Annotated in this window: 102 protein-coding genes; 51 read left to right on the top strand and 51 right to left on the bottom strand. The window is 67.9% G+C overall.

Features of this window, described 5'->3' with window-relative positions:
* Nucleotides 1-13 precede the first annotated feature (13 nt).
* The 9 genes from ACFWUU_RS08190 to ACFWUU_RS08150 all read left to right on the top strand — a co-directional run bounded on the left by ACFWUU_RS08190 (nucleotide 14) and on the right by ACFWUU_RS08150 (nucleotide 12446).
* Entirely contained in the window at nucleotides 14-1195 is a 1182-nt protein-coding gene (locus tag ACFWUU_RS08190; RefSeq protein ID WP_380173756.1) for an NAD(P)-binding domain-containing protein, read from the top strand.
* The gene (locus ACFWUU_RS08185) at nucleotides 1192-2292 is read left to right on the top strand and encodes an NAD(P)/FAD-dependent oxidoreductase (RefSeq protein ID WP_380173754.1); all 1101 of its coding nucleotides are present in this window, start codon (nucleotides 1192-1194) and stop codon (nucleotides 2290-2292) included. The genes ACFWUU_RS08190 and ACFWUU_RS08185 overlap by 4 nt, the downstream gene beginning before the upstream one ends.
* Nucleotides 2293-2325: 33 nt before the next feature.
* Nucleotides 2326-5376, top strand: a complete 3051-nt coding sequence (locus ACFWUU_RS08180) for an ATP-binding protein (protein ID WP_380173752.1) — start codon at nucleotides 2326-2328, stop codon at nucleotides 5374-5376.
* A 69-nt stretch (nucleotides 5377-5445) separates the two neighbouring features.
* A complete protein-coding gene (locus ACFWUU_RS08175; protein ID WP_380173750.1) occupies nucleotides 5446-6465 on the top strand; it encodes a LacI family DNA-binding transcriptional regulator in 1020 nt (339 codons plus the stop codon).
* A gap of 15 nt (nucleotides 6466-6480) precedes the next feature.
* Entirely contained in the window at nucleotides 6481-7770 is a 1290-nt protein-coding gene (locus tag ACFWUU_RS08170; RefSeq protein WP_380173748.1) for an extracellular solute-binding protein, read from the top strand.
* Complete coding sequence (locus tag ACFWUU_RS08165; protein ID WP_380173746.1) at nucleotides 7767-8663, top strand: carbohydrate ABC transporter permease; 897 nt, start codon at nucleotides 7767-7769, stop codon at nucleotides 8661-8663. Before ACFWUU_RS08170 ends, ACFWUU_RS08165 begins: the two co-directional genes overlap by 4 nt.
* The gene (locus tag ACFWUU_RS08160) at nucleotides 8663-9481 is read left to right on the top strand and encodes a carbohydrate ABC transporter permease (RefSeq protein ID WP_380173744.1); all 819 of its coding nucleotides are present in this window, start codon (nucleotides 8663-8665) and stop codon (nucleotides 9479-9481) included. The genes ACFWUU_RS08165 and ACFWUU_RS08160 overlap by 1 nt, the downstream gene beginning before the upstream one ends.
* A gap of 11 nt (nucleotides 9482-9492) precedes the next feature.
* Nucleotides 9493-10551 carry a glycosidase gene (locus ACFWUU_RS08155; protein WP_380173742.1) on the top strand — a complete coding sequence of 353 codons (1059 nt, stop codon included), beginning with the start codon at nucleotides 9493-9495 and terminating at the stop codon, nucleotides 10549-10551.
* Nucleotides 10548-12446, top strand: coding sequence for a hypothetical protein (locus ACFWUU_RS08150; RefSeq protein WP_380173740.1), 1899 nt, complete (start codon nucleotides 10548-10550; stop codon nucleotides 12444-12446). The genes ACFWUU_RS08155 and ACFWUU_RS08150 overlap by 4 nt, the downstream gene beginning before the upstream one ends.
* On the opposite strand, the gene ACFWUU_RS08145 is transcribed toward ACFWUU_RS08150, so the two are convergent.
* The 5 genes from ACFWUU_RS08145 to ACFWUU_RS08125 all read right to left on the bottom strand — a co-directional run bounded on the left by ACFWUU_RS08145 (nucleotide 12427) and on the right by ACFWUU_RS08125 (nucleotide 18177).
* Nucleotides 12427-13461 carry an aminoglycoside phosphotransferase gene (locus tag ACFWUU_RS08145; protein ID WP_380173738.1) on the bottom strand — a complete coding sequence of 345 codons (1035 nt, stop codon included), beginning with the start codon at nucleotides 13459-13461 and terminating at the stop codon, nucleotides 12427-12429. The genes ACFWUU_RS08150 and ACFWUU_RS08145 overlap by 20 nt on opposite strands.
* A gap of 29 nt (nucleotides 13462-13490) precedes the next feature.
* Nucleotides 13491-14198 (bottom strand): helix-turn-helix domain-containing protein, encoded by a 708-nt coding sequence (locus ACFWUU_RS08140; RefSeq protein WP_233714549.1) that lies wholly within the window; start codon nucleotides 14196-14198, stop codon nucleotides 13491-13493.
* 37 nt (nucleotides 14199-14235) lie between these two features.
* Nucleotides 14236-15192: a VanW family protein gene (locus ACFWUU_RS08135; RefSeq protein ID WP_380173736.1), complete on the bottom strand. Its 957-nt coding sequence runs from the start codon at nucleotides 15190-15192 to the stop codon at nucleotides 14236-14238.
* A gap of 137 nt (nucleotides 15193-15329) precedes the next feature.
* Nucleotides 15330-16331: an Rv3235 family protein gene (locus ACFWUU_RS08130; protein WP_380173734.1), complete on the bottom strand. Its 1002-nt coding sequence runs from the start codon at nucleotides 16329-16331 to the stop codon at nucleotides 15330-15332.
* Between the two features lies 1 nt (nucleotide 16332).
* On the bottom strand, nucleotides 16333-18177 hold the full coding sequence (locus ACFWUU_RS08125) for a LysM peptidoglycan-binding domain-containing protein (RefSeq protein WP_380173732.1): 1845 nt from the start codon (nucleotides 18175-18177) through the stop codon (nucleotides 16333-16335).
* 169 nt (nucleotides 18178-18346) lie between these two features.
* Between ACFWUU_RS08125 and ACFWUU_RS08120 the strand changes: the two genes are divergently transcribed.
* Nucleotides 18347-18892, top strand: coding sequence for a hypothetical protein (locus tag ACFWUU_RS08120; RefSeq protein WP_380173730.1), 546 nt, complete (start codon nucleotides 18347-18349; stop codon nucleotides 18890-18892).
* A 140-nt stretch (nucleotides 18893-19032) separates the two neighbouring features.
* Here the strand turns inward: ACFWUU_RS08120 and ACFWUU_RS08115 are convergent, their stop codons facing one another.
* Nucleotides 19033-19281, bottom strand: a complete 249-nt coding sequence (locus ACFWUU_RS08115) for a helix-turn-helix domain-containing protein (RefSeq protein WP_137253023.1) — start codon at nucleotides 19279-19281, stop codon at nucleotides 19033-19035.
* A 168-nt stretch (nucleotides 19282-19449) separates the two neighbouring features.
* Here ACFWUU_RS08115 and ACFWUU_RS08110 point away from each other — a divergent pair, with 168 nt between their 5' ends.
* From ACFWUU_RS08110 to ACFWUU_RS08090, 5 genes are all read left to right on the top strand, one after another.
* Complete coding sequence (locus tag ACFWUU_RS08110; protein ID WP_380173728.1) at nucleotides 19450-20109, top strand: hypothetical protein; 660 nt, start codon at nucleotides 19450-19452, stop codon at nucleotides 20107-20109.
* Nucleotides 20109-21380, top strand: coding sequence for a CpaE family protein (locus ACFWUU_RS08105; protein WP_380173726.1), 1272 nt, complete (start codon nucleotides 20109-20111; stop codon nucleotides 21378-21380). Before ACFWUU_RS08110 ends, ACFWUU_RS08105 begins: the two co-directional genes overlap by 1 nt.
* A 112-nt stretch (nucleotides 21381-21492) precedes the next feature.
* A complete protein-coding gene (locus ACFWUU_RS08100; RefSeq protein ID WP_380173724.1) occupies nucleotides 21493-22287 on the top strand; it encodes a DUF4097 domain-containing protein in 795 nt (264 codons plus the stop codon).
* A gap of 65 nt (nucleotides 22288-22352) precedes the next feature.
* A complete protein-coding gene (locus ACFWUU_RS08095; protein WP_380173722.1) occupies nucleotides 22353-23024 on the top strand; it encodes an HAD family hydrolase in 672 nt (223 codons plus the stop codon).
* Nucleotides 23021-24256, top strand: coding sequence for a glycosyltransferase 87 family protein (locus tag ACFWUU_RS08090; protein WP_380173720.1), 1236 nt, complete (start codon nucleotides 23021-23023; stop codon nucleotides 24254-24256). Before ACFWUU_RS08095 ends, ACFWUU_RS08090 begins: the two co-directional genes overlap by 4 nt.
* Here ACFWUU_RS08090 and ACFWUU_RS08085 read toward each other — a convergent pair.
* The 3 genes from ACFWUU_RS08085 to ACFWUU_RS08075 are packed head-to-tail and all read right to left on the bottom strand — an operon-like array spanning nucleotide 24201 to nucleotide 26763.
* Nucleotides 24201-24959: a nucleotidyltransferase domain-containing protein gene (locus ACFWUU_RS08085; protein ID WP_380173718.1), complete on the bottom strand. Its 759-nt coding sequence runs from the start codon at nucleotides 24957-24959 to the stop codon at nucleotides 24201-24203. The two genes, ACFWUU_RS08090 and ACFWUU_RS08085, sit on opposite strands and share 56 nt — an antisense overlap.
* Complete coding sequence (locus ACFWUU_RS08080) at nucleotides 24959-26275, bottom strand: hypothetical protein (protein ID WP_137253029.1); 1317 nt, start codon at nucleotides 26273-26275, stop codon at nucleotides 24959-24961. Before ACFWUU_RS08080 ends, ACFWUU_RS08085 begins: the two co-directional genes overlap by 1 nt.
* Complete coding sequence (locus tag ACFWUU_RS08075; protein WP_137253030.1) at nucleotides 26275-26763, bottom strand: cupredoxin domain-containing protein; 489 nt, start codon at nucleotides 26761-26763, stop codon at nucleotides 26275-26277. The genes ACFWUU_RS08080 and ACFWUU_RS08075 overlap by 1 nt, the downstream gene beginning before the upstream one ends.
* Nucleotides 26764-26937: 174 nt before the next feature.
* On the opposite strand from ACFWUU_RS08075, the gene ACFWUU_RS08070 reads away from it, so the two are divergent.
* Genes ACFWUU_RS08070 through ACFWUU_RS08055 form a run of 4 tightly spaced genes read left to right on the top strand, consistent with a single transcriptional unit; the run spans nucleotide 26938 to nucleotide 30337 of the window.
* On the top strand, nucleotides 26938-28407 hold the full coding sequence (locus tag ACFWUU_RS08070; RefSeq protein ID WP_137253031.1) for a wax ester/triacylglycerol synthase family O-acyltransferase: 1470 nt from the start codon (nucleotides 26938-26940) through the stop codon (nucleotides 28405-28407).
* Nucleotides 28404-28940: a DUF6912 family protein gene (locus ACFWUU_RS08065; RefSeq protein ID WP_380173716.1), complete on the top strand. Its 537-nt coding sequence runs from the start codon at nucleotides 28404-28406 to the stop codon at nucleotides 28938-28940. The genes ACFWUU_RS08070 and ACFWUU_RS08065 overlap by 4 nt, the downstream gene beginning before the upstream one ends.
* 15 nt (nucleotides 28941-28955) lie before the next feature.
* Complete coding sequence (locus ACFWUU_RS08060; protein WP_137253033.1) at nucleotides 28956-29888, top strand: Ku protein; 933 nt, start codon at nucleotides 28956-28958, stop codon at nucleotides 29886-29888.
* Nucleotides 29885-30337 carry a VOC family protein gene (locus ACFWUU_RS08055; RefSeq protein ID WP_380173714.1) on the top strand — a complete coding sequence of 151 codons (453 nt, stop codon included), beginning with the start codon at nucleotides 29885-29887 and terminating at the stop codon, nucleotides 30335-30337. Before ACFWUU_RS08060 ends, ACFWUU_RS08055 begins: the two co-directional genes overlap by 4 nt.
* A 33-nt stretch (nucleotides 30338-30370) precedes the next feature.
* Here ACFWUU_RS08055 and ACFWUU_RS08050 read toward each other — a convergent pair whose 3' ends face one another.
* A complete protein-coding gene (locus tag ACFWUU_RS08050; RefSeq protein ID WP_202877565.1) occupies nucleotides 30371-30607 on the bottom strand; it encodes a nuclear transport factor 2 family protein in 237 nt (78 codons plus the stop codon).
* A 181-nt stretch (nucleotides 30608-30788) separates the two neighbouring features.
* Between ACFWUU_RS08050 and pruA the strand changes: the two genes are divergently transcribed.
* Entirely contained in the window at nucleotides 30789-32417 is a 1629-nt protein-coding gene (pruA, locus tag ACFWUU_RS08045) for an L-glutamate gamma-semialdehyde dehydrogenase (RefSeq protein ID WP_380173712.1), read from the top strand.
* On the opposite strand, the gene ACFWUU_RS08040 is transcribed toward pruA, so the two are convergent.
* Nucleotides 32414-33046 (bottom strand): TetR/AcrR family transcriptional regulator, encoded by a 633-nt coding sequence (locus tag ACFWUU_RS08040; protein WP_380173710.1) that lies wholly within the window; start codon nucleotides 33044-33046, stop codon nucleotides 32414-32416. The genes pruA and ACFWUU_RS08040 overlap by 4 nt on opposite strands.
* Nucleotides 33047-33187: 141 nt before the next feature.
* Between ACFWUU_RS08040 and ACFWUU_RS08035 the strand changes: the two genes are divergently transcribed.
* The gene (locus tag ACFWUU_RS08035; protein ID WP_380173708.1) at nucleotides 33188-34054 is read left to right on the top strand and encodes an esterase/lipase family protein; all 867 of its coding nucleotides are present in this window, start codon (nucleotides 33188-33190) and stop codon (nucleotides 34052-34054) included.
* Nucleotide 34055: 1 nt separating this feature from the next.
* On the opposite strand, the gene ACFWUU_RS08030 is transcribed toward ACFWUU_RS08035, so the two are convergent.
* From ACFWUU_RS08030 to ACFWUU_RS08015, 4 genes are all read right to left on the bottom strand, one after another.
* On the bottom strand, nucleotides 34056-34253 hold the full coding sequence (locus ACFWUU_RS08030) for a hypothetical protein (RefSeq protein ID WP_137253037.1): 198 nt from the start codon (nucleotides 34251-34253) through the stop codon (nucleotides 34056-34058).
* 75 nt (nucleotides 34254-34328) lie between these two features.
* Complete coding sequence (locus ACFWUU_RS08025; RefSeq protein WP_380173706.1) at nucleotides 34329-34820, bottom strand: DUF2505 domain-containing protein; 492 nt, start codon at nucleotides 34818-34820, stop codon at nucleotides 34329-34331.
* Nucleotides 34821-34861: 41 nt separating this feature from the next.
* Nucleotides 34862-36319 (bottom strand): glycoside hydrolase family 76 protein, encoded by a 1458-nt coding sequence (locus ACFWUU_RS08020; RefSeq protein WP_380173704.1) that lies wholly within the window; start codon nucleotides 36317-36319, stop codon nucleotides 34862-34864.
* A 67-nt stretch (nucleotides 36320-36386) separates the two neighbouring features.
* Entirely contained in the window at nucleotides 36387-36866 is a 480-nt protein-coding gene (locus ACFWUU_RS08015) for a hypothetical protein (RefSeq protein ID WP_380173702.1), read from the bottom strand.
* Between the two features lie 247 nt (nucleotides 36867-37113).
* On the opposite strand from ACFWUU_RS08015, the gene ACFWUU_RS08010 reads away from it, so the two are divergent.
* The 4 genes from ACFWUU_RS08010 to ACFWUU_RS07995 all read left to right on the top strand — a co-directional run bounded on the left by ACFWUU_RS08010 (nucleotide 37114) and on the right by ACFWUU_RS07995 (nucleotide 40670).
* Nucleotides 37114-37935 carry a tryptophan 2,3-dioxygenase gene (locus ACFWUU_RS08010; protein ID WP_380173700.1) on the top strand — a complete coding sequence of 274 codons (822 nt, stop codon included), beginning with the start codon at nucleotides 37114-37116 and terminating at the stop codon, nucleotides 37933-37935.
* A gap of 94 nt (nucleotides 37936-38029) precedes the next feature.
* Nucleotides 38030-38635: a hypothetical protein gene (locus ACFWUU_RS08005; RefSeq protein ID WP_380173698.1), complete on the top strand. Its 606-nt coding sequence runs from the start codon at nucleotides 38030-38032 to the stop codon at nucleotides 38633-38635.
* A 47-nt stretch (nucleotides 38636-38682) separates the two neighbouring features.
* The gene (locus ACFWUU_RS08000) at nucleotides 38683-39366 is read left to right on the top strand and encodes a response regulator transcription factor (RefSeq protein ID WP_130444600.1); all 684 of its coding nucleotides are present in this window, start codon (nucleotides 38683-38685) and stop codon (nucleotides 39364-39366) included.
* 35 nt (nucleotides 39367-39401) lie between these two features.
* Nucleotides 39402-40670, top strand: coding sequence for a sensor histidine kinase (locus ACFWUU_RS07995; protein ID WP_380173696.1), 1269 nt, complete (start codon nucleotides 39402-39404; stop codon nucleotides 40668-40670).
* On the opposite strand, the gene catC is transcribed toward ACFWUU_RS07995, so the two are convergent.
* Genes catC through ACFWUU_RS07970 form a run of 5 tightly spaced genes read right to left on the bottom strand, consistent with a single transcriptional unit; the run spans nucleotide 40667 to nucleotide 45033 of the window.
* Nucleotides 40667-40933 carry a muconolactone Delta-isomerase gene (gene catC / locus ACFWUU_RS07990; protein ID WP_380173694.1) on the bottom strand — a complete coding sequence of 89 codons (267 nt, stop codon included), beginning with the start codon at nucleotides 40931-40933 and terminating at the stop codon, nucleotides 40667-40669. The two genes, ACFWUU_RS07995 and catC, sit on opposite strands and share 4 nt — an antisense overlap.
* Nucleotides 40933-42066 (bottom strand): muconate/chloromuconate family cycloisomerase, encoded by a 1134-nt coding sequence (locus tag ACFWUU_RS07985; RefSeq protein ID WP_380173692.1) that lies wholly within the window; start codon nucleotides 42064-42066, stop codon nucleotides 40933-40935. The genes catC and ACFWUU_RS07985 overlap by 1 nt, the downstream gene beginning before the upstream one ends.
* Nucleotides 42066-42911, bottom strand: a complete 846-nt coding sequence (gene catA, locus ACFWUU_RS07980) for a catechol 1,2-dioxygenase (RefSeq protein ID WP_380173690.1) — start codon at nucleotides 42909-42911, stop codon at nucleotides 42066-42068. The genes ACFWUU_RS07985 and catA overlap by 1 nt, the downstream gene beginning before the upstream one ends.
* An 11-nt stretch (nucleotides 42912-42922) precedes the next feature.
* On the bottom strand, nucleotides 42923-44476 hold the full coding sequence (locus ACFWUU_RS07975) for a 4-hydroxyphenylacetate 3-hydroxylase family protein (protein ID WP_137253046.1): 1554 nt from the start codon (nucleotides 44474-44476) through the stop codon (nucleotides 42923-42925).
* An 11-nt stretch (nucleotides 44477-44487) separates the two neighbouring features.
* A complete protein-coding gene (locus tag ACFWUU_RS07970; protein ID WP_380173688.1) occupies nucleotides 44488-45033 on the bottom strand; it encodes a flavin reductase family protein in 546 nt (181 codons plus the stop codon).
* 124 nt (nucleotides 45034-45157) lie between these two features.
* Between ACFWUU_RS07970 and ACFWUU_RS07965 the strand changes: the two genes are divergently transcribed.
* Nucleotides 45158-45973, top strand: coding sequence for an IclR family transcriptional regulator C-terminal domain-containing protein (locus ACFWUU_RS07965; protein WP_380173686.1), 816 nt, complete (start codon nucleotides 45158-45160; stop codon nucleotides 45971-45973).
* Nucleotides 45974-46037: 64 nt separating this feature from the next.
* On the opposite strand, the gene ACFWUU_RS07960 is transcribed toward ACFWUU_RS07965, so the two are convergent.
* Entirely contained in the window at nucleotides 46038-46916 is an 879-nt protein-coding gene (locus ACFWUU_RS07960) for a LysR family transcriptional regulator (protein ID WP_380173684.1), read from the bottom strand.
* A gap of 79 nt (nucleotides 46917-46995) precedes the next feature.
* Between ACFWUU_RS07960 and ACFWUU_RS07955 the strand changes: the two genes are divergently transcribed.
* From ACFWUU_RS07955 to ACFWUU_RS07930, 6 genes are all read left to right on the top strand, one after another.
* Entirely contained in the window at nucleotides 46996-48261 is a 1266-nt protein-coding gene (locus ACFWUU_RS07955; RefSeq protein WP_380173682.1) for an acetyl-CoA C-acetyltransferase, read from the top strand.
* Entirely contained in the window at nucleotides 48258-49025 is a 768-nt protein-coding gene (gene pcaD, locus ACFWUU_RS07950) for a 3-oxoadipate enol-lactonase (protein ID WP_380173680.1), read from the top strand. The genes ACFWUU_RS07955 and pcaD overlap by 4 nt, the downstream gene beginning before the upstream one ends.
* Nucleotides 49022-49837 carry a CoA transferase subunit A gene (locus tag ACFWUU_RS07945; RefSeq protein WP_380173678.1) on the top strand — a complete coding sequence of 272 codons (816 nt, stop codon included), beginning with the start codon at nucleotides 49022-49024 and terminating at the stop codon, nucleotides 49835-49837. Before pcaD ends, ACFWUU_RS07945 begins: the two co-directional genes overlap by 4 nt.
* Nucleotide 49838: 1 nt before the next feature.
* The gene (locus tag ACFWUU_RS07940) at nucleotides 49839-50465 is read left to right on the top strand and encodes a CoA transferase subunit B (RefSeq protein ID WP_380173676.1); all 627 of its coding nucleotides are present in this window, start codon (nucleotides 49839-49841) and stop codon (nucleotides 50463-50465) included.
* Between the two features lie 930 nt (nucleotides 50466-51395).
* Nucleotides 51396-57215: a hypothetical protein gene (locus tag ACFWUU_RS07935; protein WP_380173674.1), complete on the top strand. Its 5820-nt coding sequence runs from the start codon at nucleotides 51396-51398 to the stop codon at nucleotides 57213-57215.
* Nucleotides 57216-57364: 149 nt separating this feature from the next.
* On the top strand, nucleotides 57365-58315 hold the full coding sequence (locus ACFWUU_RS07930) for a hypothetical protein (RefSeq protein ID WP_380173672.1): 951 nt from the start codon (nucleotides 57365-57367) through the stop codon (nucleotides 58313-58315).
* A gap of 8 nt (nucleotides 58316-58323) precedes the next feature.
* Here ACFWUU_RS07930 and ACFWUU_RS07925 read toward each other — a convergent pair whose 3' ends face one another.
* Genes ACFWUU_RS07925 through ACFWUU_RS07910 form a run of 4 tightly spaced genes read right to left on the bottom strand, consistent with a single transcriptional unit; the run spans nucleotide 58324 to nucleotide 62805 of the window.
* Nucleotides 58324-59631: a glycoside hydrolase family 32 protein gene (locus ACFWUU_RS07925; RefSeq protein WP_380173670.1), complete on the bottom strand. Its 1308-nt coding sequence runs from the start codon at nucleotides 59629-59631 to the stop codon at nucleotides 58324-58326.
* Complete coding sequence (locus tag ACFWUU_RS07920; RefSeq protein WP_380173668.1) at nucleotides 59628-60467, bottom strand: carbohydrate ABC transporter permease; 840 nt, start codon at nucleotides 60465-60467, stop codon at nucleotides 59628-59630. The genes ACFWUU_RS07925 and ACFWUU_RS07920 overlap by 4 nt, the downstream gene beginning before the upstream one ends.
* Nucleotides 60464-61396, bottom strand: coding sequence for a carbohydrate ABC transporter permease (locus tag ACFWUU_RS07915; RefSeq protein ID WP_233714552.1), 933 nt, complete (start codon nucleotides 61394-61396; stop codon nucleotides 60464-60466). The genes ACFWUU_RS07920 and ACFWUU_RS07915 overlap by 4 nt, the downstream gene beginning before the upstream one ends.
* Entirely contained in the window at nucleotides 61396-62805 is a 1410-nt protein-coding gene (locus ACFWUU_RS07910; RefSeq protein WP_380173666.1) for an ABC transporter substrate-binding protein, read from the bottom strand. Before ACFWUU_RS07910 ends, ACFWUU_RS07915 begins: the two co-directional genes overlap by 1 nt.
* Nucleotides 62806-62963: 158 nt before the next feature.
* On the opposite strand from ACFWUU_RS07910, the gene ACFWUU_RS07905 reads away from it, so the two are divergent.
* The 3 genes from ACFWUU_RS07905 to ACFWUU_RS07895 all read left to right on the top strand — a co-directional run bounded on the left by ACFWUU_RS07905 (nucleotide 62964) and on the right by ACFWUU_RS07895 (nucleotide 66045).
* Nucleotides 62964-64007 (top strand): LacI family DNA-binding transcriptional regulator, encoded by a 1044-nt coding sequence (locus tag ACFWUU_RS07905; RefSeq protein WP_380173664.1) that lies wholly within the window; start codon nucleotides 62964-62966, stop codon nucleotides 64005-64007.
* Nucleotides 64004-65383, top strand: coding sequence for a glycoside hydrolase (locus ACFWUU_RS07900; protein WP_380173662.1), 1380 nt, complete (start codon nucleotides 64004-64006; stop codon nucleotides 65381-65383). Before ACFWUU_RS07905 ends, ACFWUU_RS07900 begins: the two co-directional genes overlap by 4 nt.
* A 122-nt stretch (nucleotides 65384-65505) precedes the next feature.
* Nucleotides 65506-66045: a hypothetical protein gene (locus ACFWUU_RS07895; RefSeq protein ID WP_380173660.1), complete on the top strand. Its 540-nt coding sequence runs from the start codon at nucleotides 65506-65508 to the stop codon at nucleotides 66043-66045.
* A 188-nt stretch (nucleotides 66046-66233) separates the two neighbouring features.
* Here the strand turns inward: ACFWUU_RS07895 and ACFWUU_RS07890 are convergent, their stop codons facing one another.
* Complete coding sequence (locus tag ACFWUU_RS07890) at nucleotides 66234-67547, bottom strand: S8/S53 family peptidase (RefSeq protein WP_380173658.1); 1314 nt, start codon at nucleotides 67545-67547, stop codon at nucleotides 66234-66236.
* Between the two features lie 70 nt (nucleotides 67548-67617).
* On the opposite strand from ACFWUU_RS07890, the gene ACFWUU_RS07885 reads away from it, so the two are divergent.
* A complete protein-coding gene (locus ACFWUU_RS07885) occupies nucleotides 67618-70182 on the top strand; it encodes a CHAT domain-containing protein (protein ID WP_380173656.1) in 2565 nt (854 codons plus the stop codon).
* Nucleotides 70183-70189: 7 nt separating this feature from the next.
* Here the strand turns inward: ACFWUU_RS07885 and ACFWUU_RS07880 are convergent, their stop codons facing one another.
* From ACFWUU_RS07880 to ACFWUU_RS07865, 4 genes are all read right to left on the bottom strand, one after another.
* Nucleotides 70190-70660: a hypothetical protein gene (locus ACFWUU_RS07880; RefSeq protein WP_380173654.1), complete on the bottom strand. Its 471-nt coding sequence runs from the start codon at nucleotides 70658-70660 to the stop codon at nucleotides 70190-70192.
* Entirely contained in the window at nucleotides 70638-71252 is a 615-nt protein-coding gene (locus tag ACFWUU_RS07875) for an RNA polymerase sigma factor (RefSeq protein ID WP_380173652.1), read from the bottom strand. Before ACFWUU_RS07875 ends, ACFWUU_RS07880 begins: the two co-directional genes overlap by 23 nt.
* Before the next feature lie 100 nt (nucleotides 71253-71352).
* Nucleotides 71353-71787: a hypothetical protein gene (locus ACFWUU_RS07870; protein WP_380173650.1), complete on the bottom strand. Its 435-nt coding sequence runs from the start codon at nucleotides 71785-71787 to the stop codon at nucleotides 71353-71355.
* Between the two features lie 103 nt (nucleotides 71788-71890).
* Nucleotides 71891-72514 carry a TetR/AcrR family transcriptional regulator gene (locus ACFWUU_RS07865; RefSeq protein ID WP_380173648.1) on the bottom strand — a complete coding sequence of 208 codons (624 nt, stop codon included), beginning with the start codon at nucleotides 72512-72514 and terminating at the stop codon, nucleotides 71891-71893.
* A 101-nt stretch (nucleotides 72515-72615) separates the two neighbouring features.
* Here ACFWUU_RS07865 and ACFWUU_RS07860 point away from each other — a divergent pair, with 101 nt between their 5' ends.
* Nucleotides 72616-74094, top strand: coding sequence for an FAD-dependent monooxygenase (locus ACFWUU_RS07860; RefSeq protein ID WP_380173646.1), 1479 nt, complete (start codon nucleotides 72616-72618; stop codon nucleotides 74092-74094).
* Nucleotides 74095-74241: 147 nt separating this feature from the next.
* A complete protein-coding gene (locus tag ACFWUU_RS07855; protein ID WP_380173644.1) occupies nucleotides 74242-77796 on the top strand; it encodes a choice-of-anchor D domain-containing protein in 3555 nt (1184 codons plus the stop codon).
* Here ACFWUU_RS07855 and ACFWUU_RS07850 read toward each other — a convergent pair.
* Nucleotides 77791-78549: a hypothetical protein gene (locus ACFWUU_RS07850; protein WP_380173642.1), complete on the bottom strand. Its 759-nt coding sequence runs from the start codon at nucleotides 78547-78549 to the stop codon at nucleotides 77791-77793. The genes ACFWUU_RS07855 and ACFWUU_RS07850 overlap by 6 nt on opposite strands.
* A 123-nt stretch (nucleotides 78550-78672) precedes the next feature.
* Here ACFWUU_RS07850 and ppgK point away from each other — a divergent pair, with 123 nt between their 5' ends.
* Entirely contained in the window at nucleotides 78673-79434 is a 762-nt protein-coding gene (gene ppgK, locus ACFWUU_RS07845) for a polyphosphate--glucose phosphotransferase (RefSeq protein WP_233714554.1), read from the top strand.
* Nucleotides 79435-79449: 15 nt separating this feature from the next.
* Here the strand turns inward: ppgK and ACFWUU_RS07840 are convergent, their stop codons facing one another.
* From ACFWUU_RS07840 to nadC, 7 genes are all read right to left on the bottom strand, one after another.
* Nucleotides 79450-79986: a hypothetical protein gene (locus ACFWUU_RS07840; RefSeq protein ID WP_380173640.1), complete on the bottom strand. Its 537-nt coding sequence runs from the start codon at nucleotides 79984-79986 to the stop codon at nucleotides 79450-79452.
* Nucleotides 79987-80012: 26 nt separating this feature from the next.
* The gene (locus tag ACFWUU_RS07835; protein ID WP_137253072.1) at nucleotides 80013-80384 is read right to left on the bottom strand and encodes a hypothetical protein; all 372 of its coding nucleotides are present in this window, start codon (nucleotides 80382-80384) and stop codon (nucleotides 80013-80015) included.
* A 70-nt stretch (nucleotides 80385-80454) separates the two neighbouring features.
* Nucleotides 80455-80868, bottom strand: a complete 414-nt coding sequence (locus ACFWUU_RS07830; RefSeq protein WP_380173638.1) for a roadblock/LC7 domain-containing protein — start codon at nucleotides 80866-80868, stop codon at nucleotides 80455-80457.
* Nucleotides 80865-81416 (bottom strand): ATP/GTP-binding protein, encoded by a 552-nt coding sequence (locus tag ACFWUU_RS07825; protein ID WP_371407613.1) that lies wholly within the window; start codon nucleotides 81414-81416, stop codon nucleotides 80865-80867. Before ACFWUU_RS07825 ends, ACFWUU_RS07830 begins: the two co-directional genes overlap by 4 nt.
* A 289-nt stretch (nucleotides 81417-81705) precedes the next feature.
* Entirely contained in the window at nucleotides 81706-83226 is a 1521-nt protein-coding gene (gene nadB / locus ACFWUU_RS07820) for an L-aspartate oxidase (RefSeq protein WP_380173636.1), read from the bottom strand.
* Nucleotides 83223-84197 (bottom strand): quinolinate synthase NadA, encoded by a 975-nt coding sequence (gene nadA, locus ACFWUU_RS07815; RefSeq protein WP_380173634.1) that lies wholly within the window; start codon nucleotides 84195-84197, stop codon nucleotides 83223-83225. The genes nadB and nadA overlap by 4 nt, the downstream gene beginning before the upstream one ends.
* A gap of 52 nt (nucleotides 84198-84249) precedes the next feature.
* Nucleotides 84250-85104 (bottom strand): carboxylating nicotinate-nucleotide diphosphorylase, encoded by an 855-nt coding sequence (gene nadC, locus ACFWUU_RS07810; protein WP_380173632.1) that lies wholly within the window; start codon nucleotides 85102-85104, stop codon nucleotides 84250-84252.
* Nucleotides 85105-85178: 74 nt separating this feature from the next.
* On the opposite strand from nadC, the gene ACFWUU_RS07805 reads away from it, so the two are divergent.
* Together ACFWUU_RS07805 and ACFWUU_RS07800 are read left to right on the top strand one after the other, a co-directional pair.
* Complete coding sequence (locus tag ACFWUU_RS07805; RefSeq protein WP_137253078.1) at nucleotides 85179-85883, top strand: NUDIX domain-containing protein; 705 nt, start codon at nucleotides 85179-85181, stop codon at nucleotides 85881-85883.
* Nucleotides 85884-86398: 515 nt separating this feature from the next.
* On the top strand, nucleotides 86399-87766 hold the full coding sequence (locus ACFWUU_RS07800) for a mycothione reductase (RefSeq protein WP_380173630.1): 1368 nt from the start codon (nucleotides 86399-86401) through the stop codon (nucleotides 87764-87766).
* Nucleotides 87767-87967: 201 nt separating this feature from the next.
* Here ACFWUU_RS07800 and ACFWUU_RS07795 read toward each other — a convergent pair whose 3' ends face one another.
* A complete protein-coding gene (locus tag ACFWUU_RS07795) occupies nucleotides 87968-88879 on the bottom strand; it encodes an FAD-dependent oxidoreductase (RefSeq protein WP_380173628.1) in 912 nt (303 codons plus the stop codon).
* A 48-nt stretch (nucleotides 88880-88927) separates the two neighbouring features.
* Here ACFWUU_RS07795 and ACFWUU_RS07790 point away from each other — a divergent pair, with 48 nt between their 5' ends.
* From ACFWUU_RS07790 to ACFWUU_RS07780, 3 genes are all read left to right on the top strand, one after another.
* Nucleotides 88928-89125: a three-helix bundle dimerization domain-containing protein gene (locus ACFWUU_RS07790; RefSeq protein WP_380173626.1), complete on the top strand. Its 198-nt coding sequence runs from the start codon at nucleotides 88928-88930 to the stop codon at nucleotides 89123-89125.
* A 166-nt stretch (nucleotides 89126-89291) separates the two neighbouring features.
* Complete coding sequence (locus ACFWUU_RS07785; protein WP_380173624.1) at nucleotides 89292-92090, top strand: AAA family ATPase; 2799 nt, start codon at nucleotides 89292-89294, stop codon at nucleotides 92088-92090.
* A 98-nt stretch (nucleotides 92091-92188) separates the two neighbouring features.
* Nucleotides 92189-92869 (top strand): alpha/beta fold hydrolase, encoded by a 681-nt coding sequence (locus ACFWUU_RS07780; RefSeq protein ID WP_137253084.1) that lies wholly within the window; start codon nucleotides 92189-92191, stop codon nucleotides 92867-92869.
* A 46-nt stretch (nucleotides 92870-92915) separates the two neighbouring features.
* Here ACFWUU_RS07780 and ACFWUU_RS07775 read toward each other — a convergent pair whose 3' ends face one another.
* Complete coding sequence (locus ACFWUU_RS07775) at nucleotides 92916-94430, bottom strand: MFS transporter (protein WP_380173622.1); 1515 nt, start codon at nucleotides 94428-94430, stop codon at nucleotides 92916-92918.
* Between the two features lie 10 nt (nucleotides 94431-94440).
* Nucleotides 94441-95364 (bottom strand): NADP-dependent oxidoreductase, encoded by a 924-nt coding sequence (locus ACFWUU_RS07770; RefSeq protein ID WP_380173619.1) that lies wholly within the window; start codon nucleotides 95362-95364, stop codon nucleotides 94441-94443.
* A 218-nt stretch (nucleotides 95365-95582) separates the two neighbouring features.
* On the opposite strand from ACFWUU_RS07770, the gene ACFWUU_RS07765 reads away from it, so the two are divergent.
* Complete coding sequence (locus ACFWUU_RS07765) at nucleotides 95583-97460, top strand: ABC transporter permease (protein ID WP_380173617.1); 1878 nt, start codon at nucleotides 95583-95585, stop codon at nucleotides 97458-97460.
* A 21-nt stretch (nucleotides 97461-97481) separates the two neighbouring features.
* Here ACFWUU_RS07765 and ACFWUU_RS07760 read toward each other — a convergent pair whose 3' ends face one another.
* The 5 genes from ACFWUU_RS07760 to ACFWUU_RS07740 form a co-directional block, all read right to left on the bottom strand.
* Complete coding sequence (locus ACFWUU_RS07760; RefSeq protein WP_137253087.1) at nucleotides 97482-98177, bottom strand: aldo/keto reductase; 696 nt, start codon at nucleotides 98175-98177, stop codon at nucleotides 97482-97484.
* Complete coding sequence (locus ACFWUU_RS07755) at nucleotides 98174-98860, bottom strand: ester cyclase (protein WP_380173615.1); 687 nt, start codon at nucleotides 98858-98860, stop codon at nucleotides 98174-98176. The genes ACFWUU_RS07760 and ACFWUU_RS07755 overlap by 4 nt, the downstream gene beginning before the upstream one ends.
* Before the next feature lie 54 nt (nucleotides 98861-98914).
* On the bottom strand, nucleotides 98915-99205 hold the full coding sequence (locus ACFWUU_RS07750) for a hypothetical protein (protein WP_202877569.1): 291 nt from the start codon (nucleotides 99203-99205) through the stop codon (nucleotides 98915-98917).
* A 60-nt stretch (nucleotides 99206-99265) separates the two neighbouring features.
* A complete protein-coding gene (locus ACFWUU_RS07745; RefSeq protein ID WP_380173613.1) occupies nucleotides 99266-101854 on the bottom strand; it encodes a LuxR C-terminal-related transcriptional regulator in 2589 nt (862 codons plus the stop codon).
* A gap of 97 nt (nucleotides 101855-101951) precedes the next feature.
* Entirely contained in the window at nucleotides 101952-102371 is a 420-nt protein-coding gene (locus ACFWUU_RS07740; RefSeq protein WP_380173611.1) for a nitroreductase family deazaflavin-dependent oxidoreductase, read from the bottom strand.
* A gap of 1137 nt (nucleotides 102372-103508) precedes the next feature.
* On the opposite strand from ACFWUU_RS07740, the gene ACFWUU_RS07735 reads away from it, so the two are divergent.
* From ACFWUU_RS07735 to ACFWUU_RS07715, 5 genes are all read left to right on the top strand, one after another.
* Nucleotides 103509-104240, top strand: a complete 732-nt coding sequence (locus ACFWUU_RS07735) for a DUF4386 domain-containing protein (protein ID WP_380173610.1) — start codon at nucleotides 103509-103511, stop codon at nucleotides 104238-104240.
* 46 nt (nucleotides 104241-104286) lie between these two features.
* A complete protein-coding gene (locus ACFWUU_RS07730; protein ID WP_233714556.1) occupies nucleotides 104287-105000 on the top strand; it encodes a DUF4389 domain-containing protein in 714 nt (237 codons plus the stop codon).
* On the top strand, nucleotides 104997-106367 hold the full coding sequence (locus ACFWUU_RS07725) for an alpha/beta fold hydrolase (RefSeq protein ID WP_380173608.1): 1371 nt from the start codon (nucleotides 104997-104999) through the stop codon (nucleotides 106365-106367). The genes ACFWUU_RS07730 and ACFWUU_RS07725 overlap by 4 nt, the downstream gene beginning before the upstream one ends.
* 76 nt (nucleotides 106368-106443) lie before the next feature.
* On the top strand, nucleotides 106444-107139 hold the full coding sequence (locus tag ACFWUU_RS07720; protein WP_380173606.1) for a DUF4386 domain-containing protein: 696 nt from the start codon (nucleotides 106444-106446) through the stop codon (nucleotides 107137-107139).
* A gap of 956 nt (nucleotides 107140-108095) precedes the next feature.
* Nucleotides 108096-108482, top strand: coding sequence for a hypothetical protein (locus tag ACFWUU_RS07715; protein WP_137253095.1), 387 nt, complete (start codon nucleotides 108096-108098; stop codon nucleotides 108480-108482).
* A 301-nt stretch (nucleotides 108483-108783) separates the two neighbouring features.
* Here the strand turns inward: ACFWUU_RS07715 and ACFWUU_RS07710 are convergent, their stop codons facing one another.
* Nucleotides 108784-109809 carry a hypothetical protein gene (locus ACFWUU_RS07710; RefSeq protein WP_380173604.1) on the bottom strand — a complete coding sequence of 342 codons (1026 nt, stop codon included), beginning with the start codon at nucleotides 109807-109809 and terminating at the stop codon, nucleotides 108784-108786.
* Between the two features lie 411 nt (nucleotides 109810-110220).
* Here ACFWUU_RS07710 and ACFWUU_RS07705 point away from each other — a divergent pair, with 411 nt between their 5' ends.
* On the top strand, nucleotides 110221-111036 hold the full coding sequence (locus ACFWUU_RS07705) for a hypothetical protein (protein WP_380173602.1): 816 nt from the start codon (nucleotides 110221-110223) through the stop codon (nucleotides 111034-111036).
* Between the two features lie 645 nt (nucleotides 111037-111681).
* On the opposite strand, the gene ACFWUU_RS07700 is transcribed toward ACFWUU_RS07705, so the two are convergent.
* The 4 genes from ACFWUU_RS07700 to ACFWUU_RS07685 form a co-directional block, all read right to left on the bottom strand.
* Complete coding sequence (locus ACFWUU_RS07700) at nucleotides 111682-111849, bottom strand: hypothetical protein (RefSeq protein ID WP_170989601.1); 168 nt, start codon at nucleotides 111847-111849, stop codon at nucleotides 111682-111684.
* A 760-nt stretch (nucleotides 111850-112609) separates the two neighbouring features.
* Entirely contained in the window at nucleotides 112610-112741 is a 132-nt protein-coding gene (locus ACFWUU_RS07695; protein ID WP_380173601.1) for a hypothetical protein, read from the bottom strand.
* A gap of 232 nt (nucleotides 112742-112973) precedes the next feature.
* Nucleotides 112974-113297: a hypothetical protein gene (locus ACFWUU_RS07690; RefSeq protein ID WP_380173599.1), complete on the bottom strand. Its 324-nt coding sequence runs from the start codon at nucleotides 113295-113297 to the stop codon at nucleotides 112974-112976.
* A gap of 194 nt (nucleotides 113298-113491) precedes the next feature.
* Nucleotides 113492-114463 carry an NmrA/HSCARG family protein gene (locus ACFWUU_RS07685; protein WP_380173597.1) on the bottom strand — a complete coding sequence of 324 codons (972 nt, stop codon included), beginning with the start codon at nucleotides 114461-114463 and terminating at the stop codon, nucleotides 113492-113494.
* Nucleotides 114464-114532 lie beyond the last annotated feature (69 nt).

Genomic DNA, 114532 nt, shown 5'->3' with positions numbered 1-114532 from the left:
GAGGGGGACCGGGATGACCACCATCGACACCGTTGTGATCGGCGCCGGCCATGCCGGTCTGGCTGTCAGCCGGCTGCTGACCCGGGCGGGTCGCGATCACGCGGTCATCGACCGCGGCCGGATCGGCGAGAGTTGGCGCAGTGCGCGCTGGGACTCGCTGCGGCTGCTCTCGCCGAACTGGATGATGCGCCTCCCGGACTGGAACTACCAGGGGCCGGACATCGACGGGTTCCTGCCGGCCGGTCGATTCGTCCGGCACCTGGAGCTGTACGCGGAGTCGTTCGGCGCGCCAGTCGTCTCCGGCGCCACGGTGCTCGAGCTGTCCGCTGCAGGGTGCGGTGCGTATCGGCTGGTCACGGACCGAGGCACCTGGCGCAGCCGGCACGTCGTCATCGCGACCGGACCGGGAGTCCCCCGGGTACCGGCCGGGCTGCGTGAGGTCGTCACCGCCGCCACCTACCGCAACCCGGCGCAGCTCGCGCCGGGAGGTGTTCTGGTGATCGGGGCCTCGGCTTCCGGCGTACAGATCGCCGACGAGCTCAACCGGGCCGGCCGTGAGGTGTATCTGTCGGTCGGCCGGCATACCCGAGTACCGCGCTCGTACCGCGGCAAGGATGTCTTCTGGTGGCTGGAGCGGACCGGGCGGCTGGCCCGCACCATCGACGAGGTTCGTGATCCGGCGTCGGCTCGGCGTGAACCGTCGATGCAGCTGGCCGGCCGAGCCGGGGAGCTCGACCTGGTGACGCTTCAGGCCGACGGCGTCCGGCTGCTCGGCCGCTTCGACGGGATGGACGGGAGCCGGGCACGCTTCCGGCCGGACCTCGCCGAGACGGCTGCCGCAGCCGATGTGCGCATGTACCGCCTGCTCGACTCATTCGATGACTCACGTGAGGGACGGCCACCTGCGCTGGTGCCGCCGACGATCCCGAGCAGTGTGGATCTGCACCGGGCAGGTATCAGCACTGTGCTCGTCGCCACCGGCTACCGACCCGAATACCCCTGGCTCCAGTTGCCGATCACGGGTCCGGACGGTCAGATCCAGCAGGTTCGCGGCATCAGCGCAGCACCTGGTGTGTACGTCGTCGGCCAGCGGTTCCAGCATCGACGCGACTCGGCGTTCATCGACGGAGCCCGTCATGACGCGGCGTACGTCGTACAGCACCTGCTGGCGTGCAGGGCGGAGCCGGCCGCATGAGCGCGCAGTACGACGTACTCGTCGTGGGCGGTCGGGTTGCGGGCGCGTCGACCGCGATGCTGCTGGCGCGAGCCGGCGCCAGGGTCGCTCTGGTCGAGCGGTCCGCCTATGGCAGCGACACCGTCTCGACCCACGGCCTGATGCGCACCGGCGTGATGCAGTTGTCGCGGTGGGGCTTGCTCGACCGGCTCACAGGCACGCCACCGATCCGGTGTACGACGTTCCACTACAGCGACCGCGAGCCAGAGCAGGTGCCGATCCGGGCTCTGTACGCACCACGTCGTCAACTCCTCGATCGGGTCCTCGTCGATGCCGCGGCCGAGGCGGGAGTGGAGGTCCGGCACGGAATGGTCGTCACCTCGTTGCTTCGCGACGACGGCGGCCGGGTCACCGGCGTTCGCACGCGGGACGGTTCGGAGCTCACCGCTGGGATCACGATCGGCGCCGACGGAATTCGATCGACCATCGCATCGGCGACCGGCGCTCCCGTCGTACGCCGGGGTCGATCCCGCAGCGCAGTCCTCTACCGGTACTACGCCGGCGTGGAGTCGACAGGCTACGAGTGGGCGTACGCACCGGGCGGGGGCGCAGGGCTGCTGCCCACGACCGACGGGGCGACCTGCGTCTTCGTCGCCACAACGCCGGAGCGGATGCGATCGCTGCGCCGCGGCGGGACCGAGCAGGCCTTCGCGACCCTGCTCGCGGACATGGCGCCGAGCTTGACCGACCTGCTGATCCCGGCGACGCCAGTGGATCGGATGCACGGCTGGGCCGGCGCAGCTGGATTCTTCCGGCAGGCATGGGGACCGGGCTGGGCGCTGGTCGGGGACGCGGGCTACTACAAGGACCCGATCACCACGCACGGAATGACCGACGCCCTGCGCGACGCCGAGCTGCTCAGCGACGCCTTGACCGGAGCGGGACCTGAGTCCGCGGCGCTGGCGAAGTACCAGGCCACTCGCGATGAGCTCTCGACCGCGCTGTTCGAGGTGACCGAGTCGGTTGCGTCGTACGCGTGGAGTCTCGACGAGGCGCGCGTGTTGTTACGGAAGGTCAGCTCGGCGATGAAAGCCGAGGTCGCGCAGTTCGCGCTGTAGAAGGGGATTCCGCTGACGCCTACGATCCGAGATGTGCAGGTCAGCGTGCAGCTGCTGGGCGGCTTCGTCGTCGTCGTGAACGGTGCGCCGATCACCGCGGACCGGTGGACCCGGCGGGGTGCGGCCGCGCTGGTCAAACTGCTGGCCCTTGCGCCTGACGGCCGGCTCCACCGGGACCGGGTCGTCGACGCCCTGTGGCCGGAGCTCACGCTGGACGTCGCACTGCCCCGGCTGCACAAGGCCGCGCACTATGCCCGCGGTGTTCTCGGCGATCGGGATGCCGTCGTACTGAAGGGCGAGGTGATCGCGCTGTTCCCGGGCGCGCGGCTCGAGGTCGACGCGACCAGCTTCGAAGCGGCGGCCGAGGAGGCCCTCGCCGCCGAACCGCCCGTACTCGAATCCTGCGCCGAGGCATTGAAGCTGGCCGGTGAGCTGCTGCCCGACGACCTGTCCGAGCCGTGGCTGGACGAACCCCGCGAGCGTCTGCGTCTCCGGGTCCTGCGACTGCTCCGTTGCGCCGGTCGATGGGAGGAGCTCCTGGCGCTGGACCCCGCGAACGAAGAGGCACATGTCGAACTCCTCCGCGAATCTGTCGTCGCCGGAGATCGCACGAACGGGCTGCGGCGCTACGCCCGGATGGAACGAGTCCTGCACACCGAGCTCGGTCTGGCGCCAGGGCCCGAAGCCGTCGTACTCCGTGATCGCTTGCTGGCCGTCGATCCTGGACCGCAGCCTTCCCCGGTCGCCGCAGCGCCGCGGGCGGCGGGTCGGACGCACTTGGTCGAGCGCGACGCGGAGTTGGCGCAGCTCGGTGCGGCGTGCGATCTGGCCGTCGACGAGGGGCGTGGTGTCGTCGTACTGGTCTCGGGTGAGGCGGGTGCGGGGAAGTCTGCTCTGGTTCGTGCCTTCCTCGACGGGCTGAGCCCGGCGATCCGGGTGGCTGTTGGCGGGTGCGACGACCTGCTCGCGCCGCGCAGTCTCGGGCCGTTCCGCGATATGGCCGAGAACGATGCCGAGCTGGCGGCGGCGCTGTCCGGCGATCGGCCGGCTGCCCTGTTGCGGGTGTTCTCCGAGCGTCCGTCGGTCGTGGTGGTCGAAGACATCCACTGGGCCGACGACGCCACCCTGGACGCGATCCGCTTCCTCGCGCGCAGGTTCCCGGGCATCCCCGCGGTGCTGGTGCTGACGTTCCGCGATACCGGGATCGATGCCGGTCATCCGCTCCGGCAGTTGCTCGGCAGTCTCACCGGTCCGTCGGTCAAGCGAGTGCTCCTGCCGCCGCTGAGCGTGGAGGCCGTACGGCGACTTGGGGCCGTGGCTCCGGGCGAGGCTGTTGAGATTCACCGCGTGACGCAGGGGAATCCGTTCTTCGTCACGGAAGTGCTCGCCGGCGGCGGAACCGGCGTACCGCACACCGTCCTCGACGCCGTTCTCGCGCGGCTGGGCACGTTGTCGGTTCCGGCGCGGACGCTGGTTGAACGGTTGTCCGTCATCCCGACCCGGGCCGAGCGATGGCTGGCCGAGAACCTCGCGGATCACGGCGTGCTGCTCGAGGTCGAGCGGTCGGGGATCGTGACCGGGACCGACGCGACCGTTGCCTTCCGCCACGAGCTTGCCAGGCAGGCGATCGAGTCCGCGCTGACCGCCGGGGAGCGGATCCAGGCCAACAAGGAAGTGGTCGACGTACTCCTCGGGCGTCCTGAGGTGGAGCCGTCCCGGTTGGTGCACCACGCCGAGCGGTCCGGCCGGATCGACGTCATCCTCGAGTACGGTCCGGAGGCGGCGCGCGAGGCCGCGCGGCTCGGCGCGCATCGGCAGGCGGTCGGCGTACTGGACGTCGTACTGCGGCATCGTGAGCTGCTCGCCCCGCGCCTTGCGGCCGAGCTGCTCACCCGGCGGGCTTACTCCTTGTACGTCGTCAACAGGTTCGCGGCCGGGCTGGAATCCGCCGAGGCGGCCGTCCGGGCTGCCGCGGAAGCCGGCGATCCGGTACTGCGGGCCGAGGCGTTGCTGGTGCTCGCCCGCGTGGCGATGTTCGCGCGTGGTCCGATGCGCGGGAGGCAGGCGGCGGACCAGGCCGTCGAGGTACTCGAACCGCTCGGTGACGATGCCCGGCTCGCCGCCGCGCTGATCGAGGTGGGCCGCGCGCACAGCAACCTGGCGACGGTCAGCATTGTCGCTGAGCCCAGCGAGCGCGCAGAGGCGGCGGCCGAGCGGGCGCTGCAGCTCGGGCAGCGTCTCGGCCGGCCCGAACTGGAGGCACAGGCCAGTTGCTATCTCGGCGATGCCCGCCTGGCGCGCGGAGACCCGCGCGGCGAGGCGGACCTGCAGCTCGCCATCTCGCTGGCCGGCGCGGACAGCAGGACCGAGACGCTCGTGCGGTGCTACGTCAACGCGGCGGGCGGCGCCTATCGCAGTGGCCGCCTGGACGACGCCGAGAAGTACGTCGCCGGTGGACTCCGGGCTGCGGCCGACGGGGAGTTCTTCGCGGGGCAGTACCGCTTGCGCCTCACCACGGCGGCGGTGCAGGGGAGCCGCGGGAACTGGGACCGCGCCATCGCCGAGCTTCGAGACCTGCTGGACACGCCGGGCGAACCAGGCGCGATGGCGGCGCTCGCTCGGAGCCTCCTCGCCCGGCTGCTCGCGCGGCGCGGCGACCCGGAGGCCGGTGAGGTCCTCGCGACCGCTCTGGCCGACGAGGCATTTGCGGACGACAGCTTCGTGGTGACGCGACTGGCCGTGGCGCAGGCCGAGCTCGGCTGGCTGGACGGCTCGCTCGGTTCACTCACCGATGAGGTACGGCGGGCGCTCGCGCTGGCCACCGGACACCGATCTGTGCACGCCGAGCTGGCTGCGTATCTGCGCCGCGCCGGGATCGACGTACCGGCTCCGATCGACGCGCCCGGGCCGTGGGCACCGACGCTGGCCGGCGACTGGGAGAAGGCCGCCGATGCGTGGGGGCGCCTCGGTGAGCGGTACGAACAGGCGGTGGTGCTGGCGACCGCTCCCGACCGTACGGCGCGAGCGCGGGGACTGCGCCAGCTCCGCGAACTGGGTGCGGTCAGCACGATCCTCGCAGTCTGAGCCCATGCCTTGACGGATGGATTTAAACCGGTTTAAGTTCTGTTTAAACCGGTTTAAATGGAGGATCGAGTGAGCAAGCGGCCGACGATCGCGGATGTGGCTCGCCGGGCCGGCGTGTCGAAGGGATCGGTGTCGTTCGCGCTCAACGGGCGGCCCGGGCTGGCGCAGGCAACCGTTGACAAGATCCTCGCGGCCGCCGACGAGCTCGGCTGGCGGCCCAGCAACCGGGCCCGGTCGCTGTCCGTCTCGAAGGCGTTCGCGCTCGGCCTGGTGATCACGCGGGACCCAGCCGTGCTGTCGTCGGACCCGTTCTTCCCCGCGTTCATCGCGGGGGTCGAGAGCGTCCTGTCGACGCGTGGTCAGGCGCTGGTGCTGCAGGTCGTCATGGCCGGCGAGTCCGAGGAGGACGGGTACCGGCGGCTGGCGCAGGATGCTCGGGTCGACGGAGTGTTCCTGTCGGACCTCCGGCACGACGATCCGCGGATCGACCTGCTGGTCGAGCTCGGTCTCCCCGCGGTCACGCTGAACCGGCCTGACGGGGAGTCGCCGTTCCCGGCGGTCATCCTGGACGACCGGCCCGGAACTCGCGCCGTCGTCGAGCACCTGGTCGAGCTCGGCCACACCCGGATCGCCCAGGTCGCCGGGCCGTCTGCTTTCGTGCACGCGACCGCCCGGGCGACAGCCTTCGTCGAGACCTTGACTGCGGCCGGCCTCGAGCCGTTGACCGAGACCGGTGACTTCACTGCCGCCGGTGGGATCGAGGCCACGCGCCGGCTGCTCGCGCTCCCGGAGCCGCCGACCGCGATCTTCTACGCCAACGACCGGATGGCGATCGCCGGTCTCGGTGCCGCGCAGGCCGCCGGCCTGACCGTGCCGGACGACCTGAGCATCGCCGGCTTCGACGACAGCGAGCTCGCCGAGTACGTCCATCCCGGTCTGACCACTGTCCGCGCCGACCCGTACCGCTTCGGCGAGGCAGCGGCCCTCACTCTCAACCAGCTCGTCGACGGTGCCGCCGACGTACCTGACACCGAGCTCCCGCCCGCGCAGCTCGTCGTACGCGGCTCCACCGCCTCGCCCCCTGCGTAGTCCCCTGGAGGAAACATGAAGTTGCAAGCTGGACTGCTGGCCGTGGTCATGGCCGGCTCGCTCGTCGCGTGTGGCGACAGTGGCGGCGGCTCTGGTGACGCCGACGCCGCGGCCAAGGCACGTGGACCGATCACGATCTGGTACTCGAACAACGCCGAAGAAGTGGCCTGGGGCAAGCAAATGGTCACGGCCTGGAACGCCCAGCACGCGGATCAGAAGATCACCGCGCAGGAGATTCCGACCGGCAAGAGCTCCGAGGAGGTCATCGGCGCGGCGATCACCGCGGGAAATGCGCCATGCCTGATCTTCAACACCTCGCCGGCGTCGGTGTCGCAGTTCCAGAAGCAGGGCGGTCTGGTGCCGCTCGACAGCTTCTCCGATGGCAAGTCCTACATCGAGGACCGGTCCGGAGACATCGCGCAGCAGTACAAGTCGGCCGACGGCAAGTACTACCAGCTGCCGTGGAAGTCGAACCCGGTGATGATCTTCTACAACAAGAAGGCGTTCGCGAAGGCGGGGATCGACACCGCCAACCCGCCGCTGAAGACGTACGACGAGTTCCTCGCGACGTCGCGCAAGGTGGTCGCGGCAAAGGCCGCGAAGGTGGCGATCTACCCGGCGCCGAGCAACGAGTTCTACCAGTCCTGGTTCGACTTCTACCCGCTGTACGCCGCTGAGAGCGGCGGCAAGCAGTTGGTTGCCGATGGCAAGTCGACGTTCGCGTCGGACGAGGGCAAGAAAGTTGCTACGTTCTGGCGGACGATGTATCAGGACAAGCTGGCCTCGCCGGAGAAGTACACCGGGGATGCGTTCGTCGACGGGACGTCGGCGATGGCCGTGGTCGGTCCGTGGGCGATCGCGACGTACAAGGGCAAGGTCGACTGGGGCGTCGTACCCGTTCCGACCTCGTCCGGTAAGCCGGCCAACGAGATCCACACCTTCAGCGATGCGAAGAACGTCGCGATGTACTCCGCGTGCAAGAACCGCGGGACGGCGTGGGATGTGCTGAAGTTCGCGACCAGCCAGGAGCAGGACGGCAAGTTCCTCACCGCGACCGGGCAGATGCCGCTGCGCAAGGACGTGTCCTCGACGTACGCGGACTACTTCACCAAGAACCCCGACTACAAGGTGTTCGCCGACCAGGCCTCGCGCACGGTCGAGGTGCCGAACGTGCCGAACTCGATCACGATCTGGCAGGCCTTCCGCGACGCCTACTCCAAGTCGGTCATCTTCGGTCAGCAAGACCCAAGTCAGGCATTGGACGAGGCCGCACAGAAGGTCGATCAGCTCGTCAAACAATCATGAGGCGCGGACCGCTCACCCGCGTGATGGGTGAGCATCCGATCGGCTCGGCGTTCGTGACGCCGTACGTCGTGTTCCTGGCCGCGGTGTTCGCGTATCCGCTCGGGTTCGCCGTGTACATGTCGTTCCACGACTACTTCTTCGCGGCGCCGGGCGCGATCGTGGACCGCCCGTTCGTGGGGTTCGACAACTACGTCGCAGTGTTGTCGGATCCCGCGGTCCGGCGGGCGTTCCTGAACGTGCTGATCTTCCTGGTCATCAACGTCCCGCTCACCGTCATCCTGTCGCTCGGACTGGCGAACGCGCTGAACGCGGCGATCCGCTGGCGCACGTTCTTCCGGGTCTCGTACTACGTCCCGTACGTGACCGCGAGCGTCGCCGTCGTCGGAGTCTGGCTGTTCCTGTTCAACTCCAACGGCCTGGTCAACTCGATCCTCGGACCGCTCGCACCGGATCCGTCCTGGCTGGTGAACTCCAAGCTCGCGATGCCGACGGTCGCGATCTACGTCACCTGGAAACAGCTCGGCTTCTTCATCCTGCTGTATCTGGCCGCGCTGCAGAACGTGTCCAAGGACCTGTACGAAGCGGCGTCGATGGACGGCGCCGGTCGTTGGAAGTCGTTCCTCAACGTGACGGTGCCCGGTGTGCGGCCGGCGACCACCTTGGTCGTGTTGCTCGCGACGGTGACCGGCGCGAACCTCTTCACCGAGCCCTATCTGTTGACCGGAGGCGGCGGACCGGACGGAGCATCTGCCTCGCCGGTTCTGATCATGTACCAGCGCGGCATCGAGCAAGGCAACCCGGACGTGGGGTCCGCGATCGGAGTGCTGCTGGTGATCGGCGTACTGCTGCTTGCACTGATCGAACGGCGATTCGTCGGGAGGGAGGAGGACTGATGAAGCTCAAGTTCGTCGGGCTGCTCGCCGGCGCCTTCGTGTTCCTGTTTCCCTTCTACTACATGCTGATCGGCTCGCTGCAGACCGAGCCGGACCCGTCGGTGGCCGGCGCAGTGCCGAACCCTGACAACCTCACGCTGCACAACTACAGCGAGATCAACAAGTCGATCCATCTCGGCCGGTCCCTGATCAACTCCGGCATCTTCACCGGCGGCGTGATCCTCGGAACGCTCGTCTTCGGAGTGCTCGCGGGCTATGCGTTGGCACGGTTGCAGTTCCGCGGGCGTGGGCTCGTCTTCAACCTGATGCTGCTGATCCAGGTCGTACCGTTCCAGCTGCTGACGATTCCGCTCTATGTGCTGATTGTCCGCAGCTACGGCCTCGCCGACTCGTACATGGGGATGATCCTGCCGTTCCTGATCAACTCGACCGCGGTCTTCGTGTTCCGGCAGTACTTCCTGCAGCTGCCGGCCGAGCTGTTCGATGCGGCCCGGATCGACGGTGCGTCCGAGTTGAGCATCCTGTGGCGTGTCGCCGTACCGCTCGTTCGGCCGGCGTTGCTGACCGGCGTACTGCTCACGTTCATCGGGCCGTGGAACGAGTTCCTGTGGCCGTTCCTGATCACCAAACAACAGGACCTGCAGCCGTTGGCGGTTTCGCTGTCCAACTACCTGACCACGGTGTCGGCGCGGGCGGCCAACCCGTTCGGTGCGGTGCTGGCCGGGGCGTGTGTGCTCGCGGCGCCGGCGGTCACCTTGTTCATCATCTTCCAGCGCCGGTTCATCTCGACGAACATCTCGTCCGGCGTCAAAGGCTAGAAAGGCTTCTCGTGACTGTTCCCTACACCCTCACTCGCGTCGGCGTGCTCATGACCGCCGAGCCGGGCAACGAGCTCGAGGCCGAGGGCGTGCTGAACCCGGCGACCGGACACACTCCGGACGGTGCGCTCTACCTGCTTCCCCGTCTGGTTGCTACTGGCAACATCTCCCGTGTCGGCCTGGCTCGCGTCGAGCTCGAGGACGGGGTGCCGGTAGGCGTCGAACGCGAGGGTGTGGTCCTCGCGCCGGACGAAGGCTGGGAGCGAGGCAAGAACAACGCCGGCGTCGAAGACCCGCGCGTCACCTTCATCCCGTCCCTCGGCCTCCACGTGATGACGTACGTCGCCTACGGCCCGCTCGGCCCCAAGCCCGCGCTCGCGGTCTCGTCGGACCTGCGGGACTGGCGCCGCCTCGGTCCGCTGCACTTCGAGTACCAGCCCGATCTCGACACGGACCTGAACCTGTTCCCCAACAAGGACACGGTCTTCTTCCCCGAGCCAGTGCCCGGCCCCGACGGCGAACCGTCGTACGCGATGCTGCATCGGCCGATGTGGGACCTCGGCTGGTTCCGTGAAGGCGAAGGCGTGCATCTGCCCGCCGGTGTGACCGATGACCGGCCGGGGATCTGGGTCTCGTTCGTGCCCGTGGCAGCCGTCGAGGCCGACCTGCGGAACCTCGTTCACCTGCGTAATCACCGGCTGGTCGCGATGTCGGAGTACCCGTTCGAGGAGCTGAAGATCGGCGCCGGACCGGCACCGCTGCGGATCCCCGAGGGCTGGCTCGTGATCCACCACGGCGTGACCGGCGAGCAGCCGGAAGGCTTCGACCCGACCACGCAGAAGGTCTGCTACGCCGCCGGTGCGCTCATCCTCGACGCGGAGGACGTCACCCGCGTCATCACCCGTACCACCGAACCCCTCATGGTCCCCGAGACCGACGAGGAGAAGATCGGCACGGTCGGCAACGTCGTCTTCCCGACTGCGATCGAGCAGGTCAACGGCACCCAGTACGTCTTCTACGGTATGGCCGACGCCGCCATCGGCGTGGCCAGATTGGACCGTCTGCCATGAACCCGACCCGCCGCACCGTCATCGGCGGAGCCATCGCAGTAGCCGCCGCCTCAAGCGTCACGCTCCCCGCCTCAGCAACATCCGGCCGCCTCTCCAACCTCGCGCACCTCGACTTCCTCCGCGCGTCCGTCACCCCTCCGGCAACTCCCGGTCACACCACCTTCGGCAGCGGTCCGGTCGGCGTGCTCTGGACGTACGCCGACCGCCAGCCGGACGGCTCGTACAAGCGCATCGGCGGGGGCAGCTGTGACGCTTCGACGAACACCTATGCGCAGGGTGCGTTCAACGCCGACGACATCGCCCGGGCCGCCGTCGTCTACCTGCGGCACTGGAAGCAGTTCCACGAGACGGCGTCGCTGGACGCGGCCCGTGGGCTTCTGCGCAGTCTCACGTTCCTTCAGTCTGGGAGCGGCAACGTCGTCCTCTGGATGCAGCCGGACGGCACGCTGAACCCGAGCGCCGACCCCGTCGAGCTCCCGGACCCGTCCGACTCCGGCCCGTCGTACTGGCTGGCCCGAACGGTCTGGGCGCTGGGGGAGGGGTACGCCGTCTTCCGCAAGACCGACCGTGCTTTCGCTAGCTTCCTGCGCGATCGTCTCGAGCTCGCGATCGCCGCGCTGGAACGTCAGGTATTGGTCCGCTACGGCCAGTACAACGTGGTCGACGGGCGCCGCCTCCCGGCCTGGCTGATCGTCAACGGTGCGGATGCGACCAGCGAGGCCGTTCTCGGACTGTCGGCTTATGTGGAAGCGGGCGGTTCACCCCGGGCCCGGCGTGCGCTGACGCAGTTCGCGAACGGCATCGCGGCGATGGCGGCCGGGTCCACGCGCGAGTGGCCGTTCCGCGCGCTGATGCCGTGGGGCGAATCGATCTCCGACTGGCACGCTTGGGGCGCGCAGATGCCCTCCGCCCTCGCTGCCGCTTCTCACGCTCTCGGCTCACGGAAGCTGCTGGCGCCGGCACTCGGCGACGCCGCAGGCTTCACGCCGCTCCTGATGACGGCCGGCGGTCCCGACAACGGCTGGCTGCCGGTGCCGATCGACCGCACCCAGATCGCGTACGGCGTTGACGCCCGCCTGCAGGGCGTACTGTCCGTCGGCCTGAAGCACGTCGCCGCCTTCGTAGCCGCCTGGTACTTCGGTGCCAACCGCGCCGGCCAGCCCATGTACGACGCCGGCACCGGTCGCACGTACGACGGCATCTCCGGCGACGGCACGATCAACCGCAACTCCGGGGCCGAGTCCAGCATCCACGGCCAGCTCTCGATGCTCGCCCTCGACGCCCACCCGGACGTGGCCCGCCTGACGGGCACTCCGTCGTACGACGGCCTGCAGATCGTCGAGGCCGAATCCGGCACCGGCGGACAGGTCGTGACACCGCCTTCGGCCTGGACCGGCGAATCCCAATGGAGCAACGGCTCCTACCTGTCCCTCGACGGTACGGCGACGTGGACCGTGCCGGCGTCATCGCAGCCGCGGCTCGTGCTTCCGGTCGTCAACCTCGTAGACAGTCCGACACCGGCTCGCACGAACTGGACCGCAGGCTCGCGAGCGCTTGGCACGCTCACACACGTCTGCGGACCGCAAGGCATCTCCGCCGCACCCGGCGCTCTCCTGCCGTTGACGCTTGCCAACCCTCTTCCAGCCGGAGCCACCGCTCTCAGCGTGAGGGCACAAGGCACGGCGCAGCTGGATGCGCTGCTGCTTCTGCCGACTGTCAGCAGTCTGCGCATCGGGGACGCCGTGTTGCTGGCCAGTGTGGACACGCACGCTCGCGTCGTGAGTGTCTCGGGTAAGCATTCCTACAGCTACGATCCGTCCGGCAAGCTAGTTGCCCGGGGCAACGCTTCGCGGGCGCTCGTCGTACCGGGTGGTTTCACCGTCGTGCTCGGCTGAGCGCCTCGGCACACCAGTCGGCAACGAACATCAGCGCCTGACCGCGCTGGTGGAACAGTCGCCGGCTGTCGACCTGGCGGTGATAGGCGTTGTGGGCGGGATCGGACGCGCGGCCGAGCAGACCCGGCAGCAGCCACGCGTACTTGACCCCGGACGCCATCACCGCCAGTCGGACCTGATTGGGATCGCCGCGCCAACCCGCTTCGTGCAGGCCGTCGAGGTAGTTGGCGATGCAGGTCTCGGCGAGCTCGGGGAGGCGTTCGACCGGCCAGAACATGTCGAAGACCGCGTCCGGGATGTAGTTGCCGATGTCCTCGCCGAGCGCACCGTCACCGGTGAACGCCCAGTCGAACAGGGCGAGGTCACCGGTCGGGCGCTGGATCACGTTCGAGACCCAGAAGTCCAGGTGGCAGGTGGCGCGGGGGAGACTCGCGACGAGATCGAGCAGTGCGTCGCGATGAACCATCAGCTGGGTCCAGGCCTGGCGCAGCTGACTCGGCCAGGTCTCGCGGATGAGCGGCTGCCGCCAGGCCGCGTCGTCGGTCAGCACCTGCCACGGCACCTCGCGGGTCGTCGAGTAGTCGCGCAGGAATCCTGTCGACGTCCACGGCCTGTTGGTTGCGGGCTGTGCCTGCCAGCGCCCGAAGGCCCGGGTGAGTGCCGCGTGCTCGGCGAGGCTGAACTGGGTGCCGGACGTGCCGCCGATGTCTTCCATCAGCAGTACGGCGCCGTCCGGCCACTCCTCGACCTGCGCCTCGGGCAACACCAGCCCGGCGTCTGCTAGCCGTCCGCGGAGCTCGTCGTCGCGGTACACCTCGAGCTCGCGGCGCCAGTAGTTCCAGTGCCGCGGATCGGTGGACGCAGCCCACGGACCGGTCGAGTCGGCCGTGCTCTGGAGCTGCTTGCGTACGGCGGTGCGGCCGTCGGCGTACGTGATGCGCTCGACGGTCGCCGTCACCGCATTGAGCGGATTGTGGCGCAGAGTCGCCGTACCGACTTCCGGGTGACCGGTCATGAAGAGCAATGCTGACATGCAGCGGTGGCTCAGCCCAGCAGCGTCTTAGGTGGTAGACCGGTCAGCGCTTTGACGTCGCGGGTGAAGTGGGCCTGATCGGCGTACCCGGTGAGGGTGGCGACGTCGGCGAGGGCCAGACCGGTGCGGGCATGGTCGAGGGCGACGTTCATCCAGAGCACTCGGTCGAGCATCTTCGGCCCGTACCCGAATGCGTCCAAGCAGCGTCGGTGCAGCTGCCGCTCGCTCAGGCCGATTGTCCCTGCCAACTTGGAGACGCCGGCGCTGCCGCGGAGCAGTCCGCCGCGGACATTGCGCAGTACGTAACTGATCAAACGGTCCGGCGGCTCATCGACCAGGTTGGCGACCTCTACGTCCAACGCGACGGCCGGGTCGGGTGACGATCTGATCCGGTCCAGTAGTTGTCTGCTGCGGGTCGGTGACCACAGGTCGGCCAGCGGGACCCGCTCGTTGAGCAACTCGCGAGCCGGTACGCCGAGGAAGCCGGGCGCGGCACCGGGCGCGAACCGGATCCCGGCGTACTGCGTCCCGCGTGCGGCGCTGCCCGTCCAGGCATGACTGTCCGGCCCGGCGACCATCAGGTCACCGTCGACCAGCAGGATGTCCATGCAGCCGTCGGGCAGGATCCGGTACTCCCCGCCCTCGGCCGTGCGCGTCCACAGATCGGCGTCCGGAACGCGTGCAGGACGCTCCCGGTACGGCTCGACCGTGACTGTCATACCGCCAGTCTGCTACGGGCCGCCGACAGTTTCTTGTTCAGCGTGGCACCACGACGTCGAGCACCGGTACGTCGACCGGGAGGTACTTGACCAGGGCAACGTTCTCGCGGATCAGCTCGTCGCGGAGCGGTGTGCCGGTGCGTCGGTCGATGACCGTCCGCCAGATCTCGTTGCGGCGGAAGTAGTCCGCGCCGACGCGGAGGAACCGCTCCTCCTTCGCGAACACGCGGTACGACTCCGGACCGGCGACGTCGGCCAGGATCTCGCCCTCGAGGTAGCGGTCGCCGACGTCGACGTGCAGCTGGAAGGTCTGGTCGGTGTCGTTGCGGAACTGCAGGTCCACGTAGTTGTAGACGATGCTGCAGCCCACGCCCCACGGCAGCACCCGGCCGTTGTCCGGGAACGGGTCGAAGCTGTGCGTGGACCGCTGCGTCACGGTCAGCGGCGAGTGCAGCACCATCCAGTGCAGCAGGTTGGCGAGCTGGCAGATGCCGCCGCCGATACCCGGCCGGGCCTGCCCGTTGGACAGCCGCATGCCCTTCACATAACCCTTGCGACGGGTCGCGTTGCCGACCAGCTTGTTGAAGGAGAACGTCTCACCCGGGCGGATCAGCAGTCCGTCGACCTGCGCGCAGGCAAGCTTCAGGTTGGTCACCTTGTTGTGCTGCATCCACATCTCGGTCTCACCGAGCTGGCGCAGCAGCAGCGACTTGTGCCGCTTCACCCGCACCGGAAGATCGCCGGCCTGCCGGATCTCGGCGTACGGCGTGCTGGACCTGATCCACTCGAGCCGCTTGAGCACACGGTGGTACCGCACCGCCAACGGGTAAAGCAGCGGCATCCGCTCGCTCCACCGGCGATGATGCACCGCGGGCAGAACCCGGGCCCGCTCCGCGTCACTCAGCTCGTGCACCTCGACCCGCCACGGCGTACCCGGCGTCGCCCCAGTTGACTCCGGCGCGCGCAGTGAGGTGGCGATGGTGGTCTCGGACATCATTCCCCCGAACGAGTTGGCCGGCCCCGCGGCCGACCTCGGTTACCGTACGCCGCCGCGAGCCCATTCAGATGACAGCAACCGCACGATCCGATTGCGCTCGATATGACGCTTCCTGCGCCTGAAGAGTTCGACCCTCAGCCGATCTCGAGCGCGGTGCAGACCCAGCGGTTGCGCCGGATCTCCATCCGCAACGCAATCGCCCGCGAGCGGTCACCCCGCCGTACATGCGCAGCCACTTCGGCCACCAACGGCTCAGGCATGAACACCCGCACCGACTGCACACTGCTCTTCTCTTTAGCCCCGCGGGTCGTCGCAGTCGTGGTCAACCCCAACAACCGAACCCGCCGATTCAACTCCATAAACACCTCATCATCGGTAAACCGAACCAACTGCGAAATCGGCCGATCCCCCGCCAACACCTCAGAAACCGCCTGAGCCAACCGCCCACCCCAAACTCGAGCCCCCGGCACCCGAGGCGCATGCTCACCGGCCTGCGCCCCGGTCACCCGGGGCACGCCCGCGCTGGTCTCCGCCTCGGGGACCCGCCGTGCGTCCTCGTTGGTCTGCGCCTCGGGCACCTGCTGTGCAACCTCGTTGGTCCGCGCGTCGGCGACCCGCGGTGCAACCTCGTTGGACTGGGCCTGGGGGACCCGGGGTGCGTCCTCGTTGGTCCGCCCCTCCAGCACACGCGCGACCTCGTTCGTCTGCTCTTCGGGGGTCGTGCTGGTGTGGGCGGGCTTGGTGGCGTGCGGCGGCTGGGCTCCGTCAGGTTGCCCGGCCGCCTGCTTGTCGGCGGCCGGCACGACGGTGAGCTTGCGGGCCTGCGGCTGGTGAGTGGTGAGCGCCGTGATGCTCGACGACCGCCGCGGCGCGGAGCCGACGCCGAGCCGGGTGATCGCTTGCAACCGCAGCGCCAGCGCGCCATCCGTCAGCTCAGCCGCGTACCGAGCCGTCGCCGGGACGGTGTGCTCACCGCGCACCGACCGCAGCCGCGGACGGGCAACAGACGCAAGCACATCCGGGGTCGCGGTGGGTTCGTTCGCCGCGGACGTCGGGTTGGTGACGGCCATGAGAGCCTCCATCGGTTCCGGTGCTGAGGTCGCGTTCGTGGTGGCGAGGTTCTGGGACTGGCTCATGTCACGGCTCCTGATGGGTGGGCGGGAGGTGGCCGGTAGACACGGGCGGCACACGGAGTACCTGCCCGGGAAGAATCAGGTCGGGGTCATCCCCGATCACATGCCGGTTCACGGCGTACCACTCAGGCCACCGCGCGGCGATCGCCTCATCCGAGGCCCCCGCCCCCAGCTCCCGAGCAGCCAGACCCCACAACGAGTCCCCGTCCCGCACCACAACCCGCACCGCGCCCCCGGCCCGAACCTCGGTATACCGAGTAGGAGCCCCATCAGTAGGCCGATCCGGCACCCCCACCCGCACCCGCCCAGCCGCCGCTCGCTCAGCCGCCGCTCGGTCAGCCGCCGGCCGCTCAGCCGCCGGCCGCTCAGCCGCCGGCCGACCAGCCGCGGTCGGGCTCTTAGCGCCCGCCTCCAACCCACCAACCTGCAACTCCGACCCCGGCTCCACAGCCCGCCAACCACCAGCAGACTCCCGCTGCGACTTAGCGCTGCCGGACTCCTGCCGAGAGTTGGTGGTCGCGGAGTCCTCCTGGGACTTGGTGCTGGCGTCGCCCTGCTCGGACTTGCCGGTGGGTGGCTGTTCTGCAGTTGTCCGGTGCGCGTCGGCGCCGCCGATCTGCACCCGGGACGCGGGCTCGGTGGAGCGCCAGTTGTTGGTGGACTGCTGCCGGGAGTCGGTGGTGTTGTCGTACTGGGACTTGGTGGTGGGTGGCTGTGCTGCGGCTGTCTGGTGCACGTCGGCGCCGCCGAGTTGCAGCTCCGAGGCGGGCTCCATGGCCCGCCAGCCGCCGGCGGACTCCCGCTGGGACTTCGTGGTCGTGGACTCCTGCTGGGACCTGGTGGTCGCGGGCTCCTGCTGGGACCCGGTGATGGTGTTGTCCTGCTCGGACTTGGTGGTGGGCGGCTGGACGCTGGCTGTCCGGTGTACGTCGGCGCCGCCGAGTTGCAGCTCCGAGGCGGGCTCCACGGCCCGCCAGCCGCCAGCGGACTCCCGCTGGGACTTGGTGATCGCGTCGTCTTGCTGGGAGTTGGCGGTGGCGTGCTGAGTCGTGGTGGTGGGCGGCTGTGCTGCGGTGGTCCGGTGGGCGTCGGCGCTGCCGATCTGCACCCGGGATGCGGGCTCGGTGGAGCGCCAGGTGTTGGCGGACTGCTGCTGCGAGTTGGTGGTGGCGGCGTCCTGGTCGACCTCGGTGGCGGAGTCCCGTTGGGTCTTGGTGGTGGGTGGTTGGGCCGCGGCTGACCAGTGGGCGTCGGCGGCGCCGAGTTGCACACGGGATGCGGGCTCCGTGGAGCGCCAGGTGTTGGCGGACTCGTGCCGGGGGTTGGTGGTGGCGTCGTGCTGCTGGGTCCTGGTGGTGGGTGGCTGGGCGGCGGTTGTTCGGTGGGTGTTGGCTCCGGCGAGCTGCGCCCTTGAGGTGGGTTCGGTGGGGCGCCAGTTGGAGTCGTTTAGGTGGATGGCGGGGGCGGGTTGGTTCACGTGGAGGACTTGGGTGCTGTGGGTGGGGGTGGCTTGGGCTGCGCCGACGGTGAGGGGGGTGACGGCGGCGACGCCGAGGCCGGAGCGGAGTAGGGCTCGTGCTGTCTTTGTCGTGATCCGGCCGGCGACGACCCCGGCGAGCTCCCCGACGACGCCGGGGATCTGCTCCAGCGCCGTGCTGAGGACCGCCAGCACCAGCCACGCGTACGCGATCCACGCGACCGTCCCGACCGCGAGCACGGTCAGCGAGTCCAGGTCGTACGTCCGCGCGCCGTCGATCGACCCGGCGGTCATCCACCGCAGCAGCAGGCCGAGACCGACCAGCGCGAGCACCGCGAGAGTGCCCTTCAGCCCTCGGATCATCGCGTTCATCCCGCTTCGCTCCCGACCTATGAGTTTGCGTTAGTTTGCTTTGGCTTGACCACTATAGACCGGTTCTAGGCGCACTTTGCAAGTCCTTAACGCACACAGCGTCGTTTTCCCGTGCGGAGCGTGACCACCGACCGTCAGCCGGCACCCCGGGACCGGTAGGTTCGCGGTCATGCGGTGGGATGCGTTGTTCGCGGACCTGGAGTCGCAGTTCGAGGCGCTCCAGGAGTCAGATCTGTACGGCGAAGTAGCCGATCGGATCCGCACCGAGGTCGGGAAGATCACCGTCCTCGACCGGCTCCGCGGCGCGGTGAACACCGTCGTACGCGTCGAACTGAACGACGCCGAGCCCGTTCGCGGCATGCTGAGCCGGGTCGGGAAGGACTGTCTGCTGCTCGAGACCGAGCGCTACGAGGAGTGGCTGATCCCGGTCACCGCGCTGGTCGCCGTACACCGGCTGGGACCGTGGGCCGAACCGGCCGGCGCTGTCGAAGGCAAGCTTGGGCTCGCCCACCTGCTCCGGGGAATCGCGCGTGACCGCTCACCGGTCACCCTGTTCTGCAGCGGCGGGGGCCCCGTCACCGGCACCATCGACCGCGTAGGCGCCGACTTCCTCGAGCTCGCCGAGCACCCCCTCGACGCCCCCCGCCGCCGCTCCGAGGTCTACAACGTCCGCCTCGTCCCCACCCAATCCCTCCGAGCCCTCCGCCGCCGCTAACCCGCGGCCGCGCGCCGCCGCTAACCCCGCCGCCCCGGCAGCAGCCGCCCTCCGCCGCCGATGACCCCCGCCTCCAGCCCGGGGCGGATGTGATGTGGCTTGTCTGTCTCGACGCCAGCTCGTCGGGGCAGATCTGGGAGCTAGAGCTGGGCGTCCTCTGGGGTTTCGGCTTCTTCGCCGAAGGGGTGGGTGTTGATGAAGTCCTTGGTTTCGGTGTAGAGCCGCTCGATGTACTTCTCCAGCTCGGTTGCCTCGACCCGCCACTGGCCCCGGCCGCCGATCTTCACCGCGGGGATGTCGCCGCGGCGGACCAGCGCGTAGACCTGGTTGGCGGAGATGTTGAGCACCTCGGCGACGTCGGCGAGCTGGAGGAAGCGGGGACCCGGCATCCGTCGGACTCCTTCACATAGTGGCTGGTTGTTTCAGTTTGCCACGGTTGGCGGATGGATGACCGGGTTTGTCCCCAGCCTGTGACTGCCTGTGAATGACCGTTCACGCCGCGAGCGCGAACCAGGCAGAATGTCGCCCGAGAACGATCGATTGACTGGGGAGACGACGTGGTCGAGACAGCCGTGCGAAGTGGATTCGGGGCGCCGTCCGCCCCGGCCCAGCGCAACCGCAAGGCCCGGTGGAAGGACGGCCGCCTGGTCCTCGGCGTGCTGCTCGTCGCCGTCACCGCGCTGGCCGGCGCCAAGCTGCTGTCGTCCGCCGACGACACCACCACGATCTGGGCCGCCAAGCACGACCTCAAGGTCGGCGTCCCGCTGACCGACGACGACCTGACCACGGTCCGGGTCCGCTTCACCAGCAGCAACGACGCCGAGCGATACCTCGCCGCCGACGCGAACGTGAAGGGCCTGGTCGTCGGCCGCGCCATCGACGAGGGCGAGTTCCTGCCGAAGGACGCGGCGGTCGCCAAGTCCGACCAGGACCGCACCGAGCTCCCGCTCTCGGTGGCGACCGGCCGCCTGCCGTCCGACACCGCGGTCGGCGACATCGTCGACGTCTGGGTGGTGCCGAAGGAGGAAGGCCAGCCGGCCAGACCGCTGTGGAGCAGCGTCCGCGTCTTGCAGATCGACTCGGTCAAGGGCGTCTCGGGCAGCACTGCGCGACGGCAGGTCCTGATCGGGCTCACCACAGCCGACCTGCCCCGCATCCCCGCCGCGCTGACCGCGATCGGCGCAGGCGAGCCGACCCTGGTCCGGAAGGCCGGCTGATGTCGATCCCGGTCCTGCTCGCCGTCACCGGCGCGCCCTGGGAGGCCGACGTCGTCCAGCGGACCGAGCGCGCGCCAGGGATCAAGGTCGTACGGCGCTGTGTCGACATCGCCGACGTGATGGCCGCCGCGGCGAGCGGTCAGGCCCGCGCCGTGCTGCTCGCCGACGCCCTGGCGAGGCTCTCGTCCGACGCGGTCGCGGCGTTGCACGCGCGCGGCATCGCCGTCCTCGCCCTGGTCGACCCGACCGAGAACGGCGCACCCTTCGGCCCGGAAGACCGGCTCAGTCGGATGGGCATCGAGCGGATCCTGCCCGCCGACGTGAGCCCGACCGACCTCGGGCGCGCGGTGACCGAGGCCGTCGAGTCCGGCCCGGAGATCTCGACGGCTCACTTCGCGGGCGGATTCGTGCCGATCACCCCGGAAACAGCCGCCAACTACGAACCCCCGCCGTACTCCCAAGGCGCCGGCCGGCTGATCGCCGTCTGGGGCCCGACCGGGGCGCCGGGCCGGACGACGGTCGCGGTCAACCTCGCCTCCGAGCTCGCCGCGAAGCGGGTGCCGACCCTGCTCGCCGACGCCGATGTGTACGGCGGGACCGTGGCGCAGATGCTCGGGATGCTCGACGAGACCTCCGGCCTGGCCGCCGCGGCACGCTCGGCGTCGAACGGTTCGCTCGACATGATCACGCTCGCGAAGCACGCCCGGCAGGTCGCGCCGCACATGCTCGTGCTTACCGGCCTCAGCCGCGCCGACCGCTGGACGGAGCTCCGTCCCGCGGCGATCGAGGCGATCTGGTCAACGGCCCGGGAGCTCGCCCCGGTCACGGTGGTGGACGTCGGCTTCTGCATCGAGACGGACGAGGAGATCTCGTTCGACTCGCTCGCCCCGCGGCGCAACGGCGCGACCGTCGCGACGCTGGAGCAGGCCGACGAGGTGATGATCGTCGGTACTGCGGATCCCGTCGGCCTCACGCGCTTGATCCGGGCCGTCCACGAGGTCCGCGCCGTCGTGCCGTCGACGAACGTCCGCGTCGTCGTGAACCGTCTCCGCTCCGGAGCACTAGGCGGCTCACCCGGAGACGCCGCCGCGGAGGCCCTGGGTCAGTATGCGGGAATCGAGCCCGCCGCCCTCCTCCCGTACGACCTGAACGCGGTCGACGCCGCCATGTCCCACGGCCGCAGCCTCGCGGAGGCCGCCAAGTCCAGCAAGCTCCGCAAGTCCTTCCAGCAACTGGCCGCCACTGTCGTCAACGAGCTCGTGCCGGCCTGAGCAAACACGACGGAAGTCAGGGTCGGATCGGTGGGGAACCAGGGGATAACCCCGCCGACAGCCTGCCGACGATGTGCCAGGGTTGGCAGTACTTCGACCCGCAGGGAGTGTCATGTCCGATGTCCAGGGCCGGCCGTCGAGCTCGATGAGCACGAACCGTCGGTACGGGATTGCCATCTCCGTCGCCCTCATCCTCGGCGGCGCGTACTGGGCGCTCACCGGGCTGACCGAGGGCACCAAGAGCGGCCAGGAGTCCTACACGGTCGGCGGCGACTCGCTGCTGGTCAAGAGCGGCGCCGCGACGCTCGAAGTACGGCCGGGGGACGGCACCGAGCTGAAGGTCGAGCGGCAGTCCGAGCGGAACGTGTTCGGCTCCGATCCCAAGGAGAAGTACGACGAGGGCGGCGGCAAGCTCGAGCTGAACAGCGGCGGGTGCGGGTTCCTGTCGTTCGGGTGCAAGACCAGCTACGTGCTGACCGTGCCGCGGGACCTGAAGCTGACGGTCGAGAGCAGCAGCGGGGACGTGACGGTTTCCGGGTTCACCGGCGGGGCAGAGGTGAAGTCCAGCTCCGGTGACATCGAGGTGCACGATGTCGGCGGGCCGTTGCGGATGGAGTCCAGCTCGGGAGATCTCGAGGCGGACGGCCTGACCGCGACGTCCGTGATCACGCGCAGCAGCTCCGGCAGCGCGACCCTGGACTTCACCGTGGCGCCGCAGTCGGTCGACGCGAAGACGAGTTCGGGCGACCTGTCGATCCAGATCCCGTCCGGCGACGAGTCGTACAAGGTCGACACCAAGACCTCGTCCGGCGACGAATCCGCCAACGTGAAGATCGACCCGAACGCCACCCGCACCATCCAGGCCAAGACCTCCTCCGGTGACGTCACCATCGAGTACAACCACTGACCACGGGGAGTGAGGGCCGGGGCCGGAAGCGTGATGACGGCCCCGGTCTGAGTAGGCTTGCGGGCATGGTTGAGGTGCAGGTGGTGCCGCGTGGTCTGTTGGTGGACTGGGGCGGCGTACTCACCTCCGGGCTGGAACCGGCGCTGCGGCGCTGGGCCGAGGTCGACGATTTCGACTTCGACTCCTACCTCGAAGCAGTGCTGAAGTGGCTGCCTGCGCCGTCGCCCGAGGACGCGGCCGCGGAGGCCGAGCTCAACCCGGTGCACGCGCTCGAACGCGGCCAGATCGCCGTACCCGACTTCGAGCGGAAGCTCGCCTCGATGCTCGTCCGCCGCGACGGTACGCCGGTGCCGGCCGAGGGCCTGATCGAGCGGATGTTCGCGCACTTCGAGCACCAGCCGGCGATGTCCGGACTGGTCCGTCGCGCCAACCAGCGCGGGATCAAGACCGCCCTGCTGTCGAACTCCTGGGGCAACACCTACCCACGCGACACCTGGGACGGGATGTTCGACGACATCGTCATCTCCGGCGAGGTCGGCCTGCGCAAGCCCGAGCCGGAGATCTTCCTGCTCGCCGCCCGCCGGCTGAACCTGGAACCGTCGGAGTGCGTCTTCATCGACGACCTGCAACTCAACGTCGACGGCGCCCGCGCGGTCGGCATGACCGCGATTCTTCACACCGAGTACGACGAGACCCGGCGAGCGCTGGAAACCCTGTTCGGAGCCGACCTGACGTGACCGTGACCACCCCTCCCTCCTCCCCGACTCGTCCGGCCGGCCGCCGCAGCATCGTCATCGGCGTTCTCGCCTGCGCCGCACTGGTCGCCGTCGGCGCCTGGATCGCGCACCTGTACGGCGGCATGATCGACCTGCGTGTCTACCGGATGGGTGGCTCGGTCCTCCTGCACGGCGACTCGCTGTACGACGCGAAACTCCCCGGCGGCTCGAACCTCCCGTTCACGTACCCGCCGTTCGCCGCGATCGCGATGGTCCCGCTGGCCGCCGTACCGTGGGGTGTCGCGCTGGTGGCGTGGACGACGATCTCGGTGCTCTGCATCGCCGCGCTGTGGCGGGCCAGCCTGACCAAGACGTTCTGGTCGTTCTTCACCCAGCGGAAGCGGACGGCGGTGCTGATCGCGCTGACCGCGCTGTCGCTGCTGCTCGAGCCGGTCTGGCAGACGATCCAGTTCGGCCAGATCAACCTGTTGCTGACCGCAATGATCCTGCTGGACCTGGTCCGGCCGAACAACGCGCGGCTGCGGGGCTTCTGGCTCGGTGTGACGATCGGCGTCAAGCTGACCCCGCTGCCGTTCCTCGCGCTGCTGATCGTGACGAAGCAGTGGCGGGCGCTGCGCAACGCCGTACTGGGCCTGCTGGCGACGATGGCGATCGGGTTCGCGATCGTGCCGCACCAGTCGTGGCGGTACTGGACCGACGTGATCCTGGACGCCAACCGCGTCGGCGGGATCGCATACACCGGCAACCAGTCGTTCAACGGATTCCTGCACCGGATCGGCAACGACGCGAGCTGGGTGCAGCCGACCTGGTTCGTCGTCTCGGTGGTGTTCGGGCTGCTCGTGCTGTGGCTGGCGCGGCGCTATTGGCTGGCCGACGAGCGTGTCACCGCGATCTCGGTGATGGCGCTGGCGGTGCTGTACGCGTCGCCGATCTCGTGGAGCCACCACTGGGTCTGGATCATCCCGCTCGGCGTCAGCCTGATCCGTGGCGTCAACCGCGTCTGGGGTCTCAACCCGGCCGTGATCACCGGCGTACTGTTCTACGGCCTGTTCGTACTGCGCTCGATCTGGTGGGTCCCGTATCGCGACGACCGTGAGCTGAGCTGGTCCTTCTGGCAGTCGATCCCGGGCAACTCGCACCTGATCGTCGGCATGATTGCGTTCATCCTGCTCGCAATCACCAGCCGCAGCCTGCATAAGCCGTCAGCTCCCGCAACGTCCGAGTCAGCCTGACCGCCAGCTCGCCGTCGACCTCACCCATCTCGGCCAGCAGTACGTCGACACTCGCACGGAACGCCCGCTTCAACTCGGCGGCGTCGAGCGACCGCACCAGCGTCGGCTCAACCGCCCAGGTGGTAGCCCCAGGCAACAAATGCAGCCCGCGACCCTGCGCATGCGGTACGCCGTGGCGCAAGCACATCAACATCAGCACGTGATCCCGCACGCCGCTGATCATGTACTCCGCCTGCCACGCCCTGCCCCGCGCGATACTCGACCGCGCGTGCAACGCGTAGAGCCAGCCCATGCCGATCAGGTCGACGGGATCGGGCGCACCGCGCGAGGGCTGCTCGACTGCTTCGCCGAAGAGCAACCGGAAGGTGGGACCAAGGGCGCCGAACGCGTCGGCCGGGGCGAACGCGATGTCCACCTGGAGGGTGGAGGGCAGGAGGAAGACGCGGTAGATGGTTGGTCCTGCCCACATGTCCGTGTGATGGATGGCGCCATGCGAGGCATACATCGTCGCCGTCCAGTCAGCGAGCACGGCCGCCTGATCGGCGTCAGGCGCGAGGCCTAGGGCCAGATCGATGTCCGACCACACGTCCTCGCCGCCAACCGCTGCTGATCCAGTGAGGGCGGCGCCGCCAACTCGTGCATCCGCTCGGGCCTGCGCGACCAAAGCATCGCGCAGGGCCGAGCGGTCGGCAGGCGTGTACATCAGGACGAGAACAGCAGGAGCAGGCCGCCGCACGTGTAACCGACCATGACGACGAGCAATGGGATCTGTCCTGCCAGCGCCTTCGCGCGCGGGAACAGCGCGACCGCGCGGTCATGGGCCGAGATGACGCCGAGGAGGTGGCCGCAGACCACGGCGAGCACCTGGATGACCGCGATCGCCGTGCTGTGGTTGGTGATGCCGGTGTTCACCGCGAGGAGACCGGTGCCGAAGATGTTCGCGCCGTTGCTGAGCGGGTCGCTCAGGTAGATCAGCGTCCGCTGCCCTTCCAGGATGAACAGCGTCAGGTAGTGCGCGACGACGTACCCGAAGGCGATCGGTACGACGGAGTGGGCGAACAGGCCCGGCAATGAGGTCCGCGAGCTGTCGGACAGCCGGCCCGCGAGGACGGTGGCGCCGGAGAACGTGCCCAGCACGACCAGGATGAAGACGATCAGTGCGGCCGTGCCGAGCCACGTCATCGAGATGTCCTGGTTCTGCGCCCAGCCGATCCAGGTCGACGAGTTCGAGAACCCGTCGTACGCCGTCGAGCCGAGCAGGGCCGCGACCATGCCGACGAGGCCCGGCTGCGGCTTCAGGCCGTCGAGGTTCTCCAGCGGACGTCGTACGACGAGGGCCCCGTCGGTACGCCGGCCCCACGGGGACAGGCGGGACATCAGCGTCGCGTAGACCTCGAACGGGTCGCCCTGCGAGAACCACCGGTCGCCGAACAGGATCGCCCCGAACATCGTGATCACGACGTACAGCGCGATCCAGGCCTGCAGCACCGGGATCGTCGCGCGGTCCGGCGCGACCAGCTCGAGCCAGGTGAACGCGAAGATGCCGAGCGCGGCCGGCCATAGGCCCACCCACGCCGGCAGCTCGAGCAGGCCCTTCGACGGCGGTTGGCGAAGCAGCTTCGAGAGCAGGAGGTGGATGGTGCGCAGCGGGTTCAGCGTCCGCCAGACCGGGCCGAGCGCGATCGAGATCGGCACCAGCCCGACCCAGACCAGGATGTAGATGAACCCGAAGATCGGGTTCGTCAGCCGGTCCACGCCGAACATCAGCGACACCATCGCGTACAGGAAGGTCGCCAGCCCGACCACGCGAACGATCCACCGGAACCAGCCCGCGTCGACCGTCCGGGTGATTGCGGCAGGCAACGGCTTCCCGGACGCGTTCCCGCGGTACTTCGGACTCCGCCACGCCAGCCCGAGGACGACGAAGGACAGCGCTACCGCAACCGCGGCGCCGCCCACCGCCAACCCGAACGGAATCGGCAGATCCTGCCGACCCCCGATCCCATGAAGTGGGATCATCACGAAACGACGAGCTTGGCGACCAGCTTGCCGCTCTTGTGCGTCTCGACCTCGAAGGTGCCCTTCATGTTCGCGGTGAACTTGACCGAGGCGGGCTTGCCCGGGCTCAGCTCGAGCTCCTTGTCGTACCCGTGGATGTGCAGCTCGTCGTCGGCGTCGCTGATCACCTTGACCAGGACGGTCTGGCCGGCCTTCACCTTGATCGTCGCGCCGCTCGGGTTGACCTTGCCGTTGGCAACGGTGACGTCGATGGTCACGTCGGCCTGCTCGCCGGACGGGTCCGCGGTGTTCGACGGGGAGCTGGTGTTCGGCGAGCCTGGGGTCGGGGTATTGGTCGGGAGGGTCGACGTCGGCGTACCGGCCGGGGCGCTCGGGGACGGGGTGCTCGAGCCGCTGTTCGAGTCGCCTCCACCACAGCCGGCCAGGACCAGCATGCCGAGGGTGGGCAGGAGGGCGGTGGCGGCACCGCGAGTGAGCGTCGAACGCATCGGACCAGAAGCCTTTCGAGGGGTGGTGAACTTCTCAGGGTGCGGGACACACCCTCTTGCCTGACGAACACGGATAGCTCAGTGTTCCCGTACAAGCAGTGTCGCAGCCCACTGTCGGACCCGGCCGCTAGGGTGACAAGACGGTAATCCAGTAGAGAGAGGAAGGTGACGGTGATGCCCGATCGGCTGACGTCGCTCGATCTCACCTTCCTGAAGGCAGAGTCGCCGGCGACCCCGATGCATGTCGGGACGGTCGACATCTTCGAGCCGCCGGTGCACGGCGACGAGGGGTTCGACTACGAGAGCCTGGTCGCCCTGATCCGGGACCGGATCGCGTTCGTCCCGCGGTACCGGCAGCGCGTGCAGCAGGTGCCCGGCCGGTTCGCCGGTCCGGTCTGGGTGGACGACGAAGAGTTCGACATCACCTTCCACGTCCGGCGCTCCGCCCTGCCCCGGCCCGGCACCCACGCGCAGCTGCTCGAGCTGGTCGCGCGGATCATGTCCCGGCGGCTCGACCGCGCCCGCCCGCTGTGGGAGATGTACCTGGTCGAGGGCCTCCAGGGCGACCGGTTCGCGATCATCTCGAAGTCCCACCAGGCGCTTGTCGACGGCAACAGCACGGTCGACATCGGCCAGGTCGTGCTGGACTCGACCGCGCACCCGCGCGACACCCCGACCGACACCTGGCAGCCGGAGCACCCGCCGTCCGCGCTGGAGCTCCTGGCCGGCGTGTTCTCCGACGCCACCAAGCATCCGACCGCGGTCCTGGAGCTGGCCCGCGCCGAGATGGCCAGCCTGACCGGCTCCACGTCCGTCCGCGAGGTGCTCGGTGACGTGGTCGGCTCGCTGGTCGCGCAGCGGCACGCGCAGGAGAGCTCACTGCACGTGAAGACGTCCGGCCAGCGGCGGTTCACCACCGTGCAGACCGACCTGGAGGACTACCGGACCGTCCGCGCGGCCCACGGCGGCACGGTGAACGACGTGATCCTCGCCGTGGTCGCCGGTTCGTTCCGGGCCTGGATGATGACCCGCGGCGAAGGCGTCGGGCCGACCCGCAGCGTGCGCGCGGTGATCCCGGTCAGCATCCGCGACGACGAGGACGACGAGCCGACCTCGCTCGGCTCCCGCGTGATCGCCTCGACCGTGAACCTCCCGGTCGGCGAGAACTCGCCGGTCATGCGGCTGCACCAGATCTCGTACCAGACCAAGGTCCACAAGGACACCGGTCGCGCCGTCAGCGCCCGCTCGCTGGTCGGCATCGCCGGGTTCGCCCCGACCACACTGCACGCGCTGGCCGCCCGGGTCGCGACCACCACGGTCCGCCCGATCGACGACGTGGTCATCACGAACGTCCCGGGTCCGCAGTTCCCGCTGTACGCGCAGGGTGCGCCGATGCTCGCGTCGTACCCTGTGGTCCCGTTGATGCCCGGGCAGGGCCTGTCCGTCGGCGTCACGTCGTACGACGGGAAGGTGTACTACGGTCTGAACGCGGACCGGACCGCGATGCCGGACCTCGCTGTTTTCGCCCAATGTGTGACCGACGCGCTCGACGAATTACTGGACACCACCAAGGGCAGCCGGAACCGGGCCTCCCGGGGCCGGAAGAAGACCCGCGGCCAGACACAGAAGAAGGCGGGTTCATGAGGGTCTACATCCCATCCACGCTGCGGTTGCTCAGCGTGGCCTGCAACGCGGGGGAGATCGGGCCGGCCCCGCTGACGGCGTACGCCGTGACGCCGGCCTTGCGGGAGTGGTACTCCGAGGGCGACGACGAGGAGCTGGAGTACGCCGCGATGGCGCAGGCGGCCCGCGCCTCGGTCGGACTGCTCGCCGCGGATCCCGGGATCGCGCGGCGGCGGGTGGTGATCGCGGCCGAGGTGAGCGCGGTGCCGCCGGCGGACGGATCGGTGGAGCTCGGCGACGCCCGGCTGGAGCTGCACGTGGTGATTCCGTGGCGGTCGGTGGCAGCCGTCCACATGGATGCGACCGACGCGATCCCGGTGGTCAGGAAGGCGGCCGACCTCTGGGAAGCCGCACAGAACGGTGACGACGACGCGGTGTTCGCCCTGGATTCGTGCGAGGGTGAAGACCTGCTGTGGTACGCGACGCAAGAGATTCCCGACCTGCTCGCGGCGGAGGGGCCGCGGGGGCGCAACGGGTCGAACGGATCGAACTGACGGGAGCTGATGGCGATGCAGGCGATCTGGAAGGGGGCCATCTCGTTCGGGATGGTGACGATCCCGATCAAGGTGTTCTCCGCGACCGAGGAGAAGGACATCTCGTTCCGTCAGGTGCATGTCGCCGACGGCGGTCGGATCAAGTACAAGCGGATCTGCTCGGTCGACGGCGAAGAGGTGCCGTACTCCGATATCGGCAAGGGCTACGAGATGCCCGACGGCCGGATGATCGTGCTCGACTCCGACGACTTCGCCGACCTGCCGCTGTCCAGCAAGAAGGTCATCGACGTCCTCGAGTTCGTGCCCGCCGACCAGGTCGACCCGCTGTACCTGGGCAAGTCGTACTACCTCGCCGCTGACGGCGGACCGGGCGCCAAGCCGTACGTGCTGCTCCGGGACGCGCTCGATGGCTCCGAGCTGTACGCGCTGGTGAAGGTCGCGCTGCGGTCGCGGGAGAGTCTCGGGCTGCTGCGGACGGTCGACGACGTACTCGTGCTGCAGGTGATGCTGTGGCCGGACGAGATCCGGGACAAGTCGTTCGCGGCGCCGCCGGAGGACGTCGAGATCCGGACGCAGGAGAAGGCGATGGCGTCGTCGTACATCGACACGCTGCGCGGTGAGTTCGACCCGGAGCAGTACCACGACGACTACCGCGAGGCGCTGGAGAAGGTCGTCCAGGCGAAGGCGGAGGGCGTGCCGCTGCCGGAGTCCGAGGACGAAGAGACCGAGGGCGCCGAGGTCGTCGATCTGGTGGCCGCGCTGCGTGCGTCCGTCGAGGCGGCGAAGGCCCGGCGCGCGGGCGGTGGCTCGGCCGAGTCCGAGCCGGCCAAGAAGGCGCCGGCGAAGAAGGCTGCCGCGGCGAAGAAGGCTCCGGCGAAGAAGGCTGCCGCGGCCAAGAAGGCTCCCGCCAAGAAGACGGCCAAAAAAGCCGCGAAGAAGTCCGCATGACCGAGCGCACCGAAATCCCGGCCGACGAGTCAGAGATCCCGGTGGACCCGGCGCATGCGCTGGTCACACCGGGCTCGTACCTGCTCGAGCTGATCCCGATCCCGGTCACCGACCTCGACCGGGCCAAGCAGTTCTACGTGGAGCAGTGCGGGTTCGTTGCCGACGTCGATGTCAGCCCGGCCGACGGCGTTCGGATCGTGCAGCTGACGCCACCCGGTTCGTACTGCTCGATCAGCCTCACCACGGGCCTGGACCAGATGGCGATGGAGCCCGGCTCCCAGCGCGGTCTGCACCTGGTCGTCAAGGACATCGAGGCGTCCCGCGCCGAGCTCATCGGCCGGGGCGTCGAGGTCAGCGAGACCGTGGACATGGGCGGCGTCTTCTACGCCTGGTTCGCGGACCCGGACGGCAACACCTGGGCCCTCCAACACATGCCCTGGCGAAAGTAGCCGGCTACCTGTGGGTCGCTGGCGCGCGCAGCGTCAGCGACCCAGCGGGCGGCGTCGCAGGACCACCTTCCGGCGGCTGATGAGCCAGCCGTCCGGCGTACGCACCACGACATCCTCGTAGACGAGGCTGGCGCAGCTGCCGGCAGCCGTGATCCCGATCGCCTTGGACCGAGCGGTCACCTCGTCCGGCCCGACCTCGGTCAGCACGATGTTGGTGACGTGATGCCCGTGCAGATTGATCAGATCGGTAATCGCAATCCGGTCGGCCACGTCCATCGTCAGTTGATCGAGCCTACCCGGGTGGCGGGTTCGGGGGTGGACCAGTAGGTCGGGTGGTCAGGTGGTGGTCAGGTTCGTTTCCGGCGGTGAGTCATGGCACCATGCTTGTGTCATCAATGGGCAGGCCGCCCACCCGCACCGGCCCCACCCCCAGAAGAGGAGCTTCGCCACCATGGATGCCGTCACCGACGTTCCGACGCCTGCCAACGAGCCCGTCAAGGGGTATGCGCCCGGTTCGGCCGAGCGTGCGAGTGTCGAGGCGAAGCTCAAGGAGTTCAACGCGGCGGGCGCGATCGACCTGACCTGCACGATCGGCGGTGAGCAGAAGCTGGGCGGCGGCGCGCCGGTCGACGTGGTGCAGCCGCACAAGCACGGGCACGTGCTCGGCACGCTCGGCAACGCGACCGAGGCGGACGGCCGCGCGGCCGTCGTCGCGGCGCTCGCGGCGGCTCCGTCCTGGCGCTCGCTGTCGTTCGACGACCGCGCCGCGATCTTCCTGAAGGCCGCCGACCTGCTGGCCGGCCCGTGGCGCGACACCCTGAACGCGGCCACCATGCTCGGTCAGTCGAAGACGATCCAGCAGGCCGAGATCGACGCCGCCTGCGAGCTGATCGACTTCCTCCGGTTCAACGTGGCGTTCGCGCGGCAGATCGTCAGTGACCAGCCGATCTCGTCCCCGGGCGTGTGGAACCGGGTCGACTACCGGCCCCTCGAGGGCTTCGTCTACGCGATCACGCCGTTCAACTTCACCGCGATCGCCGGCAACCTGCCGACCGCGCCGGCCTTGATGGGCAACACCGTGGTCTGGAAGCCGTCGCCGACGCAGCAGTTCGCCGCGCACTGGACGATGCGGCTGCTCGAGGCCGCGGGACTCCCGGCCGGCGTGATCAACCTCGTCACCGGCGACGGCATCGAGGTCAGCAAGGCCGCGCTCACCCACCCGGACCTGGCCGGCATCCACTTCACCGGCTCGACCAAGACCTTCCAGTCCCTGTGGGGCACGGTCGGCACGAACATCTCGGCGTACAAGACCTATCCGCGGCTGGTCGGCGAGACCGGCGGCAAGGACTTCATCCTGGCGCACCCGTCGGCGGACCCGGCGGTGCTGAAGACGGCGATGGTCCGCGGCGCGTTCGAGTACCAGGGCCAGAAGTGCTCGGCCGCCTCCCGGGCGTACGTCGCTCGCTCGGTCTGGGACCGGATCCGCGACGACCTGGTGGCCGAGACCGACTCGCTGACCATGGGCGATGTCAGCGACCTGTCGAACTTCATCGGCGCCGTGATCGACGACCGCGCCTTCGCCAAGCACAAGGCCGCGCTCGACCGGGCCAACGCGACGGACTCCATCGAGGTCGTTGCCGGTGGCACCTACGACGACAGCGAGGGGTACTTCGTCCGCCCGACGCTGCTGGTCTCCGACGACCCGACCGACGAGATCTTCACGACCGAGTACTTCGGCCCAATCCTCGGCGTCCACGTGTACGACGACGCGGACTACGACGCGGTCATGCGGGGCATGGAGCACTCGGCGCCGTACGGGCTGACGGGTGCGGTCATCGCGCAGGACCGGCACGCGGTCGCGGAGGCCTCGGAGTACCTGCGGTTCGCGGCGGGCAACTTCTATGTCAACGACAAGCCGACCGGCGCGGTCGTCGGGCAGCAGCCGTTCGGTGGGGCGCGTGCGTCCGGTACGAACGACAAGGCCGGCTCGATGTGGAACCTGATCCGCTGGGCGTCCCCGCGCGCGATGAAGGAGACCTTCGCCCCGCCGACCGACTACAGGTACCCGCACCAGGGCTAGCGCACCAGGCCTCGGCGGACGGTGATGTAGAAGGTCGTCAGGTCGTCGACCAGGGCCTCGATCTGGCCCTGGTCGGACAGGTTCGCCTCCAGCAGCCAGTCCGAGATCAGGTCGAACATGCCCCCGACCAGCCCGATCGCGACACTGTGCCGTACGGCGCGCTGCTCCTCCGGCTGCGGCCCGTCGTACCGGTCCCAGAGCTGCACCAGGAATCCGGCGGCCCAGCGGCGGTTCGTACGGCGCTGCCGCTCGACCGCTGCCGAGATGCCCGACGCCATGCCGAAGGTGACCTTGGTGATCCGCGGGTCGTCGACCAGCGCATGCACGAAGGTCGCCAGCAACCGCGGCGCTTCCTGCCGCTCGTTGCCGATGGCCTGCGCGGCGGCGCCGGCCACCTGCTCCTCCAGACGTTCGGATGTGCGCTGGAGTAGGGCGAGATAGCACTCCTCCCGGCTGGCGAAGAGCTCGTAGAAGCTCTTCGTCCCGATGAACGCGGTACTGCAGATCTGCTCGATCGACGTACCGAGATAACCCTCGGCGGCGAACAGCTTGAGCGCCGCATCCAGCAGCTGCTCGCGTCGTTCGGCCCGGCGTTGGTCGGCGTCGAGTCCCCGTATGGTCCTGCTCATGCGCTGGACACTACCCCGGGTGCCGGGATCGTAACCGAGGGGAACTTGTTTCGAACCCGACCTCTTGTTTGTAACCAGCGAGCATGTTCAACTAACCGTGGTCTACTGGTCACCGACTGAAACCATCACGGGGAGCTTGTCATGCGCAATCGCTTCCGGCGGACGGCTGCCGGCCTGTTCGCCGCCGTCCTGCTGGCCGCCTCGGTCACGTCCGCGAGCACGGCGAACGCCGCGCCGTCGTCGGGGTTCGACAACTGGTCCTGCAAGCCGTCGGCCGCCCATCCGGACCCGCTCGTCCTGCTGCACGGACTCGGCGGCAACGGACCCGGCAACTACTCGTACCTCGGCCCGTTCCTGGCCGCGAAGGGGTACTGCGCCTTCACGCTCACGTACGGCCAGGCCGACCCGAACATCCCGGTCGGCGGCACGGTCTCGATCGCCCGGTCGTCGGTCGAGATCGCATCGTTCGTGCAGCGCGTCCGCGCCGCGACCGGCGCCGCGAAGGTCGACCTCGTCGGTCATTCCGAGGGCGCGTTCCAGAGCCTCTACGGTCCGAAGGTCCGCGGGTACTCCGGTCAGATCGGCAAGGTGATCGCGCTGGCACCGCCGACGCACGGTACGACGTTCGCCGGGCTCGTGAGCGTGGGGGATTACCTCGGGCTCGGACCGCTCGTCGACCAGGTGCTGCAGCAGTTCGGCTGCGCGGCGTGCGACGAGCTGATCGTCGGCGGATCAGCGGTGAAGACGTTGACCACCGGGCCGATCGCGCAGGCAGGAACGAAGTACACGGTGATCGCGTCGCGCTTCGACGCGCTCGTGACTCCGCACGAGACGTCGTTCATCCGGGAGCCTGGCGTGACGAACGAGTACGTCCAGGACACGTGCCCGCTGGATCCGGTCGGCCATGTCGGGCTGGCTTTCGACCCGACGGTCGCTCAGCTGGTCGCGAATGCGCTCGACCCGGCCCATGCGAGCCGGGTGGTCTGCGCGTTCGGGCCGCCGCTGTAGGTCAGGCGGTCTGGCTCGTCTGGAGCGGTGGGTCGACGAGGAGGGCGTATCCGCACTTGATGCAGATCCACTCGTCCGGCTCGTCGACCAGGTGGTCCGGGGCCTCGATGCACTCGAACGGCATCGTGGTCGCGCAGAACACGCAGAACTGCTCGACCTCCGTGGCAGGCGGGGTCTTCTTCCGTTTGGAACTTCGCATGAAACGAGTCACCTCCGGGTGCAACCTTGTTCTCAGGTTGCCACCGGAGGTGACCCGCTCAGTGCAGCGACACGGCTACTTCGAGGCCCACTCGCGGCCGAGGTCATGCTCCTTGACCAGGCCGGCCCGGATCGCGTCGACGACGGTCGGCTCGAGCTTCTTGCCGATCAGCGGTACGGCGACCTTCACGTCCAGGTCGATCGCCTGGACGGTCTGAGCCCCGTTCTTGGCGATACTCGCCTTGCCCTTCAGCGTGACCGGCGTGTTGGCGATCTCGCCCGACACATCCGCCGTCCGCGAACCGTCGGCCGCGGCGGCGTGCCAGGTCTCGGTCTGTACGACGGTCAGCGTGTCCCCGACGAACTTCTTCGCCATGTCGGGGATGTCGACGGCGGGCATCTTCCGGCTGACCCGGACGATCGTGTCGCCGCCGGACGTGTTCACCTGGACGTCGTACGACAGCGCCTTGGTCTTCTCGCACGCCTGCTCGCGGAAGGCGGTGTCCGTGACGATCGCGAACACTTCCTCGGGGGTGGCGTCGTACGACGCCGACAGCTTCAGTTCCATGCGTTCATCATGGCATTACTCATCGGTCACCGGGGTGAAGGTCACGGGGCGGCGTTGAGGAGGTCGAGGGCGGATTGCTGGCGGGCGGCGTCCAGTTTGTCGACGGGGCCGGACCAGCGTAGGCCGTAGTGGTCCATCGGGGTGCGGTCGGCGGTGAAGGCGCGGTCGGCCTGGCGTTGCAGGTAGGACGTGTAGGGGTGGTCCGGGAGGGCTGCGTTGAGTTTGCCGAGGCCGCGGACGTGGGCGCCCTTGAACGACGGGCCGTCGCCGCCGCAGTCGCCGTTCTCGCAGGGCTCGCGCAGGATGCCGTCGCTGGTGTGCAGCGAGGCCGCGGTGGTCGACGCGTCGGCGAGCTGGCGCGCGGAGGTCAGGTACGCCGAGTTGTTCGTTGCCTTGGACAACTCGGTGAGGGCGCCGATCAGCACGCCCTGGTTGTACGTCCACGCGGTGTCGCCGTTGTTCCTGCAGGTGGACAGGTCGATGCCGTCGTTGACCAGGTTCGAGCCGTTGATCATCCCGGTCTGCTGGAACCAGGTCCAGCCCGCCTGCGCGCGTTGCAGGTATGTCGTGTCGCCCGCGACCCGCGTGTGCAACTGTGCGTTGAGCTGGATGTAGAGCGAGTTCGAGATCGCGTTCTTGTACGTCTTCGCCTCGCTCCACCAGACCCCGCCGCCGCAGGTGTTGTCCCAGTACGCCGCCATGTGGTCGGCGTCGGCGCGTGCCGTCTGGAGGTAGCGGGCGTCACCGGTCAGGTCGTACGCCGCGACCCAGGCGAGACCCCACCAGCCGGTGTCGTCGATGTAGTCGTTGCGGAACTGGCCTTCGGCCGCGTTGAGGTTCAGGTCGTACGTGCGGGCGATCGCGTACTCGTAGCTGTGCATGCCGCTGATCCGGATGTTGTCGATCAGGGCGTTGAGTGCGTTGGCCGAGTTCCACCAGCCGGTGGTGTCGAACAGGCCGGTCGACAAGTTGTAGTCCTGCATGAGCGCGGTCGCGGCCGCCGTACGACGGTCCCAGGCGTTCCAGGTTGTCCGTGCCCACGGCGTACAGGCGATGTCGGCGCGGTCGCCGGCCTTGCCGCAGGCGCGCAGGGCGCCGACGCCGAGGTTGTTCCAGTCGTCGACGTTGTACATCAGCGTGCGCCAGCCGCGTTGCCCGGTGGGGATCGCCGTGTTGCCGAGGCGGCTGCCGCCGGACCAGGTGCGGCCGCCGTCCATCGAGCGGTCCAGCCAGATCTCGTCGCCCGGGTTGCCGTTGTCGATCGAGGCCCAGCCCATCGCGTCGTCATCGTCGATGTGCAGCGTGATCGTCCGGCCGAACAGGGAGGTGGAGACGGGCGTGCGATCCTTCGGCGCGAGTCCGGGGTCGCGGGCATCGCAGTACTTGTTGCAGATCGTTGCCTGGGTGGACATATTCACCTCCGGCGTAGCTGGCGCCGGTGGGGGCGCGCCGAGGGGTGCGACGAGCAGGGCAAGGCTGGAAACGATTCCAACTGACATCACGAATCTCCCTGGGGCGGTAGGAAGAGAGCGGTGTCACCGAAGGTAGGTGGCCGGATTCAGTCCGTCAAGATGTCAGCAGGGCGACCATGATGCCGGCGGTCAGCAGCAGCGTGGCGGCGATCGCCAGCCGGCGGCCGCGGGCGCAGCGGCGATGGATCGCCGTACGGTCCGGGCGGATCGTGCACGGGTCGAACTCGAGGCCGTCGGCCGGCGCGATCGCACTGCCGAGGCGCGCGAGCAGCGAGCGCTCGGCTGCCTGCCGGGTCGCCTCCTGTACGACGCGATGCCGCAGGAACTCGCGGTGCCGGGTGGCCTGGGCGGTGGGGCTGTACGGGAGCGTGAGGTCCGGCGGGAGGGCCCGCTGGACCACGGCGTGCGCCGCCGCCACCCGCCTCGCCCGGCTGATCGCAGGCGGGAGGATCAGATAGGCGAGGTGGACGAGCGAGCGATAGTCGTCGAGCAGCAGTGCCTCGATCAACGGCTCTTCCCTGGTGGGCCCCTGAATCGGACCCGGGACGATCGGTGTCTCGATCGTGGCGGTCATACGGCTCCTCAACTCGGCGTACCTACGTTCCAACGAACGAATCTCTGACCCGTCACGGACAAAGGGAGGGGCTGGCGGCCCCGCGCCTACTGCGCGGCACTCGGCACGGCACCTCGCCGCACGGGTGCAAAGGGAACGATGCTCCGCATCGACCCCTTCGCCCCCGCGCGCCGATGCACCGCACCGAGCACCTGCTCGCTACGGCGCGGAGCCGCCAGCCCCTCCCTGGTCGGTTAGTCTCCGTGTCATGAGCACTGGTGACGGGGTTGCGGGGCAGTGGGGCGGGACCGACGTACATTTCGGTGAAGAGGGCGGGCGGCTCACGTACGGCAGCTACCTGCGCCTGCCCCAGCTCCTGGACCAGCAGCACCTTGAGTCGGATCCGCCGGCGCATGACGAGCTGCTGTTCATCACGATCCACCAGGTGTACGAGCTGTGGTTCAAGCAGGTGTTGCACGAGTTGACCGCGTCCCGCGACGCGATGCTCGCCGGGGAGCTGTGGCTGGCCGAGCATCTGCTGCGGCGGGTGCACACGATCGAGCGGGTGCAGACGCAGCAGGTCGACATCCTGGAGACGATGACGCCGCAGGACTTCGGCGAGTTCCGGCACCGGTTGTCGCCGGCGTCCGGGTTCCAGTCGGTGCAGTTCCGCGAGATCGAGTTCCTGTCCGGCGCGAAGGATCCCTCGTTCGTCCGCCGCTTCCGCGGCCTGACCGAGGCGGAAACCGCCCGCCTGCACCGCCGGTTGGACGAGCCGACGTTGTGGGACGCGTACCTCGAAGTACTCCGGAAGGCCGGCTTCGACACCGACTCCGAGGACGCGATCCGGCACGCGCTCCGCAAGGTCGCCGGCGACCGCTCGCAGTACGCCGCGATCTGGGAGCTCGCCGAAGCCCTCCTCCAACACGACGAACTGGCCGCCGCCTGGCGAGCCCGCCACGTAGTCATGGTCGAACGCATGATCGGCACCAAACCAGGCACCGGCGGCTCCTCCGGCGCCAACTACCTCCGAAGCCGCCTGGACCTCCGCTACTACCCCCTCCTCTGGAACCTCCGCACCGCCCTCTGATCTTTCTTTCCGGAAGGGCTCGTGGGTCGTCACCTCCAGCGCTAGGGTCGCCACGCACGGTTGTGCTTGATCGGCGTGAGGAAGGGTCTGGGGCGTGAAGCTCTACTCGGATGTGGGCGTGCGGCGGGTTGGGCAAGTGGTGGGGGATCTGCTGTTCGTGGTCTGGATCTGGGCTTGTGTCGAGCTTGGGCTGATCGTCTTCAAGATCACCAACGCGTTGGGGCTTCCGGGGCGGAAGGCCGCCTCGGCGGGGGACGGGTTGGAGGGGCAGCTGCGGCGGTTGTCGGAGCCGATCGGGAAGGTGCCGGCGGTGGGGGACCAGCTGCGGTCGCCGATCGACGGGGCCGCGGGTGCTGCGGCGCAGATGGCGCAGGCGGGGCGGGACATGTCGCACGCCGTGGAGCAGTTGGCGTACCTGCTCGCCGGCGTGACGATCGCGCTGCCCGTGCTGTTCGCCGTACTGATCTGGCTTCCGCCGCGGATCCGGTTCTCGCGGCGGGCGACGGCGGCGCAGCGGTTCATCGACAGTGCGGCGGACCTGGACCTGTTCGCCCTGCGCGCGATGGCCAATCAGCCGATGCACAAGCTCGCGAAGATCTCCGACGACCCCGTCACCGCGTGGCGTGAACGCGACCAGGCCGTCATCGCCCAGCTGGCCAGACTCGAGCTGCGCTCCAACGGCATCAAACCACCCGCTTAACCGCCGCTTGACGCTCCCTTGACGAGGCTGAAGCTACGCTCAGGTGCATGGCGCGGGTGCTGCTGATCGAGGACGATGATGCGATTCGGACGTCGTTGGGGAAGGCCCTGACGGCGGCCGGACACGTCGTCTCGGCGGTCGCGGCCGGCGCCGACGGGGTGGCTGCCGTCGCCCGCGACAAGCCTGAGGTGTTGTTGCTCGATCTCGGCCTGCCGGATCTCGACGGGCGGGACGTGCTCGCGATGGTGCGGTCCGTCAGCGACGTACCCGTGATCGTGGCGACCGCTCGGGACGACGACGCGAGCGTGGTTCGCCTGCTCGATGCCGGTGCCGACGACTACGTGATCAAGCCGTTCAGTGCGGCGCAGATGGATGCGCGGATTCGCGCCGTACTGCGACGTCTCGGGCAGGACCAGCAGGGTGAGTCGACCGTCGAGGTCGGCGGGTTGCGGATCGATCCGCGGAGCCGGGAGGTGACCGTGGACGGGGCGGCGGTCGAGCTGACCCGGAAGGAGTTCGATCTGCTGCTGGCGTTGTCGCGGCGGCCGGGTGCGGTGGTGACGAAGCGCGAGCTGCTCGCGGAGGTCTGGGGGTTGCCGTGGGGCGGTGGTGACCGGACTGTCGACGTACACCTGTCGTGGTTGCGTCGGAAGCTCGGCGAGACGGCGGCCGAGCCGCGGTTCCTGCACAGCGTTCGCGGGGTCGGGATCAAGCTCGCGGCGGACGGCTGAGCATGCGCCGTCGGATTCTGCTGCTGTCGGTGGGCATGACTACGTTGGTCGTGCTCGCGTTTGCGGTGCCGCTGGTGATTCTGCTTCGGAGTACGACGGCCAGCGAGGCGAAGGACAAGGCGCTGTACCGGGCCGAGACAGTCGCGTACTACGTTGGCGACAGGGATCACACGGCCGACGACATCACGGCGTACATCGACGGGTTGAAGGACGGGCCGGGCAACATCTCGGTGCGGATGCCGGACGGTACGACGCTGGGCAACCCGCCGCCGGGCGGTGTACCGGCGCCGAAATCGATGCCGGCTGAGTATCGCGACGGGGACGGGGATGACAAGGGGCCGCCGAAGCTGGGCGACGCGGACTATCGCGATGTCAACGGCGGGATGGCTGTTGATGTCGCCGTCGATACGCCTACCGGGCCGGCTTCGGTTTGTCTTTATCTGACCGCGGAGGAGCTGTACGACGGGCTGGTGCCGCGGCTGCTGATCCTCATCGGCGGGAGTCTGCTGGTGCTGTTGCTCAGCATCGTCGGCGCGGAGCTGGTGTCGCGGCGGTTGGCGCGGCCGTTGGAGGAGACGGCGAGTACGGCGGAACGCCTGGCTCTTGGCGATATGGAAGCGCGTGCGCCGACGACCGGTCCGGCGGAGGTGGCGAAGGTCGGATCTGCGTTGAACGGGCTCGCGGACCGGATCGACGAGGTGATCGCCGTTGAGCGGGAGGCAGTGGCGGATCTGTCGCATCGGTTGCGTACGCCGTTGACCGCGCTGCGGCTGCAGGTCGAGGCTCTCGGCGATCGTGAGAGTGCCGAGGAACTGAACACGCAGGTCACGAACTTGGAGCGCACGCTGACCGCCGTCATCAGCGCCGCGCGACGACCACAACGTGAAGGTCGCGTCCCCCACTGTGACGCCGTCGAGGTGACCCGCGCCCGAGCGGCTTTCTGGGAGCCCCTCTTCGAGGACCAAGGCCGGGAGCTGACGTTGGACCTGCCAACGACTGCTGCGACGGTCCGCTCGTCATCCGAGGACCTCGCCGCCGCCCTCGACGCACTGGTCGAGAACGTCGTCGCCCACACCCCCGACGGCACACCCGCCCACATCACCCTCACCCGCGACGCCTCCCACATCCACATCACCGTCGCCGACGAAGGCCCCGGAATCCCCCTAGGCGCAGGCGAACGAGGCCGCTCCGACCGAGGCTCCACCGGCCTAGGCCTAGACATAGCCCGCCGCTACGCCGAATCCACCGGCGGCCACCTAACCATCCACCGCAACCAAGTAGAACTAACCCTCGCCTCCAGCTAAATCTTTGAAGGGTGCGTGGCCAGCGGAGTGACGTGGATCTTCATGTAGGGGAAGAGGGGGAGGGTGGAGAGGATGTCGTGTAGGTCGTCGTTGGTGGGGACGTTGAAGATGCTGTAGTTGGCGTATTCGCCGACAACTCGCCAGAGGTGGGTCCACTCGCCTGACTGTTGGAGTTCGATGGCTCGGGCTTTCTCCTGTGCGACCAGGGGAGCTGCGTCGACGTCGGGTGGGAGGTGGACGTCCATGCGGACGTGGAAGAGCATCAGGGTTCCTTGGTGAGGTGGGGGCGGCGGAGGGCGTGGACCGCGTCTAGGTCTAGGTCTACGCCGAGGCCGGGGCCGTCGGGGAGATGTAGGGAGCCGTCGGTGTAGGACAGGGGTGTGCGGAGGATGTCCTCGGTGAAGAGCAGAGGACCGAAGAGTTCGCTGCCCCAGGTGACGCCGGGGGCGGCGCAGGCTAGTTGCAACGAGGCCGCGGTGCCTATGCCGGTTTCGATGGAGGTGCCGGCGTGGCAGGGGATGGTGGCGGCTGCGGCGATGGCGGTGATGTCGCGGGAGCGGCGGAGGCCGCCTAGTTTGGTGGTTTTGATCGACCAGATGTCGGCGGCACGGGTTGTGGCCAGGCGGAGTGCGTCTACGGGGGTGCGCAGGGACTCGTCGGCCATCACGGGGATGGGCAGGAGGCGGTTCAGCTCGGCGAGGGCCTCGACCTGTTCGCCGGGGACGGGCTGCTCTACGAGTTCTACTCCGGCCGCAGCGAGCCGGGGCAGATAGGTCTGCGCAGTCAGGAAATCCCAGCGGGCGTTGAGATCCACGCGCACCCCGGCCGCACCCACCAGCTTCTCCGCGATCGCGCACACGCGGCGTGTGTCTTCCTCCGGAGGCAGTGCACCCATCTTCAGCTTGAACGAACGGTGCCCCTCGCGCAGCTTCGCCAGCGCCTCCTCGACGACAACCTCCTCCGGCTCAGCGCCCAAAGCCCACGTGACGTCGACCGACGTACGCGCAACTCCCCCCAGCAACACATGCACAGGTACGCCGAGCGACCGCGCCCACGCATCATGCAGCGCTACCTCGACCGCGCATTTCGCGTACAGGTTCGCGTTGACGTGGTCTGAGATGTCGTCCCACAGCGCGGCTATGTCCGACACCTGACGCCCGGGCAGCAGCGGGGCGACGTACGTGTCGAGGGTGACCTTCATCGACTCGACCGACTCGCCACCCCACCACGGCCCGCCCGGGACGACGCCCTCGCCCACCCCCACGACGCCGCCGCGGGTGTGGACGAAGGCCAGGAGGACCGGCTGGGCGGTCATCGTGACGCGGGCGAACCGGTGCGGTCGCCGGAGGGGTACGTCGATGATCACCGTCTCCAGCCGGTCGATGGTGAGATCCATCAGCCCTGCTCGAGTTCGAAGTCGTACGACGCCCGCCGTACGCCGCTGCCGTCGTCGACCGGGTCGAGGACCAGCTCGGGCTTCGTCGCCTCGGCGACGTCCGAGTCGAGCCACTCACCACCGGCGAAGTACAGCTGCGTCGTGATCGTGCGATGCCCGTCGGCGCGCACCATCAGGTGCAGGTGCGCCGGCCGCCACGGATGCCACCCGGCCGCCTCGATCAGCTTGCCGGTCGGCCCGTCGGTCGGGATCTGGTACGGCGCGGGCTGCACCGTCCTGATCTCGAAGTTGCCCTCGGCATCTGTTGTCACTACACCGCGCAAGTTGCCGAGCGGGATACCCGGCGCGAAGCCGGAATAGTAGCCGTCGGCATCGGCATGCCAGATGTCCACGTCCGCGCCCGCCAACGGCGTACCGTCGACATCCCGCACCTGCCCGGACAGCACCAGCGGCTCACCCTTCTCGTCCGCGCGGTGCGGGAGTTCGCATGAGGACGACAACCGCACCTGGTCCGGCAGGTAGTACGGCCCGAGGATCGAGCCCTTGGTGCCCTGCTGCTGGTCGGCTGCGACCTCCTCTACGACGTGCTCGACGAACACGTCCATGAACAGCGGCCACTCGCCGACCTCACCGACCTCCATCAGCCACGCCTTCGCGGCCTGGAACTCGGGGTACGTGACGCCATGCTGCCGGATTGCTGCGTGCACGCCCTGGAGCACGGCCGTCACGACCGCGCTGACGCGTTCTGGCGAGACGTCCGGGCCGGATCGGTCGGCGGACTTGAAGTTCGAGCTCGCGTTCGCGCCGGAGCCAGCAGCGGTGGGAGAGTCTTGCACAGTAGTCATCATGCGCTCCTTCAGCGGTTTAGGATCCGGCTGACGTCGGTCGGGTTGATCAGGTCGGGGACGGTCCAGCCGTCCAGGTCGTACTCCGCGAGCATCGTCTCGGCGAAGCCCTTCATTGCCGCGGTCTCGCCCTGGGCCTCGGCGGCGAACAGGATCTCGGCCTTCACGTTCTCGTGGTTGCCGGAGTAGTTCCGCTCGTACAGCTCATGCCGGCCGCCGAACTCGGTGCCGACCGAGTCCCACAGGGCCTTCATCAGCTTGGTCCGCTCGACCGCGTCGTACCCGTTGGATCCGCGCACGAAGCGGTCCAGGTAGGGCCGGACCTCCGGCGTCTTGAAGTCGACCGCGCTGGAGTTCAGGTAAATGAGGCCGGAGGCAACGTCCTGCTGGATGATCTCCTTCACCCGCGGGTATCCGGTGATCATGAACTGCCGGTAGATCAGGCCGTAGTCGAGCTTCGGCAGTACGGTTCCGTTCGGCCCCGGGTCCGGGTTCAGCGCCATCGCGTCGGCCATGCAGCGGAACAGGTTGCGCCAGCCGATCACCTCACCGACCCGGGTCTGCACACCGCGGAAGTCCTTGCTGCCCGTGCATTCGAGGGCCTTGAGCAACAATCCCGCGATGAAGTCGAGCTTCACCGACAGCCGGATGCAGCCGTGGAAGGTGAACCGCGGGATGAACCCGGACTGCGGGAAGAACCCGTTGATCTTGTCGACATCGCCGTACAGGAAGATGTTCTCCCACGGCACCAGCACCTTGTCGAAGACGAAGATCGTGTCGTTCTCGTCCAGCCGGCTCGACAGCGGGTAGTCGAACGGGCTGCCCATCACGTCGGCCTGCATGGTGTACGACGGTCGGCAGATGAGCTTCACACCAGGAGCGCTCATCGGGACCGTGCAGATCAGCGCGTACTCCTTCTTCTTGATCGGCAGCCCGTAGTGCGCGATGAAGTTGTAGTTGGTGATCGCCGAACCGGTCGCCACCACCTTCGCGCCGGACACGATCACGCCGGCGTCGGTCTCCTTCTCGACCCGCATGAAGATGTCACCGGCCTCGTCCGGCGGCAGGTTGCGGTCGACCGGCGGGTTGATGATCGCGTGGTTCCAGTAGAGGACCTTCTCCTGCGACTCCTTGTACCAGCGCTTCGCGTTCTCCTCGTACGGCGCGTAGAAGTCGGTGTTGCCGCCGAGCGTGCCGAGGAAGCTGGCCTTGTAGTCGGGGCTGCGACCCATCCAGCCCCACGTCTGCCGGGCCCAGTGCTCGATCGCGCGGCGTGAGCTCTGCAGGTCCTCGACGCTGTGCGGGGTACGGAAGAACGCGTGCGTGTACCCGCCGTTGCCGGTGTCGGTCGGGACGGTGATCTCGTCCTTGGTCGCGGGATCGTGCAACGCGTCGTACAGCCGGGCGGTCATCCGGGCCGGGTTGCGGAACGCCGGGTGCTCGGTGACGTCCTTGACGCGTTCGCCGTAGATCCAGATCTCGCGGTCGTCGCGGATCGAGTCGAGGTACTCCGCACCCGTCATCGGGCGCTTGGTCGTCGTCTGGGGCTCGACGGTGGTGGTCATGAGAAGTCCTTTCAGGCAAGGGCAAGGGGTGTGAAGACGGCAGCGGCGTCGAACCAGCCGCGCTCGGGGCAGTCCAGCGATCCCGACCAATGGGTCTCGACCGGACCGAGGTTGCGGAACCGGCCGCCGTGGAACAGCAGCGGGTCCCGGGCGGTGATCTCGACCGCGGCCACCTCACCGATCACGATCAGGTGGTCGCCGCCGTCGTACGTCCGCCACGGGCGGCACGAGATCGTCGTGGCCGCGCCTTCGAGCAGCGGTGCGATCGGACCGTCGACCCATCCGGGTACGCGGTCCGCGGGTCGCCCGGCGAAGTGCCAGGCGACGTCGAGCTGGTTGTCGGCGAGCACGTTGATCGCGAACGGCTTGCCGTCCAGGTACTGGCACGCCTTCGACGTCCGGCCCAGCGTCACCTGCGCGAGTGCGGGCTCGAGCGAGACGGCGGTGAAGGCGTTCACGGTCGCGCCGTGCGGCCGGCCTTCCTCGCTGGTGCAGGTCACCACGGTCACGCCGGTGGCGAACTGGCCGAACGCGTTCCGGAGTTCTCGCGAGTCCATCTGCGTCACCTCTTTCCGATGTACGCTCTGCGTACATTGAGTACGCCTGGCGTACGACAAGACCATGAAGTCCTCGACGGCGACTGTCAAGGGCTCAACAACTTTTCGTGGAAGGATGGCCGGCATGGTCGGTGAGGGGAGCGAGCGCGATTACGTGCAGAGCATCGAGCGCGGGTTCGCCGTACTGCTCGCGTTCGATGCCGACCGGCCGAGCCCGACATTGGCCGAGGTCGCGACGGCGACAGGCTTGTCGCGTCCCGCCGTACGCCGGATCCTGCTGACGCTGCAGAAGCTGGGGTACGTCGCGGCCGTCGGGAGCCGGTGGATGCTGACACCGCGGGTGCTGACGATCGGGCAGCACTTCGCCGCGACGCACAGCTTCGTGGAGACGGCGCAGCCGCATCTGCTGCGGTTGGCGGAGGAGACGCAGGAGTCGGCGTCGCTGGCGCAGCTCGACGGGACGGATGTCGTGTACGTCGCGCGGGTTCAGGTGCGGCGGATCATGGCGGTGTCCGTCGACGTGGGGAGTCGGGTGCCGGCGTATGCGACGTCGATGGGGCGTGTGCTGACTGCTTGGGCCGATGCGTCGGTGGTTGATGCGGTGCTGGCGGCTGGGTTGCCGCGGTTGGCGCAGCGGACGATCACCGATCCGACGGTGTTCCGGGATGCGCTGCATCGGGTGCGGCAGGACGGGTACGCGGTTGTGGAGTCGGAGCTCGAGGATGGGCTGTTGTCTGCGGCGGTGCCGGTGCGTACGCCGGATGGCGGGGTGCTCGCGGCTCTTGCGTACTCGACGACCGTCGGGCGGCGGACCGAGGAGCAGATCGTCGAGAAGGTGATCCCGCTGATGCAGGAGACGGCGGCGGCGATCGGCGAGGACCTCAGGTTGCTCGGCGGCACCCGGCGTCTCGATGCGCCGGCCCGCGACGGGTTCTACTGAGCCCTCGCAGACCAACCTGGGGCTGGACGGGAGCGGCTGGACTGTTGCGGCTGGATCGGCCTGGCTAGACCAGGGCGCTGACGACTGCCAGGGCGCGGCGGAGGTGCGGGGCCTCGTCGTCGGCTCGTGTCGCGGCGGCCAGCTCCACTGCGGCCTGGCCGGTCAGTGGCCGGTATGCCACGCCCGGGACCATCAGCTCCGCGACCGGCTCCGGGACCACCGCGATCCCGAGCCCGGCCGCCACGAACGTCACCAGCGTCGACGTCTCAGCCACCTCGTGCCGGATCCGCGGCTCGAATCCGGCCGCGCGGCACCTCGCCAGCACGGTGTCGTGCATCACCGACCGCCCACCGCCGGCGTGGATCACGAAGTCCTCGCCGGCCAGGTCCTTCAGCCGCACCCGACGACGCTCGGCCAGCCGATGCCCGTCCGGCACCGCCACGATCAGCCGGTCGGACCGCAGTACGTGGACCTGCAGCGACTCCTCGTCGACCGGCGGCCGGAGCAGCCCGAGATCGATCCGCCCCTCGACCAGCGCGTGCGCCTGATCGGGCGCCAGCATCTCGCCCTGCACCGCCACCTCGACATCCGGCAGTTCCTCGCGCAACGTGCGCACCAGCTGCGGCAGCAGGCTGTACGTCGCCGAGCCCACGCACCCGATGACCAGCCGCCCTTGTAGCCCGGCCGCGACCCGCTGCGCCTCGCCGGTCGCCGACGAAACCGCGGCGAGGATCTGCCGCGCCCGCACCAGGTACGCCTCACCGGCCGGGGTCAGCTCGACCCGGCGCGTCGTACGGCGGAGCAGCTCAAGCCCGAGCTCGCTCTCCAGCTGGCGGATCTGCTGCGACAGCGGCGGCTGGGCCATGTGCAGGCGGGCCGCGGCGCGCCCGAAGTGTCGCTCCTCGGCGACGGCGACGAAGTACCGCAGGTGACGCAGCTCCACCTACTCATACTCTCAGAGTCTGAATCGAGCGTAAATGAGTATTTCTCCATATCGGTCCGCACGGCCTACCGTCGAGGGCATGAGCGATGTGGTGATCTGCGAACCGATCCGTACGCCGGTGGGCCGCTTCGGCGGGGCACTGTCCACGCTGTCGGCCGCCGACCTCGCCACCGCCGCTCTGTCCGAGCTGGTACGGCGTACCGGTCTGGGCGAAGGTGATGTCGACGACGTCATCCTCGGCCAGTGCTACCCGAACGGCGAAGCCCCCGCGATCGGCCGGATCGCCGCCCTTGATGCCGGGCTCGGGGTCTCGGTGCCGGGTGTCCAGATCGACCGCCGGTGTGGCTCGGGTCTGCAGGCGGTGCTGTACGCCGCGGGCATGGTCGCCACCGGCGCCGCCCGCGTGGTCGTTGCCGGAGGCACCGAGTCGATGTCGCAGGTCGAGCATTACGCGCTCGGTCTGCGCACCGGCGTCCGCGGCAACGTCGAGCTGAACGACCGACTCATCCGAGCCCGTGAAACCGCCGGCGGCAAGTACCACCCGGTCCCCGGCGGGATGGTCGAGACAGCGGAGAACGTACGCCGCAAGTACGGCATCACCCGCTCCGAGCAGGACGAGTTCGCCCTGCAATCCCACCAGCGGGCGGTGGCCGCCCAAACCGCAGACCGCTTCGCGGACGAACTCGTCCCCGTCGAGGTCCCGAGCAGTCGCCGAGGCACTCCCTCAACACCCCGCGGCGCCTCCGCGCCTCGCCCCGGCGCGGCCCAGGCCGCGACCACACTCGTCTCCGTGGATGAGCACCCGCGTGCTGACACCTCTCTCGATGGGCTTGCCGCTCTTCGTCCGGTGATGTCGAAGAGCGACCCTGAAGCAACCGTCACCGCCGGCAACGCGAGTGGTCAGAACGACGGCGCCGCGGTCTGCGTCGTCACCACCCGCGACGAGGCCGAGCGCCGGGGCCTCCGACCCCTCGTCGCCCTCCGCTCGTGGGCTGTCGCCGGCGTCGGCCCCGAGGTGATGGGCATCGGCCCGGTCCCCGCCACCGCGGCGGCCCTCGCCCGTGCTGACCTCACGCTCGACGACCTCGACCTGATCGAACTCAACGAAGCCTTCGCCGCCCAGGTCCTGGCCTGCCTGCGCGAATGGAAGCTCGACCTCACCGACGACCGCCTCAACCCCAACGGCTCAGGCATCTCCCTCGGCCACCCGCTAGGCGCCACCGGCGCCCGCATCCTCACCACCCTTTCCCGCGAACTCCACCGCCGCAACGGCCGCTACGCCCTGGAAACCATCTGTATCGGCGGCGGCCAAGGCATCGCCGCAATCTTCGAGGCCGTCAGATGACTCCCGCGTACGTCGTCACCGGGCAACCCGACGCCCCACCCGTCGTACTCGCGAACTCCCTCGGCTCCACCTGGGAGATGTGGGACGCAAACCTCGCCGACCTGGAGCAGCACTTCCGGGTTGTCCGCTTCGACACCCGCGGCCACGGACGTTCCCCGGTCCCGCCAGGCCCGTACACGATCGACGATCTCGCCGACGATGTCGTTGCCCTCCTCAACGAACTCGCGATCGAGCGCGCCCACTTCGTCGGACTCTCACTCGGCGGCATGACCGGCCTCCGCCTCGCCGCGCGCAACCCGTCCCACGTCGACCGCCTCGTCGTACTCTGCACCGGCGCCCGCCTCGATCCGTTGAGCGGCTGGACCGATCGGGCCGAGCTCGTCCGCGCGAAGGGTACGGCCGCCGTGGCGGAGTCCGTCGTACGGCGGTGGTACACGCCGACCTGGCTGGCCGAGCATCCGGAAGTTCGCGCTGCGTCCGAGGAGATGGTTGCCTCGACATCGGCCGAGGGGTACGCCGGGTGCTGCGACGCGATCGCCACGATGGACCTGATCGACGACCTCCCCGCGATTACCGCGCCGACGCTGGCGATCGCGGGCGCCGACGATCCCGCCACCCCGCCGTGGCAGCTGTCGCGTATCGCGAGTGCAGTTGCTAGCGGCAAGCTTCTCGTCGTACCCGACGCCGCCCACCTGGCTGCCGCCGAACGACCCGACCTGGTGACGCCGGCCGTCATCGCCCACCTTCTGGAGGACCACGCATGAGTGTGGACAAGGTCTTCGCGACACCGGCCGATGCGGTCGCCGACATCCCGGACGGGAGCAGTCTGGCGGTTGGCGGATTCGGTCTGGCCGGGATCCCGTGGTTCCTGATCGGGGCGTTGCTCGAGCAGGGTGCGCGGAATCTGACCGTGGTCTCGAACAACTGCGGCGTCGACGGCGCGGGACTCGGGCTGCTCTTGGAACAGGGGCGGATCAGTCGGGTGATCGCGTCGTACGTGGGGGAGAACAAGGAGTTTGCGCGTCAGTACCTGGCGGGGGAGTTGACGGTTGAGCTGACGCCGCAGGGGACGCTGGCCGAGCGGTTGCGGGCCGGCGGTGCTGGGATCGGTGCGTTCTTTACGCCGACCGGGGTCGGCACGTTGGTGTCTGAGGGTGGGCTGCCGTGGCGTTATGCGCCGGATGGCAGTGTCGCGGTCGCGTCGGAGCCCAAGGAAGTCCGCACGATCCAGGGGCGGGAGATGGTGCTCGAGGAGGCGATCGTCACCGACGTCGCGCTGGTGCGCGCCGCGGTCGCCGATCGGGCTGGGAACTGCGTGTTCCACGCCGCCGCGCGCAACTTCAACCCGGTCGCGGCGATGGCCGGCCGACTGACGATCGTCGAGGCCGAGCAGGTGGTTGAGGTGGGTGAGCTTGATCCCGATGCGGTTCATCTGCCGGGGGTGTTTGTGCAGCGCGTCGTACCGCTGACTTCTGAGCAGGCCGAGCGTAAGAGCATCGAGAAGCGCACCACGCGCCCGCGACCCGTGCCGTCACCGGGGTCCGGCATGCCCTCGGCCCGAGACGAGGAGGGCTGAGATGGCCTGGTCCCGAGATGAGATGGCTGCTCGTGCGGCGGCGGAGCTGAACGACGGCGAGTACGTCAACCTCGGCATCGGTCTTCCGACCCTCGTCCCCAACCACCTGCCGGCTGGCTCGTCGGTCACGTTGCAGGCTGAGAACGGGGTGCTGGGTGTCGGACCGTTCCCGTACGACGATGAGGTGGACCCGGATCTAATCGACGCCGGGAAGCAGACCGTCACCGTCGTGCCCGGTGCGTCCTACTTCGACTCTGCGACGAGCTTCGCGATGATCCGCGGCGGGCATGTGGACGTGGCGATCCTGGGCGGCATGCAGGTCTCCGCGTACGGCGACCTGGCGAACTGGATGGTGCCGGGAGCCGTCGTGAAGGGGATGGGCGGCGCGATGGATCTCGTGTCGGGCGCCCGCCGGGTGGTCGTCCTGATGGAACACCGAACCCGCAAAGGCGACCCCAAACTCCTCACCTCCTGCACCCTCCCCCTCACCGGTCGGGCTGTCGTCCACCGAGTCATCACCGACCTGGCCGTCCTGGATGTTGCCAACGGCACCTTCCGGTTGGTCGAGCTGGCCCCCGGCGTAACCCGCGCCGACCTCGAACAGGCCACGGCAGCACCCGTCGTGTAAGAAGCCCCCCGCGTGCTACGCAGCCGCTCCGTTCGTCGCTCCGCTCCTCACCGCAGCCGCTCCGCACGCTGCCCGCCCACCCCGGGCTTATCGCCCGGAGCATCCTTTCCGGCTATCGCCGGGATCTCCCGGCTATCGCCGGACTGTGCCGGCTGCCGCCGGACTGTGCCGGCTGCCGCCGGATCCTGCCGGCTATCGCCGGCGTTTTGCGGGCTTATCGCCCGCGGTGTGCGGCTATCGCCGGTCGGTTGGCCCGCATCCGGTGTGAGCGCCGTCGAGGGTGCGACTGCTCGCGGTGCGGCTCACCCGCGTGGTCGGGTGGAGCCGCACCGATGGACTCGCAGCTGGTGATCGGCACGCTCCCGTAGGTGTCCGCCTCCGCCTCCGCGTCCTGTGTGCTGCCGCGCATGCGTACGTCGTGGTGACGCCTACTTGTGAGGTGCGAGAGCACCCGTGTGTTCGTGGTCTGACCTCACCGTGGTTGGTCCGTTGGCTCGATTCGTTGCTCGGGTCAACTGTGTGTTGACGAGCAGAGCCCCGGTTGCAGGCCAGTCCGACCACGCCCACCCGAAGTGCCCAGGCCGACGGGCGATCCGCCCCGCCGTGCACATTCAGGCGCGTCGGCGAGTCGGTCGACCGCGGCGGCAGCCGCAGACCCCCGGCGATAGCCGGAAGATCCCGGCGGCAGCCGGAAAGTCCCGGCGGTAGCCGGAGAGGATGCTCCGGGCGATAAGCCCGGGGGTGGGTGGGGCGGCGCGTAGCACGGCGACGAAGGAGTCGCGCGTAGCACCGCGATGGGCCGACGCATCCCACGGAACTACGTGCCATTGGCAACAGTTGTTTGCAACACCCGGTAGTTGGTTGGTTACTCTGGGGTGCTTCATGTGGTATGCCTTGCGGGCGACTGTCAATAGAAACGGGGACTTCGGGATGGCCGCTGGTGGGTTGCGGGTCGGGGGATTGCGGGGCCTGATCGCGTTGGTGCTCGTGGTGGTCAGCGGTTTGGTGCTGCCGGCAACTGCTCGGGCGGAGACCGTGCGGGATTTCGGGAAGGTCTTCGGGGCGCAGACGAACGGTGCGATCCGGATCACCGGCAACAGTTTGTTGACGTGCGACCGGACGTCCGCGGCCTGCCGCGCGGCGCTCGCGGGCGGGAGTTCCAGCGCGAACAACAACGACTGGACGATGGAGCTCCTCGACACGGACTCCGATCCGTCGACGAAGTCCTCCTCCGGTGCGACGGTCGACCTGCCGTCCGGTGCTCAGGTTCTGTACGCCGGCCTGTTCTGGGGCGCTGCCCGCGGAGCCGGCCGAGGCGGTACGGCCTCCACCGAGGACGGTACGACGATGAAGCTCCGGCTGCCCGGCGAGACGGCGTACCGCAATGTGACCGCGACCAAGACCGACCTGCTGAACACGGGCTCGAAGAACGACTACTCGTCGTACCTCGACGTCACCGACCTGGTGCGTGCCGGGGGCAACGGTGAGTACTGGGGCGCCGACGTGCCGACTGGCACCGGCGCGGACCGGTACGCCGGGTGGAGTCTGGTGATCGCATACGAGCAGGCGAGTGAGCCGCTCCGCGATCTGAGCGTGTTCAACGGGTACGCCAAGGTCAGCAGCGGCGAGCCCGTGCGGACCAGCATCTCCGGCTTCCTCGCGCCGCCCAGCGGTGCGGTCAACGCACGATTCGGCAGCGTCACGTACGAAGGGGACGCCGGGATCAGCGGCGACTATTTCGCGGTCAACGGCACCCGGCTCGCCGACGCGCAGAGCCCGTCGGCGAACTTCTACGGCAGCCGCATCACCGACTCCGGCGCGAACCTCACCAACCGGACGCCCGCAGCCCTCAACAACCTGGGCATGGACGCCAAGGTCGTGGACGCGGCCGGCATCGTGCCCAACAACGCGACCAAAGCCGACCTGACCTTCGCCAGCACCGGCGACGTGTACTACCCGGCCGCGCTGACCACGCAGATCGACCTGTACGCCCCGACCATCGTCGGCACGAAGACGGTACGGAACCTGGCGGGCAACGATCCGGCCAAGGTTGGCGACACCCTCGAGTACACGCTGAGCTACAGCAACACCGGCGACGACGATGCGCTCCGCTCGACCGTCCGCGATCCGCTGCCGGCGAACACGACGTATGTCCCGGGATCGCTCAGCATCGTGTCCGGCGCCGGATCCGGCGCGAAGACGGACCGTCCGGGCGACGACCAGGCCGAGTACGACGGCAACGCGCGCCTGGTCCGTGTCCGCATCGGCACCGGCGCGAACGCCATGACCGGTGGTCGGCTGAAGAAGAACCAGAGCAGCACGATCCGCTTCCGCGTCACCGTCGATCAAGCGGCCGCTGGTACGACGATCGACAACACCGGTCTGCTCGACTACACAGCCGAGACGCTGAACAAGCAGTACACGTACCGCACCGACGAGGTACACACGGCGGTCGCCGCGTCGGCCGACGTGTCGATCACCAAGACCGCCAAGCCCGACCCGGTCCCCGCCGGCGGTGAACTGACCTACACGTTGGTTGCCCGCAACAACGGTCCGAGTCCGGCGCAGGACGTGACGGTCACGGACACGCTGCCGGATGGCGTCGAGCTCGTCTCGGCGACACCGACCCAAGGCAGCTGCAAATCCACCACCTGCACCCTCGGCACGATCGCGTCCGGCGCGACCGCCACGATCACCGTCGTGGTCCGCGTCCCCGCCGCGAGTACGGCGACCAGCCTGACCAACGTGGCGACTGTCACCACCTCGACCTCCGACCCGAACCCGGACAACAACACGTCGTCGGTCACCACTGACGTGACCCGGACCGCGGACCTCTCGATCGAGAAGACCGTCGAGCCCGCGACTCCAGCCCCGGGACAGCCGGTCGTGTTCACGCTTGCCATCCGCAACAATGGCCCGTCCGACGCTGTCAACGTCCGGGCCGCCGATTCGATCCCGGTCGGCTTCGCGATCACCGGCGTACAGTCCGCGGCCAGTTGTACGACGGCCGGCCAGGACGTCAGCTGCTCACTACCGAAGCTGGCGGCCGGGTCCAGCGTCGCCGTCAAGATCGCGGCGACCCTCGACTCCGGCTATCAGGGTGATGCGCTGACCAACACCGCGAAGGTCAGCAGCGACACCCCGGACCCGGACGCGTCGAACAACACCGACACCGTGAAGGTGACGCCAGGCGCGGCGAAGGCCGACCTCGTCGTCACGAAGGAGACGCTGACCAAGCCGGTGGTTGCCGGCCAGCCGATCACGTACAAGATCAGCGTGCGGAACGACGGCCCGTCCGACGCTCGCAAGGTCCAGCTGACCGACGACGTACCCAGTGCCGTGACCGGAGTGACCGCAGACTCGTCCGCCGGGGCCTGCACGGTCAGCTCTCCGCAGGTCACGTGTGCGCTCGGCGATCTGACGGCAGGATCGACCGCGACGATCACCGTCACGGGGACCGTGTCGGCCAAGGCGATCGGTGACCTCACGAACTCCGCGACAGCCACCAGTACGACGCCCGACCCGGACAGCAGCAACAACACCGGGCGGACCACGGACGACCTGACGGCCAGCGCAGACCTGGCGATCACGAAGACCGCTCAGCCGACCCCGGTCCAGGCGGGCCGACCGGTCACCTACACGCTGACCGTGACGAACAACGGCCCGTCCGCGGCGCAATCGGTGACTATCACCGACCCGGTCCCGGCGCCGCTGCAGTACGTCTCGGCCACGCCCTCGACCGGGTCGTGCACCGAGGCCGCCGGCACGGTCAAGTGCGAGGTCGGCACGGTGGCGCCTGGCGACGTGGTCACGGTGAGCGTGGTCGCGACCGTCCCGTCGGGCGCCCCGCCGAACCAGCTCGACAACACGGCAACCGTCAAGTCGCCCACGCCCGATCCGGTCGACGACAACAACTCGGCGACGTACACGCTGATGACCGGTGCCCAGGCCAACCTCACGATCACCAAGACGGCCTCGCCCGACCCGGTGGTGGCCGGTAAGCCGATCACCTACAAGCTCACGGTCAGGAACGCCGGTCCGTCGGATGCGCAGGGCGTCACCGTGGTCGACGACGTACCCGACGCCGTGACCGGGATCTCGGCAAGCGCGACCGGGGGCGCCACTTGTACGACGGCCAACGGCCAGGTGCGCTGCCTGGCCGCGACGCTCGCCGCCGGGGACAGCCTGGTCGTCACTGTGAGCGGGACCGTCGCGGCCTCGACCACGCCTGGCGAGCTGCGGAACTCGGCGACAGCCACCGCCACCACGCCGGAGGATCCGACCAGGTCCGACAACACCTCGACCACGACACCAACCGTCGAGGCTCAGGCCGACCTCTCCGTAACCAAGACGGCCGCCGCAGCGGTTGTCGCAGGCAATGAACTCACCTACACCCTGGCCGTGCACAACACCGGTCCCTCCGACGCCGTCGGCGCGATCGTCTCCGACACCCTTCCGGCAGGTACGACGTTCGTCCGCGGAACTGGACCCGATGGCGACTGCACGCAGAACCCAGCGCTCTCCGAGCCCGTCGTCACCTGTCCGGTCGGACAGCTGGCTCCGGGCGACGATGCGACTGCCACCATCGTCGTGAAGGTCTCGCCGGACCAGCCGGCCGGGACCCTCGTCAACACGGCGACGACAAGCTCGCAGACTCCGGACCCGAACGACCAGAACAACAAGGACACCGCCGACACCAAGGTGACCACGGCCGCCGATCTGTCGATGGTGAAGACCGTGCAGCCGTCGCCGTTGACTGCCGGAGCAGAGGCGGTCTACACGCTCACCGTCCACAACGCCGGTCCCTCGACCGCTCAGGCCGTGAAGGTCTCGGACGACGTACCAGCCGGCCTCAAGGTGCTGGAGGCAACGACTGCCGACGGCACCTGCACGGTCTCCGGTGCCAACGTGAGTTGCGCGCTCGCGACAGTCGCCGCCGGTGGCAATGCGGTGGTCGTGATTCGGGTTGCGGTCGCGGCATCGCAGACGGCGGCGGTCACCAACGCCGGTTCAGTGACCAGTACGACGACAGATCCGGATCCGTCGAACAACGACGACTCGGTGACGACCGACGTCCAGCAGGTCGCGGACATCGAGGTCATCAAGACGAGCGACGACGCATCCGCAGTGGCGGGTGGTGGCGTGACGTACCGGCTGACGGTCGTGAACCACGGCCCGTCGGACGCGACCACGGTGACCGCGACCGACACCCTGCCGACGGGCCTGACCCTAACCAAGGCCGATCCCACGCAGGGCCAATGCACGCCGACTGGTCAGACCGTCAACTGTGCGCTCGGGACGATTGCCGCGGGCAACACTGCGACCGTAGTCATCACGGCGGCGCTCGATCCGGCGTACCAAGGGAAGTCGTTGGCGAATACGGCCACGGCGACTTCACCGGTGACCGATCCGGATCAGAGCAACAACAGCTCCACGGTGACGATCCCGGTCGAGACTCGTGCTGATCTGAGCGTCACGAAGACCTCGGATCCGGCCGGCGTCACGCCCGGCAGCACCTTCGACTACACGATCCTCGTGACGAACGCCGGTCCGTCGACGGCCCGTGCGGTCGTGGTGTCCGACACCGTGCCCGCCGGGTTGACTGTCAGTTCGGCGTCGAACGGCTGCACGATCAACGGTCAGAGCGTGCGCTGCGACCTGGGCGATCTGCCGATCGGGCAGTCGATCGTCTCGCTCCGCGTCCGGCTGGCCTCCGGGTACGACGGCGCGAACGTCACGAACAGCGCGACGGAGACGTCCTCGACACCCGACCCGAACCCGGACAACAACACGGACACCGCCGTGTCGCCGGTGACCGCGCTGGCGGATCTGGCGATCACCAAGACCATGGCCCCGGCCGAGCCGGTGTCCGGTCAGACAGTGAAATACACGCTGACCGTGAAGAACAACGGCCCGTCCGATGCCCGCCTGGTCGAGATCATCGACGAACTGCCACGCGGTCTGACCAAGGTGAGCACGAACAGCGGCTCCTGCAAGCTCCTACCGCCGGTAGCCCAAGGAGCACCGGACGCGCCCGAGGCCGGCAGGGTCGAGTGCGGTACGCCGTTGCTCGCCGAAGGAGCCACGATCACTGTCACGATCACCGCGACCGTCGTCCCCGGCTTCAGCGGCACGCTGGAGAACATCGCCCGCGTCAGCTCGGCCACCCCGGACCCGGTGATCGCGAACAACGAGGCGAAGGTCAGCGGCCGTACGACGCAATCCGCGAACCTCAGCGTCCACAAGACCGCGTCCGCGACCACGGTCATCGCCGGAAACAAGCTGCGCTACCTGATAGCGGTACACAACACCGGACCGTCGTCAGCGGTCGGCGTGACGATCACCGACGAGCTGCCCGCCGGGCTCCGCCTGGTCAGCAAGCCGGATCGTTGCACTAACGGGCAGAAAATCACCTGTGCGGTAGGCCGGATCGATCCGGATACGACCGCAAAGGTCACCCTGGAAGTCGTTGTGGACCCCAATTACCGGAACTCGTCCGTGACGAACGCTGCCAAGGTCGACTCGACCACGCCGGACCCGGATCCGAGTGACAACTCGAGTTCGGTCACCGTCAAGGTCACCCCGCACCAGCCGGCCCGTCCGACCCCGCCGCCCAGCAAGCCAGGCGGCGAACTCGGCGACACCGGCAGCCCGGTCGGCCCCGGCCTGCTGCTGGCCGCGATAGGCCTGATCGCGGCAGGCATCGGCCTCATCGCGGCCGCCCGTTCGCGTCGCCGGACGAGGGCCTGACAAGCTCCGGCGCCCTCCAGCTGACGGGCTGGAGGGCGTCGGGCTCACGGATTTGCATCAACCGACGATCTATGCACTACTGATCCTCTCCCTCCGCTATAGTCGGCCCGACCTCGAGTTGATCGAGTCAAAATGGAGGGGGAACTCCTATGAACGTGAAGCGCTATGCGCTCGCCCTGGCCGGATTAGGCCTCATCGCCGCATCTGTCTCGTCGGTTCCGGCTATCGCCGGAAAGACGGACCCGAAGCCGTACACGTCGGACAAGGTTGCCCACCCGTCGCCGGTGAAGGCACTGGCCGCCGGCGGTCCGTGCATCAACTACGTGGGTGTGCCGACCGCCGCCGGCACCATGCAGGAGATCGACGTCACCCCGGGCACCAGCCCGACGGCGGTGGCGTTCGAACCGTTCGGCTACGTCGCTACCCGCGCCAACGCGACCTGGTACGGCGCCGTGAACGCGTCGCAAACGCAGACCTATTACTACGGCCTGCTGCTGCAGGGGGCGAACCTCTACCGCCACACGACCTACGTGCCGGACGAGAAGCCGCCGGTGCCCACCTTCACGAAGGTCGGTAACGGGTGGAGCGGCTTCAAGGCGATCGCCACCTCCAACTACAGCGTCGCGCAGCCCCGGCACGCGTACCTGTACGGCCTGAACACCAACAACAGCCTGTACCGGTACCAGATCGTCGGCGCGGGCTTCAAGGCGCTCGGTCCGATCCCGGGCTTCAAGGGCTTCAAGACGCTGACGGTGGTCAGCGAGTCCGCGACGTACGACACGCTGCTGATGACCACCACCGCCGGTGCGCTCTGGACCGCGCACATCCCGATCGCGGCCGGCGCGAAGCCGGTGATGAAGCTGATCCGCTCCTCGGGCTTCGCGGACTACGAATCCCTGGTCGCGCAGGGCTGCGGCACCCGCGGCGGCACCCTGGTGACCGCCGTCGACAACGCCACGCAGTCCGGGTTCCAGTACGCGTTCAGCAAGTTCAACGGCTCTGGGACCGCCATGACGTTCTACGGCAAGATCCCGGCCGTGTTCAACGGTGTGGACCACGTCTCGATCACCACGCACTACGACCAGCTGGTCGGCGAGTAGTAGTTCCATCACGGCGCGAGGCCCCAGTGTTGCGAGTTCGCTGGGGCCTCGACTCGCCACGGGGGTGGGGTCGTCGGGTACACGCGGGTGCTGAGCACCCGACCCGCACTGGTGAAGGCCTCGACCACCGAACCATCGATGAAGATCCGCACTGCCGGCCGGCCCGAGGCCGGATCGAAGGCGTCCGTCACCTCCATCCGCCCGCCGTGAGCGTACGGCGAAAGGCTGGCGTGACTGCGGTCGATCGCGAAGGTGTCGGCGTCCAGCTCGAACGTCAGGTACTCCTCGTCGCTGAAGTGGACGACGACGCGGCCTGAGCCTTCTGGTACGACGATCTCGCACTGGGCACCGGGGGAGTCCGTGCGCAGCGTATCGATCGTGGGTACGGGCGCGCTGCGCAACGACGAGTCAGCGCCGAGCCAGACGACGCGGGGGAGTGAGATGACCCCGGCCCAGCCGTCGGTCCAGCCGGGCCGGTCGCGTCCTTCGGTCAGCCAGCCGAACAGCAACGGCCCGAAGCGGCTCTCGCGTACGGCGGACGCCGCGTAGAAGTTCGTCCCGTGGTCCACGCGCTGTGGAACCGGTGGGGCGTCGGCATCGAACGACAACACCTCCCCGGGCCCGCCTTCGGGCGACCACGACGCCACCACGGCGATCCGCCGGCCGTCGATCGTCAGCATCTGTGGACATTCCCAAGCTGATCCCGTGTCGTGCCCTCCGACCCGTGAGCGCGGGAGCTCGGCCAGCGGGCCGGCGGCGGTCCAGTTCTCCAGATCGTCCGACCGGTAGAGCGCGATGCTCGCGCCGCGGTCGACGTACCCGGCTCCGACTGCCATCCACCAGGTCCCGTTCTCCTTCCAGACAAAGGGATCCCGGAACATGACCGCCTCAGCTGGATCCGGCACTACCTGCCGCGCAGGCCCGAAGGACGCGCCGCCGTCGTCCGACACAGCCGTGAGGACGGATTGGTACGGGCGGCCCTCCACTCGCCCGGAGTAGAAGGCCCGGATCCGGCCGTCGTCGAGCACGGTGTTGCCGGACCAGCAGCCATCGGTGTCGAGCCCGCCCGGCATCGGCGCCATCGCCGGCCGGTGCAGGGTCCAGCGCACGTAGTCGGTCGAGGTGGCGTGCCCCCATTCGACCGGTACGTGCAGATCGAGCGTCGGCCGCGACTGGAAGAACAGGTGTACGTCGCTGCCGTGTTCGATCGGCCCGTTCGGGTCGTTGAGGTATCCGCTGGGCGGCCGGACGTGGTACGCGGGACGCAGGTGTGCCACCGTTCCGGCCGACCGGTGTGCGGACTGGGTCTGGGTCACCGTGAAGCTCCTGCCGTGATGCCTGCGATGAAGTACCGCTGGGCGAAGATGAACAGCGCTACGCTCGGCAGGATCGCCAGCACGACGCCGGCCAGCACCACCGAGATCGAACCGGTGCCGAGGTTTCCCTGCAGACCGACCAGGCCCAGCGGCAGCGTGAAGTTGTCCTGGGTCTGCAGGAAGATCAGCGGCCGGTAGAACTCCGCCCAGAAGCCGGAGAAGTTCAGGATCGCGAGTGTGGCGATCGCCGGACCGGCCATCTTGGCGTAGATCAGCAGGAAGGTGTGGAAGTGGCCGGCGCCGTCGATCCTGGCCGCCTCTCCCAGTTCCTTCGGCATCTGCATGAAGTACTGGCGCATCAGGAACGTGCCGAACGCACTGCCCAGCGCCGAGACCACCAGCGACAACGGGCTGTCCGACAGACCGAGGTACCGGATGATCACGAACACCGGGATGATGATCGTCTGCAGCGGCACCATCATCGTGGCCAGGAAGATCCCGAAGATCACCGAGCGTCCGGGGAAGTTGATCATCGCGAACGCGTACCCGGACAGCGTGCAGGTGATGGTCTGGCCGATCACGATCAACCCGGTCACGATGACGCTGTTGAAGAAGAACCGGCCGATCGGGATCCGGTCGAACACCGCGCTGTAGTTGGAGAAGTCCGGATGCAACGGGATCCATTGCGGTGGATTGCTGAACGCCTCGGCCGGTGTCCGCAGCGACGTGGTGACCGTCCAGAGAAGCGGGCCGAGGGCAACCATCGCCGCGAGGACCAGGACCAGGATGCCGATGATCCGGCCGATCCGGGCGAGGGTTCCGGTGGAGTATGTCATTGGTAGAACACCAACTTCCGTGCCGCCAGGAACTGCAGGCCGGTGATGATCAGGATCGCCACCAGCAGCACGATCGCGATCGCCGAGCCGTACCCGAACTGCAGGTTCTGGAAGCCCTTCTGGTACATGGAGATCGTCACGGTCGTGGTCGCCGACCCCGGGCCGCCCTTGGTCATGATGTACGGCTGGTCGAACAGCTGCATCGCGTTGATCAAGGCAACGACCGCGGCGAACAGGATGGTCGGGCTGATCAGCGGAACCTTGATCCGGAACAGCGTCCGCAACGGTCCGGCGCCGTCGATCTGCGCGGCCTCGAGGACGTCCGTGGGCACCGACATCAGTGAGGCGACGAACAGCACGAACGTGAACCCGACCTGCTGCCAGACCGCGATCAGCACGATCGTCGTGGCCGCGCCGATACCGCTCGTCAGCCACGGCACGTTCGGGATGCCGAGCAGGCCGAGGTAGTAGTTCACGACGCCGAACTTGTAGTCGAACAGGTAGCCCATGAAGATCGACACGGCGGCCGTCGATGCGAGCAGCGGCAGGTAGAACGCAGTACGGAAGATCGTCCGGATCCACACCAGCTTGCGTTGGTTGACCAGTACCGCGAGCGCGAGGCCGAGTGTCAGTTGGAGTACGACGATCGCCAGCGCCATGCCCAGCGTCACGGCGAACGACTTGAGCACCGGTCCGTCGGTGAACAGCCGCTGGTAGTTCTCCACCCCGACGAACTGCGGGCTCGAGATGACGTCCCAGGAGAAGAACGACAACCCCAGCGACGCGAGGATCGGAATCGCCGTGAAGACCGCGACGAACAGACACGACAGCCCGATCATCGCGAAGCCGAACGGAGCCTCCCGATGCGACGACGGATGCCGGCGGCGCTTGGTGATGGCAGCCGGCACCTCAGCGGCGGCGGCGGACATCAGCTCGCCCCCGCTGCGTTCTCGAGGTCCGACTGCAACCCGTCCAGCGCGGCCTTCGCGTTCCCGGAGGAGATCGCCTGCGTCGTGCGCTGGTTGAGCGCGGTCGCGAGTGCGTTGTAGTACGGCGGGGCAGGGATCGGAGCCGTCTCCGGGTGCTTGGTCAGCGTGTCGTAGAACACCGACCAGTGCTTCGGCCCGGTCTTGGCGTACCGCGCGGCCGTCACCAGGGACTTGCGGCCAGGCGTGGTCACGTTGCCCGGGAAGACCAGGTCGAACGTGTCCGGCTTGACCAGCAGCTTCAGGACCTCCCAGGCGAGGTCCTTCTTCTTCGACGACTTGAAGATCGCGTAGCCGCCGGCGCCGAACAGGTGCCGCTGGCTCTTCCACTTCGGGAACAGCTGGACGTCGAAGCTGCCGTTCTTCATCCCGGCGTTGGTCAGACCGCCGGCCCAGAACCCGCCGCCGATCGACATGCCGATCCGGTTCGAGGCGAACAAGCCTTGGAGCGTGCCGCCACCGCCGACGTCGGGCGACGGCGAGAGGCCCTTCTTGGTCAGCTCGATCATGTAGTTGAGCGCCTCGACAGTGCCGTCGGAGTTCGCGGTCGGCGCACCCCACTTCCAGCCGCCCTTACGGCCCGCGGCGGCCGGGTCACCGGCGTACGCCTTGTTCCACAGCCAGTCGCCGCCGTCGTACTTGCCTTCCTCGAGCAGGTTGGCGTTGTTGGCGTACATGAACGACGTCCAGCTGCCCCAGAGGCGGACCACCCAGCCGAAGGCGTTGATGCCCTTGAACTTGGCGATCTTCGTCGCCGCGGTCTCGAAGTCGTCCATCGTCCAGCCCTCGCTCGGCGGCACGACGCCGGCGCGCTGGAACAGCTCGGTGCTGTAGAACATGTTCCCGGCATTGAAGCTGTCCGGCAGCTCCCACAGGTGGCCCTGGTACATCATCGACTCGACCAGCGCGGGGTGGATGTCGGCGAAGTACTCCTTCAGCGCGGCGAGGTCCTTGGTGACGTAGTCGTCGAGCGGGACCGCGAGCTCCTTGGACGCCATCAGTTGCAGGCCCTCGGTGGCGACGCTGATGATGTCCGGCGGCGTTCCGGCCGCGATCTGGGTCAGCACCTTGGCGAGGAAGTCGTTCCAGTCGGTGCCGTTGATGGCCGAGATCTCGAACTTGATGCTCGGGTCGAGCTTGGTGATCTGCGGCTGCAACCGGTTCTGCAGCTGGGTCGCTGCCGCCTGCTCTCCGAAGTACAGCATCTTGAGTGACTTCGACGACGAGCCGCCGCCGCTGTTGCCGCAGGCGGCCAGATCGGCCAGCGCTGCCAGCCCGAGTCCACCGGCCGCCCCGGCCTTCAGCACGGTACGGCGAGCGATCGGGCCACTGGGGGGATGGATGCCTGTCATGGGTTCCTCCTTGGCCGCTCAGGTGGCCCGGCGAGCCACCCAATACGTATTGACCCGGGACGGTAGCAGTGGTGTACGGTGGGGCGCAATACGTATTGGGTCCAGCTGTGATAGTAAATTGACGGCGGCGACGAGGCCGTCGATCGTTAAGGGGGACCATGGCGAAGCAGCCGGCCGATCGGCCGAAGCGCGTGACGATGACCGATGTCGCGCGGCGCGCCGGGGTGTCCCAGCCGACCGTGTCGTTCGTCCTCAACGACCGCCGCGACGTCGCGGTGGCCGAGGAGACGCGGCGGCGCGTGCTCGAGGCCGCAGCCGAGCTCCACTTCGTGCCGAACCGGGCAGCCCAGTCGCTGCGGTCGAACAAGTCGTTCACGGTCGGCGTCGTGACGAGCGGGATCGTCTCCCAGCCGTACGCCGGCCTGATCGTGCTCGGCCTGCAACAGGTCGTCCAACCGGCTGGCTACGTCTGCATGGTCGTCGACACGACCGGCGACCCAGGCGAGGGCGACGACGCCGTGGCGAGCCTGGTAGGGCAGGGCGTTGCCGCGATCGTGTACGCATCGCTCGAGCCCAAGCCGCTGCATCGCAGCCCGCGGCTCGACGGGATCCGGACGATCTTCGTCAACTGCTGGCCCGAGGAGGGCAAGGCCGACACAGTCCTGCTGGCCGACGAGTACGCCGGTGGTCGCGCCGCGGCCGCGTCCGTGTTCGATCGCGGGCATCGCGAGGTGGCGTTCCTGGGTGGTCCGAGGAACGACTATGCCTGCAAGGAACGTCGTCGCGGGTTCGATGACGCTGCCCGCGCGGCCGACCTGCGCCCGGCCGATCTTGTGCATCGGTACGGCAACTACCAGATTGGATCGGGGTACGACCTGGCGACCGAGGTGGTGACCGAGCACAAGCCGACCGCACTGGTCTGCGGGAACGACCGGATGGCGATCGGCGCGCTGCTTGCCCTGCATGCTCTCGGGCTGGACTGCCCGAAGGACGTCAGCATCGTCGGCTTCGACGATCAGCCTGATGTCGCCGACCAGGTCCGTCCGGGCCTGACCACGGCGGCGTTGCCGCACCTGATGCTCGGCCGCCGTGCCGGTGAACTGGTACTTGGTGACCCCAACGATGCGCCGGAGCGGATCATCGTCGACTGTGAACTGATCGAGCGCGACTCGGTCGGCGCCCCGCCGAAGAGGCGTCGATGAGCGGGTACGTCGGCGACGTCATCCCGTTCAGCTATGACGGCCGGATCTGGCTGTTCTACTTGCTGGACGAGCGATCCGACGCTCCCGCCGGCATGCCGTGGGCGCTCGTATCCACGACCGACTTCGTGGAGTACACCGACCATGGCGTCGTACTGCCCGGCGGTGACCGCGATGCGGAGGACTTCGACTGCTACACGGGAAGCGTGGTCGCGGACGGGTCGCGGCTGCATCTGTTCTATACGGGGCACAATCCGCGGCGGGACGGCGTACAACTGGTTTGTCATGCTGTCAGCGACGGGGATCCGACGCGCTGGACCAAGCTGCCTGATCTGACCTTCGGTGCGCCTGATGGTTACGTGCCGCAGGACTGGCGAGATCCCTTCGTCTATCGGGTGGCGCCGGATCAGCCGTGGCAGATGGTGCTCGCGGCGCGGTACGCCGACCGACCGGATCGCCGATCTGGTGTCGTTGCTCGGCTGACCTCGACCGACCTGGAGCGGTGGACTCTGGCGGAACCGCTCTGGGAGCCGCACCGATACATCACCCAGGAGTGCCCGGACGTCTTCCAATGGGGCGACTGGTGGTACCTGGTGTACTCCGAGTTCAGCGACGCCTTCCAGACCCGCTACCGGATCTCGCGCGACCCGGACGGTCCGTGGTTGGCACCCGCCCGCGATACCGTCGATGGGCGCGCGTTCTACGCAGCAAAGTCGGTCGAACACAACGGACGCCGCTTCTTCGTCGGCTGGATCCCCACAAAACAAGACGATGCGTGGCAGTGGGCCGGCGACCTCGCCGTACTTGAAGCGCATCAGGCGCCTGACGGCTCGCTCGCCTTCACGCTGCCGGCGGAGCTGCGCGCGGCGTACTCCGACGTACAGCACGTCTCACTCAAACCGGTCGAGGGCGCCGCATCGGAGCCGGGTCAGGGTGCGGCCGACCGGTACGCCGCGTGGATGGGCGACCCGATCCCCGCCGACAGCCTCGTCGAGCTGATCGTAGACGTTGCCCCAGGCACCCAATCCCTGGGCCTCCTGCTGCACGCTTCGCCCGACGGCGAACAGGCAACCATCCTCCGACTGGAACCCCAGCAGAACCGCGTAGTCCTGGACACCTGGCCCCGAGCTCGCACCGGCCCTGCCCAGTGGCAGGTCAGCGGCGACGTCCCCCACGCCGTCGAACTGGAACGCCCCTGCCCCCTTCCGCCCGGCCGCCACACCATCCAGGTCCTCTTACGAGGGACCACCGGCCAGGCGATCGTCGACGACCAAGTAGCCCTGTCCTTCCGCCGTTACGACCAAGGGCGACGCCACCTCGGCTTCTTCGTCGCCGACGGCCACGCCGACGTCCGCAGCCTCACGGTCGCCCGCCGCTGAGGTATCACGCCCGGCGGCCCTGCGGTCCGAGATAGCGAGCACTTTTCTCGACCGCAGGAGGCAACGTGAACACTCACGAGCCGGCTCCGGCCGATCCTCGGAAAGAGGGTCTGTGGAGCCGGATGGGGACACTTGGCCAGGTCCTGGCCGCGGTGCTGGGCCTGGTGACCGCATTGGTGCCGGTGCTGGTGGCGACCGATGCGTTCGACGCGGGCAGCAGCGACAAGATCATCCGGGTCCTACCGACCCAGCCGACGACCCAACCGACGACCCAGCCCACGACCGCGCCGACGTCGCCGACTAGCTCGTCGTCGGGGCCGGTGGACGAGGACATCGTTCTCACCGTCTCCGACCAGCTCACCGAAGGCGCGCTGGAGGAGCGGATCGACGTCGTCCTCGAGGGATCGAGGGTCGCGTCGCTGTATGCGAGCATCGACGACCCGATCGTGACGCAGCAGGTGACGGCCACGACGCCCGGGAACTACGACTACGTCCTCGACGGCAGGGTCGCCTGGCTCGACGACTACGGCGTCCGGCAGGAAGCAAGCGCCAGCGGCCACGGCAGCGTGTACGTCGACGACGGTATGCGGCTCGACGTCTATGTGCAGTTCGAGAGCGGCGGCGGTATGAGCCTCTCCCTCCGATCCGCCAAGCAGTCCTGAGCTAGTCGACGGACGTGGCGGTGAGCCTGACGCCTCCGTTCGAGCTTTGATGCAACGCGCTTCGGTCGCCGTGGTCGATGATCGTGAGTTCTCCACTCACCCCGTCGACCACGACGCGACGGCCGCAACCGTCAACACACTCGAAGAGCAAGCCGGCCGGGCTCGCCGTGCACTCCATCCGATGCGTTCTAGCCATCCTTCATGACAGCACCGCACACCTGGTGAGGCAACAGAGCCGGTCCGACTCCGGGGATTGCCTGGCTGAGGGCGAACCGCAGTAGAACGTCTGCCGCCTGCGGTGCGTCCTCGCCGGTCGCGGACATCCGCGCCGCGATCATCCCGGCCACCAAGGGCGTCGAGAACGACGTACCGCTCCAGCTGGCGATCCCGTCGAAGTGCCGGCGCTGCTTGGGATCGTGGATCGTGTTGTAGTCGCCGATCGCGAAAGCATTGACCAGATCCTCACCGGGCGCGTACACGTCGACCCAGCCACCGTGGTTGGAGAAGTCCGCCCGCTGGTTCCCGTTTGCCGACAAGGCGCCAACGCCGACGACCCACGAGTACGCCGCGGGGTACGTCGGCAGCCGGCTCGTGTCGTTGCCGGCCGGAGCGACGACGACGATGTCGAGGTGCCGCAAAACGTCGTCGTAGAAGGCGCCGAAGGAGAGCATCGGCAGCCGCAGCCGCGAGTACCCGGCGAACTCGCAGACGATGATGTCCGCGCCGCCGTCGATGGCGTCGCTCATCGCCCGGACGACGTCGTCCTCGTAGATCAGGCCGGCGATCTCCTCGGCCCGCCTGACGTACACCTCGGCGCGGGGCGCGACGGTCCGGACGCAGCCGGCCACGAAGGTCCCGTGACCCGCGTACGGCCTGATCATGTTGGATCCGTCGAGCGGGTTGTCCCGATCGCCGTACACACCCGCCATCCACGGCCACATCCCCGGCGCGTAGTCGATCAGCCCGCCGTCGACGACGCCGACGACGACACCGTCACCGTCCCAGCCGTGCGTCCCGCAGCGGATCCCGTCGCTCACCGGCGGCACCGGACCGAAGGAGTTGGACGGTACGACGGCCGGATCGGTCGCCGGGCAGGGGTGCCCGCTGTTGGGGGACAACGACAGCCCGTGCACCGGGGTCGCCGTCCCGACGCCGTACTCCGCGTCCAGCAGGTCGAGAACCCCCGGCGTCCCCACCGCATTGCCGGACCATTCGAACTTGACGACTCCGGAGACCACCGACGAACGTTCGCTCCGGGGCCTGTCGGTCTCCTGGTCGCCCTGGTTGCCCTGGTCTCGCCGGTCTCCCTGGGCCTGATCGAGAATGGATCGCAGTGATACTTCGACCCGATCCGCGTCCCTCGTGCGGACGAGGATGCTGTTGCGCCGGTAGAAGTACTGGACACGTCCGTCCTCCCGCCATTTCGGCGGGTAGGCGACTGCGCGGGGGTCCTGTTGCAGGATGAGGTCGACAGCTTCCTCGAGGCGTTGTTGCTCAGACACGATGTTCCCTCCCTAGCACTGGAAATTGCCGTACTACGATCGGAATGGTCCGCGTGAGGGGAGGGCTGCCGTGGATGCCGACGAGCTGCACGCGCTTGCATTGTCGCGGCCCGCTGACGCCTTGAGAATCGCACGTGACGTGCTCGCGGGAACACCCTCCGACGCCGAGGCTGCTGCAGCCCACCATGCGGCGGGTCTGGTCCATCGGGATTTCGGCGATATCCGTGAGGCGGTGGCCGAGCTGAGAGCGGCGTACCGCTCGATCCGCAGGACAGCGGATCGCGATCGGGAGGCCGAGATTCTGGCGACTCTCGGGGTGGCTCTGGTGATGGGCGGTCAGACCCGTCGTGGATTGGCCGTGCTCGATGCCGTCGTACCCGGCCAGACCGGGGTTCTCGCCGGCAGGTTGTTCATCCGCCGGGGATGGGTGCTCGGAGCGGTCTTCGCGCGGTTCCCCGAGGCACTCGCAGACTTCGAGCGCGCGGTCGACGCGCTGACCGGTACCGGCGACCTGGTCTGGGAGGCTCGTGCGTTCGGCATGCGAGCCATGGCGCTGCTGGCGATGGGGATGATCGATCCTGCCGACGACGACTACGCACGGAGCGAGGAGCTGTTCGCGAAGGCCGGTCAGGAGGTCGAGTACGCCGACGCACGACAGGCACGCGGCGCCGTAGCCCTCGCCCGCGGTGATCTTCCTGCCGCCCTGCAGTTCCTGGACGATGCGCAGCGGATCGTCGAGGACCTCGGCGTGCTGGAGCCCGATCTGTATGCCAACAAATGCTTGGTGCTGCTGGCGGCCGGTCTGACCCGCGAGGCCCTGCTGGAGGTCAACAGCGCACTCGAACGGAGCGAGCAGCAGGGCGGTTCGCGTGCGCGGCATGCGGAGCTGTTGATGTGTGCAGGGCTGGCGGCGCACGCGGCCGGCGCGTTCGAGCTGGCCGAGCGGCGTGACCGCGACGCGATGAGGCTGTTCGAGCGACAGCAGCGTCCGTGGTGGGCAGCAAAGGCAGAGCTGGCGCTGCTGGAGACTCGCTTCGCGAACGGCGGCCGGACTGCGCCGTTGCTTCGGGGTGGCCAACGGATCAGCGCGGTGCTCGACGAGCTCGATCGGGACCTCGCCGCCGAGGCGCACCTGCTGACCGGCCGGATCGCGCTGGCACGGAAGGACAGCGCCGAAGCAGTACGCCACCTGAGCATCGCGGCCCGTGCGCGACATGGTGGATTGCGAACTCGCGGTGCCGGCTGGCTTGCTCAAGCGTTGTTGCATCAGGACGGCGGGCGGTCGCGCGGCATGCTTGGCGCGTGCCGGCAGGGCTTGAGCCTCATCGAGATCTACGTGCGGACCCTTGGCGCCACCGAGCTGCGCGCACTCGCGACAGCCCAAGGTGCCGAACTGGCAGCCATGGCGCTTCGGTACGCGGTCGAGCGCGGCAGCGGACGTCAAGTGCTCGAGTGGAGCGAGCGTTGGCGTGCGACGGTTCTCGCGATTCCACCGGTGCGACCGCAAGCCGATGACGGGCTCGTCGCGGACCTGGCCGCGTTGCGTGATCTCACGCAGCGCATGGTGTCGAGCCGCGATCGCGGGCCGGGCACCAGTCAGCAACAACGCGAACGGCAACGGCTCGAGTCCGCCGTACGACAGCGGGTCCTGCTGACGCCAGGACAATTCGACGAACGGCGCGAGCGGCTCGGGATCACGGAGCTGCTCGAGAAGCTGGGTGACCGGACTCTGGTGGAGCTCGTCGACCTCGAAGACCAGTTGTACGCCGTGGTCGCATCGCACGGGCAGGTCCGTCTGCGGCCGATCGGGCCGACCGCGGTGGCCACTCATGCCCTGTCTCATGCGTTGTTCGCACTCCGCCGCGAGAACGCCAGGCGTGGCCGGCACGAGCTCAAGCTCGACACCATCGGAGCGCGGCTCGAGTCAGCGCTGCTCGGCGACACGCTGCAGCACCTCGGCGACGGCGCTGTGGTCGTCGTACCGACAGGCCGGCTGCACGCGGTTCCCTGGAGCCTTCTGCCTTCGCTGCGGACCCGACCGACGTCGGTCGTTCCGTCCGCAGCGGCATGGGTACGCGCGATGCGGGCCGAGCCTCCTGCGGTGGACAGGGTCGTACTGGTCGGCGGACCGCACCTGTCGGCCGGACGAGAGGAGGTACGGCGGCTTGCCGAGCTGTATCCAGATGCCGTCGTACTCGCGGACGGCAGCGCGACGGCGGACGCCGTACTCGAAGCGATCGACGGGGCATCGCTTGTACATGTGGCGGCGCACGGCACCTTCCGCGCTGACAGTCCACTGTTCTCCGCGATCGAGCTGGATGACGGACCGCTGACGGTGTACGACTTCGAACGCTTGAAGCGGGCGCCACACCGGATGGTGTTGTCCAGCTGCAGTTCGGCGCTCGGTGGGCCGAGTGGTGCCGACGAACTGGTGGGCCTGGTCAGTGCGCTGGTGGCGCTGGGATCAGCGGGTGTGGTGGCGAGCGTCGTACCGGTGTCCGACCCTGCGACGGTCCCGCTGATGTTGCGGCTGCACGAGCAGTTGCGGGCGGGCGACGGGCTCGCCGAAGCGCTGGCCAGGACACATGATTCGGCCGACGCGACCTCGCAATCCTTCATCGCCCTCGGTGCGTGAGCGCCGGTCACAACTGGACCCAGTCCGTGACGACGCGGCCGGTGGCTGTGTCACAGCGCAACCGCATCGCGCCGGCGGGCAGCGCAGGCAGCTCGAAGAAGCCCGATTCGTCGACGACAACGGTCAGCGTCGTACCCTCCGCGGTTTCGACCCGTATCTCGCCCGCACTCGGCGGCAGGATCTGACCGAAGACTTCGGAGTGCACCACCTCCAGCTCCACGGACAGCGGGGTCGAGGTGAACACCAGTACGCGGTCCGCGTTCGACTCGGCCCGGACCTCGGCCTGGGCCGGGTCGGACGAGGCCATCGACGAGTCGAAGGTCAGGCTCGCCAGCAGCAGGTCGTCGTCGATCGTGCGCCAGGACAGGGCGCCTTCGGCGTGCTCGGCAATCGTGTGTGCCAACGGTTCGGTGGCACGGACGGCCGCCGCGAGATCTTCGAGGAGATGGTCATCGTCATCCCAACGATGCCGTGTCATGCCGATCACCTCCTGACGGGTCGGATGCGACGTACCCTCTGACTGCTGGAGTTCTGCGGAGCCGCTCGAGCGCACGGGCCCGCGTCGGACCGATGCTGCCGACCGGGATCCCGGTGCGCCGCCGGATTTCGTCGTACGACGGTTGTGGGTCGGTCATCAGCAGCAACAGCAGCTGGCGTTGCCGGCTCGGTAGTTCGGCCATTCCGGCGAGCAGCACCTGGTGCCGCTCGGACCGGACCAGTCCTTCGTCCGGATCGGGGACCTCGGCCGCGACCGGAAGCTGATCGTCGTTCAACGGGTCACTCATCCTCCGGTGGCGTTGGGAGGACAGGTAGCGGATCGACTCCCGTCGCGCGGTCGTGACCAGCCAGCCGGGGATCGCTCGCGGTTCCTGGAGGCTGTCCAGGTGCTCGACGAGCCGTAGCCAGACCGTCTGGGCCACGTCCTCGGTCTCGGCCGGCGTCAGCCGGAATCCGCGAATGACCGATACGAGCAAGGGTGCGTAGCGGTCGACGAGCTCCCGCCACGCCTGCTGATCGCCCGTGGCGGCGGCGACGACAAGTGCGGTGACTGGTGAGACATCCTGTTCCATTCCCGCTCCCGGGTTGGTACGTGATGCAGATGCGCGAGGGGTGTGCACGCCACCGATCCCCCCATCGATGGCGTGCGTCCGTGGGTGCCGGTCCGCAGCCTCAGGGCTCGCGGAGCAGGAACGTCGGACCCTCGCTGAACGCGGCCATCTCCGTCAGCACGTTCAGTGCGGTGCGGTAGGTGATGACGACGACGAGCTTGTACACGCCGGAGTCCGGCGCCTTGTCCGGCGGCAGCGTGTTCGCCGGGACGGTGATCGTCGCGGCGTACGCCGGACCGCCGTTGGCCGGCACGACCTTGCTGCCGATGAGCACCTCGGGACCGGGGCCCATCGATTCGGCGTACGCCTTGACGATCCAGTTGCCGTCGAGCAGTACGGCGGTTGCCGGCGGCTCGACCGACCAGTTGATCGTGACGTCGAACGGGAACTCGTCGTCGAGGACGCGGTTCGGGTTGCCGTCGTGATCGATGATCGCCACCGCGGTCACCGAGCCTTCGAGGCCGGCCAGGCCGTCGAAGTTGGGATCTGCTGTCATTTCGGGTTCCCCCCAAGTCGGCGCCCCACTCAACAGGGCGCTTCTACTTGGTCGGACCGCAGCCGGAGGCCGCCAGATACATCAATTCGCCGGGGCGAGCAGATCAGCGGATCGCGTACCGGCCGAGTGAGGGTTCGAGCTGGTCGAATGCCTGCTCAGCGAGGCCGGTGAGCTCGTCGATCGACTCGGCCCGGCTCTTGCCTTCGAGAGTCATCCGTAACGCTCGCCGGAAGAGGACGCGGACCACCGCGGCGAGTTGTGCGGCGGCGACCGCCACGCCGATCTCGTCGGGCGACGAGCCGGCCTCGGCGGCCAGCGTGTCGGCGATGGCCGCCTCGCGCTGTTCGTCGATCTCGCGGAGCCGGGCCAGCAGCGCGGGACTGCCGGTCACCATCGTGACGAACCCGGTGCTTGCCAGCCCGACCGCCGCGTCCCGGCCGTCGAGCGCCGCGAAGTACGCACGACGGAGAGCGGCCAGCGCCGACTCTCCGCTCTCGCGCTCGGCGATCGCGACAGCCGCGAACGAGACGAGCTCGAGGTGCTGGTCGAAGACCAGGTCTTCCTTGCGCGCGAAGTAGTTGGTGACCGTCATCTTGGCGACTCCGGCCGCGTCCGCGACCTCGGCGATCGTCACCTCGTCGAAGCCGCGCTCCAGGAACAACCCCGTCGCCACGTCCGAGATCTGCCGCCTGGCCAGCTGCTTCTTCCGCTCCCGCAGTCCGGACATGGACCGCAGCTTAGCTTACTTGGGATCGACCTATAAATAGGTTTGACATAAAATTATGTCGAGCATAGCGTTTTGCCGCACCTAGAAGAAGGAGTTTTGCGATGTCTTACGACGTGATCGTGGTCGGAGCGGGCCCGGTCGGGCTGACGCTCGCGATCGAGCTCGAGCTCGCCGGTATCCAGCCCGTCGTCCTGGAGCGGCTGGCCGAGCCCGCTCCGCAGCGCAAGTCCCGCGGCGTCGGTCCGCTGGCCTTCGAGGCGCTCCAGCGGCGCGGATTCGGCCCGGCCCTCGAGGCCTGCCAGCCCGAACGGCAGGACGAGAAGAAGCGCGACCACGGCAGCGCGAAGAACCACTTCGCCTGGATCCACAAGATCGACCCGGATCTGCAGGAAGAGCCCGATCGGACCGGGCGGCTGATCTGGCAGCCGGACCTGGAGCGCATCCTCGCCGAGCGAGTCGTTGCCCTCGGCATCGACGTACGGCGTGATCACACGGTGACCGGACTCGTCCAGAGAGAAGGGCAGGTCGCGCTCACGGTCTCCACGCCCGATGGTCAGCGGCAGTTCGAGGCGGCGTACGTCGTGGGCTGCGACGGTGGCCACAGCGCGGTCCGCCGGCTGGCCGGATTCGACTTCCCGGGCACGGATCCGATCATGACGGCCCGCCAGGCGCAGGTGCAGCTCGAGGACCCGGAGAAGCTCCCGCCGTCCGGCCGGCTCGAAGGCGGCATGCTGATCCACGGTCCGGGCGTGCTGGGCGCGTTCGACTTCCTGGAAGGCCCGGACGTTCCGCGAGGCCCGGTCACGCCGGAGGAACTGCAGGCCAGCGTACGGCGGGTTGCCGGCGTGGAGGTGACGATCACCGAGGTCAGCGACGCGCTCCGGTTCACCGACAACGCACGGCAGGCCGACACGTACCGGATCGGCCGGGTCCTTCTCGCCGGAGACGCGGCGCACGTCCACTCGCCCAACGGCGGGCAGGGGCTCAACCTCGGCCTCACCGACGCCGTCAATCTCGGCTGGAAGCTGGCGGCCGAAGTACGAGGCGATGCGCCGGAAGGGCTCCTCGACAGCTACTCCGAAGAGCGGCACCCGGCCGGCGCCGCCGTACTCGACAACACGCGTGCGCAGTCGGCCTTGATGCGCCCCGGCCCGCACACCGACGCCTTGCGCGACATCGTGTCCGAACTCATGGACATCCGCGAGGTCAATCAGTACTTCGGGCGGCTCCTCGGCGGCCTCGCGACCCGCTACCCGTTCTCGTACGTCAAACCCGACGACCACCAGCTGATCGGCTGCTACTGCCCGGAGCTCGCCTTCGTCACGAACGGTCTGTCCCGACTCAGCGACTTCACCACCACCGGCCGCGCCGTACTCGTCACCTCCGCCGTGCCGGAGGCTGCGAACGGCTGGCGGGATCGCCTCGAGCTCGTCGAGGTCGATTCGATCGAGGACGACCGCCTGTCCGCCGTCCTCGTCCGCCCGGACGGTGTCATCGCCTGGGCCTGCGCTCCTGGCGAATCCCCGGACGAGGCCCAACTCCGGACGGCCCTGACCACCTGGCTGGGCGCCCCGGCCTGACCGGTCGCCGAGCTACCCCAGGTTGATTTCTTGCAGAGATCGATCGAGATATTGCGTGGATGTATCTGCTGCGTTACGGTCTGGCCACCCACCGTCCTATTCGGGCTGTGCGATCGACTATCCGCCCCCGTCGAGAGTGAGCAGCGCATGTTCCGGTCAATCAAGTCCTGGAGGGCTCGCGTCGGCGTGTTCGCCGCTGCCGGTGGGCTGGTCGCCGCCGGTCTTGCGGTGATCGCGCCCGTGACAGCGTGGGCCGCCGCGTCCGGCGGGGTCGGCGCGAGCTTGCCGTACGTCGAGGTGCAGGCGGAGAACGCTGCTACGAACGGGACGGTTATCGGCCCGAGTGCGGCGTACAACACGCTGGCGGCCGAGGCGTCGTATCGCAAGGCCGTCACGTTGCAGGGCACGGGCAAGTTCGTCGAGTTCACGACGCCCGCGGCGACGAACTCGATCGTCTTCCGCTACAGCATCCCGGACACCGGATCCGGGTCGGTCTACACGCCGCAGCTGTCTCTCTACGTCAACGGGACCAAGCAGCCCAACTTCACCCTGACCAACGCGTACAGCTGGTACTACGGCGGCTATCCGTTCACGAACTCGCCGGGGAGCAACCCGCACCACTTCTACGACGAGGTGCACCGGCTGTTCACGACCACCTATCCGGCCGGCACGAAGTTCCGGTTGCAGGTCGACGCCGAGGACACGGCGTCGTCGTACACGATCGACTTCGCCGACTTCGAGAACGTTGCGGGCGCGCTCAGCCAGCCGGCGGGTTCGGTCTCGGTGACGAGTCAGGGCGCGGACCCGACGGGTGCCGCGGACTCCACGAACGCGTTCAATGCGGCGATGGCCGCGGCCGGCGCGGGCGGCACCGTGTGGATCCCGGAGGGAACATTCAAGATCCCGGGTCACCTGATCCTGAACAACATCACCTTCAAGGGCGCGGGCATGTGGCGCTCGACGGTCGTCGGTGCGGCGCCGGGTTTCTACGGCAACTACGCGCCGAACGCGAGCAGCGGCGTACACCTGTCGGACTTCGCCATCTTCGGTGACGTCCAGGAGCGCAACGACGGCGCGCAGGTGAACGGCATCGGCGGCGCGCTGAACAACTCGACCGTGGACCGGGTGTGGATCGAGCACGAGAAGGTCGGCGCCTGGATGGACGGGCCGTTCACCAACCTGGTGATGAGCGGGCTGCGGATCCGGAACGTCACCGCCGACGGCGTGAACTTCCACAACGGCGTCACGAACTCCAAGGTCACCAACAGCGATCTGCGCAACCTCGGTGACGACGGCCTCGCGACCTGGGCTGAGCAGAACGCCGACGCGAACGACTCGTTCGACCACAACACAGTGCAGTACCCGATCCTTGCCAACGGCATCGCCATCTACGGCGGCCACGACAACTTCGTCACCGACAACCGGGTCATCGACGCCGGCCTCACCCAGGGCGGCGGGATCCATGTCGCGCAGCGCTTCGGTTCGACAACGCTCGGGCGGACCGACGTACTGCGGAACACGATCATCCGGTCCGGGAGCCTCGACCCGAACTGGCAGTTCGGGGTCGGCGCACTCTGGTTCGACGCGCGCGACGGGGCGATGTCGGGCCTGACCAATGTCGACAACATCCTGATCCAGCAGAGCCCGTACGAGGCGATCCAGTTCGTCTCCGGATCGAACATCAGCAACGTCAAGATCAACAACGCGACGATCCAGAACACCGGGACCTGGGTGGTCCAGGAACAGGTCGGCGGTTCGGCGACGATCACGAACAGCACCGCCACCGGGACACAGGCACCCGGACCGATCTACAGCTGCGGGGTCGGCTTCACCCTCACCGATGGCGGCGGTAACTCGGGCATCTTCGCGCCCGGTCAGTGCCAGAACATCACCTCGCCGGCGTTCCCGCCGTACCTGCCGGACAACGGATCGCAGATCTCGATCAGCCCTACTGCTTTGAGCTTCGGCTCGGTCGCGACCGGGTCGACGAGTGCGGCGCAGGCGGTCACCGTGACGAACAGCGGTACGGCGGCGGCGCCCGTCAGCTCGGTCGCGGTCACCGGTGACTTCAGCCAGACCAACAACTGCGGGTCGAGCATCGCGGCCGGTGGGTCCTGCACAGTCAACGTGACCTTCAGCCCGACCGCCGCCGGGAACCGGTCTGGCAACCTCACGGTGACCGCCGCCGGCGTGGCCAGCACCGTCTCGCTCTCGGGTACGGGCGTCGCACCCGGGCCGATCCTCAACCCGAACCCTGGCAGCCTGTCCTTCCCGGACACTCCGGTCGGAGGCTCGTCCGCGACCAAGTCCGTCACGATCACCAACTCGGGTACGGCGTCGGCGTCGGTCTCGGGTGTGTCCGCCACGGGCGACTACAGCCAGACCAACAACTGCTCGACGCTCGCCGTCGGCGCATCCTGCACGGTCACGGTCACCTTCCGCCCGACCGCGTCCGGAGCACGGGCCGGCTCGGTGGCGGTGACCAGCAACGCGAACAACAGCCCGACGACGATTTCCCTTACCGGTAACGGCATCGGGACCGACACCAACCTCGCGCGTGGCAAGCCGGCCACGGCCAGCAGCCAGGTCAACGGCACGCAGACCCCGGCCGCGGCGACGGACGGCGACGCGAACACCTATTGGGAGAGCACGAACAACGCCTTCCCGCAGTGGTTGCAGGTCGACCTCGGTACGGCGCAGAGCATCGGCAAGGTGACGCTGAAGCTGCCGCCTTCGAGCGCGTGGGGCACGCGGACGCAGACGTTGTCGGTGCAGACGAGCGCTGACGGGTCGTCGTTCAGCACGCCGGTCGCGTCGGCGACGTACACCTTCACCTCGCCCGCCAACGTCGTGAACATCACCGTCCCGGCAACCAACGCGCGGTATGTGCGGGTCAACATCACCGGCAACAGCGGTTGGCCGGCCGGGCAGGTGTCGGAGTTCGAGGTGTACCCGAGCGGTGGCAGCCCGATCAACACTCCGATCCTGAGCACGAGCCCGTCGTCGCTCACCTTTGCGTCGCAGGCGCTCAACACGACAAGTGCCGCCCAGGCAGTCACCGTGACCAATACCGGCAGCCTGGCCGCCTCGGTCTCGGGCGTCACGGTCTCGGGCGAATACACGCAGACCAACAACTGCTCGACGATCGCCGTCGGCGCCTCCTGCACGGTCAACGTCAGCTTCCGGCCGACCGCCTCAGGGACCCGCAACGGCACGCTGACGATCAACAGCAACGCGACCAACAGCCCGACCGCGGTCACCCTGTCCGGCACCGGCGCCGGCTCCACGAACACCAACCTCGCCGCCGGCAAGCCCACCAGCGAGTCCAGCCACAACGACGTCTACCCGTCGAGCAACGTGACCGACGGCAGCCAGTCGACGTACTGGGAGAGCGCGAACAACGCCTTCCCCCAATGGGTCCAGGTCGACTTGGGCTCCGCCGCCACCGCGGGCCGCATCGTCATCCAACTCCCCGCCACCTGGGGAGCCCGCACCGAAACCCTCTCGGTCCAGGGCAGCACCAACGGCACCACCTTCACCACCGTCGCCAAATCCGCCACCTACACCCTTGCCCCCAGCAACAACAACACCGTCACCATCACCATCACCCCCACCACCCAGCGCTACTTCCGCCTCAACGTCACCGCCAACTCCGGCTGGCCCGCCGCCCAACTCTCCGAATTCCAGATCTGGAATTCATAGCCCAGGTCCTCCGGCTGGTTCCTCGCGAACCAGCCGGAGGAAGGCTTTCAGGCCGGCGATGACCTCCTGGTTGTCGGTGAGTCGGGTGATGGAGTGTTCGAACTGCCGGGCGTGGGCGTCTACCTTGGCGTTCAACGCCCGGTCTCGGTCGGTCGCGCGAGTGTCGGCGGCGGCCAAGGCCTGTTCTAGATGGGTGAGCCGCTGGGCTTGGCAGGCGGATTCGTCGGTCAGCAGCTCGACGTCGGCTTTCAGCGTCTCCAGGCGGTGGAGCGTCTCGATCAGGTCGTCGCGGGGATGTTTGACGTCGCGCAGCATGCTGGTCATGCGGTCGCGCAGGTAGGCGAAGTACGCACCGGCCGGCCGGAAGAAAGTGCTGACCAGGTAGAGGCCGGCGAGGTAGTACCCGATGGCGCCGCCCGACACAGCCGTGATGAGGGCGACGATTCCCGCGGACACGAGATGGGCGCCGATCGCGAACCAGCGCATCCGGACGGCGATACGTCGGGCTTCCGGTTCCCGTTCCGGCGGTACGTCGATGCCGCGCGCGCGGCTCGTCCGGATCTCGTGGATCAGCGCCTGCGCCTGGAATGACAGGTTCCACGGCACGGTCAGCAGCAGGACCAGCCAGAGCAGGCACAGTACGGCGAGGAACAACGACAGGATCTCCTGCAGGGACACGTCGGCGATCACAACGAGCACGACAGCGACGACGGTGACAACCACTGCTCCGCACAACACCCAGACCTTCGACATGCCTGCAGCCTGCCGCCGGCGGTCGCCGCGCCGGATCTGTACAACTACTCAGTCGCCGACTGTGTCCGAGGCGCATGGCAGACTGGCGATGCTTTCCGGTGCGACGGGCGAGGGGAGATCAGGGTGCCAAGGACGAGTAGGTCGACCGCTTTCGGGGTCGATATCGGCGGCAGCGGGATCAAGGGAGCCGTCGTCGACCTGGAGAAAGGCGACCTGGCCACGGAGCGGATCAAGTACCTGACGCCCAATCCGTCCAGCCCTCGGCTCGTCGCCGAGGTCGTGGCGCGACTGGTCGAGCAAGCCGGGTGGACCGGTGAACTGGGTGCGACGTTCCCGGCCGTGATCCAGCACGGGGTCGCCAAGACCGCCGCGAACGTCGACAAGAGCTGGATCGGGACCGACGTCGACAAGGTCCTCACCGACAGCACCCACTGCGACGTGACCGTGCTCAACGATGCGGACGCGGCCGGCATCGCCGAGGCCCGGTTCGGCGCGGCCAAGGACGTCGACGGCGTGGTCATCCTGCTCACCTTCGGCACCGGTATCGGCAGCGCGCTGCTGCTCGACGGTCAGCTCGTGCCGAACACCGAGCTCGGTCACCTCGAGCTGGACGGGCACGACGCGGAGACGAAGGCCTCCTCGGCGGCGAAGGACAACGAGGGTCTGTCCTACAAACACTGGGCCAAGCGGGTGCAGCGCTACCTTCGGCACGTGGAGAACCTGTTCACCCCCGACCTGTTCGTGGTCGGCGGCGGGGTCAGCAGGAACGCCGAGAAATGGGTGCCGCTGCTCGAGCTCAACACCCCGGTGAAGCCGGCCCAGCTGCTCAACAACGCCGGCATCGTCGGCGCCGCGATGGCCGCCCACGAGAAGTTCACCGAGTAGGCCGGCCCCGGTCTCTCACCTGGAGAGGATGCGCAGCAGGTCTTCCAGGGCGCGACGGCGGTCGTCCTCGGCCGTGGCCGCCGGAGTCGGTTCGGCGGGCGGGTCGGTCAGGGCCCATGGAGCCGGCGGCGTCTCCGGCTCCTCCGAGTCGTACCCCGGCGCCCACCGCTCGTCCTCCGGGTCCGGTGTCGAGTAGCCCGGATCGTCGGCGGGCACTTCTGGATAAGCAGCCGGCGGTACGGCGGCCGGCTGCTCGCCGCCGAGACCCGTCGCGGCCTCCATCGGCGTGTCCTCCCGGGAGAAGCCCCGCGATCGGCGCCCCACCGGTCCGCGCTCGACGGTCCGCCGGTCGACCTGTTCGAGCACGCCGCGCTCGACGAGCCGCCGTACGACGGTCTCGTCCGCGCCGGCGTCGAGCAGCTGCGGCGCACCCCCGAACGCGGTCGCGATCAGCTTCCACTCCTCGAAGTCCAGGATCACGAAGTGGTCGGGCGTGTCCGCGCGCAGCTGGTACGGCAGCCTGGCGCCGCCCGCATCGTGATCGTCGTGCACGTGCCCCTCCTGGGTTCGCGGGCGAGTCAGGCGGCCAGCGCGTCGTTGTAGCGGGCCATGCCGGCACGCACGATCGCGAGGTTCGCCTGCGACCGGTCCGCGGCGAGGTAGACGAACGACGTCGGGCTGACCAGCCGGATCAGGTGGATCTGGTCGGTGAGCGTGATCAGCATGTCCTCGAGCTGCATGTCGAGGTTCAGCGCGGCCATGATCTTGCGCTTCTGCTTGACCATCTCGCTGTTGTAGGCGCTCGCCGCCGACAGGTCGAAACCGTCGTTCTTCGAGTACATGCCGATCGTCATTCCCGAGTCGAGGTCGACGAGTGCCGCGGCGATGAAGCCGGGCATCGAGGCGCCGAGGTCGGCCAGGATCTGGATCGTCTGCTGCTCCGAGAGCATCGGTTCTCCTTGCGGTTGTCACGCCGGCAGCACGGTGCGGCCGGCATCGTTGGACGGGCCGACTGGTGGATCAGTCGGGTTCGGTCGGGTCGGGGACGGCCTCGCCGGTGAGCTCCTGACGCAGGTCCCGGCAGGCGAGATGGATGCGCGCGATGTTCGCGCTCGCGACGGTAATGATCATCAGCACGTGCCGGTCGCCGACCGCATAGAGCAGCACGTACCCGTCGGGGCTGCGGACGGTGAGCTCGCTCAGCCGGCCCGGGCCGACGAAGTCGGCGAGCCGCTGGCCGAGCGACACCGACGCCGCGCACACCGCCGCGGCCGCGTTGGCCCGCTCCGGGTCGAGGACATGGGCGACCGGCCGGCCGTCGGCCCCGGCCAGCAGCAGGCCGGTCACGCCGGTGATCGAGCGCAGCTTGGCGTCCAGCAGATTCCGCACGGTAGCGGTGTCGCCGATGTACGGCGTGAAGGATTCGGCACTCATGCGCAGGAGCGGCTCTCGCTCCGCGCCAGCGACGTCAGCAGCGACACCAGCAGGTGCCGCGCGGAACGCTCGTCGATGACATTGCACGGCACGACGGTGACGTCGGTCGCCAGGAACTCGCGCAGCATGTCGACCGCCACCGGTATCTCGACCCCGCGGTTGGCGCCGACGGCGAGCGCGGTGATCGGCTTGTCGTGGAAGAAGTCCAGGATCCGTGCCGCGTCGGGCCAGGTCGAGGGATTGGCGACATCGACCAGGACCACGCAGGCGTCGGCGCCCTCGGCAACCACGTCCCACATGAACCGGAACCGGTCCTGGCCGGGGGTGCCGTACAGCAGCAGCCGGGTCGACAGTTGATCACCGTGTACGTCGAAATGCCCGTGCTCCAGCCCGACGGTCGTCGTCGGTTTCAGCTCTGCCTCGTCACCCGTCGTCGCCTCCTCGGTGCCGACGACGGGGACGCCGGAGATGTGCTGGATAAAAGTCGTCTTGCCTACCCCGAAGGGGCCGGTGACAACAACTTTGAACTCGACGTCTGGGTCGCGCACCGACGAATCCCTCCCCCTGCTCCGCGGCCCGACGACGGCCGTCCAGAGTTTCCCCCACCTGCCCCGCAAAACCCCTGACACGACGGAGAGGTTAACCGCTGTACCCGGGTACGGCCAGACGCCTCCACGATGTCTCGCACGAATTTCTGGTTAATCGAATCAATCGATTACTCGACGCCGATCGCGCTCGTACCGGCAGTGATAAATAGCAGAACGGAACCGTCTCGGAATAGCCTCGAATATCACCTAGGGTGAGCCGGAGAATACATTTCCTATTGCTCGTGCATTGTTATTTTTGGGCGGCGTAGGACAGAAACATGTTGGATATTTCCGGGGTCGTCCCGGCTTCGTCGAGGCGTACGGCGATGTGGTCGTCCCATCGGTCGTCGGGGTGCGGATGGTCGGAGCGCCAGTGGCAGCCGCGGCTGTCCTGCCGGGCTGTTGCTGCCGCGACGACGGATCGTGCCACCGTCGCGAGCGGCCCGGTGCCCGCGGACTCGAGCTCGTCCGCGGCAGCGTTCAGGCCGGCGCCGTCGCGGCGGATACCGGCGTACTTGGTCAGGATCGTGCGGATCCGCTCCGAGTCGCGATCCTCGCCGAGTGCGAGCTCGTGCGTGCGACCGCGGTCCCGCGCCGGGAGGTCGAGGGTCAGGGCCGTTGCGACCCGCCGACCGAAGACCAGACCTTCCAGCAGGCTGTTGGACGCGAGCCGGTTGGCCCCGTGTACGCCGGTCGCCGCGACCTCGCCGACGGCGTACAGGCCCGGTACCTCGGTGGCGCCGTTGCGGTCGGTCCGAACGCCGCCGCAGAGGAAGTGCTCGGCCGGCGCGACCGGAATCTGCTCGGTCAGCAGGTCCACGCCGATGCGCGCGCAGGAGGCCAGCACGGTCGGGAACCGCCGGCGCAGTACGTCGGGCGCGACCCCGGTCGCATCAAGCCAGACATGATTGGATCCGTCCCGCCGCATCGTCGACTCGATCGCCCGCGCGACGATGTCCCGCGGGGCCAGGTCGGCCCGCGGGTGCAGTCCGTCCATGATCCGGCGGCCGTGGATGTCGCGCAATACGGCGCCTTCACCGCGGACCGCCTCGGTGACCAGAGGCAACTGGCCACTGGTCTCGCCGGTGTAGAGCACGGTCGGGTGGAACTGGACGAACTCCATGTCCACCACCGACGCGCCCGCCTGCAGCGCCAGCGCGATGCCGTCGCCGCGCACCGTCGACGGATTGGTGCTGGCCAGGTACGCGTTGCCGATACCGCCGGTGGCCAGCACGACGGCGCGCGCGTCGATCTGCTCGGTCTGCGTGCCGGTGTCGACCAGCACGCCGACGATGCTCCCGGAGTTCGACTGGACCAGCCCGACGGTCCGTCCGGTCATCGTCCGTACACCGGTCCGCTCGAGGGCGATACGGAGCGCCCGATGCACCTCCGCGCCGGTGGCGTCACCGCCGGCGTGCACGATCCGGGGACGGCTGTGACCGCCCTCCAACGTCCTCGACAGCGATCCGTCGGCGTTGCGGTCGAAGCGCGCCCCGTGGGCGATCAGCTCGGCAACCCGCTGCGGTCCTTCCTCGACCAACGCCCGTACGTTGCGGGGATCGCAGAAGCCCGCGCCGGCGACGTCGGTGTCGTGGGCGTGGTCTAGCGGATCGTCCTCGCCGTACGCCGCCGAAACGCCGCCCTGCGCCCAGGGGGTGCTGCCGTCGCCCGCGCTGAGCAGCAGCACCTCGCGGGTCGCCGCGAGACCGAGCGCGGTCGACAGGCCCGCGACGCCGGAGCCGATGACGACGACGTCCACGGCGCGCGTCATCGGGCACCCGCAGGCTTGCCGATGGCAACCATCCGCTCGACCGACTGCCGGGCCCGCTCGATGATCTCGGGCGAGAGCTGGATCTCGTCGCGTCCTTCGCGCAGGCACCGCACCAGCAGCTCCGGGGTGATCATCTTCATGAACCGGCACGAGGCCTTCGGGTTCACCGGCACGAAGTTCGTCTGCTGGTTGACCTTGCGAAGCTGGTGGAGCATGCCGATCTCGGTCGCGATCAGGGCCGTCTTCGAGGTCAGTTCGCGAGCGGTGTCCAGCATGCCGGCGGTGGACAGGATGTGGGTCCGCTCGGCCGGCAGGTCACCGACGCCCGCGAGCCAGACCGCCGACGACGCGCAGCCGCACTCGGGGTGGATGAGGACCTCGGCCTCGGGATCGGCCGCCACCTGAGCGCGCAGGTCGGCCGCGGTGATGCCGGCGTGCACATGGCACTCGCCCATCCACACCTCGATGTTGTCCCGGCCGGTCTGCCGCCGGACATGCGCGCCGAGGAACTGGTCGGGCAGGAACAGGATCGGCTGGTCCGCCGGGATCGAGTTCACCACCTCCACCGCGTTGGACGACGTACAGCAGACGTCGGCCTCGGCCTTCACTGCGGCGCTGGTGTTGACATAGGCGACCACCGCAGCGCCGGGGTGCTCGGCCTTCCAGGCCCGCAGCTGATCGGCGTCGATGGTGTCCGCGAGCGAGCAGCCCGCCTGGGCAGTCGGGATCAGCACGGTCTTGTCCGGGCTGAGCAGTTTGGCGGTCTCCGCCATGAAGTGCACGCCGCAGAACACGATCGTGGACGCGTCCGTACTCGCCGCGATCCGCGACAGCGCGAGGGAATCGCCGACGTGGTCGGCGACGTCCTGGATCGCCGGTTCCTGGTAGTTGTGGGCGAGTACGACGGCATCCCGCTCGCGGGCGAGGCGGCGTACCTCTTCCTGCCATGTGATTGCTGTGCCAACGGTCACAACAGGTCCTTCTCTCGAGAGATTTCGCTTGGTAGGCGATAACTGGGGACGACTAAGCCACGAGCAGGCTGATGTCGAGTGCGGCGGGGGAGTGGGTCAGGGCGCCGACCGAGACGGCGTCGACACCGGTGGCGGCGACGCCGGTGATGGTGTCGAGCGTGACGGTGCCGGAGGCCTCGAGCCGTGCGTCGGAGCCGGAGGCGTTGCGCCGCTCGACGATCTGGACCATTTCCTCGGCCGACATGTTGTCGAGCAGGATCCACTCGACCTGGCAGTCCAGCGCCTGGCGGGCTTCCTCGGCGGTCGTGACCTCGACCTCGATCGCCATCTCCCGGCCTTCCGCGGTCATGCCGTCGCGGACCCGGCGAACGGCCGGGAGGACGCCGCCGGCCGCGGCGAGGTGGTTCTCCTTCAGCAGCACCATCGCGGCCAGATCGAGGCGGTGATTCGTGCCGCCTCCGCAGCTCACGGCGTACTTGTCCGTGGCCCGGAGGCCGGGCGCTGTCTTGCGGGTGTCGAGGAGCCGGACCGGGTGCGCCCCGATCGCAGTCACGAAGGCCGCCGTGAGGGTCGCGATACCCGACATCCGCTGGACGAAGTTCAGCGCCACCCGCTCGCCGGTGAGGATCGACCGTGCTGACCCGCTCAACCTTGCCAGCAGTTGCCCCGGGACGACCGGATCGCCGTCCGCGACCACGAGTTCCACCGAGACGTCGGGGTCGACGGCCGCGAACACGCCTTCTACCAGCGGAAGTCCGGCCACGCGGCCCGACTGCTTGGCGATCATCGTGGCCTCGACCCGCAGGTCTGCCGGGACACTCCATCGCGTGGTGACGTCGTCCGCCGCCTGATCCTCGGCCAGTGCGGCCAGTACTGCGGTCCGGATCGTCTCTGTCGTCAGTTGCACGGGTTCATCTCCGTCTGCGTCAGCCATGTTTTCGCCTGACAGGCGATAACTAGGTGCACGCTACCATCGGCGGCGTGCCCGCAGCCAAGAAAGGTGATCCGGTTAACTTCCCCAGTTACCCGCACGAAGCGCTCGCCATCGTTCTGTCGGTCCGCGACGGCAGGTTGTGCGTCCTGCTGTGGAAGCGCGCCCGGAGCCCGTTCCGCGGCCGCTGGGCGCTTCCCGGCGGCGGGGTCGAGCCCGCGCAGCGGCTGCGGGAGGCAATCACCGCGCACCTCGCGGCGAAGGTCGACGTACGCGACGTCGCACACCTCGAGCAGGTGGCGACGCACAGCGCGATCGACCGTGATCCGCGGGCCCGCGTGCTGGCGACGGGTTATCTCGGCCTGGTCCCGTCCGACGTACGCCCGGTACTGCCGGCCGACACGGTCTGGCACGCGGTCGACGAGCTGCCGCCGACCGCGTTCGACCATCACTTCTTCATCGAGGCCGCGGTTGCGCGGCTGCGCGCCAAGCTGTCGTACACCAACATCGGGTTCGCGCTGGCTCCGCTGGAGTTCACCATCGCCGAGCTGCGCGACCTCTTCGGCGCCGCCCTGGGCTACGAGCTCGGCGCCACCAACCTCACCCGGGTCCTGACCCGGCGGCACGTAATAGCCCCCACGAACCGCCGAGCCACCCCCGGCCAAAGCGGCGGCCGCCCCGCCACCGTCTACAAATTCGCTGCCCGCGAACTAACCGTCACAGACCCCTTCGCCGTACTCCGCCCACCCCGCTGACCTCAGCCCTGCGAAGCCTTCAACTCATCCCGATGCTTGGCGACGTCGCGGTCGCCGGTGAAGCGCTTGTGGTCCTCGGAGTAGAACTGGAACATGTACGCCATGGCCGCTGAGGCACCTGGATTAGCGCTCTGCGGAGAGCGTCTTAGGAAGGGTGTTTCCGCAGGTCAGGGGCCTAGTTCGTGGTCTGGGTCGGGCAGCTGTTCGGCGAGGTCAGCTGAGTACGATTTCGGCGTCTGCTCCGTCGCTGCTCCGTAAGTCGCGAGCGAGAAGAGCCGGCCGAGCCGCGAGTCGATGGCCGTGCGAGCGCGCTCATGCGAGGAGGGCAGGGCCGATCAGGTTTGCGCTTCGTGAGAAGCGCATCGTTGAGGCGCCACTGACCAGCCGGGAGTTCGAGCAGTACTTCGTCGCCAGGACAGTGCGCCTTCGCGATTGATCAAGGAAGTCACTCTCGGCGCCCACGCCATGACGTGAACTCGACGATTGCAGCAGAACGGACAATCTAGACTCCGAGGATGAGGCATCACCATGTGGTTGTCATCGGGGCCGGGTCCGGGAACATGGTTGTCGGAGACTCTTTTGGCGGGCTCGATGTCGCCGTCGTGGAGGAGCGTCGGTTCGGTGGGACCTGTTTGAACTTCGGGTGTATCCCGTCGAAGATGCTTGCCTATGCGGCCGAGGTCGCAGATACCGTCCGCGGGGCAGCGCGGTACGACGTCGATGCCGAGCAGCTGGGATTGCGCTGGACCGAGCTTCGGGACCGCGTCTTCGCACGGATCGATGCGGATGAGGCGAAGGGGCGTGCTGGTCGCGAGGCGAGCGACTTCGTAACGGTGTATCCGGGACACGCTCGCTTCCTCGGGACGAGAAGGTTGCAGATCGAGCTGGGTGCGGAGTCGGTCTCGGTGGAGGCCGATCAGATCGTGATCGCGGCCGGCGGGCGTCCGCTGGTACCGCCGCCCGTTGCGGCGTCGGGTCTGCCGTACGAGACGTCGGACACGATCATGCGGATCGAGGCTCCGCCGCGGCGGCTGGCGATCCTCGGGGGCGGCTACATCGCGGCGGAGTTCGCGCACGTCTTCGCTGCTGCGGGCAGCGAGATCGTCATCATCGAGCAGGCGGACCAGCTGCTCGGACCGCAGGACGAATCCGTGGCGCAGGCCTACACCGATCTTGCGCGGCATCGATTCGAGCTGCACCTTGGTCGCGAACTGACCAAGCTGGACGGCGAACCCGGCGCGCTACTGCTGCACCTTGACGACGGTACGACGCTGACCGCGGATGCTCTCCTCGTCGCTGTGGGCCGTACGCCGAACTCGGACAAGCTGGAGCTGGCCGAGGCCGGGATCAGCACGCACGACGACGGCCGCATCGTGGTGGACAAGTACCAGCGCACCACGGTCGACGGGGTCTACGCGCTGGGCGACGTCTGCTCGGCGTACCCGCTCAAGCATGTCGCGAACCGGGAGGCCGAGGTGGTTGCGCACAACCTGCGTCATCCCGACGATCTGTGTGCGACGGACCATGAGGTAGTACCGGCGGCCGTGTTCACCGATCCGCAGGTCGCGTCGGTCGGTTCGACGGAGCAGGATCTTCGCGACGCGGGAAGCGATTATGTTGCCGCCAGCACCCGGTTCGCCGATGTCGCGTACGGGTGGGCGATGGAGGACACGACTGGCTTCTGCAAGCTGCTCGCCAACCGTTCCACGGGCCGCCTGCTCGGCGCACACATCATTGGTCCACAGGCGGCGACACTGATCCAGCCGCTCGTCGTGGCGATGGCACTCGACATCGATACAAAGACCCTTGCCGAGCGCCCCTATTGGATCCACCCAGCCCTCACCGAGGTGGTGAAGGAGACTCTCCGCCAACTCCCGGCTTGATGCGACTGGTGGGCACCGGATGTGAGTGAGTTCGCTCTGGGCAACGGCGTTCATCGAGAGCCACGGCGCCGAGACCGGCGCTTGGCGCGGCGAGACCGGCCATGCAGGCTCGCTGACGGCGGGCGGCTCGATTGCGTCCAGGACCTCGACGACGGACCCGCGCCAGCCGTGGGTGAGGATGCGACCGCGCGACGTCGATTCTCAGGCGTGGTCGCCGTCGAGGAGTTTGTGGATCTTTTCCAGAGCCTGCTGGATTTCGGGGTGTTTGTATTGCGCGGCGCGGGATTCGGCGCTGATCACACCGCAGCGGTGGACGCGGCGGAAGTCGCCGTACGGGAACTCGTAGTGCCCCTTGGTCTCTTCGTCCATGTCGTCGTCGACCCCGAGGAACCACAAGCTGTAGTCGTTCCAGCCGTGCTTGTCCAGGTAAGCGTTCCGCTCGGCCGCGGTCGGGGCGTGCTCGCTCCAGTCGTCCCGCTCGTCCTTGGTCGTCTGCCCTTTGCGGACCAGCTGCTTCGCGTGTTCGAACGCCTTCTCATTCAGCTTGACGGTCATACCGCTCCGGTTCCCGTCCCACTGCAGGCCAATCAGACGACATGGCAACAACATCTGAGCGAGCGGCACGATGGGTCGACTGTGGGCCTGTTCTGGTGAGGCGGTCTCGAGTGGTACCTGGTCGGCTGGGATGACGCCGAGTTGGGTGGTCTGGCGTGGCAGGACGGCGTCGAAGAACCAGTCGGTGGCGGTGCGGACGCGGTTGCCGGGCATCGACAGCAGGTGGTACCCGCGGGTGACGACCTTCGCGGGGAGGCCGGCCAGCGGTACGTGCAGCGGGCTGGCGGCTGCCTGGGTGCCGCCGAGGTCGACGACGAAGCCGAGGTCTTCGTGGCGGTAAGGCTGCAGGATTCCGGTCCCGAAGCTTGCCGCGATGTTGTCGGCGGCCTGTTTGCCCTGTCGTTGGGCGTGTTGTGCCGTCATCGGGGTGACCTCACCGGGCCGGGTCAGGTCCGGTACGGCGGCCGCGTCACCGCACGCGAACACCTCAGGATGGCCGGGCACCTGGAGGTACTCATCCACGACCAGCCGACCCTTGTCGGTCTTCAAGTCGGTCAAATGTGGATGAGGCTTGTCTGGGTCTGGCTGAGACGACATGGTGTGTAGATGGATAGGTCAGATGAGGACCGTGCAATCACCGAGGTGATCGACCGGCTGGCCAAGCAGTTCCCGCGGGTGTCCGTGGATGAGGTCGCCGAGGTCGTCAGTCAGTCGCGCCCCGAGTTCGACGATGTTCCGATTCGGGATTTCGTGCCGTTGTTCGTCGAGAGGGGAGCCAGATCGCGGCTACGCGCGATGGCTTAGTCACAATTCGTGTACGCCGTGGTTGAGCGCTTGTCAGTCCGACCACCGATCTGATGCCGTTGCCGCCTCGCAGCTCGGCTGGGTGTCTGACGGGCCCAGGCAGAAGCTCGACACTCTCCGCTAAGCGGCGGGAGGATTGTCCCTCGGTGAAAGCGAGGCGCTAGGCGTGACTGTTGTTCCATCGCTTCCAGTTCGTGGCCGGGACGATCAACTCGCCGTGCTCGACCAGGCGCTTGCCGATGCCGTGTCCGGCCGTGGTTCGGTGACCGTGATCGAGGGCGGTCCTGGCATGGGCAAGACCCGGCTGCTGCAGGCCGCGTGGGTCCGGGCCGCCGCCCGGGGGTTCCGCACGGGGCGGGGCATGGCCGACCCGACCCAGCGGGTGGTCGAACTCGCGCCGTTGTTCGAGGCGTTGTTCGAGCACGATGCGCCGTTGCTGGACCGGTCGAGTCTCCGACAGGTTTACGCGGCTCCCGAACAGCGATTCTGGCTGCTCCAGGAGATTCAGACGCTGCTCGAGGAAGTGGCCGCATCGGCGCCGGTGCTGATCGTGCTGGACGACCTGCAGTGGGCCGACTCGGGTACGGCGGCGGCTCTGAGAGTGCTGTCCGCTCGACTCGCGGGTACGCCGATCGCGTGGGTGCTCACGCTACGACCCGGCCAAGAGTCGGCTTCTCTTCAATCCACGATCGTTGCCCTCGTGGACGCCGGCGCCACCACCCTTCATCTGGGCCCTCTCGACTACGACGCGATCGCCTCCATCGCCGCAGACCTCCTGGACGCCACGCCGGACGAGGCGCTGCTGAAGTTGCTGCGGTCGGTCAACGGAAACCCGTTCCTTCTGGTCGACGTCGTCCGTGGACTAGCTGCCGAGGGCAACCTTTCGACCGCGGAGGGGCAGGTGACCCTGGTCGAGGACCGACTTCCGAGCCGAGTCAGCGACGGCATGCGACTGCGACTGGCCCGGATGTCCGAGGTCTCCGAGCGGATTGCGACCTGCGCCGCGGCCCTGGGGCGCCGGTTCACGGTGGCCGACATCGCGGCGATGACGGGTATGTCTGTCCCCGACCTGGTGACGCCGATCCGGGTTCTCATGGAGGCCGACATCCTCGCCGAGAGCGACGACCGGTTGTCGTTCGTGCACGATCTGGTACGTGACGCCGTACGCGCGAGCGTGCCTACAGCCGTCAGGCGGGCCTTGGATCGTGAAGGGGCCGACGTTCTCCTTCGTCGCGGAGCGCTTCCGGTGGAAGTGGCGGCACAGGTGGCTGAGAGCGCCTCGTTCGGAGACTCAGTTGCGATCGGAGTGCTGGCCGATGCAGCTGAAGCATTGGGGATCACCGACCCCGCGATGTCGGCTGAGCTGGCCGAGCGCGCATTGCTGCTCATGCCGGAGCGTCATGAACTTCGAGGACCGCTGGTCGGTCGGCGAGCTGTCTCGCTGTTCGCCGCCGGCATCCGCGACGAGGCGAAGCGGTACGTCGATACCGTGCTGCGTCAGACGTTTCCGCCCGCTCAACAAGCCCAGATGCGGCTGCGGATTGCGAGCATGTTCGGGTTGTCGCCGGACATTCGGGTGGAGAACGCACGGCACGGGCTGGCGCTGCCCGATCTGCCTAGCGACCTCCATGCCGAGCTGATGGCCGCAGAGGTGCACAACCTGGTGGTTGGTGGCCGAGTCGCCGAGGCGGTCGGCAAGCTGTCTGCGGCGGAGGCGGCAGCGCGAGAATGCGGCAGCCAGGAAGCCGAGTTCGCGATGGATCTGGCCAGTGCAGGCTTGGACTACCAGCAGCTCGAGTTCTCCAGAGGGCTGGCCCGGCTCGATGCGGCGATCGTGCGTGGTACCTCGGAGGATGTCCGGGCACGGCTCGCGGCGTACTTCCGTGGCTGGTTGCTCGCAGCGATGGACCGATTTGATGAAGCGATCGCCGTCGCTGAGGAGGGTGCGCGCGCTGCCCGTCGCGATCGGCAGCACTGGGCCTTGTCCACGTTCGAGACCCTGACGGGCATCGTCAAGCTTCAGTCAGGCCGGCTGCCGGACGCCGTCGCGGCTCTCGAGGGCCATGTCTCGCTGGTCGACGGAGCCGTTGTCGGCGGCGTCATCGATGCGGCCAACCTGTCCAGTCTGGCCTTTCTCCGGGTCCACACCGCCGACGAGTGGGGCAGCCGCGAAACGGTCCGCATGTGCGAGGCGATGATCAACTCGACCTCGCCCGCGATCCGCGCTCACGCGGCGTGGGGCCTCGCCGCGCACGCGAACGCTCACGGGCAGATCGGGCAACCCCACAAGTGGCTGAGGCTGGTCTGGGACGCCGAGGCGCCGTACTCCCGACGTCTGTACCCGCACGACATCGCGAGTGACGCGGAGGTCGTGAGGATCGGACTCGCTGTCGGCGATGACGAACTCGTGTCCGAAACGCTGGCCGGCGCGATCGAACGCCTGCGCCTCAACCCCGATGTCAGCTCGATCGCCGCCTGCGTTCACCACCTGCAAGGACTGATCACCCATTCGTCGGCCGAGCTGGCCAAGGCCGTGCCGCTGATGCGTTCCGCGGGAAGACCACTGGCCCTTGCCAGCCTGCTGGAGGACTACGCGTGCGCGCTGCTCGCAGAGGGCTCGACGGCGGACGGCATCGAGATGCTCAACGAAGCACTCGACCTCGCGGTCGGGATCGGCGCGACCCGGCTCGCCGGGCGGGTCCGCGGTCGCCTGCGCGAACACGGAGTACGGCGTCGCGTTCTGCCGTCAACAGGTGTGCACAGCGGATGGGACGCGCTGACTCCCACGGAGTCCCAGGTCGCTCAACTGGTGGTCGACGGCTGCACCAATCGAGAGATCGCCGAGCAGCTGTTCGTCTCTCTGCACACAGTGAACACCCACGTTCGGCACATCTTCGAGAAGGTGCAGGTTCGTTCACGGTTCGAACTGGCCCGGCTCGCCAACCGGCACGACAACGGAACCTAGAACAAGAGATCGCCTACCTGTGCGATATGCCGGGCAACGCTGGAGGACGACTTTCGAAGGGTGCGGCATCCGCCGCAGCACTCGAGAGGAGAGTCGGCATGGCAAGCAACGTAAGCATTGTGTTCGCTCATGGTCTGTGGGCCGATGGCTCGTGCTTCAGCAAGGTGATGGGGCCGCTCCAGGCCGAGGGCTACGAGTGCCTGGCCTCGGAGCACGCCCTCGACAACCTCGCGAACGACGTCGCCAACGTACGGCGCAACGTCGCGCGCGCGTCGAATCCGGTCCTGCTGGTCGGCCACTCGTACGGCGGCACCCTGATCACCAACGCGGGTATCGACGAACGAGTTCGCGGGCTGGTCTACATCGCCGCGCTGGGACCCGATGAGAACGAGACGTCACAAGGTCAGCAGAACAACTACCCCAAGACCCCGATCTTCGAGCACATCGAGGTGGCCGAGGACCGGATCTGGCTGCTCAAGTCCGGCGTACCGTTCTTCGCCGGCGACCTGCCGGAGGCCGAGCAGGCGCTGGTATGGGCGACGGCGATGCCGCCGGTTCCGGACCTGTTCGACCAGAAGGTCGAGGGAACGGCGTGGCGGACGAAGCCGAGCTGGGCCATCGTCGGCACGAACGACCAGACCGTCCAGCCGCAGCTCGAGCGCGACTCAGCCAAGCGGATGGGGGCCAAGACCTTCGAGCTGGACTCCAGCCACGTCCCGATGCTGTCGCAGCCGAAGGCCACCCTCGACATCATCCGCGAGGCCGCAGAGTCGCTGTAGCACTATGCGGCGGGTCCGGTTCTCCGCCGAACCCGCCGCCCGCCGGCTAGGTGCTGCTGCTCTCCGGGTCGGGCTGGGTGGTGATGTCGTCCTTGCTGGCCTTGACCAGGAGTAGGACGGCCACGAAGGCTCCGGTGATCAGAGCTGCCCCGATCCAGAAGGCGACGTGGTAGCCGTGGATTGCGGCGGGTGGGTTGAATGCGGAGGGTGGGAGGTGATGGGCAACGACATAGGACGTGACCGCACTCGCGTAGAAGGTGTTCAACAGTGCGGTACCTAGGGATCCGCCGATTTGTTGGGTTGAGTTGAGGACCGCGCTGGCGACTCCCGCGTCATTGTTGTTCACTCCGGTGAGCGCGAGGCTCGACAGCGGCACGATCACGAGGCCCAGGCCGATGCTCATCAGTAGTTCTCCGGGCAGAACATGGGGAGCCCAACTGCTGTTGTCGGAGATGAACGTGAAGGTGCCCAGGCCGATTGCAACCATGGCGAGCCCGATCAGCATGAGTGGTTTGGGGCCGGTGCGCGGCAGCACGGCCGACACTGCGCCCGAGGTGACGATGATGCCGATGCTGAACGGCAGGAACGCGATGCCCGACTTGAGTGCGCTGTAGCCCAGGTTGTACTGGAAGTAGTAGCTCAGGAACAGGAACATTGCGAACAGCCCGGCGAAGACGAGCAGCGAGGCGAGGTACGAGCCGCCGCGATTGCGATCGAGTACCACCCGCATCGGCAACAGCGGGCTCGTCGTACGCAACTCGACGAGCACGAACGCGACCAGCAGGATGAGGGCGCCCACGAGATAGCCGATCACTTCGATCGAGAGCCAGCCGACGCCGGTCTTGGCCGCTTGGGTGAATCCATACACGAGGGCGACCAGTCCGGCCGTGCCGAGGATCGCGCCCGGGATGTCGTACGAGCCTCCGCCCGCGGACTTGCTCTCGGTGACCAGGATCGTGCCGGCGATGAAGGCGGCGATCGCGATCGGCACATTGATCAGCAGGCACCAGCGCCACGATGCGTACTCGGTCAGCGTGCCGCCGAGGATCAGGCCGATCGCGGAGCCACCGCCTGAGATTGCACCGTAGACGGCGAATGCCCGGGACCGCTCCTTCACCTCGGTGAAGGTCACCGAGACCAGTGACAGCGCTGCGGGCGCGAGGAGCGCTGCGAACGCGCCCTGGAGGGCCCGGGCACCGAACAGCGTTGCGCCGTTCTGCGCCGCACCACCGAGCGCCGACGCCGCGGCGAACCCGAGCAGCCCGACCAGGAACATCCGCTTACGACCGGTGTAGTCGGCGATCCGTCCGCCAAGCAACAGCAGGCCCCCGAACGCGACGGTGTAAGCGGTGACCACCCATTGCCGGTCGGCGTCGGAGATGCCCAGGTCGCGTTGCGCCGATGGCAGCGCGATGGTCACGACGGTGCCGTCGAGCACCACCATCAGTTGAGCGATCGCGATCACCGCCAGGGCCCACCATCGATGGCTGGGTGGTGCTTCGACCGTTTCCCCGAGCGACTCGAGCCGGTTCTCGTCGGCCCGCTCAGCGTCTGAAGTCATGATCAGCGGGCTACGGCCTGAGGACGATCTTGCCGCGGGTGTGGCGGCGTTCGAGCTCGGTGTAGGCCTCGCGGACCTGAGCCAGCGGATAGACCCTCGCGATCGGTACCTCGAGAGCTCCGCCGGCGACCAGGTCGGCCAACTCCGCGAGCACCGTGGCGCCCGGCCCGGCTGCTGCGCCGCCCTCGGTCTTCACCCCGTATTTCTGGGCGGCCGCGAAGTCGACGATGGTGTCGATCCGCTCGGCCGCGACGCCGAGCGCGAGGGCCAACTCGACGTACCTGTCGCCGTTGGTGTCGATGAAGGCGTCCACGCCGCTTGGCGCGGCGGCCGTGATCCGGTCGGCGACGCCGGCGCCGTACGCGACAGGGATCACGCCGTGGCTTTTCAGCCACTCGTGGTTGTTCTCGCTCGCCAGGCCGATGACCGTGGCCCCGGTACGGCGTGCGAGCTGTACGGCGAGCGAGCCGACGCCCCCGGCGGCTCCCGAGATGACGACGGTCTCGCCCTCCTTGGGCTCGACTGCGTGAACTGCCCCCCATGCGGTCGTGCCGGCGACATACAGCCCACCGCCGACTTCCCAGGAGACCTTCTCCGGCTTACCTGTGAGGTTGCCGGCCTCGACCAGGACCAGCTCGGCCTGGGAGGCCCGCGTGTCCGAGAACCCGATGACTTCGTCGCCGGGCGAGAATCCGTTGACCCCGGCGCCGACTTCGTCGATGACGCCGGCCAGGTCGCTACCCTGCCCGGAGGGGAACGTCGACGGGAACAGCTCGGCAACTGCGCCGGTGCGGATGACCGCCTCGCTGGGGTTGATGCCGGCCGCTTTCACCCGGACGAGGACCTGCCCGTCGCCGGGTACCGGGCGTTCCACCTCCTCGACCCGAAGCACGTCGATGCCGCCGAACTCGTCGTACCTGACTGCCTTTGGCATATCTGCAGCTCCCTTTGGTTCGAACTCGCCGGGCATTCCCTGCCGGATGTGGGCCACTAGCAGGCTTGCTGTCAGGCAGGTGAGGAAGCGTCACCGGATCACGGTGATTCGCGAGTAGAGCGGGCGGATCACCGCGATCCGGTGACGACCGATCCCCTGCTGGGTGGCAAACCTGAGTCTGTTGCGAACGTCTGCCCGGCCCGCTGGAGGAGATCGACATGACTGCAGACGACGAGCAGGGGACGTCACGCACATCTCTTGGTACGTCGGTACCCGCGGTGCGGGTCGAGGGTGTGAGCAAGCGGTTCGGGACGACCGTGGCGCTGGATGGCGCTGGGCTGGAGGTTCCGGCGGGGATGGTATTTGGTCTGCTCGGCCCGAATGGTGCGGGCAAGACCACGCTCGTGCGGATTCTGGCCACGCTGCTGGCGCCCGATGCCGGCCGTGTGGAGGTCCTCGGCCATGACGTGACGGATGAGCCTGCCGCCGTCCGGGAGCTGATCGGCCTCACGGGTCAGTTCGCGGCGGTCGACGAACTGTTGACCGGACGCGAGAACCTGGAGATGTTCGGCCGTCTGTTCAATCTGTCCCGCGAGGACGCCCGCCGTCGCGCCGGGGAGCTGGTGGAGCGATTCGGCCTGGCGCAGGCGGCTGAACGGTCGGCCGGCACGTACTCCGGCGGCATGCGCCGCAGACTGGACATCGCCTCGAGCCTCGTCACCCGCCCGCGGATGCTGTTCCTCGACGAGCCGACCACAGGCCTGGATCCGCGCAGCCGCAACGAGATCTGGGCGATCGTGCGCGAGTTGCGGCGCGAGGGGACAACGATCCTCCTGACGACGCAGTACCTGGAGGAGGCCGATCAGCTGGCCGATCGGATCGCGGTCATCGACCGCGGGAAGGTGATCGCGGAGGGAACCGGGAACGAGCTCAAGGAGCGTGTCGGCGGCCAGATTCTGGAGGTGGAACTATCCAGCGCAGGGGACCGCGACCGCGCACAGGCCGTGCTCTCGAGGGTCGGCTGCGGCGAGCCGCAGCCGGACGAGCGGCCGGACCGTCTCACTCTTCCGGCCCCGCGCAACGGCCTTGCGCTGGTGGAGGAGGCTGCCGCCGGGCTGCGCCAGGCGCAGATCGCCGTCACTGACATCGGGTTGCGCCGGCCCACCCTGGATGATGTCTTCCTGCAGCTGACCGGTGCCGCGCCCAGTGAGGACGGCAGCGAACCTGCACCACGGCCTCGAGCCCAGCAGCCGCCGCCGAACGGGCCGGCACCTCGCCGGCCCGCGCCTCGTCGTCCGGTCGTGCGGCTCCGCCGTCCATCGCCGCAGGCCGTGCGCTCGGCAGTGACAGACACTGCCGTCGTCACGATCCGCAACCTGCGTCATTTCATCCGCCAGCCGGACCTGCTGGTCTTCTCCACCATCCAGCCGGTCCTGTTCGTCCTGCTGTTCGTCTACGTGTTCGGCGGCGCGATCGGCCGCTCCTTGCCGGATGGGGTCGCGTACGTCGACTTCCTGCTGCCCGGGATCTTCGTCCAGTCGGTCACGTTCGGTGCCTCGCAGACCGCGGTCGGCCTGAAGGAAGACCTGACTCGCGGGGTGGTCGACCGCTTCCGGTCGATGCCGATGGCCCGTTCCGCGGTGCTGGCCGGGCGCACCGTTGCCGACCTGGTCCGCAACATCGCGGTCATCGGGCTGATGATCGCTGTCGGGTACCTGGTCGGGTTCCGTTTCCTCGGCGGGGTTGCCAGTGCGATTGCGTGCGTTGCAGTCGTCGCCGCGTTCGGCTTGGCCCTCAGCTGGATCTTCGCCTTCGTGGCGCTGACGGTGCGCGGTGCGGAAACGGCACAAACGGCCGGGTTCGTCGTGATCTTCCCGCTCGTCTTCGCCAGCTCGGTGTTCGTGCCGGTGGCCACCTTTCCGGAGTGGCTGCAGACGTTCGCAAGATTCAACCCTGTAACCGTCACCGGTGACGCCGCCCGCTCCCTCGCGTTGTACGGCTCCTCGGCGTCCCTCGGCGCGGCCGCGGCCTGGGTCGCCTGCCTGCTGGCCGTGTTCGTCCCCCTGTCTGTATGGAGCTACCGACGGATCGGCTGACCCCAGCGCCTGCTTCGCTGCTCAGATCGTGTCCAGCTCGGCGACTGCGTCGGGCGGCAGGGGCAGGGCTGCGCCCGCGATGTTCTCGCGCAGGTGGTCGACCGACGACGTGCCCGGGATCAGCATGAGATTCGGTGAGTGCTGGAGCAGCCAGGACTCGGCGACCGCCGTCGTGGTCGCACCGAGCTGGTCGAGGCTGACCGTGCTCAGGCCGAGGTGCCGGATGAGACCTTGCCCTTGCAGTTCAGCGAGCGCCTCGAACTGGGGTACGAGCGTGTCTGTAACCGTTGCGCGGTCATCGATCCCGACGAGGGTCCGCAGGTTGACTATGTCGAGTACGTCGAGTCCGAGCCGGCGGAGGTTGTCGTGTACTTGCGCACGCAGCGCCTCCGGGGAGTTGGCAGCCAGCCAGCCGCCCTTCTCGTCGCGCACCACTCCGACCTTGGTCGCGATGTGCACCTGGCCGTCGTACGGGAAGAGCGCTTCCCGGATGATCTCGTTGGTGATGTACGGCCCGTACGCGTCGGCCGTATCGATGTGATTGACGCCCAGCTCGACAGCGGTCCGCAGCACCTCGATGGCGGCGGCGCGGTCGCGCGGTGGCCCGAGAACGCCCGGGCCGGCGAGCTGCATCGCGCCGTAGCCGATGCGGTTCAGCTCGAGGTCTCCGACCAGGTACGAGCCGGCCCGCGCGGCCGGTGGGTTGATGACGGTCATGGATTTCCCTTCGGCTGACTGTGTTCAGCGCGTGACGCCGCCACTGCGGACGCGTAGTCAGGCAGGATGCCGAGCTGCGCGTACAAGGTGGTGAAGGCAATGTGGCAGTCGAACACCTCGACCTTGCCGTTGCGCAGGTACCAGAAGTCGGCGGTCGGGAAGTCGACCTTGGCCCCGGTGGGCTTGATCACGCCGGCGGGTGTCTCGAACCCGCCGAGGAAGGTGCCCTGGATCGACAGTTCAATACTGACGACGTCACCGTTCACGGTGATGTGCTTGAGCTCCCGGTGCACGTCCGGAAGGAATGTGCCCATCCAGACGATCAGACCGCCCAGTTGTTGACCCCGCAAGCTCGACTGTCCCTCGACGCCGCCGATGCCGTTGAGCACACCGTCCCTCGCAAACAGGTTCATGAATCCCTGGGCGTCCAGAACGTCACCCTCACCCGCGTGGTACGCACGCAGGACGACGGCGAGGTTGGCCTTCTCACGCTTGGTCAGATGGCGGTTGGTGAGCGGCAGCTTGGACAGGTCGCTTGCGCTCAACGTCGCGCTGACCTTCGGACTCTGGACGAGAGTCGCAGCCGGCGCCGGCGTGCCGCTGATCGCAGGCGGCGCGGCGCCGATAGCGAGAGCCAGGCTGGCGGCCACGGCGGTGATCGTCTTCCAGCGATGAACCTTCATGGTCATGCCCTCCTGTGCTTCAGAACCTGGGATCCAGGAAGTCCAGGTTTGCCGTCAGGACGGTGGGAGGTGGTCACCGGATGCCGGTGATTCTTGCGTGCCCGACCATCCGTCCCGGGATTCTGCTGATGTGTGGTCCGGGCTGAGCTGACGAATCTCGATCAGGTCGAGGGCGAGGGCCTCGATCTCCGCAAGTACGCCGTACAACGCTGACCGGTCCAGCAACCCGGTCAGCACGGTGTCGGAGCCGTCGCGCCGCGACGCCAGCGCCGGGAACGCAGACAGCACGCCGGCACCGAGGTGGCCGTGGATCCGGATGGCGTACCAGGCGGGCATGGCGTCCATGAAGCACATGGTCAAGGCCGGGCAGGTGACCGAGCATCACTGCTTTGAGGTGAACCCGGGCTACCTCGTGCGGCGGGCCGACAGCAATCGCAGTTCCCGCGCGCGCCGTACCGCCGCAGAGCGGTCGCCGACCTGGAGCTTGGCGTAGATGCTGCGCACATGCGTGCTGACGGTGTTCTGCGACACGGACAGTTCGTCGGCGATTTCAGGCCGGGTCAGGTTCGTCGGGAGATAGCGCAGCACTTTCAGCTCGCCGGGGCTGAGCTCTCCTGTCGGTGGCAACGAGGATCCCCTCTTGGCCGGCGGAGGAGAGCCGTGCAAGCTGTCGAGGATGTCGGCGGCCAGCGCGGCGTGCGCTGTTTCATGCCCGGGGAGCGCCTCGAGTAGCTCGCGGGAGCCTGTGATCGCGAACGGGAGGATCAACCGGTCAGACTCCGCCAGGTCCAGCGCCCGCTCGGTCGCCTGGTTTGCCGCGCGCTGGTCACCGACCTCGCGATGGGCGAGCCCGGCCAAGAGGTGTGCCTCGATGACCGTGACGTCCCCGAAGACCGCGGCCGTGCCATTCAGAACGTCGGCTACTGCTGTCAGAGCCCCAGCCGGATCGCTTTCGGCGAGGCGGATCACCGCGAGGGCGTTCAGGATCTCACCGGAGCCGGCCAACTCGTCGTCGAGCGCCGCCAGCAAGGCGTGAGCCTCGTCGACCATTCCGAGGCGGGCCTGGGTGGCGAGCAGCCACCGGGTGGTCCGGGTCGCCAACGCCCGCGAGTCTGCAAGCTGCGATCCCATGTACTCGGCGGCGGTGAACTCCTCGAGCGCTTCCTGATGGCGGTTGCGGCCGGCGTGCAGCAACCCAGCAGTCTGGTGCAGGAGGAGTGTGATGTCCGGGCCGGTGTCTGTTTCCAAGGCCTGTCTGGTTCGTTCCAGCCATTGCTCGCCCTCGTCGAACTCACCCGTCCAGATCAGAATGGCGGCGAGCATGATCAAGGCAGGCGCGATGATCGGTTCTGCGCCCCATCCGTATCGCTCGGCCAGCGCGATCGCCTCACGGCAGCGCCGCTGGGTCGTGGCGAACGAGTGGAGGACCAGCGATGCGAACCCGAGTTGCGCCAAGCAGCCGACTTCGAGGTACGGGCGACCGATCTCCCGCGCCAGCGTGGCGCCCTCCCGCAGATGCCGTTCGGCGTCCGGCGCGTCTGACAGCCCGAGCGTCCACGCCTCGGCCGTCCCCAGGTTCATCAGCGCGACCGCCCGCAGATCGTTGCCTAGCGCAACGTCTCCGTCGGGCTGCTCAGTGAGCGGGGAAGCCAGGAATCCGGCCTGCTCGATCACACCGGCAAGCTCGCCGCGCCGCCTGGCCAGCGACAGCCTCAGCGACGCGACCGCCACCAGGAGGCGTCGCCGGCGGTCCGGTGACGTCGCCTGCACATGTGCCTCGGCGAACGCAAGCTCGCTGGCGGCCTGGTCCAGACGTCCCTGCGAGAGGTCACCCATCGCGCGCACCAGCGCGAGCTCGGGATGATCTGCATTCTTGGGAAAGTTCTGCACCAGCGCCTGCATGGTCTGCGCTTCCCCGTCGAGGGTCAGGCTGAACGACTGATCGGCGAGCAACCGGGCGGCATCAGGCCAGTCGCCCGCTGCCTGGGTGTGCTTGATGGCGTCGACGACGCGCCCGTGCACGGTGAACCATCCAGCGGCGCGTCGGTGCAGCGCCGGCACTTCCTCGGCCAGTCTCCGGCGAAGCTCCAGCCGCAAGAGATCCGCGAACAGATGGTGGTACCGGAACCACGTGCGCTCGGGGTCCAGTGAGACGACGAACGCGCTCGCATCTTCGAGCTCCAGCAGGGTCCGTTCCGAGCCGGACCCGTCGGTCAGCAGGTCGGCGAGTGCGCCGTTGACGCGGTCGAGCAGGGACGTACGGAGAAGCAGGTCCTGGACGTCTGGCGGCTGGCGTTCCAGCATTTCGGCGATCAGGTACTCGCTGACCGTGCGGTCGCTGCCGGAGAACTCGGCGACGAATCGCTCCGGATCGGGGCGACCGGCCAGGGAGAGGGCGGCGAGCCGCAGGCCGGCGGCCCACCCCTCGGTTCGCTGGTGAAGCAGGGCGGCCCCGGCGGCCGACAGTGTGATGCCCGAGGCGGCGAGAAGGTCGCGTGTTTCGCGCCCCGAAAACCGCAGGTCGGCCGCGCGGATCTCCGCCAGGTCGCCGGCCAGACGCAGTTGGTGCAGCCGCAGACGTACGTCGTGGCGCATGGTCAGTATCGCGTGTGCCTGAAGGGGAAGATCCGTCAGCAGCCGGGTGAGCTGAGCGAGGGCCTCGGGCGAAGTCAGCTCGTGAAGATCCTCGATAACCAAGGTGATGTCCTGCGCGTCGGCGAGTTCCGACAGCACCCGGTCGACCATCGCACGTGCATTGAAGTCAGGTGTCGCTGCTTGCGGTTCCACGCGGCCAGCGGCAGCCGTACCCTGGCCGATCGCGTCGAGTACGGCCAGCCAGAACTGCTGGGCGTCGCGCTCGTCGCGTTGCACCTGCACGAGAGCGAGCCGGGACGTCTGCCCCGGCCGGTCGGCCCACGCGCGCAGCAGGCACGTCTTCCCGCTCCCTGCCGGAGCCGAGATGACTGTTACCTTCCGCGCCGCCGCGCGATCCAAGGCAGCGACAAGGCCACCCCGGTCGATAAGCCGTGCACTTGCTGGAGCCACCGTCAAAGGCCCGCCCTCATCTCCACACCGGACAAACTGGCGCCGGCTACCCGCGCTTGAGTTCGAGGACGGGGATAGTGCGGATGCCCGCGGTCTGGCGTTCGTACTCGGCGAAGCCGGGGTAGCGCTCGGCCTGGACGGCGTAGATCCGGTCGTGGTCGGGACCGGTGATCTCGCGGACCGTGACGTTGTACGTCTCGGTCCCGCGCTCGATGGTGGCGTTGCCCGCGGCGGTGAGGTTGGCGTACCAGTCCGGGTTGGTCGGGGCGCCGCTCTTGGTTGCGAAGACGTAGATGGTGTCGGGGTCGGTCTCGTGTGCGAGGTACATCGTGGGGGTCACGTACTCTCGTCCGCTCTTGCGGCCGCGGTGGTGCACCAGAACCATCGGCGCGCCTTCGAACGGGCCGCCGACCTTGCCTCCGTTGGCTCTGAACTGGGTGATGGTCTGGGTGTTCCAGTCACTCATATGCACTCCTGTGGTTCGATCAACGCCGGGGCTCGATGCCAGCGAGGGTGACTTCGGCCGGCAGGGGCTCTGCCGACAACAGTGCCTTGAGTTTGGGCCCGTTGTTCGTCCAGCGCGATATCGGCCACAAATGCAGCCTGCCGCAGGATGGCCTCCAGGGTCGAGCGCTGCTCGGTAGTCACCGATGATCTCCCTCCACACGAACCGTTTTAAGTGTCACCGCAGGTGACGTGCCCGGGCGTCACCAGATCCCGGTGATTCATTCGACGTGGGACTTGGTTCGAGATCCGACGGCGGCTGAGTCGCGTTCTCAGCTGACGCCGTTTGTCGCCACCCTCCGCCTTAGCCTCGGCGGCTCCGCCCAACCCCGCGACTCCAAGACCTCGCCGCCGTCTGCGGCCGCACCACCTCCACCAGCACCCGGCGTCATCCGTACCCTCCCCTTCGGCACCGGCATCCTGTGACCCGCACCGCCCCACCCATCCTCCTCACCATGACCCCCTGGACCGACCGCACCGACGCCGACCAAATCCGCGCCAGCATCGGCAAGGCCACCCTCCGATGAACCGCGATGAAGAACTCGCCAGCGCCCTGGCCTTCGCTCCGCCCCCGGACCCCTACATCGTGTGCTGGCGCGACCTTGACCCCGCCAGCACCACCGAAGAACTAGAGCACCTCGCCGAATGGGTGTCCTGGGCAACCATTCGTTACAACCTCGACCACAAAGTCATCCCACCCTGCTGGCCCCACCACGGCGCATCGTCGAAGAACTCTCCGCCCTCCGCACCTACTGGGAATCCTGCTACCAAGACGACGCCGCCCCCTCAGACCCACTTGCCTTCCACCGAGACCACATCCTCGCTGTACGCCGCATCCGCGACTGGACCTCCCTACTCGGATGCACCAGAACTACTCACCGACACCAAACTGCTACATGAAGCCGGCAGCTTGATCGACAAGCAGGTGCGATACCGAATGTCTGGTCCGCGGGTTTATGGGCATTGGGTTCACCGTTGACAGGGGTTGCGCGGCAGAGGATGGTGAGCCGCAATAGGGCGTATGCGAGTGGTGGTCTAAGGCGTATCCGTCGGAGACACCTAGGGGCGACCGGGGGGCCGCTACAAGGGGCGCACTCGCATGGCGAATCTGAGCGCACTGAGACGTACCGCGATCGTCGCGGGCGTGTTCTATCTGGCCACGGAGATCACCTCGATCCCGGCGCTGTTGCTTTATCAACCTGTTCTGCGTGACGGCAACTACCTGACGGGTGCCGATGCGGACAACAGAGTGCTACTCGGAGGGTTTCTCGAGTTACTACTCGTTGTGGCCTGTATCGGCAGCGCGGTCACGCTGTATCCCGTCGTCAAGCGACAGAACCACAGCATCGCGCTCGGCTACGTCTGCGGCCGGCTCCTCGAGTCCGCGATCATCGTCGTCGGCGCTGTCAGCGTCCTGGTTGCCGTATCACTCAGACAGGACCTGAGCGGTACGGCGGATGCCGGCAATCCCGCGGTCGCTGCGATCGAGCGGTCGCTGGTGGCGATCCACGACTGGACGTTCTTGCTCGGACCTAGCTGGGTCCTTGGTTTCAACAGCTTCCTGCTTGCTTACCTGGTGTACCGATCAGGGTTGGTGCCGCGGGCCATCGCCGTACTGGGGATGAGTGGCGGGGCACTGGTCACCTTGTCGGCGACGGCGATGCTGTTCGGCGTCTATGGCCAGAGTGTCCACACCGTCCTGGCGCTGCCTGTGTTCGCGTGGGAGGTCAGCTTCGCCATCTGGCTCATCGTCAAGGGCTTCAAGCCGTCAGCGATCACGGCGATCAGGTCTCCCGAGGTAGCAGGGCACACGCCGCTGCCTCTTGGGTGAGACGCCCGGCTTCATCTGTGAGCAAGCCCTTTGGGAGATGGTTGTAATGACAACATCTGTGGCATACCCGGTACATGTGAACGCGGCGACGGATCCGAGGTCGTCGCGGTGGCTCTGGTTGGTCAAGTGGATCCTCGTGATCCCGCACTACGTCGTACTGGCGTTCCTGTGGCTCGGATTCATGCTCGCCTCGGTGGCCGCGTTCTTCGCGATTCTCTTCACCGGTCGTTATCCGCGCGCCATCTTCACCTACAACGTCGGCGTGATGCGGTGGTCCTGGCGGGTGACGTACTACGCGTATGGTGCGCTCGGCACCGATCAGTACCCGCCGTTCACGCTGGCCGAGGTCGAGGACTACCCGGCGCACCTGTCGGTGGACTACCCCGAGCGTCTGTCCCGCGGCCTGGTGCTGGTGAAGTGGTGGCTGCTCGCGATCCCGCACTACATCATCGTCGGCATCTTCGTCGGCGGTGGAGCGTGGGCCGCGAACCGGTCCGACAACTGGCAATGGAACATCGGCGGCAGCGGTGGCCTCGTCGGCATCCTGGTGATCATCGCCGCCATCATCCTGGCGTTCACCGGCGCCTACCCTCGGTCCCTCTACGACCTGATCCTGGGAATGAACCGGTGGGCGCTCCGGGTCGCGGGCTATGCCGCCCTGATGACCGACGCGTACCCACCGTTCCGCCTCGACCAAGGCGGCAGCGACCCCGTCCTCGCCGTACCGCCTCCTTCATCCGGCGCCGACAACTCAGCATGAGCATCACCCCCACGTCACCGGCCGTACCCGACTCGGATCAGCGCCGTCCGTCTGGCCCTGATACCGGGCGCAGGGGACGGATCGGTTTGGTCCTGGCCGGTTCGATGGCTGCTGGACTACTCGCCGCTTTGCTGTTCGTTGCGGCGCCAGTCGTGCCGGCGAAAGACAGCGAGGTGGTCGGCGCAGTGCTGTGCGGATTCGCGCTCGGCTGGGCATTGTTGGCGATGCTGTCGGTACGGTTTACCGATCAGCCGCAGAGGTGGGCTGTGGTTCCTGCGCTCTTCATGGGTTTGAGCGGTCTGCTTCTGGTGCTGTTCGGCTCCCGGGTGGACGACGTGCTCAAGTGGGTGTGGCCGCCGGCCCTGCTGGTGTTGGCGATCTGGATGGCAGTCCGTGTCGGGCGAGAGCTTCACAGCCGAGGCGGACGGTGGCTGCTGTACCCAGTGATCGCGATCCTGGCTCTCGCCTCGATCGGCGGCGGGTACGAGACCGCGCGGGAAGCTGCGGATGCCAAGGCCTATCCGCCGCCCGGCCAGCTGATTGATGTCGGCGGGCACAGCCTGCATCTCAACTGCACCGGCTCAGGTAGTCCGACTGTCGTGCTCGAAGCCGGCGGCGGCGAGATGTCGTCGAATCTCGGCTGGATCACACCGGCCGTCAGTGGAACGACGCGGGTCTGCGTCTACGATCGCGCGGGTCGCGGGTGGAGCGAGTCCGCTGACGCAGCGCAGGACGGCAAGCAGATTGCGACCGATCTGCGCACCTTGCTGCACCGCGGAAACGTGCCTGGACCCTACGTGCTGGCAGGTCATTCCTTCGGCGGACTGTACGTACGCACCTTCGCGGCCAGCTACCCCGATGAGGTCGCTGGAATGGTCCTGGTCGACTCCACCGCAGCGAAGTCGTCGGCAGGATCACCAGCGGATCCAGCCTCCTACGACCCGATAGGCCGTGTCTCCGCGCTGGTTTCGGCCTCGGCCCGAGTTGGTCTGGTGCGCCTGTACAACCAAGTTTCCTTCGAAAGTCTGCCGCCGCGGTCTCGCGACGAGGTGCGTGCTACCGGCGCGACCGCGAGCAATCTTCGCAGCACAATCGACGAGTACGTGCAGGCGAACAGCTCGATGGAGCAAGCTGCCGCTTTCAAGGATTTCGCAGGCAAGCCTTTGGTCGTCCTGACGGCCGGTAGCGGAAATGACGCCGCCTGGCAGGCGAAGCAGAAAGACCTGGCCGGCTTGTCGACGAACAGCTCGCAGCGCATCGTCCGGGGCGCGAGCCACGAGGCGCTGGTCGGGAACGAAGAATACGCAGCCGCCACCACCCAAGCGATCCTCGACGTCGTCTCCGCGGTCCGGAGTCCCACACGCTGATCGGAGAAAGAGGTTTCAGATGGACATCGACAGAGATCGGTGGAGCAGCACGGTCAACGCGCGGAAGGTCGCCACCTTGACGGGTTGGTTGATGGTGGTCACCTTCGTCGCCTCGATCCCGGCGTACTTCGTGCTGTACGCGCCGGTGCGGGATCATCCCGGCTACATCACCGGAGCGGGCAACGATCCCACCGCGAGCGTGGCTTTGGGGGCCACGCTCGAACTCATTGTCATCATCGCCAATATCGGCACAGCTGTAGTGCCGTATTCGCTCTACCGGCGGTTCAGCGAGTCTCTGGCCTTGGGATACGTCGCAGCGCGCCTGGTCGAGGCGACCTTCATTGCTATCGGCATCGTCAGCCTTCTCACGTTCCTGTTGATGCGACAAGAAGGAACGGCTGGTACGGACGCTGCTCTCGGTCAGGTTTTCGTCGCGATCTACGATCGGGCATTCCTGATCGGGCCGGGCTTCTGCGCCGGCTTCGCGAACGGGATCGTTCTGGGCTACCTGATGTACCGGTCTGGTTTGGTGCCGCGCGGCATGGCGATGCTGGGACTCGTCGGAGGTCCGCTGATCGTCGTCTCGGGAATCGCGGTGATGTTCGACGTCATCGAACGCGGCGGCACGGTCCAGGGGATCGCGACGATCCCGGAGTTCTTCTGGGAGTTGTCGTTCGGCATCTACCTCATCGTCAAGGGCTTCAAGCCGTCTCCGCTGCTGGCGGGCCAGATGGTGAACTTGTCTGCCGCGAAAGTAGACAACCGGCCGTAGACCTGACGGTCTTCGATCAACGATCGCGAAACCCAGGAGTCACATCGACCACGCTCATCGGTGGTGCCTGGGCGGTCGCGCGTTGGGCAGATGGTTCATTCCGGCTGTTGCGCACAACTCGAACCTTTGCAAGCAGTCCAGCGTGATGATGGTGCTGCGTGTGCTCACTCTCTGGGGGCGGGGTTCCGAGGAGCGTAGGGCTGTGGATCGCATACCTCTCTCGATAGGCAGCGATCTCCCGAGTGAGCGCCGCGCGCAGTTGGTCAGGGTCAGCCCGCCTGACGGTCTGTTGAAGTAGGACGGTGTACCAGGAAGGTCTGTCGGTTTCAGCTCCGCCCGTTCGGCGCCGAGTTCTCCACCGAGCCGCGAGTGCTTGCGCCACCCCGCTGGAACCACCTCGTCTGGTACGAAGAACCCGTTTCAAGGACCCATGTCGAACACCCCGGCATCGACCACTGAATGCGCGCCGAAGGATCATCTGCTCGCCGTGATCGGCGGATGCTCGCGAACGGTCGTTTATGGACAGTCGGTCCTGTACGGCAAAAGCGATCCGGATGTCCGCCGCCGCTTGTTTCGAGGTGACGGGCGTAGTCCTGACCGTCCAAGCGACAGAAGCAAGCGTCGCGGCGGTGCCGGGGCTTAGCCTGCTGGTGTGAGGCGATCATGGCGTGGGCGTGGGGCGGCGGTTCTGGAGTTGGAGCGTGGCCCTTCGGGGGTTGGCGGTGCTGCTCTGGGCGTTTGCCTGGTCGGCAGGGCGTCAACTCGGGACCGTGCGCGGGGGCGTGTGTCTGGGTACCGGTCACCGACATCAGCAGCAAGGTGCATGCCTGGCTTCTGCTGCCCTAGCAAGGCTTGATTAGGTGTGTGTCCTCGGCCGCAGCCGAGAACACGTACGCTGCTCGAGGTTGATGCGGCCTCGTTGGTCGGCGGCGCAGAGACGGTCTGGAGATGATCTGATGAGTCCCGACGCGGATCAGAGCCACGATGCTTCGATGCCTGGCCTGACCGTTCAACGTCAAACCCCCAGCGTGGCGTTGCAGGCTGGGTTGATCGGAACCCTCGAGATCGACACTGTCACAAACTGCCTGGTTGTCCGCACCCAGATCAGCTTCGCAGTCGGCGTCCACAGCCTCGTCGACATCGATGTGGCCTGGCCTCTAGGCTGGAGTGTCGCACTCCGTGACGGTGTTATCGCCCTGCTCGATGCAGCTGGACAGATGGCCGGCCGCCTGGGCGACGAGGTAATCGTCGGTGGAGGTTTCGTAGATACAGCCATAGCCGATGTCGTCTCGTGCACAGGTCAAGAGCGAATATTCCAGGCGTACGAGCTCACGCGCACTTGAGCGTACTTGTCGAAGCTCGACGACGATGCCCTGTCCTCATGGCCCAACTCTGCTCGCGAACCAGAGTCAGTGATCACAGTCCCTGCCCGCCCAAAGACGACGGAATACCGGACAGCTCGAATGTGCACCGGTTGCCGGTCAAACTGGCCCGGCTCATCCAGACGACAGATCGCTCTGACGCATCCATGTCACGCTCCGTCGGCTGCACGTTGAGCCAATGGGCTGTCCAGGCGGACAAAGCTGGTCGCGCGAATGTCGAGTCGTGTACTGACGGCGGGGTCGGAAGCCGATCTGGGCAATATCAGCGATCCAACTGGTGACGTCCCCAGTCCACTTGTCCTTCGTGGTCGGGGGTGTTCGTGACCTGAACCAGACCGGTTCCGTTTGCTCGCACGGTGAAGATGTCATCCTGCCCGAGGGAGGGCAGGTACATGCTGAATGCGATGTGCTTGCCGTTCGGCGACCATACGGGTTCGAACGCGTCGTACCAACTCTCGCCGGTACGGAGAGGGATCTTGTGCAGACCATCGCCATTCGGGTGCACGACAAACAGCGCGTGCTTATCCGGTGCTGGTGCGTCGAACAGGATCCATCGCCCGTCAGGCGACCAGCTGGCGGTACAGCAGCCGCCCTGACCCCAGCGGGTAATTTGCCGACTCCTGGATCCGTTGGTGTCCACAACGAACAGGGCCTTGTTGTGTCCTTCGGCGAGGTTCGGGTTCTCGCGCACAAACACGATCTGCGAACCGTCCGGTGAGTAGTCACCTGGGTCGTCGATCCCGCCGTACGGGTTCTTGGCCAGGCGCACCAGACCGCCACCGTCCGAGCTGCGAACCGTGTAGACACCGCTGCGAGATGGATCGTTGTCGTCCCAGCCGCTGCAGGCCAGTCGCTTCCCATTCGGTGACCAAGGAAAGCAGCCGAGGTTCAATCCGGCAACTGGAATAGGCAGGACGTGGTAACCACTGCCGTCCGGGTTCACGATCGCAGTTCCGATCCGGCCATCCGGAGTGGGCCAGCCGGCCGGCCCAGCCAGGGCAAGCCTGCTGCCATCCGGTGACCAATCGGCGCAACAGCCCCCGACACCCAGCGGATGTTGCCCGGCCCCGTCCGGATTGCTCGTAATGATGGCTTCGCCATCGGCACTCACACGATCGAAAACGATCTGACCGTTGTGGCTGTACACGTGCGCCTTAGCAGGCGGCGCGGATGCGCGTGCTTCAGCGGCACGCGTACTGCTCATCATCCCCATGGCGAGCACGAGCACGAGCATTGCTCTCCCCATGCGTCCGGTGGCCTGCACCCCAAAGATCTGCATCGCCCCCACGACCCCTCAATTCCCTGCCAATCAGTGTGCCGACCCCTCGATGCCGTGTACAGGCCGTGCGAACCCGAAGCCTGAGCAGGAGTTTCGACACGACTGCGGAGCGAACCTTCCTGGTCAGACGCAACGATCTGCGCTGATCTGTAGGCCGGGCCGCCGTCGTGCACCAGGTGCCAGCTCTACCCACGCTCGTAGTCAGGACCTACGGTGGGTCCGATTGGGGGAGGGGCCATGAGGAGATGGCTTGTAGCTGTATTGGCGCTGGTCGTGGCAGCGTGCCTTCTGTCTGCTCCGACCGCGGCATCGGCCGGCGGTGGACGGTCTGGCAACGGGCAGTGGATCGCTTACCAGTCGAGCCGATCGGGCCAAGAAGGTGTGTGGCTCATTCGCCCGGACGGGACCCACAACCACGAAGTGGCAACCGACGCTCCCGGCGAGCGCTTGCTGCCGGATTGGTCGCCGGACGGCCGCTACCTCGCCTTCATCTCACGCTCGGAGAACGGCGACCTGATCTATGAGTACGACACGATCAAACACACGTCGCGGCAACTGTTTGACTGCAACAGTCCCTGCGTGGGGTACGACGAGCCCGCCTATTCCCCGGATGGGCGGCACATGGCGTTCATCCGCTACCTGGGCCCGTTCAGCGACGAGGGACTCCCGGCGGACTGCAGCTTGTGGATCGGCGATCGCCGCACCGGCGCGGTACGCCAGATCACCAGCAACCGCGGCACCGAGTGCGACCGCGAGTACAACCCGACGTGGTCACCGGACGGCAAGCACCTGGCGTACTGGCGTGATCCGTACGTCGATGGCCGCCCGACAGGTACCGCGGTATTCACGATCCGAGCCGACGGTACGGGCGAGCATCGACTCACCAATCCGGCGATGTTCGCGGGCTCGCCGTCCTGGTCACCCGACGGACAGTGGATCGTGTTTTCGACGTACCCACTGGCGGAGTTTCAGTGCTGTCAGATCTCCAACCTCTACCGCATCCGCCCCAATGGCACTCGGATGCAGAAGCTCACCAACCTCCGGACCGACCAACTGCGGGCAACCCAGCCGCGCTACGCCCCAGATGGAAAGGACCTCGTGGTCACCGCTGTGACGCCAACGACGCGCAGCCTCTGGATCCTGCCCGCCGCGGGCGGACAACCGCGCACCGTCGCACCAGGCGGACCGTTCCCCGACTTCTACACGCACGGCACCTGGCAACCGAAGCATCGCTAGGTGCTGGCGCAGTCATCCACTACCGCTGCGCCAGATCCTCGATAGCCCGAAGGGCCCGGAATACCGCACACCTCGAATATGCACCGGTTGCCAACCCATCGGCTCTGCCCGCTGCGCGACGCCCATGGGGCGCGTACCCCTGGCTTGCCGACATCGAAGCCGGAACGCCGGACGATGTCGCACAGAGGAGTCATCCCCGCTCAGGAGCCGTGATGGCTGGGCGTGACACGGTTCGTCACGCGAATTGGAATCATCTGCTGGCTGTCAGAGGCTTCCAGAGAAGCGCGTCAGCAATTGCCCTGACGGCCGGATACGACGACAACGCGATCAGTGGCCTGATCACCGCAATGTCCCTCAGTTCGACCCCGTTCGAAACTTACGCGACTCGGCACGGGCGCGGCGTACTCTACAGCGCACAAAGCTCGGGTCGTCGCCATGAGCGGCGATATCAGCGACACCCGCTGAGTCGACGGAAACAGAGAAATCAGAAAGGATCAACATGCGAATCCTACGATTGTTCGCAGTATTCGCCGTAACCGCCATATCAGTTCTCGGGGTGAGCACGGCAAGCGTCGGCATTGCCTCCGCCGACATCGCCTCGGCAACCGGGTTTCCGCCCGGGACCGGGGACGGGGCCTGGCGTGCTTACGGCAACACCAACCCGATCACCTCGAGTAGCAGCACATGGAAGTGCACCAAGTCCATCGGCGCGGGGTGGAAGATCAACGCGCAGCTCTGCGCGGTCAGGTCGGCGTTCAGCCCCGGTGCCCAGACTGCAGTGATCGTGCGCAACAACTCTGGGGACCTCGTCACCGCAGTAGCGTACGCGGAGCTCTGGGACCAGCCCCACGGGGACATCATAGGGTCGTGGGGCTGCGGCAAATCGGGAGTGGCCGCGAATTCATGGTCGGTGTGCTTCGGACATACTGTTCCTTACGCCTACCCGGTATACGCGGCGAGCGGATATGTCACCGCCCTGGGCGGCACGAGCTACTTCACCGAGTCCACCCCAACTGTGTGAGCATGTGCTCTACATCTTTCTGCCGATGGTCGGGTGATGTGGGGGCTAGGGAGCGCAGGTGACACGCTCCACCTCCGGACCAGACAACCCTTGAATGGAGGTCCCCTTATGACGCCCGTCATGGTGGTGTCGCAACCTGGCATTTCGCGCTGAGCCTGTCGACGTGACTCAGGGAGACGAGTTGTATTGGTCGAACTCTTCCCGTTCGAGCGCTGGGGCGAGTAAGTCAACCGGTTGAGAATTGATGCGGGATCAGGCGGTATCCCAGTGTTCGATCTCGGCCGCACGTAAGCAGCGTCTCACTAGCTCATAGACGGCAGCTTCGCGCGGCGTCGGTCCCTGCGGCACCGGCTCCACCTCCCGATCCACTGCACTCCCGCGGTGTTGGCAGGCTATTGCCACCAGCTTCCAGCTCTTCCCTGTGTTGAAGTGCCGGGGGGGGGGAACCTCCCCATCGCGGCCATGCCTCGCCTCCCACCTACTGGGCCGCGCAACTGGGTGCGTCCCCGGGGGCACGCGTGTCGACAGTACTTCGCGCCGGCCAGACTGGCATCAGCACAACGCACGTCTCCCGGGCATCGCGCGGTACGTCGTGTCGGCCCGGCTTCGGACACGCCGAAGCTGGACCGCGAACTGCGCCACCGGGCCATCAACCGGGCCGAGCTGCTGCTCCCTGCGGGGCATCCGTTACTCCTTGGCCAGGAGTGGCGGCGGTCGGCGACGAGCGCCGTACCTGCCTTGATGGCAGCCTCGATCGCGAGGGAGACGAACACGCCTTCACCGAGGGTCTGGCTGATTTTCAGGGCCGGCTAGAGCGAAACCGCGGTTCGACCAGGCTGCTCGGGGGGTGATCCTGGACGGGGCTCTCGAGGTGGCTCGATGCGTCGGCTGCGGCCGGAGTTCCGCGTGTCTGATTTCAGAGGGGTCGGAGGTCGGTGCCTGGGATCCAGGTGATGTGGCCGTTCTTGTCGCGGACTCGGCCTAGCCATTCGCCGTTGTTGCGGATCGAGACGTCGAGTTCGCCGGTGGACCAGGTGGGGTGTTGGACCTCTTGGCACGGATGGACGTGACGGATCGCGTCGGGAGGGCGCGGGCCGTGGGCGTCGTACCGGATGTCGAGGTCGGAGGCCAATTCGCGGGCCTTCGGCTCGTTGGCGATGCGTGTTGCGCGCCAGCCGTTTACCGCGCTGTCCCAGACGCCGAACGTCTTGTATCCGTCGTCGGACGGGCGCACTGTCAACCGACCGAGCATGGCGTCGGAGTGCATGGTCTTCGGACGTATGTACTTGTCGGTCAGGTGTGCCCTGCTCCGTCACTGCTCCGTGAGGTGCTGCGAAATGGCGGTCAATGACGCGAGTTGATGAGTGTGGATCGGTCGGATGTGCGGCGGCCTGGGGGGCACTCCTCAGGCCGCCGCGGTGGAGTGCGGGTTCGTTAGTTTTGGGAGGCTTTGAGCTCTTCGCGGTGCTTGTCGAGCCAGTCGGCGAAGGACTCCAGTTCGGGGTTCAGTTCGCGGACCTTGGCGACGTCGCGGTCGCCGGTGAAGCGGGTGTGGTCTTCCGCGTAGAACTGGAACATGTTGCTCATCTCGACGGCCATCGGGAACGGGTATTCGCGGAACTCTTCCCAGCTGGGGGCGTGGTAGAGGACTTCTTCGCCGAGGGCTTCGGAGAGGGCGGCGGCGTACTGGTCGCCGGTGAGGTGGTCGCCGGCGATGCTGATGGTTTCGCCGATCAGGTCGGGGTGCTTGAGGATGGCGAAGGCGGTGCGGCCGATGTCTTCGGAGGCGACGCCGGACAGCGGGCGGTCGGCCATCGGGATCGTGATGGTCAGCTTGCCGTCGGCGTTGCGCGCCGGCGGGAGGCCGGCGATGAACGCGTCGAAGTAGAACGTGGTCCGCAGGAACGTCGTCGGTACGCCGTACTTCGTGAAGATCTCGTCGGCCTCGCCCTTCGCGTCGAAGTGCGGGACCTTGTAGCGGCCGTCGTCCAGGCTCGGTACGTCGTCGCGCCCGGCGAAGAACGTCCTGGTGTCCTCGAGCGTCGACCAGACCACGTGCTGTACGCCGGCGTCGCGGGCGGCCCGCGCGGCGATCTCGGCCTGGTCGAGCTCCATCTCTGCGCGGGTGCGGGCGGCCTCTTCCTCCGGGGTCCGCTCGACCCAGTAGTTCGTCACCACGAAAGCGCCGTACACGCCGTCGAACGCGGCCCGCACGCTCGCCTCGTCGTCGAGGTCGGCCGCGACCACCTCGGCGCCCGCCGCAGCGAGCTCCTGGGCCTTCGCGGACGACGGGTTCCGCGTCAACGCGCGGACGGCGTACTCGCCGGACGTGTCGGCCAGGATCGCGCGGACGAGACCGCCGCCCTGGTTCCCGGTGGCGCCGACGACAGCGATCAGCTTGGTCATATCCAGTCACTCCTCGATGAGTTAGGTTGATGTGTCAACTCGACCGATCGTAGCTCGTTTGGTTGATGT

Origin of the sequence: Kribbella sp. NPDC058693 (genome assembly GCF_042715335.1) — a bacterium.
GTDB classification, from domain to species: Bacteria; Actinomycetota; Actinomycetes; order Propionibacteriales; family Kribbellaceae; genus Kribbella; species Kribbella jiaozuonensis.
This window is presented reverse-complemented; position numbering and strand designations above follow the sequence as displayed.

Bases quoted from the DNA above. Each gene is read 5' to 3' on its own strand.
- ACFWUU_RS08190 (WP_380173756.1), top strand. From the start codon at position 14: ATGACCACCATCGACACCGTTGTGATCGGCGCCGGCCATGCCGGTCTG.
- ACFWUU_RS08185 (WP_380173754.1), top strand. From the start codon at position 1,192: ATGAGCGCGCAGTACGACGTACTCGTCGTGGGCGGTCGGGTTGCGGGC.
- ACFWUU_RS08170 (WP_380173748.1), top strand. From the start codon at position 6,481: ATGAAGTTGCAAGCTGGACTGCTGGCCGTGGTCATGGCCGGCTCGCTC.
- ACFWUU_RS08165 (WP_380173746.1), top strand. From the start codon at position 7,767: ATGAGGCGCGGACCGCTCACCCGCGTGATGGGTGAGCATCCGATCGGC.
- ACFWUU_RS08160 (WP_380173744.1), top strand. From the start codon at position 8,663: ATGAAGCTCAAGTTCGTCGGGCTGCTCGCCGGCGCCTTCGTGTTCCTG.
- ACFWUU_RS08150 (WP_380173740.1), top strand. From the start codon at position 10,548: ATGAACCCGACCCGCCGCACCGTCATCGGCGGAGCCATCGCAGTAGCC.
- ACFWUU_RS08145 (WP_380173738.1), bottom strand. From the start codon at position 13,461: ATGACCGGTCACCCGGAAGTCGGTACGGCGACTCTGCGCCACAATCCG.
- ACFWUU_RS08140 (WP_233714549.1), bottom strand. From the start codon at position 14,198: ATGACAGTCACGGTCGAGCCGTACCGGGAGCGTCCTGCACGCGTTCCG.
- ACFWUU_RS08135 (WP_380173736.1), bottom strand. From the start codon at position 15,192: ATGTCCGAGACCACCATCGCCACCTCACTGCGCGCGCCGGAGTCAACT.
- ACFWUU_RS08130 (WP_380173734.1), bottom strand. From the start codon at position 16,331: ATGAGCCAGTCCCAGAACCTCGCCACCACGAACGCGACCTCAGCACCG.
- ACFWUU_RS08125 (WP_380173732.1), bottom strand. From the start codon at position 18,177: ATGAACGCGATGATCCGAGGGCTGAAGGGCACTCTCGCGGTGCTCGCG.
- ACFWUU_RS08120 (WP_380173730.1), top strand. From the start codon at position 18,347: ATGCGGTGGGATGCGTTGTTCGCGGACCTGGAGTCGCAGTTCGAGGCG.
- ACFWUU_RS08115 (WP_137253023.1), bottom strand. From the start codon at position 19,281: ATGCCGGGTCCCCGCTTCCTCCAGCTCGCCGACGTCGCCGAGGTGCTC.
- ACFWUU_RS08105 (WP_380173726.1), top strand. From the start codon at position 20,109: ATGTCGATCCCGGTCCTGCTCGCCGTCACCGGCGCGCCCTGGGAGGCC.
- ACFWUU_RS08100 (WP_380173724.1), top strand. From the start codon at position 21,493: ATGTCCGATGTCCAGGGCCGGCCGTCGAGCTCGATGAGCACGAACCGT.
- ACFWUU_RS08095 (WP_380173722.1), top strand. From the start codon at position 22,353: ATGGTTGAGGTGCAGGTGGTGCCGCGTGGTCTGTTGGTGGACTGGGGC.
- ACFWUU_RS08085 (WP_380173718.1), bottom strand. From the start codon at position 24,959: ATGTACACGCCTGCCGACCGCTCGGCCCTGCGCGATGCTTTGGTCGCG.
- ACFWUU_RS08080 (WP_137253029.1), bottom strand. From the start codon at position 26,275: ATGATCCCACTTCATGGGATCGGGGGTCGGCAGGATCTGCCGATTCCG.
- ACFWUU_RS08075 (WP_137253030.1), bottom strand. From the start codon at position 26,763: ATGCGTTCGACGCTCACTCGCGGTGCCGCCACCGCCCTCCTGCCCACC.
- ACFWUU_RS08070 (WP_137253031.1), top strand. From the start codon at position 26,938: ATGCCCGATCGGCTGACGTCGCTCGATCTCACCTTCCTGAAGGCAGAG.
- ACFWUU_RS08065 (WP_380173716.1), top strand. From the start codon at position 28,404: ATGAGGGTCTACATCCCATCCACGCTGCGGTTGCTCAGCGTGGCCTGC.
- ACFWUU_RS08060 (WP_137253033.1), top strand. From the start codon at position 28,956: ATGCAGGCGATCTGGAAGGGGGCCATCTCGTTCGGGATGGTGACGATC.
- ACFWUU_RS08055 (WP_380173714.1), top strand. From the start codon at position 29,885: ATGACCGAGCGCACCGAAATCCCGGCCGACGAGTCAGAGATCCCGGTG.
- pruA (WP_380173712.1), top strand. From the start codon at position 30,789: ATGGATGCCGTCACCGACGTTCCGACGCCTGCCAACGAGCCCGTCAAG.
- ACFWUU_RS08040 (WP_380173710.1), bottom strand. From the start codon at position 33,046: ATGAGCAGGACCATACGGGGACTCGACGCCGACCAACGCCGGGCCGAA.
- ACFWUU_RS08035 (WP_380173708.1), top strand. From the start codon at position 33,188: ATGCGCAATCGCTTCCGGCGGACGGCTGCCGGCCTGTTCGCCGCCGTC.
- ACFWUU_RS08030 (WP_137253037.1), bottom strand. From the start codon at position 34,253: ATGCGAAGTTCCAAACGGAAGAAGACCCCGCCTGCCACGGAGGTCGAG.
- ACFWUU_RS08025 (WP_380173706.1), bottom strand. From the start codon at position 34,820: ATGGAACTGAAGCTGTCGGCGTCGTACGACGCCACCCCCGAGGAAGTG.
- ACFWUU_RS08020 (WP_380173704.1), bottom strand. From the start codon at position 36,319: ATGTCAGTTGGAATCGTTTCCAGCCTTGCCCTGCTCGTCGCACCCCTC.
- ACFWUU_RS08015 (WP_380173702.1), bottom strand. From the start codon at position 36,866: ATGACCGCCACGATCGAGACACCGATCGTCCCGGGTCCGATTCAGGGG.
- ACFWUU_RS08010 (WP_380173700.1), top strand. From the start codon at position 37,114: ATGAGCACTGGTGACGGGGTTGCGGGGCAGTGGGGCGGGACCGACGTA.
- ACFWUU_RS08000 (WP_130444600.1), top strand. From the start codon at position 38,683: ATGGCGCGGGTGCTGCTGATCGAGGACGATGATGCGATTCGGACGTCG.
- ACFWUU_RS07995 (WP_380173696.1), top strand. From the start codon at position 39,402: ATGACTACGTTGGTCGTGCTCGCGTTTGCGGTGCCGCTGGTGATTCTG.
- catC (WP_380173694.1), bottom strand. From the start codon at position 40,933: ATGCTCTTCCACGTCCGCATGGACGTCCACCTCCCACCCGACGTCGAC.
- ACFWUU_RS07985 (WP_380173692.1), bottom strand. From the start codon at position 42,066: ATGGATCTCACCATCGACCGGCTGGAGACGGTGATCATCGACGTACCC.
- catA (WP_380173690.1), bottom strand. From the start codon at position 42,911: ATGACTACTGTGCAAGACTCTCCCACCGCTGCTGGCTCCGGCGCGAAC.
- ACFWUU_RS07975 (WP_137253046.1), bottom strand. From the start codon at position 44,476: ATGACCACCACCGTCGAGCCCCAGACGACGACCAAGCGCCCGATGACG.
- ACFWUU_RS07970 (WP_380173688.1), bottom strand. From the start codon at position 45,033: ATGGACTCGCGAGAACTCCGGAACGCGTTCGGCCAGTTCGCCACCGGC.
- ACFWUU_RS07965 (WP_380173686.1), top strand. From the start codon at position 45,158: ATGGTCGGTGAGGGGAGCGAGCGCGATTACGTGCAGAGCATCGAGCGC.
- ACFWUU_RS07955 (WP_380173682.1), top strand. From the start codon at position 46,996: ATGAGCGATGTGGTGATCTGCGAACCGATCCGTACGCCGGTGGGCCGC.
- pcaD (WP_380173680.1), top strand. From the start codon at position 48,258: ATGACTCCCGCGTACGTCGTCACCGGGCAACCCGACGCCCCACCCGTC.
- ACFWUU_RS07945 (WP_380173678.1), top strand. From the start codon at position 49,022: ATGAGTGTGGACAAGGTCTTCGCGACACCGGCCGATGCGGTCGCCGAC.
- ACFWUU_RS07940 (WP_380173676.1), top strand. From the start codon at position 49,839: ATGGCCTGGTCCCGAGATGAGATGGCTGCTCGTGCGGCGGCGGAGCTG.
- ACFWUU_RS07935 (WP_380173674.1), top strand. From the start codon at position 51,396: ATGGCCGCTGGTGGGTTGCGGGTCGGGGGATTGCGGGGCCTGATCGCG.
- ACFWUU_RS07930 (WP_380173672.1), top strand. From the start codon at position 57,365: ATGAACGTGAAGCGCTATGCGCTCGCCCTGGCCGGATTAGGCCTCATC.
- ACFWUU_RS07920 (WP_380173668.1), bottom strand. From the start codon at position 60,467: ATGACATACTCCACCGGAACCCTCGCCCGGATCGGCCGGATCATCGGC.
- ACFWUU_RS07915 (WP_233714552.1), bottom strand. From the start codon at position 61,396: ATGTCCGCCGCCGCCGCTGAGGTGCCGGCTGCCATCACCAAGCGCCGC.
- ACFWUU_RS07910 (WP_380173666.1), bottom strand. From the start codon at position 62,805: ATGACAGGCATCCATCCCCCCAGTGGCCCGATCGCTCGCCGTACCGTG.
- ACFWUU_RS07905 (WP_380173664.1), top strand. From the start codon at position 62,964: ATGGCGAAGCAGCCGGCCGATCGGCCGAAGCGCGTGACGATGACCGAT.
- ACFWUU_RS07900 (WP_380173662.1), top strand. From the start codon at position 64,004: ATGAGCGGGTACGTCGGCGACGTCATCCCGTTCAGCTATGACGGCCGG.
- ACFWUU_RS07895 (WP_380173660.1), top strand. From the start codon at position 65,506: ATGGGGACACTTGGCCAGGTCCTGGCCGCGGTGCTGGGCCTGGTGACC.
- ACFWUU_RS07880 (WP_380173654.1), bottom strand. From the start codon at position 70,660: ATGACACGGCATCGTTGGGATGACGATGACCATCTCCTCGAAGATCTC.
- ACFWUU_RS07875 (WP_380173652.1), bottom strand. From the start codon at position 71,252: ATGGAACAGGATGTCTCACCAGTCACCGCACTTGTCGTCGCCGCCGCC.
- ACFWUU_RS07870 (WP_380173650.1), bottom strand. From the start codon at position 71,787: ATGACAGCAGATCCCAACTTCGACGGCCTGGCCGGCCTCGAAGGCTCG.
- ACFWUU_RS07865 (WP_380173648.1), bottom strand. From the start codon at position 72,514: ATGTCCGGACTGCGGGAGCGGAAGAAGCAGCTGGCCAGGCGGCAGATC.
- ACFWUU_RS07860 (WP_380173646.1), top strand. From the start codon at position 72,616: ATGTCTTACGACGTGATCGTGGTCGGAGCGGGCCCGGTCGGGCTGACG.
- ACFWUU_RS07855 (WP_380173644.1), top strand. From the start codon at position 74,242: ATGTTCCGGTCAATCAAGTCCTGGAGGGCTCGCGTCGGCGTGTTCGCC.
- ACFWUU_RS07850 (WP_380173642.1), bottom strand. From the start codon at position 78,549: ATGTCGAAGGTCTGGGTGTTGTGCGGAGCAGTGGTTGTCACCGTCGTC.
- ACFWUU_RS07835 (WP_137253072.1), bottom strand. From the start codon at position 80,384: ATGCTCTCGGAGCAGCAGACGATCCAGATCCTGGCCGACCTCGGCGCC.
- ACFWUU_RS07830 (WP_380173638.1), bottom strand. From the start codon at position 80,868: ATGAGTGCCGAATCCTTCACGCCGTACATCGGCGACACCGCTACCGTG.
- nadB (WP_380173636.1), bottom strand. From the start codon at position 83,226: ATGACGCGCGCCGTGGACGTCGTCGTCATCGGCTCCGGCGTCGCGGGC.
- ACFWUU_RS07800 (WP_380173630.1), top strand. From the start codon at position 86,399: ATGAGGCATCACCATGTGGTTGTCATCGGGGCCGGGTCCGGGAACATG.
- ACFWUU_RS07790 (WP_380173626.1), top strand. From the start codon at position 88,928: ATGGATAGGTCAGATGAGGACCGTGCAATCACCGAGGTGATCGACCGG.
- ACFWUU_RS07780 (WP_137253084.1), top strand. From the start codon at position 92,189: ATGGCAAGCAACGTAAGCATTGTGTTCGCTCATGGTCTGTGGGCCGAT.
- ACFWUU_RS07775 (WP_380173622.1), bottom strand. From the start codon at position 94,430: ATGACTTCAGACGCTGAGCGGGCCGACGAGAACCGGCTCGAGTCGCTC.
- ACFWUU_RS07770 (WP_380173619.1), bottom strand. From the start codon at position 95,364: ATGCCAAAGGCAGTCAGGTACGACGAGTTCGGCGGCATCGACGTGCTT.
- ACFWUU_RS07765 (WP_380173617.1), top strand. From the start codon at position 95,583: ATGACTGCAGACGACGAGCAGGGGACGTCACGCACATCTCTTGGTACG.
- ACFWUU_RS07760 (WP_137253087.1), bottom strand. From the start codon at position 98,177: ATGACCGTCATCAACCCACCGGCCGCGCGGGCCGGCTCGTACCTGGTC.
- ACFWUU_RS07755 (WP_380173615.1), bottom strand. From the start codon at position 98,860: ATGAAGGTTCATCGCTGGAAGACGATCACCGCCGTGGCCGCCAGCCTG.
- ACFWUU_RS07750 (WP_202877569.1), bottom strand. From the start codon at position 99,205: ATGGACGCCATGCCCGCCTGGTACGCCATCCGGATCCACGGCCACCTC.
- ACFWUU_RS07740 (WP_380173611.1), bottom strand. From the start codon at position 102,371: ATGAGTGACTGGAACACCCAGACCATCACCCAGTTCAGAGCCAACGGA.
- ACFWUU_RS07735 (WP_380173610.1), top strand. From the start codon at position 103,509: ATGGCGAATCTGAGCGCACTGAGACGTACCGCGATCGTCGCGGGCGTG.
- ACFWUU_RS07730 (WP_233714556.1), top strand. From the start codon at position 104,287: ATGACAACATCTGTGGCATACCCGGTACATGTGAACGCGGCGACGGAT.
- ACFWUU_RS07725 (WP_380173608.1), top strand. From the start codon at position 104,997: ATGAGCATCACCCCCACGTCACCGGCCGTACCCGACTCGGATCAGCGC.
- ACFWUU_RS07715 (WP_137253095.1), top strand. From the start codon at position 108,096: ATGAGTCCCGACGCGGATCAGAGCCACGATGCTTCGATGCCTGGCCTG.
- ACFWUU_RS07695 (WP_380173601.1), bottom strand. From the start codon at position 112,741: ATGCCCCGCAGGGAGCAGCAGCTCGGCCCGGTTGATGGCCCGGTGGCG.
- ACFWUU_RS07685 (WP_380173597.1), bottom strand. From the start codon at position 114,463: ATGACCAAGCTGATCGCTGTCGTCGGCGCCACCGGGAACCAGGGCGGC.